This is a genomic window from Erwinia sp. AnSW2-5 (assembly GCF_045107195.1).
Classification (GTDB): Bacteria; Pseudomonadota; Gammaproteobacteria; order Enterobacterales; family Enterobacteriaceae; genus Erwinia.
Genome location: NZ_JBJGXA010000036.1, coordinates 1 through 111,312 on the forward strand (window position 1 = coordinate 1; position 111,312 = coordinate 111,312).

Here is a 111,312-nt window from a genome sequence, read left to right on the forward strand (position 1 = left end):
TTTTTGAGAAGTTTTTCCGGCGGGTCAGAGACTTCCTGAACCTCCTGAGCCGCTGGCGTTACGCCGTTTGCCGTCTCAGTGGTTGCGCATTATAGGGAAATTCCGACGGGTGACAAGTGTTTATTACAATAAAATGACTGAGCGCGTTATTTTTCATCAGAAGCGTTAAAAGCATACGTTTTCGGGGCAATAAATCAGCATTTCCTGACAGAAAACTGCGAAAGACCGCGGATGAAAGCAAAAATGAGATGCTATTCTTTCTGCATCACAGGGGATTTTCCTGCCGTATTCACCAAAGAAAGGGATACCAATGATTAAATCCGCGCGCAGTATGGCCGGACTTCCATGGATTGCCGCTATGGCCTTCTTTATGCAGGCGCTGGATGCCACCATTCTGAACACTGCTCTTCCGGCCATCGCCCACAGCCTGGGACGTTCTCCGCTGGCGATGCAGTCTGCCGTCATCAGCTATACCTTAACTGTCGCGATGCTGATCCCGGTCAGTGGCTGGCTGGCCGATCGCTTTGGCACCCGTAAAGTCTTTATCGCCGCGGTATTTCTGTTTTCCCTGGGTTCACTGGCCTGCGCGCTCTCGGGTTCGTTGTCGATGCTGGTGACGTCTCGCGTGGTGCAAGGTGTGGGCGGCGCAATGATGATGCCGGTGGCACGTCTTGCCCTGCTTCGGGCCTACCCGCGCAGCGAACTGCTTCCGGTACTCAACTTTGTCACGATGCCAGGGTTGGTGGGTCCGGTGTTAGGTCCTTTACTGGGGGGCGTACTGGTTACCTGGGCCACCTGGCACTGGATTTTCCTCATTAATATCCCTATCGGTATTCTCGGGATTTTCTATGCACGCAAATACATGCCGGACTTTACCACCCCGAAACGCCGCTTTGACCTGATCGGTTTTCTGCTGTTTGGTTTGGGCCTGGTGGGCATCTCCAGTGGCATCGAGTTATTCGGTGAACAGGTGGTATCCAGCGTGATTGCCCTGGGTGTGTTGCTGGCAGGTATCGCATTACTGCTTCTCTATATAGTACATGCACAGCGCCACCCTTCCCCGCTGCTGCCATTACCCATGTTTAAGACGCGCACTTTCTCCGTGGGCATCGTGGGTAATATCGCCTCAAGGCTCGGTACCGGCTGTATTCCCTTCCTGATGCCATTAATGTTACAGGTCGGCTTTGGCTACACGGCTCTGCTGGCTGGCTGCATGGTTGCCCCCACCGCCCTTGGATCCATTCTGGCAAAGTCAACGGTCACTCAGGTGCTACGCTGGTTTGGTTACCGCAAAACCCTGGTCGGGATCAGCATGATTATCGGCGTACTGATCGCCACCTTTGCTTTGCAGGTTCCCGGATGGAGTATGCTGGCGCTGCTCATCCCGCTCTTTATTCTGGGTATGGCGATGTCGACGCAGTTTACCGCGATGAATACCATTACCCTCGCGGACCTGACGGATGCCAATGCCAGCAGTGGTAACAGTATGCTGGCCGTCACGCAGCAGTTAGCGATTGGGTTTGGTGTGGCAGTGAGTGCAGCGGTGTTGCGCTTTTATGAAAACTTCGATGGCACCACGCTTCAGCACTTCCATGCCACCTTCCTGACGATGGGGGTCATTACCGTGCTGTCAGCGCTGGTCTTCCTGCTGCTGAAACCAGGAGATGGCCGCAACCTGATTAGCGACCGTGATAAGAAGAAAGCCTAAAACGCTTATGCCTTGCGAATATCGCCCACTGAGGCGCGTTCCATCAGTTCCGGCGTCAGCACCAGCAATTGGGGGCTGGCCGTCGGATCGGCCAGGCGGTGGAGCAAAGCATCGATCGCCAGCTCCCCCAGCTCATCTTTGGGCTGGTGAACGGTACTGAGGGGCGGCGTCATATAACGCGCCAGTTCGATATTATCGTACCCCACCACGGCCATATCCTGCGGGATACGCATTTCCGCCAGATAGAGTGCGTGATATACCCCGACAGCCATCGCATCATTACAGGTAAAGACAGCCTGAGGTGGGGGATCGAGGGCCAACAGCGTATTCATGGCATTGAATCCCCCCTGGAACTCAAAATCGCTACTGACAATGTAACCAGACGGTATCGCTAACCCGGCGCTGTCCATTGCCTGCTGATATCCCTCAAGACGTAAACGCGCAGGTGTTTTGTCCTGTGGACCGGCAATACAGGCAATTCGCGTATAACCACGCGAAATCAGATGTCGGGTCGCCATCTCCCCGCCCAGCAGAGAGTTATCCTGAATAATGTCGCTGCCGCCTTCAAACGGTGCCCAGTCCATCATAACGGACGGAATGGTGGGATAACGATGAAGTAACTCAGCGGAAGGCAGATGACTTTCGGTACACATAATCAGTAAACCATCGACACGCTTTTGCAGCAGTGTTTCAAGGCTTCGATTCATGCGATCTTCATCACCTTCGGTATTGCACAGTACCAGGCTGTAACCACGTTCATAGCAGCTACGCTCAACGCCACGCACCACCTCGGAATAGAAGGGGTTGCTGCTGGCCGTCAGTAACATGCCAATAGTATGGGTCTGATTCAGCTTCAGGCTGCGCGCCAGCGCAGAAGGTGCGTAATTCAACTGGCTTACCGCCGAGGTCACTTTTTCACGAACCGCTTCGCTCACGAAGCGGTTGTTATTGATAACGTGAGACACGGTGGAGGTTGAGACGCCCGCCAGGCGGGCGACATCTTTCATGGTCGCCACATCTACCCCTGCTGTTGCAAGAAGCTGTCAATCTCATCACGCCAGGGAACGGAAGGTTGTGCACCACGGCGCGTCACGGAAATCGCTGCCGCCGCATGGGCAAAGCGAACGGCTTCTGCCATCGGACGCTGCTCAATCAGTGCCGTGATCAGCGCACCATTAAAGGTGTCGCCTGCGGCAATGGTATCCACAGCTTCCACACGGAAACCCGGAATGCGCTGCCCCTTACCCTGCTCACTTAACCATACACCCCGGCTGCCGAGGGTTATCAATACGGTACGGATACCTTTGTCATGCAGCACTGCCGCTGCACGTGCAGCATCTTCATCGCTGTTGACCGCAACACCCGTGAGGATCTGCGCTTCGGTTTCGTTCGGAGTAATCATATCCACCAGTGACAACAGCTCGTCTGAGAGTTCTGTCGCCGGGGCCGGATTCAAAATCACCTGCGTCTGATGCTGATGTGCGATCTTCGCGGCAGCCAGCACGCTTTCCAGCGGTGACTCCAACTGCATCAACAGTGCTGCGGCATCCGCAATCACCTGTTGGTGCTGCTCTACGCGCGCGGGCGTCAGGGCAGCGTTGGCGCCTGCGTGAATACCGATGGTATTCTCACCTTCGCCATTAACAAATATCAGTGCCACACCCGTCGAGTCACCGACCACGGCTTCCACAGGGCTGACATCAATGCGGTCATTAACCAGTTGCTGACGAATACGTTCGCCTATGTCGTCTTCACCCACGCAGGCGATAAAGGCAATGTCGGCGCCACTGCGCCCGGCGGCAACGGCCTGGTTTGCACCTTTCCCACCGAATGCTACCTGATACTGCTTCCCGATCACCGTTTCGCCCGGACGCGGAAAATGCGTCAGATTCAGAATGTGATCTGCATTAATGCTGCCGAGGACAGCCAGTTTGCCAGTTTTCATCATAAGGGGATTGTCCAGATAAGTGCGCCACCCGGAGGTGGCGCGTGCCATGCTTTTCTTTGATTTATTTGGTGACCAGCTTCAGGTCAACCGGATTGATAGCCTGTACTTTCTGGCCTTTCAGCACCTTATCAGCCGTCTGAACGCCAATAACGCCGATTTGCTCCGGTAACTGAGCCACGGTCGCAGCCAGTTTGCCGCCTTCAACCGCTTTGATCCCATCAGGGGTGCCGTCGAAGCCCACCACTAAGACATCAGATTTGCCTGCCGTTTGCAATGCACGCAGGGCACCCAGTGCCATTTCGTCGTTCTGAGCAAACACCGCCTGCACGTCCGGGTGAGCGGTCAGCAGGTTCTGCATCACGTTCAGGCCCTTGGTACGGTCGAAGTCAGCCGGCTGGCTGGCGAGAATATTGAATTTGTGTGCATCGGCAGCCTGTTTGAAGCCTTCACCACGCTCACGCGCAGCAGACGTTCCGGCAATACCCTGCAGTTCAATGATTTTTGCATTGTCGCCGACTTTCTTGGCGATGAAGTTACCGGCCATTTTGCCGCCGAAACGGTTATCAGACGCCACGTGGCTGACCACGGTGCCCTGAGAGGCTACACGGTCCAGGGTAATCACTGGAATGTTCGCCTGGTTTGCCATTTTCACCGCGTTACCCACCGCATCAGAATCGGTCGGGTTAATCAGTAACAGCTTGGTGCCACGAACGGTCAGGTCCTGCACGTTAGCCAGTTCTTTCGCCGGGTTGTTCTGAGAATCCAGTACCACCAGGTTGTAACCCAGTTTATCCGCTTCCTTCTGCGCGCCATCTTTCAGCGACACGAAGAACGGGTTATTCAGGGTAGAAACCACCAGCGCAATAGTGTCCTTTGCCAGCGCGTTAGCGCTCAACGTGGCGCCTAACAGTACAGCCAGTGCAGTCAGTTTTTTCATCTTCATTTTCATGTCCTGTAAAGGTAAAGAGTTCTATTTACTGCTTTTGTTGTCTACCAGCACCGCCAGCAAAATCACCACAGCTTTGACGATCATTTGGTAGTAAGAAGAAACGCCGAGCAAGTTCAGCCCGTTATTCAGGAAGCCTAAGATCAGTGCACCAATCAGCGTGCCCATAATCCGGCCTTTACCGCCAGCGAGGCTGGTTCCACCCAGCACCACAGCTGCAATCGCATCCAGCTCATAGCCCGTACCTGCCGTCGGCTGCGCCGAGGAGAGACGTGCCACTTCGATGGTGCCCGCCAGTGCCGCTAACATGCCGCACAGCGCATAAACGATAATTTTGACGCGGTTAACACTGATGCCGGACAGACGCGTTGCCGCTTCGTTACCGCCCAGCGCATAAATGTAACGGCCAAGGCGCGTGTGATGCAGCATGTACCAGGCCGCGAGGAACACCACGCCCATTAACCAGACCGGCGTCGGGATACCCAACGGGCGACCGATACCAAACCAGCCAAACAGGTCTGCATTGTCGCTGAAGCCGGTATTCACCGGGCTGCCGTTGGTGTACACCATCGTCACACCACGCAGCAACAGCATCATCACCAGCGTGGCGATAAACGCCTGCACTTTGCCTTTCGCGACAATCGAACCGGTAATCGCACCAATAAAAGCACCCAGTGCCAGCGATGCCGCTACCGCCACCAGTGCATTCACTTCCAGCCCGACAATCGAGGCAGCCACTGCCCCGGTCAGCGCCAACAGTGAACCCACGGAAAGATCGATACCGGACGTGAGGATCACCAGCGTCATACCCACCGCCATAATGGCGTTGACCGACGTCTGTTGCAGAATGTTAAACAGGTTGGCCACAGTGAAGAAATTCGGGCTCAGGCTGGAAACGATGGCAATCAGCACCACCAGCGCGATCAGCGATTTCTGCTCAAGCAGCCATGCCTTACTGATCAGGCGGCGTGAAGGGATTGTTTGCGTACTCATAGTTATGCCAGCTCCGCGCTGTATTGTTTACCCACTGCCGCCGCCATCAAAATTTCCTGCGAGGCTTGTTCAATCGGGAAGTCACCGCTCAGGCGACCTTCGTGCATCACCAGCACGCGGTCACTCATACCCAGCACTTCCGGCATTTCGGAGGAGACGAGAATGATGCTCAACCCTTCCTGTTTAAACTGGTTAATCAGCTGATAAATCTCTTTTTTCGCGCCAACATCAACGCCACGCGTTGGCTCATCGAGGATCAGCACTTTCGGCCGCGTCATCAGCCCACGGGCAATAGCCACCTTTTGCTGATTACCACCAGAGAGCAAGCCAATCGGCTGATTCATTGACGGCGTTTTAACGTTGAACAGCTTGATAAAGTCGCCGACCGCCTGCTGCTCTTCCGCATGTTTCAGGCGGCCCGCGCCATAGCTAAAGTAGTTGAGGGCGGTCAGTGACATGTTCTCTTTCACCGACATGCCCAGCACCAGGCCATCACGCTTACGATCTTCAGAGATATAGACGATACCGTTCGCCAGCCCCTCTTCCGGGGTGCGCGCAAAGACGGTTTTACCGTCCAGCGTCACCGTGCCGCCGCTGCGCGACAAAGCGCCGTACAACACTTTCATCAGTTCGGTACGACCCGCGCCCATCAGCCCGGCCACACCCAGAATTTCGCCTTTACACAGCGTAAAACTGACGTCCTCAACGCCGGAACCACTGAGATGCTCAACCTTCAGGCGAATCTCACCCGGTGCTTTATCCAGGCGTGGATACTGCTCTTCCAGCTTACGACCGACCATCATTTCAATCAGCGACTCTTCCGTCAGCTGGGCCACTTCACGTTCTGCAATAAACTGGCCGTCGCGGAAAATGGTGACGTCATCGCAGACCTCAAAAATCTCTTTCATGCGATGGGAGATATAAACAATGCCGCAGCCCTGCGCTTTCAGCTCGTTGATCACCCGGAACAGCGAAGCGGTTTCGGTATCGGTCAGCGCGTCCGTCGGCTCATCCATGACGATCACTTTTGACTCGAAGCTCAGTACCTTGGCAATCTCCACCATCTGCTGGTCACCGATAGACAGATCGCCGACCAGCTTATGGCTGCTAAAGCGCAGATTCAGGCGTTTCAGTAAGGCATCCGCCTCGGCGTGCATCTTTTTCCACTGGATGCGGCCAAAACGGTTAACAAATTCGCGACCCAGGAAGATGTTTTCCGCAATGCTCAGCTGGGGGATCAGGTTCAGTTCCTGATGGATAATGCCGATCCCGGCTTCCTGCGACTCTTTCGGTCCGTTAAAGGTGGTTTCCTGACCCAGCCATTCAAACGTGCCCGCATCACGGGCGTAGATCCCGGTGAGCACTTTCATCATGGTCGATTTGCCTGCACCGTTCTCACCCACCAGCGCCATCACGCGGCCAGGATAAACAGAGAGCGCCGCACCCGACAGCGCCTTGACGCCCGGGAAGGCTTTATCAATGCCTTTTAATTGCAGTAAAGGTTGCATAACAGCCTCTAGAAGGTCACGCCAGCGATCAGGATGACATTCGCATACGGAGAGCACTCTCCGCTGCGAATGACGGCCTGACTACGCTGAGTCTGGTGTTTGAACTGTTCGTGACTGACATAACTGATACTGATTAAATTACCCTGGTGTTGTTGCAGTAAGTCGAGCAGGGCGATCAGTTCACTATGAAGTTGCGGGTTATGCTGCTTAATTTCCTCCGCAATGATGGCACTCTCGACCTGCATCTCGCTGGTGACCGCCTGGGTAACCTGTAAAAATGTCGGAATTCCATGCGTTAACGCCAGATCGATACGCTGCGGACCCTGTGGGACCGGCAGGCCGGCATCGCCAATCACGATGCTGTCAGTATGACCGAGACGTGAAATCACGGACGAGATATCAGAATTCAGTAAGGTGCCTTTTTTCATTATTCACTCCAGAGCGAAACGTTTCGCTGAGTAGCAGTTTAAGAAATGGCCGGGGGAAAACAATCATCAGATGTTGAAAATGTGATCGCCATCGAAACGTTTCGCTGACGCCGTGAAGGGATTTGTTTTAAGGCAAAAAATGGCCCTTTAATGTTACCGGTAAAGGGCCAGTAATGAATGTATTGAACGCGTGGAGGGTATGGCAGCCTTCACAAAATCTGGCTGAGATGTAACTGGCCCATCAGCAGGTGGTTATCAGCGTAGTCCACCGGAATAGCCACGACTGCGGGCCCCTGCACGTCCATTGCTTTACGCAACGTCGGTTCCAGCATGTCTGCGCTTTCCACAGCAAAACCCGCGGCACCAAACGACTTGGCATAGGCTTTAAAATCAATCGGACCGAATTTCACCCCGGAAACCCGCTGGTATTTCTTCTCTTCCTGCATCGCCACCATGTTGTAGCACTCATCCACCCAGATGATATGCAGCAGGTTCGCCCCCAACCGTACCGCCGTTTCCAGCTCCATACTCGATTGCAGGAACCCGCCATCCCCGGAGACCGAGACCACTTTGCGAGACGGGTCAACCAGCCAGGCACCGATTGCCCAGGGCAGCGCAACGCCCATGGTTTGCTGACCGTTGGAGATCATGATCTGACGGGCACGGAAGCTGTAAAGATAACGGGCGATCCAGATATGGAAACTGCCCATATCCACCGTCAGGGTGACATCACTGTTAATGATGTCCTGCATGGCACGCACGATACGCAAAGGATGCAGAGCAAACTGATTCAACTGATGACCGCGCAGCGCCAGCAGTTCACGCTGCTGCTGGCGGTCACTGAGGATCGCGGCCGCCTGCGGGCTGAGGGTTAACGGGCCGCGAATACGCGCCGTCAGTTTATCCAGCGTGGCGGCAATATCCCCCACCAGCTCGGCATCCGGCTGATAACAGTTGTCGGTATCGGCGGGTAACACATCAATATGCACCAGCGTGGCGTTGCCGCTGTTCCACATTGCGGGTTCATACTCCACGGGACTGTAGCCAATGGTGATAATCAGGTCGGCTTCACGCAGCAACCGGTCGCCCGCCTGATTGTTAAACAGCCCGACGCGCCCGGCAAAACGGGAAAAATGCTCCTGGCGCACCGCCCCTGCCGCCTGATATGTGCTGGTGACCGGAATATGACTACGCTCCAGCAGCTGATGCAGTGCATCACTGTTAGCGGGCTGGCTGGCCATCAGGCCCAGCAGCAGCACCGGGTTTTTCGCCTGTGCGATTTGGCGGGCAACAGCCTCAATCGCCACATCCGGTGCCGCCCCCAGCAGCAGCTGGCCGCTGGTATTCAGCAGATGCCCGCGCGCTGGCTCATTAATAATATCCTGCGGCAGGCTGACAAACGCCGCACCGGGGCGCCCCTGCTCCGCACTGCGAAACGCGTTAGATAACACTTCGGCAATCGCATCTGAGGAACCAACTTCTACCGCATATTTACTGACCGGGCGAAACATCGCCACGGTATCCATGCTTTGATGCACCTGCTTGGCGCTGTCAGCGCGTTTTACCGCCCCGCCCAGTGCCACCACCGGATCGCCTTCGGTGGTCGCCGTGGCCATACCGGTAATCAAATTGGAACAACCCGGCCCGGAGGTCACCAGCGCGACGCCCGCTTTCCCGGTCAGCCTGCCCACGGCCGCCGCCATAAACGCCGCGTTAGCTTCATGGCGCACGGCAATCGTCTGCACCGATGTATCGAGTAACGAGTCAAACACCTTGTCGATTTTTGCACCTGGAATGCCGAAGACCTGCTTCACTCCCTGTGCTTCCAGTTGGGCAACGACCAGATCGGCACCGTGTGCCCATTGTTGAACCTCAGTGACGTTTTTCATCTTTTGTTCTCTCTCTTTTCAGCTTTCAACAGAACGAATGGCGGAATCCAGGTTTTCCGGGCTGAGATCCGCCCGCAGGAAGTCGCTGTCGCCAGGCAGGTCAATCACCAGCTTGCTGATCTCACCAAAGGTCAGCGTGCCGTGATCAAGCTGATAGTCCAGAAGATGACCGCCCCCCTGGCGATCGTCAGTAATAAAGTGTTCGTGATAGCCCGCAACGTTGATGCCCTGCATATACTGCGGCGTGCGAAAACCGATCAACACGCCATTGCGCTGTTCAAAATGAAAGGTGGGCTGCTTGCCGAGCACCTCCGGCATCGATTTATACGGACGATGCTGGCAGGGAACCGTGCGGGTTTCTGCCCGGCTGAAAAGACCGTCGAGACGCAATGCGCAGAACTGATTATCGGAACTGACCTGCTGGTCAATGACCCGATGCACACCAGCCCGATCAACCGGGCCTGTAAAGCGATGCTGATACTGAGGGCGGAAGAAGGTCATCACCGCAAACGGCGATTTCTGGTCAGGGCTGGCCGCACGCGCACTGCCGTCCGAACGTAACTGGTACACTTCACGGTTAAAAGCGATCAGCTCACCATCCAGCTGATTAAAGGTTCCGAGACCAAAATCGCCCTTCTTCAGCAGGTCTGCCACCGTGGTGGTGCCGTCATACACGCCGCTCAGTAACGCACTCATCAGAGAGGTCTGATAGATTACACTTTCTGGCCTTTCCTTCTGCATCACCTTGACAGTTTCAGTCAGCTGTTCCGAACATGAACAATTAGTTACAGAATATGTCATTACCATTCTCCCCGCTAAACTGTTAAGAAGTATTGAATCAATGTTGACTCGATTCAGTTCGGGATTCCAATATAGAACCCCCCCCACTTTGAGACGTTTTCGATATGGAACTGCGGTATCTACGTTATTTCGTTGCAGTGGCTGAGACGAAGCACTTCACCCGTGCGGCGGAAATGCTTGGCATTTCACAGCCACCGCTGAGCCAGCAAATCAAAAAACTGGAAGAAGAGATTGGCACTCCGCTGCTGAAAAGACTGACGCGTGGCGTGGAACTGACGGACGCCGGGGAGGCGTTTTACCGGGATGCCTGTCAGATCCTGGCACTGACCGGTCATGCGCTGGAAAAAGCAAAAGGGATCGCCCGCGGCATCAGTGGGAAGTTGTCGATTGGTTTCGCCAGCTCCACCGCTTTTCATCCGCAGATATTTCGGGTGCTGCGCCGTTTTCAGGATCGTTTTCCAGACATCACCCTGCTGCCGCAAGAGGAGAGCATGGCGTCGCTAATGCATGATCTACAAGAGGGATTACTGGATGCCGCCTTTGTGCGACTGCCCTGTGAGAGCAGTAAGGCGTTTAATCTGAAAGCCATCGCCAGTGAGAAGATGGCGCTGGTACTGCCCACCGGGCATCGGCTTGGCCACTCGCCGTGTCTGTCGCTGGCGCAACTGAGCGAAGAACCGTTGATTTTGTTTCCGCGAGAGGTGGCCCCCAGCCTGTATGAAGTGATTATCAGCGCCTGTCTGCGCGCCGGGTTTCAGCCGAATGGCGTGCAGCAGTCACCGCAGATTTCGTCGAGTGTGAGTATGGTCGCCGCGGGCTTCGGCATTACCATCGTGCCCGATTCACTGCGCTGTATCAGTCTGCCCGGCGTCAGCTTCCATCAGATTGAGGATGCTGCGCTGGGCAGTGATATCGCTCTGGCCTGGCGGCGCTGGGATCGCTCTCCCGCCCTCCACCACCTGGTCACGATGCTGGCTGGTGATTAACCGCCGATTTTACGCACCTGTTTGACGTCCAGTTCCAGCGAGTTGAAGTCTTTATCCAGTTTGCCCTGGAGTTCAACATTGTCTTTCGGGCCAATGGTCTGCCCGTCCCAGCGCTTATCGTCAATTTCGACGGTCATGGTACCGGTGACATCACGGAACAGATAGTCTTCATCACCCATACGCTTCTCAATATGGCCGCGCAGGGTCACCCAGGTATCATCACTCAAATTCTGCGCCTGTTTGACGGTAGCCACCGTGCCATTAGGGCCGCTAAACCCACCTTTCTGGGCCTGGGCTGCCGGGGCACTCGGGTCAACAAAACCGCCGCCCTGGACGGCGAGTACTGGCATGGACATCAGGGCGGTGATCGCCAGTAATGCTGCTGTTTTCTTCATCATGTTCACTTTTCCTTATGCAGTAGAGCAGTCAGTTCTGCCTGGTAACGTCTGTTCAGCCACTATTACAGCAAAAGGTTCTTAACAGGATCTTAAGGATGCTTTCAACTCAAGTTTATTGTCTTAAATTGACGAAAAGTCGCTAATTTCGTCGATCGTTGCTGTACAAGCCGCCGTTTGATTGGGTATATACCCTAAATAATTCGGTGAACTGCGAAGGATGACACCATGCGAATTCTGTTAATCGAAGATGACCGCCTGATTGGCGACGGCATTAAAGCCGGGTTAAGCAAACTGGGTTTCAGTGTTGACTGGTTCACCCAGGGTAACGAGGGGCTGCGGGCGCTGAGTGCTGCACCCTACGATGCGGTAGTGCTGGATCTCAGCCTGCCAGAAATCGACGGACTCACCATTCTGCGCCAGTGGCGACAGCAGGGGCGTGATGAGCCGGTGCTGATCCTGACGGCACGCGATGCCCTGGAGCAACGCGTCAGTGGATTACAGCAGGGAGCCGATGACTATTTATGTAAGCCGTTTTCCCTCAGCGAAGTGGCTGCGCGTTTGCAGGCGCTGATCCGCCGCCGTCACGGCCAGCTGCAACCAACACTGCAACACGGCAGCCTGGTGATGGAGCCGGGTTCCCATAGCGTCACGCTAAACGGCGAACCGCTGGTGCTGAAAGCACGCGAACTGGCGCTGCTGGAGCTGTTTCTTCTCAATAATGGACGCGTGCTTACCCGCACACAGCTGGAAGACAAACTCTACGGCTGGGATGACGACGTCTCCAGCAATGCCGTGGAAGTGCATATCCACCACCTGCGCAAAAAACTGGGCAGCGCGTTTATTCGTACCATTCACGGCGTGGGCTATACGCTGGGATCCGCACCATGATGCACCAAAGTCTGCGCCTGCGTCTGATGCTCGGCTTTTTGTTACTCAGCCTGCTGTGCTGGGGTGTGGCCGCTGTCGGTGCCTGGTGGCAGACCCGGCACAATATCAATGAGTTGTTTGATACACAGCAAATGCTGTTCGCTAAACGGCTCACCACCCTGAATATTGAGTCAGGGGATCAGAAAACGCTGACGCTGCCGAAAACCAAAAAAATACTGCGCCATCACCGTGGCGATCAGGACGATGATGCGCTGGCCTTTGCCGTGTTTCGCCGTGACGGTCAGATGCTGCTTAATGATGGTGATAATGGCCGGGATTTCATCTTTGATTATCAGCGCGATGGTTTTGTTGACGGCCGCCTGCGCGGTGACGATGACCGCTGGCGTATGGTATGGCTGCAAACACCGGACAGTCGCTATGTGGTAGTGGTCGGCCAGGAGTGGGAGTATCGCGATGATATGACCCGCGATCTGGTGCATACCAACCTGATGCCGTGGCTGGTGGCGCTGCCGGTGATGCTGATATTGATGCTGTGGCTGATTACCCGGGAGCTGTCGCCGCTGAAACAGATCGCCCACCAGCTGAGGCAGCGCGCCCCGGATGATATTACACCCCTCACCGCACAGCGTGTGCCGCAGGAAGTCCGCCCGCTAGTAACTGAACTGAATCAGCTGTTTGGGCGCATCGGTGACATGCTGCTGCGCGAACGCCGTTTTACCTCGGATGCCGCCCATGAACTGCGTAGCCCGCTGGCCGCGTTAAAAGTGCAGACGGAGGTCGCCCAGCTGGCCCATGACGATGCCGCAGTACGCCATCATGCACTGACCAGCCTGGATGCAGGGATAGACCGCGCCACCCGGCTGGTGGATCAACTGCTGACGCTATCGCGTCTGGACGCCGGGGAGGATCTGGAAAAACAGACGGTGCAGTGGCAGGCGATCATGCAGAAAGCGGTGGTGGATCAGTATGCCGCCGCACAGGCAGCGGGCGTGGAACTGGCGCTGGATGCTCCCGAACCGCCCGTTATCCGCGAGGGTCACCCGCTGCTGCTGGCGCTGCTGGTGCGCAATCTGCTGGATAACGCCATTCGCTACAGTCCGGCGGGCAGTGAAGTGTGGCTGAAACTGACACCCGGCGCGTTGCAGGTGCTGGACAATGGGCCAGGCGTCAGCCCGGACGCGCTGGCACGTATTGGTGAACGGTTTTATCGCCCGCCAGGCCAGCAACAGTCTGGCAGCGGTTTAGGCTTGTCGATCGTTCATCATATTGCCCGCCTGCATGGCATGACGATCACCATGGAGAATCGGAAAGAGGGAGGATTTGCGGTGACGGTAAATTTTAACGGATAACCAGGGCGAGGCATGCCTCGCCCCTACGATGGGCAGGTTTGTAGGGGACGGGCATGCCCGTCCCGAACCGCGCTAAATCTCGACCTGAGTACCCAGCTCAATCACGCGGTTAGGCGGGATTTTAAACTGATCGGGTGCCCGTAGCGCATTACGTTGCAGCGCCAGGAACAGCTTGCCACGCAGGCGCAGATACCACGGACGCTTACCGATAATCAGCGACTCATGTGACATAAAGAACGACGTTTCCATCATCCGGCAACTCAACCCTTCCAGGCCGCAGCGGTGGAAAATCTCCTCCACGTTGGGGGTTTCACGCCAGCCGTAACTGGCCACCACACGCCAGAAGGTCGGCGACAGTTGCTCGATGGTCACGCGCTTCACGTTATGGACATAAGGTGCATCTTCGGTACGCAGCGTCAGCAGCACCACACGCTCATGCAGCACCTTGTTGTGTTTCAGGTTATGCAGCATGGCAAACGGGATCACGTTCAGGGCACGCGACATATAAACTGCCGTGCCCGGCACGCGCACCGGTGGCGATTTCTCCAGCGAGGCAATCATCGCCTCCAGCGAATTGCCGTGCTCGTGCATGCGGCGCAGCAGGCGGAAACGTTCGCTTTTCCAGGTGGTCATCACCACAAACATCACCAGCGCCAGCGACAGCGGCAGCCAGCCTCCGGCAAACACTTTCACCAGGTTTGCAGAGAACAGTGACACGTCAATGCACAACATGCCGACCAGCAGTGCGATCACCAGATAACGATTCCAGTGCCAGTTTTTAATCGCCACCACGCTACACAGGATAGCGGTCAGCACCATCGTTCCGGTTACGGCAATACCGTAAGCGGCAGCCAGATTGCTCGAATGCTCAAAGCCAACAATCACGATCACCACCGAGACATACAGCAACCAGTTGATCACCGGAATGTAAATCTGTCCCGACTCCTCTTCCGAGGTGTACACAATGCGCATCGGCGGCAGATAGCCGAGACGAACAGCCTGACGCGTCAGGGAGAAGACGCCTGAAATCACCGCCTGAGACGCGATAACGGTCGCCAGCGTGGCCAGAATCAGCATCGGGATCAGCGCCCAGTCAGGGGCTAACAGGAAGAAGGGGTTTTTGATGGCTTCCGGATTTTCCAGCAGCAGCGCACCCTGGCCAAAATAATTCAGCACCAGCGACGGCAGCACCACGATAAACCACGCGAGACGGATCGGATACTTACCAAAATGGCCCATATCGGCGTACAGCGCCTCAACGCCCGTGATGGCCAGCACAACGGCCCCCAGCGCAAAGAAGGACACCATTTTGTATTCAACGAAGAAATGAACCGCCCAGTAAGGGTTCATGGCGTGCAGGACTTCGGGGTTACTGATGATGCCGCGTGCACCGAGTATCGCCAGGACAAGAAACCACAGCAGCATGACGGGTGCAAACAGCTTACCGACCAGCCCGGTCCCGTGTTTCTGTATCATGAACAGCAACGTCAGCACGCCGATGGACAGCGGCACAATATAGCGGTCAAGGGAGGGAGCAGCGATCTCCAGGCCTTCAATGGCCGAAAGCACAGATACCGCCGGGGTGATCACCACCTCGCCGTAGAAGAAACTGCCACCAATAAGGCCCATGATCACCAGCACGGCGGTGGATCGCGCCCCGGTATTGCGTCCCGCCAGTGACATCAGTGTCAGTATCCCGCCTTCCCCGGCGTTGTCGGCGCGCATCACGTAGCTGATATATTTCAGCGAAACGGTGAGCAAAAGCAGCCAGAAAATCAGCGACAGAAAGCCGAAAACGGCATCACGCTCAACACCAAAACCAAACTGCCCGGAAAGGCATTCACGCAGGGTATACAGCGGGCTGGTACCAATATCACCATACACCACGCCAATCGCTGCCAGCGTAACGGCACCAAGGGATTGCTTCTTTTCAGAACTCATAGACTTGTCTTTTTTTGCGGTGGACTGACGCGGGATTGCGTACGGCTCAACTGCCCGTCAAAACGCGCACAGTATGCATGATTAAGCATGAATGCCTATCCTTAATTGCCAGTTAAATGACAACATCAATGGTCAGTGTCACCCTTTGATAATAAAAAAGCTGACTGCAATCAACTCTTTCAAGCATCATAGCCAGTAGTGTTTGCGCTCGCCAGACAGCAATCTGGCCTGACCGTAGAAAAAGGATGAATGTTTGATTATGGCCCACTCTCAATTATTGGCGGAACGCATCGCCCGCCTCAGCAATGCGCTAGAGAAAGGACTTTACGAACGCCATCATGCGATTCGCCTTTGCCTGCTCGCCGCCCTGTGCGGTGAGAGTGTATTTTTACTCGGTCCACCGGGCATTGCCAAAAGCCTGATTGCCCGCCGACTCAAGTATGCTTTCCAGCATGCCCGCGCGTTTGAATACCTGATGACACGCTTCTCCACCCCGGAAGAAGTCTTTGGTCCCCTCTCTATTCAGGCACTAAAAGACGAAGGGCGCTACCAGCGTCTGACCAAAGGCTACCTGCCTGACGCGGAAATCGTGTTTCTTGACGAGATCTGGAAAGCCGGCCCCGCCATTCTGAATACGCTGCTCACCGCGATTAATGAACGCCGTTTTCGTAACGGTGACAGCGAAGAAAAAATCCCGATGCGCCTGCTGGTCACGGCCTCTAACGAACTGCCGGAAGCCGACAGTGGGCTGGAAGCACTGTATGACCGTATGCTGATCCGCCTGTGGCTGGATAACGTGCATGAGAAGCAGAACTTCCGCAGCCTGTTGACCCACCAGCAGGATGAGAATCAAAACCCGGTATCCGATTCACTCTGCATCAGCGATGAAGAGTATCTGGAGTGGCAGCAAGGTATCAGTAAAGTCAGCCTGCCAGATGATGTTTTCGAGCTTATTTTCCAACTGCGTGAACTGTTGGAAAATCAACCAGAAGCGCCCTATATCTCCGATCGCCGCTGGAAAAAAGCGATTCACTTATTACAGGCCAGCGCCTTTTACAGTGGCCGTAGCGTGATCGCACCTATTGACCTGATCCTGCTCAAAGACTGCCTGTGGCACGATGTGGGATCGATGAAACTGCTGGATCGCGAACTGGATAACCTGATCACCCAGCACGCCTGGCAGCAGCAGCCGATGCTGTTCAAATTGCAGCAAATTAATACCCGCCGCCTGGCGCTGCAGCAGCAACAAAGTGTGGAACAGGCTATCCGTCTGGAGAAACATGGCGGTATGTTCAGCCGCAAACCTCACTTTGATTTGCCAGCAACTCTGTCAGCCGATGCGCTGACGCTGATGCTGCAAAAACCGCTCACGCTACACGATATGCAGGTCACGCATATCATCCTGGCCCGCGAAGCGCTGCATCACTGGCTGCAAAAAGGCGGCGAAGTGCGCGGAAAACTCAATGGTATTGGCTTTGCCCAGACGCTGGATCTGCACGTAGACAGCCATGATTGCCTGACGCTGCGCGACGTCAGCCTGCAAGCCTCGCGCCTGATGCTGCCAGGTAAACCACAGCAAGGACTGCCTGAAGAGATTTCACTGGCGCTGGATGAGCTTGATACCCAGCTTCGCGCACAGCGCACGCTGTTCAGCCAGCATCATCGCTGCCTGTTTATCAGCGATGACTGGCTGGCACGTGTGGAGGATAGCCTGCAACAGGTCGCGGAACAGTTGAAGCAGGCGCGTCAGTGATCTCACTTGATACACTGAGTATGTTTCTGGCAGTCAGTGAAAATGATCTGATTGAAGAACTGGTGATCACGCTGCTGGCATCGCCGCAGCTGGCCGCCTTTTTTGAAAAGTTTCCCCGACTGAAGAATGCCCTGACGCGCGATCTTCCCCGCTGGAAGTCTGAGATCCTGCAACAGTTAAAATCAACCCCGGTCCCGGACGATTTGGCGGCAGAGTTCAGCCGCTTCCAGCAGTGCCAGACACTCAGCCAGCCTGATTTCAGCGGCCAACTGCCCGAATTGCTGACCTGGCTGGATCAGCATCACTCGCCCTTTGCTGAAAAAGCGCGAACGCTGGTCAGCCATCACGATACGTTGCAGCTCAGTGGCGCCCAGCAGACGCTGTTTTTACAGCGCTGGCGACTGAGCCTGACGCTGCAAACACTGACCCTTAACCAGCAGTTGCTCGATCAGGAGCGTGAAAAACTGCTGGCCGATCTGCAACAGCGTCTGGCGATGAGTGGTCAGCTGGCTCCCGTACTGGCCACCGATGACGAAGCGGCTGCCGGGCGGCTTTGGGACCTGACCCGCAGTTCACTGCAACGCGACGACTACCAGCTGATGGTGCAGTACGGTGATTTCCTTGCCAGCCAGCCGGAGTTGCTGAAACTGGCGGAACAGCTGGGCCGCAGCCGGGAAGCTAAAGCGGTACTCTCCGACGATGCCCCGCCCGAAGCCTTCCACCAGCTGGTGCGTGAACCAGAAAGCGTGCCGGAAGAAGTCAGTGGTTTGCACCAGAGTGACGATATTCTGCGTCTGCTGCCACCGGAGCTGGCGACGCTGGGGATCAGCGAACTGGAACTGGAGTTTTACCGTCGGCTGGTGGAAAAGCGCCTGCTCACCTATCGGTTACAGGGAGAGAGCTGGCATGACAAAGTCACTCTGCGCCCGGTGACCCACCATCATCATGATGAGCAGCCGCGCGGCCCGTTTATCATCTGCGTGGATACCTCCGGCTCAATGGGCGGTTTTAATGAACGCTGTGCCAAAGCGTTCTGCCTGGCGCTGTTGAAGGTGGCGCTGGCCGATAACCGTCGCTGCTACATTATGCTGTTTGCCCATGAAGTGGTGGGCTATGAACTGACCGCTGAAGATGGCATCAGCCAGGCGATCCGTTTTCTCAGCCAGCGTTTTCGTGGCGGCACCGATCTTGCTGCCTGCCTCGATGCCGTCTTACTTAAGCTCTCCGGCCCGCAGTGGCAGGATGCTGACGCCGTTATCCTTTCTGACTTTATCGCTCAACGCCTTCCTGATGCGCTGGTCAAACGCGTGCGCGACCATCAGAGCCAGCAGCTCCAGCGCTTTCATGCCGTTGCCATGTCCGATCATGGAAAACCCGGCATTATGCGTATCTTTGACCACATCTGGCGTTTCGACACCGGGCTAAAAAGCCGCCTGCTCCGTCGCTGGAAACGCTGACGCTCGCCTTTGACCCAATTCTGCAAAGCTTATTTGCTATAGTGATGTATACGCTTTGGCCAATGAGCAAGATGGGAGCATCACGTGACTTCGCAACAACACCCGACAGGATTACCTGCGCCAACCCGCACGCTGCTGTTAACCGGCAATGACCCGGAACAAAAACGCCAGCAGCTGCTCAACTATTTCCGCCAGACGTGGGAGCTGTATGAAAGCCTGTTTGACTGCCTGGCGGACGAACGGGCCTGGACCACCAAAGCGATATCACTACGTCATCCGCTGATCTTCTACTACGGCCACACCGCCACGTTCTATATCAATAAGCTGATGGCTGGCCGCCTGCTCGACAACCGCACCGACGACAGCATCGAAGCGATGATGGCCATCGGCGTCGATGAGATGAGCTGGGATGACCTCGACACCAGTCACTATGACTGGCCCTCCGTTGCTGAACTGCGCGATTATCGCGGTAAAGTGCGCGCCCGCGTTGAACAGCTGATCCACGAGATGCCGCTGACGCTCCCCATCACCTGGGACAGCCCGGCCTGGGTTGTACTGATGGGCATCGAACATGAACGTATCCATCTGGAAACCTCCAGCGTGCTGATTCGTCAGCTACCGCTGGCGTGGGTCAAACCGCAGCCACACTGGCCGGCGTGCACGGAGGCGCGCCATGACCGTCAGGCAGTGCCGCACAACAGTCTGATTAATGTTGCCGCAGGACGGGTCACTCAGGGAAAAACCGATGACACTTACGGCTGGGATAACGAATACGGCAGCCGCATCACCGACGTAAAAACCTTTGAAGCCAGTCAAATGCTGGTCAGTAACGCGGAATTCTTCGACTTTGTGACGGCCGGGGGTTATCAGACGCCGCGCTGGTGGGATGACGAAGGCTTGGGCTGGCGTGAATTCGCGAAAGCCAGCCAGCCCACCTTCTGGGTCGGTAACGCAGACCAGCCCGAAACGCTGAAGCTCCGTCTGATGGCGGAAGAAGTCCCGATGCCCTGGGACTGGCCAGCCGAAGTGAATCAGCTGGAAGCGGCGGCATTCTGCCGCTGGAAAGCCGAAGTGACAGGCCAGTCAGTCCAGCTTCCTGCCGAAAGCGAATGGATGCTGCTGCGTGAACAGGTCGCTGGCGATCAGCCTGACTGGGATGACGCACCGGGTAATATCAATCTCGCCCACTGGGCCTCATCCTGCCCGGTCGATCGTTTTGCTCAGGGTGAATTCTACGATCTGATCGGCAACGTCTGGCAATGGACGACCACGCCTGTTTCAGGTTTTGAAGGTTTCCGCGTCCATCCTTTATATGATGACTTCTCCACGCCGACCTTTGATGGCAAACATTCGCTGATCAAAGGAGGCAGCTGGATCTCAACCGGGAATGAAGCGCTGAAGTCGGCACGCTACGCTTTTCGCCGACACTTCTTCCAGCACGCCGGTTTCCGCTATGTGGTATCCGATCATCAGGAAAGCCAGGCCAGCAACCCGTATGAAACCGACAGCATGGTGTCACAGTACCTCGACTTCCAGTACGGGCCGGAATACTTCGGCGTCGCTAACTACGCGAAGGCGCTGGTGGAGATGGCCTGCGGTGTCACAAACCAGCGCCAGCGGGCACTGGATATTGGCTGTGCCACCGGCCGGGCCAGTTTTGAACTGGCGCGCTATTTCGGGCAGGTGGTAGGAATGGACTATTCCGCACGCTTTATCGATGTGGCATTACAGCTCACCAGCGGCGAAGCGTTCCGCTACGTCACCCAGGAAGAGGGTGATCTGGTGGAATACAGGCAGGTGCAGCTGAAGGATATTGACCTCGGCCCTGAACAGGCCAGCCGCATTCAGTTTGTACAGGGCGATGCCTGCAACCTGAAACCGCAGGCTGAGCCATACGATCTGGTGCTGGCTTCAAACCTGATTGATCGTCTGCGCCAGCCACGTCGCTTCCTGCAGGACATCACCCGCATGATCCGCCCCGGCGGCGTGCTGATGCTTTCTTCTCCTTATACCTGGCTGGAAGATTTCACGCCGAAGGAGAACTGGCTGGGTGGCATTCGCGAGAACGGTGAGGCGCTGTCGACTTACCAGGCGTTGCAGCGCCTGCTGGCGGCCGATTTCGATGAGATCGAACCCGCGCAAGATGTGCCGTTTGTCATCCGTGAAACAGCGCGCAAATACCAGCACACCGTCGCTCAGGTTACGCTGTGGCGTAAACGTTAATCTTCTGTTCTCCGGCGGGCACCCTTCGGTGCCCGCTATCATATCTGCACTCCGATTGCCATTTTGTTCACGATCCCGCACATTAAACGTCTATTTATTGAAGAACATTCAATCCCGGAGTCACCATGCCTGAAAACATGCAGCCAGATAGTCTCGATCGCGGCATTCTCAATGCACTGATGGAGAATGCCCGTACCGCCTATGCCGAACTGGCCAAGCAGTTCAACGTCAGCCCCGGCACCATCCACGTGCGCGTGGAGAAGATGAAGCAGGCGGGGATCATTAAAGGCACGCGCGTAGAGATAGACCCGAAACAGCTTGGTTACGATGTCTGCTGCTTTATCGGCATTATCTTGAAAAGTGCCAAAGACTATCCTTCCGCAGTGGCGCGACTGGAAGCACTGGATGAAGTGGTGGAAGCGTATTACACCACCGGGCACTACAGCATCTTTATTAAGGTGATGTGCCGCTCGATCGATGCCCTGCAACAGGTGTTGATCAACAAGATCCAGACCATTGATGAAATCCAGTCCACTGAAACCCTGATCTCGTTGCAGAATCCGATTATGCGGACGATCATCCCTTAAATCATGGTGTTATCTCTTTAGGCTGACATGAGTAGAATCCAGCATCTGAACCATCAACCGATCGCAGGAACGTCAGGCGATAGCATCCGGGATGATCGCGTCTGTTGATTCCTGGCCTGCCAGATGTGAGTCCGGCGGGTATGGCTTGACTAACGACAGAGTGCATACTGGATATAGAAAGACCAAAGCCAGTAACCGCAAAGTACGATAAAGGAAATATTGGGCAGCCAGGATTTACATTTTTTTCGCAGAACCCAGTACAGAAAAGGGCTGATCATCATTAGAGTCATCGGTCCGGTAACATCCCGGATATCATCCATGTCATAGGCACGCATCAGATCGCAGATATTCTTTATTCTAACGCCGTCAATGTGTTCGGTATAATCCGGCATGGCGCCTGACCATATCATCATCAGACAGAAAAAATAATAAAGCGGGATAAGTGCCTTTATTAAGGGAAGATACATACTCATTCACGCACACCTGATATTTCCAAAAGACCGCCCCGTGACATCATGCTCCTTGTGCTTATGCATCTTCCATCGGGCTAAATCATAAAAATTCCACTTATGGAAAATCTGTTGCTGGTCCCTCGGGCAGAATCGATTGTTTTTCTCTTCCATCTTCTCTCCATGAACGCTGTGCTGCACACCCTTGTGCCGGCTCATCTAAAACCACAGTAATAGTAATGTCAATATCGGCATATCAGGAACATGGCCTATCCATTTTCAACGATCCTGTGCATCAAATTATGCACAGGTGTTTCCCAGCGTGCTTTACACCTTCTCTATGAATACCCCTACTTACCCACAGGTAGATCCCAGCCTGATCACAGCGTACAATGCCCGCCATTATCATTCAGGGATCCCATCATGGCCGACATTACCTTAATCAGTGGCAGCACCTTAGGCAGCGCAGAATATGTGGCCGATCATCTTGCTGAGAAGCTTGAAGAAGCGGGACATACAACAGAAACACTGCATGGGCCTGAGTTCGAAGCGCTGAAAACCGAAGGGATCTGGATTGTGGTGAGCTCTACCCACGGTGCCGGTGAACTGCCCGATAACATTCAGCCACTGTTTGAAGCCATAAAGGAACAGCAACCCGATCTGAGCAACCTGCGCTACGGGGCTGTTGGCATTGGTAATCGTGAATACGATCTGTTTTGCGGTGCCATTATCCAGTTTGATGATCTGCTGACGTCACTGGGTGCTCAGCGTATTGGCGATCGTCTGGATATTGATGTGCTTCAACATGAGATCCCGGAAGATCCTGCCGGTGTCTGGGTAGAAAGCTGGAAAGAACTGATCTAAATCCTGTCCGGATCGGACGGAGATCCTCTGCCCGATCCCTAAAATTGGCCGTTTTAGATCCTGAGTTTTGTAAATATTGCTCTTTTTTGCCTGGTTTTAACGCATTCAACTGTGGATAACTAGGCTCAATACCGTCTGATAACCGGTGTTTATCCCAAGGACAACATGAGTACCTGCCGGAGCCTGTGCATAACATGCCATTTAGATCCCAGCTTATACGTTGTAGGATCACCGATCATTAACAGCTAATGATCCTGCCTAATCACTTGATCCTTATCGGCAAAAAAGGCTTATCCACAGAGATCGTCGATCCTAATAGAAGATCTAATAAAGAGATCTCTAAATAAAAAAGATCTTCTTTTTAATACACGAAGATCCCGGCGCTTTCGCCATCGTCTAAAGTTGAGTAGAATCCACGCCCTCAGCAACACTCCCTTAATTCGCACAAACCGCGAGGTGCAGTACCATGTTTTATCCAGATCCTTTTGACGTCATCGTAATCGGTGGTGGTCATGCGGGAACGGAAGCAGCGATGGCCGCTGCCCGCATGGGTCAACAAACCCTGTTATTAACCCATAACATCGACACACTGGGGCAGATGTCCTGCAACCCAGCGATCGGCGGTATCGGAAAAGGACATCTGGTAAAAGAAGTGGACGCACTGGGCGGACTGATGGCTCATGCCATTGACCAGGCGGGTATTCAGTTTAGGATACTAAACGCCAGCAAAGGACCTGCGGTGAGGGCAACCCGTGCTCAGGCCGATCGTGTACTGTATCGCCAGGCGGTACGTACAGCACTCGAGAATCAACCCAATCTGATGATCTTCCAGCAGGCTGTTGAAGATCTGATTGTCGAAAACGATCGTGTGGTCGGTGCAGTAACCCAGATGGGACTGAAGTTCCGTGCCAAAGCCGTCGTGCTGACCGTCGGAACGTTCCTCGATGGTAAAATTCACATCGGGATGGACAACTACAGCGGTGGTCGTGCTGGCGATCCACCGTCCATCTCGTTATCACGTCGTCTGCGTGAACTCCCTCTGCGTGTAGGACGTCTGAAAACCGGAACACCTCCGCGTATTGATGCCCGAACCATTGATTTCAGTGTACTGGCCCCGCAGCATGGCGATACGCCTATGCCGGTATTCTCGTTTATGGGTAATGTCAGCCAGCATCCGCAACAGGTGCCGTGCTACATCACTTACACCAATGAGAAAACCCATGATGTGATCCGTAATAACCTCGATCGCAGCCCAATGTATGCAGGCGTGATCGAAGGGATCGGCCCACGTTACTGCCCGTCGATCGAAGATAAAGTCATGCGCTTTGCCGATCGTAATGCGCACCAGATCTTCCTGGAGCCGGAAGGACTGACCAGCAACGAAATTTATCCAAACGGCATCTCAACCAGCCTGCCGTTTGACGTTCAGATGCAGATCGTACGTTCCATGCAGGGTATGGAAAATGCCAAAATTGTTCGTCCTGGCTATGCGATTGAGTACGATTTCTTCGACCCGCGCGATCTGAAACCGACGCTGGAAAGCAAATATATCGAGGGTCTGTTCTTTGCCGGACAGATCAACGGCACCACAGGTTACGAAGAAGCCGCTGCACAGGGCTTGCTGGCAGGTCTGAACGCCGGTCGTCTGTCTGCTGACAAAGAAACCTGGGCACCGCGTCGCGATCAGGCCTACCTTGGCGTACTGGTTGACGATCTCTGCACACTCGGCACGAAAGAGCCGTACCGCATGTTTACCTCGCGTGCTGAATATCGTCTGATGCTGCGCGAAGATAATGCCGATCTGCGCCTGACGGCTGCGGGTCGTGAACTGGGTCTGGTGGACGATGCCCGCTGGGCGCGCTTCAACGAGAAGCTGGAAAGCATTGAGCTGGAACGCCAACGCCTGCGAGATATCTGGGTGCATCCAAAATCAGAGTGCGTGGCTGAAGTGAATACACTCCTGAGCGCTGGCCTGACCAAAGAAGCCAGTGGTGAAGATCTGCTGCGCCGTCCCGAAATGACTTACCAGAACCTGATGACATTGAGCACCTTTGGCCCGGCATTGACCGATCCTCAGGCGGCTGAGCAGGTAGAGATCCAGGTCAAATACGAAGGCTATATTGTCCGTCAGCAGGAAGAGATCGATCGTCAGCTACGCAATGAGAACACCTTGTTGCCAGTGGATCTTGATTACCGCCAGGTAAGCGGCCTTTCTAACGAAGTGATCGCGAAGCTCAACGATCACAAGCCAGGGTCAATTGGTCAGGCATCACGTATTTCAGGTATTACACCTGCTGCTATCTCAATCTTACTTATTTATCTTAAAAAACAGGGGCTTTTACGTAAAAGCGCATGATTAACAAATTATCCGTATTGCTAAAAAGCGCCGGTATTTCCCTGTCCGATCAGCAGAAACAACAGCTGGTGGGTTATGTGGAAATGCTGCATAAATGGAATAAAGCCTACAATCTGACATCAGTGCGTGACCCTGAGCAGATGCTGGTTCGCCATATACTCGACAGTATTGTGGTGGAACCTCATCTTGTGGGTGAGCGGTTTATCGATGTTGGTACCGGCCCTGGATTACCCGGTATTCCGTTAGCCATTGTCAGGCCGCAGTCTCATTTCACGCTACTGGACAGCCTGGGCAAGCGTGTACGCTTTCTTAAGCAGGTACAGCATGAGCTGAAGCTGGAAAATATTTCGCCTGTACAGAGCCGCGTAGAAGACTTTCCTGCCGAGCCGCCTTTTGATGGCGTGATTAGCAGAGCATTTGCCTCGCTGACCGATATGGTCACCTGGTGCCATCATTTGCCTGGCCAGCAGGGGCGTTTTTACGCGTTAAAAGGCGTATTACCTGAAGATGAAATCGCGGCATTACCTGCTGGTTTGAGGGTTGAAAACGTTCTCCCACTGAGCGTTCCTCAGCTCGAAGGCGAGCGCCATCTGGTGATTATTACCCCTTCTGCCTGATATTGAGCACTCTGAAAATAGCCCATCAGCCTGTTTTTTCAGCGCTGATGGGTTTTTTTATCACAATTATCGGCCCTTTTAACGGGCAAAAAGAATATTTTAGTGATAGTTAACCTCTGAAATTATATGACTTTTTTGCGAATCAATAGCACATTTTTAGTATGGGTATTCAAAATGTGCTCATACAAAGATTTTTTTTGCGAAAATTTGCCTGGACGGAGCTGTTACCATCGGGTTAAATCACTCGGCGGAAATTATCTGAAAATCTCTGTTACATTTAACTTAATTTTCACATTTATTTATCACTTGAGTCATATTTTTTCGATGTTTTAGGGATAAAATAGTCACGCAGGAAAATATATTGTTCTAATAAATTGGCGTGAGTGATGACCTGAACGATGTTAAATATTTGCTACGGATGTCAATAAGACCTTTTAATCGACATAACCGTGTTTTTTTACAAAATCTATAACTATGTTTATGATATTAATGGTTTTTGTTGGTTTATTTAATTCGGGTTTATTCAAGAGGCGATCTGATTGTTCGCCATTACATTACTAATTTGTGATCTTCCGCACGCTTTGTAAGCTTGAGTTCGCGGGCATTGCAGAAAAAAGTCGATAAGCAGCCATTGTCATTGGTTTTTGAAAATAGGCTGCTGGAAAGAAATTTAAATAATTGTTCACCTTTTCTCTACTTATCGATTGAAATCACAGGTGCGCACCGTATAATTTGCACGGTTTTTGCTGCTTGACTCAAAAGAGCAAAGGCAGTTTTATACGACACGCGACATACCCCTTTCGGGGCAGGAGAGTTTCAGCGTCATGTCAGTGTCCCTTTACAGAGTTAAATTTGCCCGAACTATACTGCTGTGGCAGTTAGCGACTTTCGTCGTAGTCGGTGCGCTGTTTTGCTTTAAAGACCTGACCTGGGGCGTGTCCGCCCTTGCCGGTGGGCTGGCAGCCTGGCTGCCAAACGTGTTGTTTATGATTTTTGCCTGGCGCCACCAGGCGGGGCATGAAGTGACGGGACGGCTTGCCTGGACTTTTGCGTTAGGTGAAGCGTTGAAGGTCCTCGTTACTGTCCTCGTGATTATCTTGGCGCTGGGAGTGTTTAAGGCGGCGTTTACGCCGCTGGGACTGGCCTGGTTATCGGTGCTGATTGTGCAAATCGTCGCACCGGCTGTAATTAACAACAAAGGGTAAGAGGCATCATGGCTGCAGGAGAAATCTCTACGCCGCAAGAATACATAGGCCACCATCTGAAGAACCTTCAGTTGGACCTGCGTACCTTCGAGCTAGTGAATCCGCACGACGCACCGTCGTTCTGGGTATTAAATATCGACTCCATGTTTTTCTCTGTGGTGCTGGGACTGGTGTTCCTGGTGCTGTTTCGCCAAGTAGCGAAATCAGCGACCAGCGGCGTGCCGGGCAAATTACAGGCCGCTGTTGAGTTAGTTGTTGGTTTCGTTGACGACAACGTGCGCGACATGTACCACGGTAAAAGCAAACTTATCGCTCCGCTGGCCCTGACGGTTTTCGTCTGGGTATTCCTGATGAACTTTATGGACCTGTTGCCTATCGATTTGCTTCCGCATATTGCCGGGTTGATGGGGTTACCAGCGATGCGTGTGGTGCCTTCTGCTGACGTGAACGTTACGTTGTCGATGGCCCTTGGCGTATTTATTTTGATTCTGTTCTACAGCATCAAGATGAAAGGCATTGGCGGCTTTACTAAAGAGCTGACTCTGCAACCCTTCAACCACCCTGTGTTCATTCCGATCAACCTGATTCTGGAAGGTGTGAGCCTGCTGTCCAAACCGGTATCTCTGGGTCTGCGACTGTTCGGAAACATGTATGCGGGTGAATTGATTTTTATCCTGATTGCCGGTCTGTTGCCGTGGTGGTCACAGTGGATTCTGAGTGTGCCTTGGGCCATTTTCCACATACTGATCATCTCGTTGCAGGCTTTCATTTTCATGGTCTTAACGATTGTCTATCTGTCGATGGCATCTGAAGAACATTGATTTTTTTCTCAACACTACTGCGTTTTAACTGAAACAAACTGGAGACTGTCATGGAAAACCTGAATATGGATCTGCTGTACATGGCTGCCGCTGTGATGATGGGCCTGGCGGCAATCGGTGCTGCGATCGGTATCGGCATCCTCGGAGGCAAATTCCTGGAAGGCGCCGCACGCCAACCGGATCTGATTCCTCTGCTGCGTACGCAGTTCTTTGTTGTAATGGGTCTGGTGGATGCAATCCCGATGATCGCTGTTGGTCTGGGTCTGTACGTGATGTTTGCTGTCGCGTAAAACCGTTTGTTCATCGCTGTACTTACGTATAGCGATGAACGGATTCTGCCGCTGTGAATGACAGCGGCAGAAAACGTTAACTTAACAAGAGGCATTGTGCTGTGAACATTAACGCAACAATCCTCGGCCAGGCTATCGCGTTCATCCTGTTCGTAGCGTTCTGCATGAAGTACGTATGGCCGCCGCTTATGGCCGCTATCGAAAAGCGCCAGAAAGAAGTTGCTGAAGGCCTTGCTTCCGCTGAACGTGCCAAGAAAGATCTGGATCTCGCGCAGGCTAATGCGACCGATCAGTTGAAAAAAGCGAAAGAAGACGCTCAGGTAATCATCGAGCAGGCGAACAAACGCCGCGCTCAGATCCTGGACGAAGCTAAAGCTGAGGCTGAACAGGAACGTAGCAAGATCGTCACTCAGGCGCAGGCAGAAATTGATGCCGAACGCAAACGTGCACGTGAAGAGCTGCGCAAGCAGGTCGCGATGCTGGCTGTCGCCGGCGCCGAGAAAATCATTGAACGTTCCGTGGATGAAGCTGCTAACAGCGACATCGTTGATAAACTGGTCGCTGAACTGTAAGGGAGGGGCTGATGTCTGAATTTACTACCGTAGCTCGCCCCTACGCTAAAGCCGCTTTTGACTTTGCGGTTGAACATCAAAGTATCGATCGCTGGCAGCAGATGCTAGCGTTTGCCGCCGAAGTGGCTGGCAATGAACAGGTATCAGAACTTCTTTCCGGCGCTCTGGCGCCGGAAGCGTTGTCTGGCGCGTTCATCGCAATCTGTGGTGACCAACTCGACGAAGCCGGCCAAAACCTGATTAAGGTGATGGCTGAAAACAAACGTTTGCCTGCGCTTGCCGCTGTTCTGGAACAGTTCATCCAACTGCGTGCCGCACATGATGCGACCGCCGAGGTTGAAGTTATCTCTTCCGTAACATTGAGCGATGAACAGCTGACCAAAATCAGCAGCGCGATGGAAAAACGTCTGTCACGCAAAGTTAAGCTGAATTGCAAAATTGATAAGTCTGTAATGGCAGGCGTAATCATCCGAGCGGGTGATATGGTCATTGACGGAAGCGTACGCGGTCGTCTTGAACGCCTCGCAGACGTCTTGCAGTCTTAAGGGGACTGGAGCATATGCAACTGAATTCCACCGAAATCAGCGAACTGATCAAGCAGCGCATTGCTCAGTTCAATGTAGTGAGCGAAGCTCACAACGAAGGTACTATTGTTTCTGTAAGTGACGGTATCATCCGCGTCAACGGCCTGGCCGATGTGATGCAGGGTGAGATGATTGCCCTGCCGGGTAACCGTTACGCAATCGCACTGAACCTGGAGCGTGACTCTGTTGGTGCAGTAGTGATGGGCCCATACGCTGACCTCGCCGAAGGCATGAAGGTTAAGTGTACTGGCCGTATCCTGGAAGTGCCGGTTGGCCGTGGTCTGTTAGGCCGCGTGGTGAACACCCTGGGTGCACCAATTGACGGTAAAGGCGCTATCGACAACGACGGTTTCTCACCGATCGAAGTGATTGCACCTGGCGTTATCGATCGTCAGTCCGTTGACCAGCCTGTACAGACTGGTTACAAATCTGTCGATGCAATGATTCCAATCGGCCGTGGCCAGCGTGAGCTGATCATCGGTGACCGTCAGACCGGTAAAACCGCGATGGCGATCGATGCGATCATCAACCAGCGCGATTCAGGCATCAAATGTGTGTACGTTGCTATCGGCCAGAAAGCCTCTACCATCGCTAACGTGGTACGCAAACTGGAAGAACACAACGCGCTGGCTAACACCATCGTTGTTGTTGCGACTGCCTCTGAGTCTGCTGCTCTGCAATACCTGGCTCCGTATGCCGGTTGCGCCATGGGCGAATACTTCCGTGACCGCGGCGAAGACGCGCTGATTGTATACGATGACCTGTCTAAACAGGCTGTTGCTTACCGTCAGGTTTCTCTGTTGCTGCGCCGTCCACCAGGTCGTGAAGCCTTCCCTGGCGACGTGTTTTACCTCCACTCCCGTTTGCTGGAGCGTGCTTCCCGTGTGAGCGCCGACTATGTTGAGCGTTTCACCAACGGTGAAGTGAAAGGTAAAACCGGTTCACTGACCGCGTTGCCAATTATCGAAACCCAGGCGGGTGACGTTTCTGCGTTCGTTCCAACCAACGTAATCTCGATTACCGATGGTCAGATCTTCCTGGAAACTAACCTGTTTAACTCCGGTATTCGTCCGGCTGTTAACCCGGGTATCTCCGTTTCTCGTGTTGGTGGTGCTGCTCAGACCAAGATCATCAAGAAACTGTCCGGTGGTATTCGTACCGCTCTGGCACAGTATCGTGAACTGGCTGCGTTCTCTCAGTTCGCATCCGATCTGGATGAAGCAACCCGCAAACAGCTGAGCCACGGTCAGAAAGTGACCGAGCTGTTGAAACAGAAACAGTATGCGCCGATGTCCGTAGCGCAGCAGGGTCTGGTTCTGTTTGCTGCCGAGCGCGGCTTCCTGAATGACGTCGAATTGGCGAAAATCGGTAGCTTCGAAGCAGCACTGCTGGCATTTGCCGATCGCGATCACGCAGAGCTGATGGCTGATATCAACCAGTCTGGTAACTATAACGGCGAAATCGAAGAGAAGCTGAAAGGCCTCCTCGAAACGTTTAAAGCAACCCAGTCCTGGTAATGTCTGGCGGCTTGTCCCTTAGGGGGCAGGCCGCAAGGCTTTGAGGAGAAGCTTATGGCCGGCGCAAAAGAGATACGTAGTAAGATCGGCAGCGTGCAAAACACGCAGAAGATCACCAAAGCGATGGAAATGGTCGCCGCCTCCAAAATGCGTAAATCGCAAGAACGCATGGCGGCCAGCCGTCCTTATGCAGAGACCATGCGCAAAGTGATTGGTCACATTGCGTTAGGTAATCTGGAATACAAGCACCCTTACCTGGATGAGCGCGACGTTAAACGCGTTGGCTATCTGGTCGTATCTACCGACCGCGGGCTTTGTGGTGGTTTGAACATTAACCTGTTCAAAAGAGTGCTGGCAGATATGAAGGCCTGGTCTGATAAAGGCGTCGAGAGTGATCTGGCGGTTATCGGTTCTAAAGGGCAGTCATTCTTCGGCTCTGTTGGCGGCAACGTGGTTGCTCAGGTAAGCGGTATGGGTGATAAACCTGCGCTGTCAGACCTGATTGGCCCGGTCAAAGTGATGCTGCAAGCATACGATGAAGGCCGTCTCGACAAGCTGTTTATTGTCAGCAACAAATTTATCAACACCATGTCTCAGTCTCCACAGATCGTACAGCTGCTGCCGTTACCGCCAGCAGATGATGCGGAAGGCGTTGTGAAGAAGAGTACCTGGGACTATCTGTATGAACCCGATCCGAAAGCGCTGCTGGATACATTGCTGCGTCGCTACGTCGAGTCTCAGGTTTACCAGGGTGTTGTTGAAAACCTGGCCAGCGAGCAGGCCGCGCGAATGGTGGCGATGAAAGCCGCGACCGATAACGGCGGAAACCTGATCAAAGAGCTTCAGTTGGTATACAACAAAGCTCGTCAGGCCAGCATCACCCAGGAACTTACCGAAATTGTCGGTGGGGCCTCCGCGGTTTAACCAGGTATACGCAGAATTTAGGTAGAGGATTCAAGATGGCTACTGGAAAGATTGTCCAGGTAATCGGCGCCGTAGTTGACGTCGAATTCCCTCAGGACGCAGTACCACAAGTGTACAGCGCCCTTGAGGTTAAAAATGGTGATGTTCGTCTGGTGCTGGAAGTTCAGCAGCAGTTGGGCGGCGGTGTGGTTCGTACCATCGCGATGGGTTCTTCCGACGGCCTGAAACGTGGCCTGGAAGCGGTTGACCTTCAGCACCCAATTGAAGTCCCTGTCGGTGTTGCCACACTCGGCCGTATCATGAACGTGCTGGGTGAGCCAATCGATATGAAAGGCGATATCGGCGAAGAAGAGCGCTGGGCAATTCACCGCGCAGCACCTTCGTACGAAGATCAGTCTAACTCGCAGGAACTGCTGGAAACCGGCATCAAGGTTATCGACCTGATGTGTCCGTTCGCCAAGGGCGGTAAAGTGGGGCTGTTCGGTGGTGCGGGTGTAGGTAAAACCGTAAACATGATGGAACTGATCCGCAACATCGCGGCAGAACACTCAGGTTTCTCGGTATTTGCTGGCGTGGGTGAGCGTACTCGTGAGGGTAACGACTTCTACCACGAAATGACCGACTCCAACGTTATCGATAAAGTTTCCCTGGTCTATGGCCAGATGAACGAGCCACCAGGAAACCGTCTGCGCGTAGCGCTGACTGGCCTGACTATGGCTGAAAAGTTCCGTGACGAAGGTCGTGACGTTCTGCTGTTCATCGATAACATCTATCGTTACACCCTGGCCGGTACTGAAGTATCAGCACTACTGGGTCGTATGCCTTCTGCAGTAGGTTATCAGCCAACGCTGGCGGAAGAGATGGGCGTTCTGCAGGAACGTATCACCTCGACTAAAACCGGTTCAATCACGTCTGTACAGGCCGTTTACGTTCCTGCGGATGACTTGACTGACCCGTCTCCAGCCACCACCTTTGCTCACTTAGATGCAACCGTGGTACTGAGCCGTCAGATTGCTTCCCTGGGTATCTACCCGGCGGTTGACCCACTGGATTCAACCAGCCGTCAGCTGGATCCACTGGTTGTTGGTCAGGAACACTATGACACTGCGCGTGGCGTTCAGTCACTGCTGCAGCGTTATCAGGAACTGAAAGACATCATCGCCATCCTGGGTATGGATGAACTGTCTGAAGAAGACAAACTGGTGGTAGCTCGCTCTCGTAAGATGCAGCGTTTCCTGTCCCAGCCGTTCTTCGTGGCAGAAGTATTCACCGGTTCTCCGGGCAAATACGTGTCTCTGAAAGATACCATCCGTGGCTTTAAAGGCATCATGGAAGGTGAATTCGACCATATGCCAGAGCAGGCTTTCTACATGGTCGGTTCTATCGAAGAAGCCGTGGAAAAAGCGAAGAAACTGTAATCGTCTCCCCTGATTATTTCGGCACGTTGTCTGAAGTATGAAGGGGAACGTTTCCCAGGAGATTAACAATGGCTATGACATTTCACCTGGACGTTGTCAGCGCAGAACTGCAAATGTTCACAGGCACTGTACAGAGCATCCAGGTATCAGGTAGCGAAGGTGAGTTGGGTATTCGCCCAAACCACGCCCCGCTTCTGACCGCCATTAAGCCTGGTATGATTCGCATCGTCAAACAGCACGGCGACGAAGAGGTTATATACCTTTCCGGTGGCGTGTTGGAAGTGCAGCCAGGTGCGGTTACCGTACTGGCTGACACGGCGATCCGCGGCAGCGATCTTGATGAAGCTCGCGCGCTGGAAGCGAAACGCAAAGCTGAAGAGCATATGAACAGCTCTCACGGTGATGTTGACTTCGCGATGGCGTCTGCGGAACTGGCTAAAGCGATCGCCAAACTGCGTGTGATCGAGTTGACCAAAAAAGCGATGTAATTCAGGTTTAAACATCAAAAAGCCGGTCAGGAAACTGACCGGTTTTTTTTATTTATGCGTAGGCAATAATTGCCACAGCATGAAGCGTTAGTTATGTTTAACCAAGGGTGCTTCGGTAATTTTCTAATACAGAAGCCATCTTATCGCGGCCGAAAAGTAGCCCACCAATAGATCCGATTAGGCCACCAACGAAAGGAGTAAAGGCATAGCCGACCAGCTGTGCTAACCCACCAAAGCCCCAGCCACCACCACCACCATATTTACCGGCAATAGCCATACCGGTCATTGCACCATCACCCAATCCCCACAGGGCTCCCTGAATAGAATCAGATACTGAAGATGCCCATGCACCGTTAACCTGCTCAATTTGATGCTGACTTAATATTTTCATAAATACAATCCTTGTTGGTTTTTCTATAGTGAAATTAGCTCGTTGCTAATCATTTTTAATTGTATTGGCTTTTTTTTTTATGGGAATAATAAAAAATTTATTTTATAAGACAATAATTTAGCTAAATGTAAATATTTCCCCATTACGTTGGTGGCCTAAGCTCTAAGGTGTACCGACATCTGCCGCTGAATGCGCATATTTCTGTTTAATCGCCACCAGCTCATTGCTTCGGGATAAATCAATGCACTTCATCACGATAAGCGCTGCATTCCCCTCTTTGCTCATATATTTCTTTTTGATAAATTGATGAGCAAGGTCGGTGGTTTCTTCATAAACTTCAGCGGGATAGGATCCTCGTTCGACGTAAGCTCCCACGGCAGCCAGCGCATCTTCTTTTACGCTCTTATCAGAAAAACCATTCGCCAGGCACTGGCTTAAGGCAAAGTAACAGTGTTTCCAGATATATAGTTGATTCCATGAAACCGGGTACGGTGACCCTTCTCAGCGTTCCCTGAATCATAGCCGTCACGGAGTGTGCTCTTTATTCGCTTTATGAAATAAGCGATAAACCAGTGGCATAGCAGATTTTGCACGCTAAACTGGGCATAAATCGACAGATTTACCCTGTCAGCCGTGCTTTCTGCTGCGATAAAGGGGGGAAATCATCTCCGGATCGAGGCTTTTCTGGCTGTACGTTTTTTTCTGCAAAATATGTAGAATTTTCAAGGATAAATCGATTTACTTCTCCCACTAAACAGATTCAGGACGCGTATGTCAAACAGTGCTATGAGCGTGGTGATCCTTGCCGCTGGTAAAGGAACCCGAATGTACTCCGATCTCCCGAAGGTCCTGCATACCCTCGCCGGGAAACCGATGGTCAAACATGTTATTGATGCGGCAAACCATTTGGGCGCTCAGCATGTGCATCTGGTTTACGGTCACGGCGGAGAGCTGCTTAAACAAACGCTGACTGATAGCTCACTCAACTGGGTGTTGCAGGCGGAACAGCTGGGAACGGGCCATGCCATGCAGCAGGCCTCCCCTCACTTCGCCGATGACGAAGACATTTTGATGCTGTATGGCGATGTGCCGCTGATCTCTGTGGACACGCTGCGCAAGCTGCAGGTGGCAAAACCGCAGGGCGGCATTGGCCTGCTGACCGTCATTCTGGACAACCCAACTGGTTACGGGCGCATTATCCGCGAAGCGGGCCAGGTGGTGGGCATTATCGAACAAAAAGACGCGGCCCCTGAACAACTGCTGATTAACGAAATCAACACCGGCATTTTGCTGGCTAACGGCGCCGATCTGAAGCGCTGGCTGAGCAAGCTGAACAATAACAACGCGCAGGGCGAATACTACATTACCGATATTATCGCCCTTGCTCATCAGGAAGGCCGTCAGATCGCGGCGGTGCATCCGGCAAGAACCACAGAAACCGAAGGCGTGAACAATCGTCTGCAACTGGCCACGCTGGAGCGCGTGTACCAGGCTGAGCAGGCTGAAAAACTGCTGCTGGCGGGAGTGATGTTACTCGACCCGGCGCGTTTCGATCTGCGTGGTGAACTGATACACGGCCGTGATGTGGTGATTGATACCAATGTGATCATCGAAGGCAAGGTCACGTTGGGCCACCGGGTGAAAATCGGTAGCGGCTGTGTGATTAAAAACAGCGTGATTGCGGATGACAGCGTGATCAGCCCTTACAGCGTAATTGAAGATGCGCAGCTGGAGTCGGGTTGTACCGTTGGGCCATTTGCTCGTTTACGTCCGGGCACTGAGCTGGCTGAAGGGGCGCACGTGGGCAACTTCGTCGAGATGAAAAAAGCGCGCCTGGGTAAAGGCTCTAAAGCGGGGCATCTGAGTTACCTCGGGGACGCGGAAATCGGGGCTAATGTGAATATTGGTGCAGGCACCATTACCTGTAACTACGATGGCGTCAATAAATCGAAAACCATCATCGGTGATGATGTGTTTGTCGGTTCAGATACCCAGCTGATTGCGCCGGTAACGGTAGCCGCCGGGGCCACCATTGCAGCCGGTACCACCATTATGAAAAACGTTCCGGCGGCAGGGCTGGTGTATAACCGTAAAGAACAGCAGCTGAAAGCAAGCTGGCAGCGCCCCGAAAAGAAAAAGTAAGTTTTCATCGGGCTGAACTCGATTTCAGCCTGTAAATAAAAAGCAGTACCTATAAAAATAATCCCCAATCTCTACAAGGCTCGGGGAACCCGGACATACCGGAACAATCAGGTCAGAAGACAACGCTGATGGCTTACCGCCATCATGTCAGGAAAATAATTATGTGTGGAATTGTTGGTGCTGTAGCGCAGCGTGATATTGCAGAAATCCTGCTTGAAGGGCTGCGTCGTCTGGAATACCGGGGCTATGACTCTGCGGGTCTCGCCGTTGTTGATCATCAGGGGAACGCCACCCGCCTGCGTCGTCTGGGCAAGGTGCAGAACCTGGCTGAAGCAGCAGAAACCACCTCGCTGGTCGGAGGTACGGGGATTGCGCACACGCGCTGGGCCACGCATGGCGAACCGTCGGAAGCGAATGCCCATCCGCATATCTCTGAACATATCATCATTGTTCACAACGGCATTATTGAGAATCACGAACCGCTGCGCGAACAGCTGATTGCGCGCGGTTATACTTTTGCCTCAGAAACTGATACCGAAGTGGTGGCGCATCTGGTGCACTGGGAGCAGAAGCAGGGTGGTTCACTTCGCGAAGTCGTTCAGCGGGTGATCCCACAGCTGCGCGGTGCTTACGGCATGGTGATTATGGACAGTCGCGATCCCTCGACCGTTGTGGCCGCCCGTTCCGGTAGTCCGCTGGTGATTGGCCGCGGCGTCGGTGAAAACTTTATTGCCTCCGATCAGCTGGCCTTGTTGCCCGTGACCCGTCGCTTTATCTACCTGGAAGAGGGCGATATTGCGGAAATTACCCGCCGTGATGTGACCATTTTTGACGCTCAGGGACATCAGGTAAAACGTGCCGAGATCGAATCAAACGCACAGTATGATGCTGGCGATAAAGGAATTTACCGCCACTACATGCAGAAAGAGATTTACGAGCAGCCAGTCGCGATTAAAAACACCCTGAGTGGTCGTTTCAGCCACGGTGAAGTCGATCTCTCCGAGCTGGGGCCGCAGGCTGATACGCTGCTGGCAAACGTTGAACACATTCAGATTGTTGCCTGTGGCACCTCATACAATTCCGGTATGGTTTCCCGTTACTGGTTTGAGTCGCTGGCAAACGTGCCGTGTGACGTTGAGATTGCGTCTGAATTCCGCTATCGCAAATCGGCGGTGCGTAAAAACAGCCTGCTGATCACCCTGTCTCAATCCGGTGAAACGGCGGATACCCTGGCAGCACTGCGTCTGTCGAAAGAGCTGGGTTATCTTGGTTCTCTGGCGATTTGTAACGTTGCCGGTTCGTCACTGGTGCGTGAGTCCGACCTGGCGCTGATGACCAAAGCCGGGACCGAAATCGGCGTGGCGTCGACCAAAGCCTTCACCACCCAGCTGACCGTGCTGCTGATGCTGGTGGCGAAAATAGGTCGTCTGAAAGGTGTTGATCCGCAGGTTGAGCACGATATCGTGCACTCTCTGCAAGCGCTGCCAAGCCGTATCGAACAGATGCTGTCACAGGATGAGCTGATTGCATCACTGGCGGAAGACTTCTCGGACAAGCATCATGCGCTGTTCCTCGGCCGTGGCGATCAGTACCCGATCGCGATGGAAGGCGCGCTGAAGCTGAAAGAGATCTCCTATATTCATGCTGAAGCTTATGCTGCTGGTGAACTGAAGCACGGTCCGTTAGCGCTGATTGATGCTGATATGCCGGTGATTGTCGTCGCGCCGAATAATGAATTGCTGGAGAAACTGAAATCCAATATTGAAGAAGTTCGCGCCCGTGGTGGGCTGCTGTATGTCTTCGCCGATATTGACGCCGGTTTTGCTAACAGCGAAGGCATGCGTATTATTCCGTTACCGCATGTGGAAGAGGTCATTGCACCTATCTTCTACACCGTGCCGCTACAGCTACTGTCCTATCATGTGGCGCTGATCAAAGGCACGGATGTCGATCAGCCGCGTAACCTGGCAAAATCCGTTACGGTTGAATAAGCTCTGCCCTGCGCATCGGTGAACCCGGCGCGCTGCTCAAGAGTCCGGTATGACTGATCCGTCAGTCTGCCGGACTTTTTTTGTACAAATCCCCTTCATCCCTTTCCTTACAATGAACGCTCCTGCGTCCTTTTTAAGGGAAGAGAATGAAAAAGATAAAAACGGGTTTTTGTCTGCTGGCACTGTGTTGTGGCGCTGTATTCGAGGCGAGTGCCGCGCCAGAAACCGTGCACTGCCCGGTCCCCCTGGCAACTTGTCCTGCTCCGCTGGATAAACACCTGCCAGATGTCAAAGATATGCTTACCTGGACACCTCAGCAGCGTGTGGTGGGCTTCCGTAACGACTACCAATCCTATCCCGGCGATATCTTTCGCGCGGGCAAATCACCGGTACCGCTACCCGTTGCTCATCGCAATCTCTCGGCCGTGTCCTATGAGTATCAGGGGCATCATTACTCACTGGCAGATTACCTTAAACGCAATAACGTGACGGGTATGATGGTGATTAAAGACGGTAAAAAGGTCTGGGAATATTACGCTGAGGGCAACACCAAAACCACGTTATGGACCTCGCGATCTGTCGGTAAGTCAGTGGTATCCACGTTAGTCGGTATCGCACTTAAACAGGGAAAGATAGCCTCGCTGGATGATGAGGTCGGGAAGTACAACCCGGAGGTACGCGGCACCGCCTGGGAGCATGTCCCTCTGCGCAATCTGTTGCAGCATACTTCCGGTGTGACCTGGAATGAGGATTACACCAACCCTCAATCTGATTTTGCCAAACTGACCCAGTGTGAAGCTGAAAAAGACACCTATGACTGCGTGAGTAAGCTGGTGCTCGATCCTCAGCGTAAAGCCTATGCGCAGCCGGGGCAGATTTGGTCCTACTCTTCCGGTGGTGCCTGGGTGCTGGGTGATACGCTGGAAAAAGCCACGGAAGAAACGCTCGCCCGTTATCTTCAGGACAACATCTGGCAGCCTTACGGCATGGTGAATGATGGCGTGTGGCACAGCTATCTGCCGGGAAAACACGATGTGGGCGCGCACGGCTTTAACGCGACGCTTGAAGACTGGGGTAAGTTTGGCCTGTTCGTGATGAACAATGGCATCCTGCCTGATGGCACGAAAACGCTGCCCGATGGCTGGGTGAAAGAGGCCAGTACCTGGAACAGAGCCGAGAACTCGGTGACAGCCGACTACCCTGAAGGGCAATTCGGTTATCAGTGGTGGAACATGAGTGTTCCCTTGAGTGTAAAAAAAGAGGCGCCACTCAACGGGGAAACCCGCAATGGAACCCTGTCGGCTGAAGGTATTTTTGGCCAGATGATTGCAATCGATCAGCCTCATAAACTGGTGATTGTCCAGTGGTCCGCCTGGCCACAGGCAGAACCGGCATCAGATGCTCAGCCGCGCGAAGCCTCTCTGATGTTCAATGCTATTGAGCATCAGCTGTCTGATTCTTCAGCTTCTCCAGCAAAAAATCGATAAGCACCCGGCACTTAGGGGGGAGATACCGGTTAGGATGATACAGAATCCAGGACATTCCGTAATAGGATGTCATGTAGTCCCATTCGGGAAGTACCTGAATAATCTGTTGATTATCCAGCACCTGCTGCGCGGAAAAGCGCGGCAGGCACCCGATACCCAGGTGATTAATGATACCTTCCAGTCGTGCTTTGCTGTGATTCGAGGCATAGCGCCCGTGTACTGCAACGCTTGTCTGTTCCCCGTTAGTGATATGGCGAAACTTCCACAGATTATCCCCGGCCACTTCCCCCAGATAAATACAGCTGTGCTGCGTTAGATCCTGCGGGTGTTGTGGGATGCCGTGTTGTTGCAGGTAGTCCGCACTGGCACAGAGTACGTGTCTGACGGGAAACAGCGGGCGTGCTGCCAGCCCCGAAGGCGGCGTGTCGGTAATGCGGATTGCCAGGTCTACATCGTCACTGATCAGATCCACCAGCCGGTCGGTGAGCATCAGTTGCAAATCTACCTGAGGATAACGCTGTAAAAACTCAGCAACGTGCGGCGAGATCAAATCTTTGCCGTAGGCTCGCGGTGCGCTGATTTTCACCCGACCTTGTGGCGTATCGCTGGCGCGTCCGGCCAGTTCAAACACCGACTGTGCCGACTGCATCATCTCATAGCAGCGCTCCCACGCGGCCGTGCCTGCTTCCGTCAGGCGCAGCCTGCGTGTCGTTCTCTCCAGCAGTTTCACCCCAAGGGCATTTTCCAGGCTGGCGATCTGACGGCTGACCGACGAGGCGGTGCTGCCCAGCTTCTCTGCGGCCGCCGAGAAGCTGCCGAGTTCCACCACTTTCACGAACACTGCCATATACGGCAGCAGACCCATATATTGATTTGTTCTCATAGCGCACAAGTCTTGTTTGTCAGCGCGGATTATTCCGCCTGGAGAAAAACATCATAATCGCTGTTGGGTTTATCACCAACGACAGGGGAATGCAGGTGGAGAAACAACAGCGTTACGCAGAGTGGATGTTACTGGCTGTGGCCGTGGTCTGGGGAACCAGCTACGGGATGGCAAAGCAGGCCGTTCTTTTTTATCCGGTCGTGGGTTTTCTGTTTATTCGTTTTTTACTGACCTTCGTGCTGCTCTTACCTGCGCTAAGGCACTGCTGGCGTCAGGCGCTGCCGCCGGGGCTGATACTGGGTTCCGTGCTGTTTGCCATTTTCCTGTGTGAAACCTTTGGGGTGGCTCTGACCTCAGCCAGTAATGCGGCATTTCTGATCGGCCTGTGTGTGGTGTTGACGCCGTTGGTTGAATGGCTGATGTTCCGCCAGCGGCCGGAAACCAGCGTGTTTATCGCCGCCGCCGTTTCTCTGTGCGGTGCCATGCTGCTGGTGGGTGGAACACCGATTGAGATGAACAGCGGCGATCTGCTGGTGCTGGGGGCTGCGCTGCTGCGTGCATTGATGGTGTGTCTGACGAAAAAAATGACCCAGCATCGCAATGTGCCTGCCCTGGCGCTGACGGCGGTACAAACCGGGGTGGTCGCCTGCGGCTCGCTGGTGGTGCTGGTGGCGACGGAGCATGCGATACCGGCGCTGCCTGAGAGCACGCTGTTCTGGGGGCCGACGCTTTACCTCGTGCTGTTCTGCACGCTGTTTGCCTTCTTCGCGCAGAACTATGCGGTGAAGCGCACCTCACCGACGCGTGCCTCGCTATTAATGGGCTCTGAGCCGCTGTTTGGTGCCCTGTTTGCCGTGCTCTGGTTGCAGGAGTCGCTGACACCAGCGGCATGGCTGGGCGGGTTGCTGATTGTTGCTGCATCGTTGTGGGCCACGCGTCCGGTAAAACGTCGTGCGGAAATGAGCGCGGTAATGGAAAAAGCCGACTGACGTCGGCTTTCCGTGATTACTTAATCTTGCGGCTCAGGTCATCCAGCTTGCGGCTGAGATCATCCTGACTGCGTTTCAGGTCTTTGTTCTGGTTTTCCAGATCTCTGACCTTGCTGGTGAGATCGGCGATGGTGCTTTTATCTTTTTCCTGCTGGGTGTTTATTTCATTTACCGCAGAGAAAAGGTCATTGATATCACTGCCACTGATAGAGCTGGGGCTAATGTCTTTATTGTTACTGTCAAATATTGCCAGATGCTTCTCATAGCTCAGACGAGGGTTTGACGGTACTTGTGCAGACAGGGCTGGCAAAGAGGTGGCCAGCAGGGTCAGTGCCAGAGGTAACATCTGATAAGTTCGCATAAAATTCTCTCCTTAGATTAGTGTACCCCGACATCATGTTCCCGAATTGTGATGGGAAGTTGGAGGGATTAAGAATTAAAGATGGATGTCACAAAAGTGTCATATTTCGTACATTTTACTGTCACCAAACTGTCCTATTTTGCCTCCAGCAGCATTCATTAATTAGACAAACACGGCAACTGGCCTGACTTTTTAATCCCGTGGAGGGAACATGACACTGATGCACAAAACCCTGGCTCAATTCGTCGCAGTAACCCTGTCTCTGAGCGCCGTTACCGCAATGGCCGCAACCAACCTGACCGGTGCTGGCGGTACATTCCCGGCACCTGTGTATAACAAGTGGGCAGCAGAGTACAACACCGCGACAGGCAGCCAGGTTAACTATCAGGGTATTGGTTCATCCGGCGGCGTTAAGCAAATTATCGCTAAAACCGTAGACTTCGGTGCATCAGATGCGCCAATGAAAGACGAAGATTTAGAAAAAAATGGCCTGTTCCAGTTTCCGACAGTTATTGGCGGGGTGGTACTGGCGGTTAATATTCCTGGTATCAAATCTGGACAGCTGACGCTGGATGGCAAAACCGTGGGTGATATCTACCTCGGCACCATCAAAAAGTGGAACGACCCGGCAATCACCAAGCTGAACCCGGGCGTGAAACTGCCTGACTCCAACATCAACGTGGTACGCCGCGCTGACGGTTCAGGTACTTCGTTCGTGTTCACCAGCTACCTGTCTAAAGTGAACAGCGACTGGAGCAGCAAAGTCGGTAAAGGCAGCACCGTTAACTGGCCAACCGGTCTGGGCGGCAAGGGTAACGATGGCGTGGCCGCATTCGTACAGCGTCTGCCAGGCTCTATCGGCTACGTTGAGTACGCCTATGCGAAACAGAACAGCCTGGCGTACACCAAGCTGGTGGATGCCGATGGCAAAGCCATTGAGCCGGGCGAGAAAAGCTTTAGCGATGCGGCTAAAGGCGCAGACTGGAGCAAATCCTTTGCACAGGACCTGACCTTCCAGAAAGGCGACAACGCATGGCCAATCACCTCTACCACCTTTATCCTGGTGCACAAAGAGCAGGCTAATGCTGAGAAAGGTGCCGCCGTACTGAAGTTCTTCGACTGGGCCTATAAAAACGGCAGCAAAACCACGGCTGGCCTGGACTACGCCTCACTGCCAGATTCAGTGGTTGAGCAGATTCGTAGCGCCTGGAAAACTAACGTGAAAGACAGCTCCGGCAAAGCGCTGTACTAATCTATTCCAGTAAGCACCACGTTTGACGTGGTGTGTATCACCCCCAGGGGCCAGGCTTGCCTGGCCCGATACGTATCAGCAGTATCAGACTCGAGAATTCTATGGCTGCAACCAAGCCGGCATTCAAGGCTCCCGGAAAACAAGGTGACATCATCTTCAGCGCGCTGGTTAAACTGGCTGCGTTGATTGTGCTGTTGCTGCTCGGTGGCATTATCGTTTCCCTGATTATCTCTTCATGGCCGAGTATCCAGAAGTTTGGTTTCTCGTTCCTGTGGAATAAAGAGTGGGATGCGCCTAACGAACAGTTTGGTGCGCTGGTGCCGATTTACGGTACCGTCGTCACCTCCATTATTGCCCTGCTTATCGCTGTCCCGGTAAGTTTCGGCATTGCCTTGTTCCTGACCGAACTGGCCCCTAACTGGCTGCGCCGCCCGCTGGGCGTGGCGATTGAACTGCTGGCAGCGATCCCCAGCATTGTGTATGGCATGTGGGGTCTGTTTATCTTCGCTCCGCTGTTTGCCACCTATTTCCAGCAGCCGGTCGGAGACGTACTGGCTAACGTGCCGATTGTGGGAGCGCTGTTCTCCGGCCCGGCATTTGGTATCGGGATTTTAGCCGCCGGGATTATCCTGGCGATTATGATCATCCCTTACATCGCTTCCGTGATGCGCGACGTGTTCGAGCAGACGCCAGTGATGATGAAAGAGTCCGCTTACGGTATCGGCTGTACCACCTGGGAAGTGATGTGGCGCGTGGTATTGCCCTTCACCAAAAACGGGGTGATTGGTGGTGTGATGTTAGGACTGGGGCGCGCACTGGGTGAAACCATGGCGGTAACCTTTATCATCGGTAACACCTACCAGCTCGACAGTGCCTCACTGTTTATGCCGGGCAACAGCATCACCTCTGCACTGGCGAACGAATTTGCTGAAGCTGAATCGGGCGTGCATACCGCCGCGTTGATGGAGCTGGGGCTGATCCTGTTTGTGATCACCTTTATCGTTCTGGCCTGTTCAAAACTGATGATCCTGCGCCTGGCGAAAAGTGAAGGAGCACGCTCATGACCACGATGGAATTGCAGGCGCGTGACGAACTGCTCGCTTCACGCCGTAAAATGCAGGCGTGGCGTCGGATGAAAAACCGTATTGCCCTCGCTCTGTCATTGCTGACGATGGCATTTGGTCTGTTCTGGCTGGTGTGGATCCTGTTTTCTACTGTTACTCGCGGTATCGATGGCATGACGCTGTCGCTGTTTACCGAGAATACGCCGCCGCCGAATACGGCGGGTGGTGGCCTGGCAAACGCCCTGGCAGGCAGCGGCCTGTTGATCTTCTGGTCAACCGCTGTGGGAACGCCGCTGGGAATTATGGCGGGGATCTATCTGGCCGAGTATGGCCGTAAGTCCTGGCTGGCCGAAGTGATTCGCTTTATTAACGACATTCTGCTGTCGGCTCCGTCGATCGTGGTCGGTCTGTTCGTTTACACCATCGTGGTGGCACAGATGCAGCACTTCTCCGGCTGGGCCGGTGTGGTTGCGCTGGCACTGTTGCAGATCCCGATCGTGATCCGTACAACCGAAAACATGCTGCGACTGGTACCGGACAGCCTGCGTGAAGCGGCTTATGCCCTGGGGACGCCAAAATGGAAGATGATTTCGGCGATTACCCTGAAAGCCTCCGTTTCCGGCATCCTGACTGGGGTACTGCTGGCGATTGCCCGCATTGCCGGGGAAACCGCACCCCTGCTGTTTACCTCGCTGTCGAACCAGTTCTGGAGCACCGATATGATGCAGCCACTGGCAAACCTGCCGGTGACCATCTTTAAGTTCGCGATGAGTCCGTTTGCCGAATGGCAGAGTCTGGCCTGGGCGGGCGTGCTGATTATTACGCTGTGTGTACTGTTACTGAACATCCTGGCACGCGTGATCTTCGCCAAGAGCAAACATTAATTGAGCAGCGCGGCGGTAGCGGCGCGGACTAAGTGAGATAAAAATGGTTGATACGACTTCCGCTAAGATGATTCAGGTTCGTGATTTGAACTTCTATTACGGAAAATTCCATGCGCTGAAAAACATCAATCTGGATATTGCTAAAAACCAGGTGACGGCGTTTATCGGCCCATCCGGCTGCGGTAAATCCACGCTGCTGCGCACGTTTAACAAGATGTTTTCGCTCTATCCTGAGCAGCGTGCTGAAGGTGAAATCCTGCTGGATGGCGAAAATATTCTGACCGCCAGCCAGGACATCGCCCTGCTGCGTGCCCGTGTTGGCATGGTATTCCAGAAGCCGACACCGTTCCCGATGTCGATTTATGACAACATCGCCTTCGGTGTGCGTCTGTTTGAAAAGCTGTCACGTGCCGATATGGACGAACGCGTTCAGTGGGCATTGACGAAAGCGGCACTGTGGACCGAAACCAAAGACAAGCTGCATCAGAGCGGTTACAGTCTTTCCGGCGGCCAGCAGCAGCGTTTGTGCATCGCGCGTGGTATTGCGATTCGCCCGGAAGTGTTGCTGCTCGATGAGCCTTGCTCAGCCCTGGACCCGATCTCAACCGGGCGCATTGAAGAGCTGATCACGGAACTGAAGCAGGATTACACCGTGGTGATCGTGACCCACAACATGCAGCAGGCTGCACGTTGCTCCGACCACACTGCCTTTATGTATCTGGGCGAACTGATTGAATTTAGCGATACCGATACGCTGTTCACCAAGCCGCATCAGAAACAAACTGAAGATTACATTACCGGCCGTTATGGTTGATTTGACTGGAGAATACAATGGATAGCTTAAATCTGAACAAACATATCTCCGGCCAGTTCAACGCCGAGCTGGAGCACATCCGCACCCAGGTGATGATGATGGGCGGCATGGTCGAACAGCAGTTGACCGATGCGATCACTGCCATGCACAACCAGGATGGTGAGTTGGCGAACAAGGTGATCGAAGGGGATCACAAGGTCAATATGATGGAAGTGGAGATTGATGAAGCCTGCGTGCGCATCATCGCCAAACGTCAGCCCACCGCCAGCGACTTGCGTCTGGTGATGGCGATCATCAAAACCATCTCCGAGCTGGAACGTATTGGCGATGTCGCTGAGAAGATCTGCCGTACTGCACTGGAAAAGTTCACCCAACAGCATCAGCCGCTGCTGGTCAGCCTTGAGTCAATGGGGCATCACACTATTCAGATGCTGCATGATGTGCTGGACGCTTTCGCGCGTATGGATCTTAATGCAGCGATTGAAATCTACCGGGAAGATAAGAAAGTCGACCAGGAGTATGAAGGCATCGTGCGTCAGCTGATGACCTATATGATGGAAGATCCGCGCACCATCCCGAGTGTGCTGACCGCGCTGTTCTGCGCTCGTGCCATTGAGCGCATCGGTGACCGCTGCCAGAACATTTGCGAAATTATCTTCTACTTCGTCAAAGGCCAGGATTTCCGTCACGTGGGCGGAGATCAGTTGGATAAATTGTTGACCGGCGACGATACGGGCAGCAATAATCCCTCGTAATCTCAGCCAGGGCGTGCCCACCTCCGGCACGCCTCACTCCCTTCCCATTACTTTTTCGTCTGGATACCGCACCCCGTCATCCTTATACTTGCGGCAAAATTCCAATGAAAAGGCCAGAAAACCATGTCAATTTCCCCTCCGGACAAGCGTGGCGTCACGCCGGGCAAAGCGATGGTCGCTGCTGTCAGCGGTTATGCAATGGACGGCTTTGATCTGCTGATCCTCGGCTTTATGTTGCCCGCTATCAGCCTGTCGCTGGCATTATCCCCTTCGCAGGCCGGTTCACTGGTGACCTGGACACTGATTGGCGCTGTGCTGGGTGGCATTCTTTTCGGCCATATCAGCGATCGCTTTGGGCGCATTCGCGTACTGACCTTCACTATTCTGATGTTTTCCGTCTTTACCGGGCTGTGCGCGGTAGCACAGGGATATTGGGATTTGCTGGCTTATCGCACCCTTGCAGGTATGGGGCTGGGCGGTGAGTTCGGCATTGGGATGGCGTTGATCGCGGAAGTCTGGCCTGCCAACAAGCGTAACCGTGCTTCAGCGTGGGTGGGCATGGGTTGGCAGCTTGGCGTGCTACTGGCGGCATTTATCACACCGTTGCTGCTGAATGTCATCGGCTGGCGCGGCATGTTCCTCGTTGGTCTGCTGCCTGCGCTGGCCTCGTTCGCCATCCGTCGCGGCATGGGGGAACCGGAAGCGTTCACCCAGCATGTGGATGTGAATCAGGGATTGTCGTTCACGGCGCGCATTAAGCTGTTGTTCGCGGATGCGGCCACCACAAAAGCCAGTATCGGCATCTTTATCCTCTGCTCCGTGCAGAACTTTGGTTATTACGGTCTGATGATCTGGATGCCGAGTTACCTCTCATCTAACTTTGGCTTCTCGCTGACCAAATCCGGGTTGTGGACCGCGGTCACGGTCGTCGGGATGACCTTCGGTATCTGGCTATTTGGTTTGCTGGCTGACCGTTTCTCCCGCTGGAAAATCTTCCTGCTGTATCAGTTTGGCGCAGTGGTGATGGTGGTGGTTTACGCTCAGTTGCGCGATCCGACGACCATGCTGTTTACCGGGGCGCTGATGGGCATGTTTGTGAATGGCATGATTGGCGGTTACGGTGCGCTGATTTCTGACACCTATCCCGTGAAAGTGCGTGCCACGGCGCAGAACGTCTTGTTCAACCTGGGGCGTGGCGTGGGTGGATTTGGCCCGCTGGTGATTGGGCTGCTGGTCAGCCAGTGGTCGTTTACTGCGGCTATCACCATACTGGCGCTGATCTATCTGCTGGATATTGTCGCCACATTATTCCTGCTGCCGAAAAAGCAGGGTAACGATGATGCTCTGGGCGCAATTGGCTAACTGATCGGCATCCTGCGCTGAGTTCTTCAGCGCAGGATAATATGAATGTCATTCCCCCATTCCCCTTCCTGTTTTCTTTGTTTTTTTGACGATATTCATATTCTCAAAATGCTCATTAATGAAAGTTTACATATTAATGACTGTGTGGCCTTATTAGTCCGGTAACCGGGTTAACATATTGTGGTATTGCTTTTTATTTTTGATTTTATATTGTTTACAGTGCTTAAAAAAATAGATATTCTCGACGCCGGTAAATGATTTTTATTTTTTTCTCAATTGAGACGATGTTTCCCCCTCTTTATTATTATCCATTTCGATTCTGGTGTAGTCCGCGCTGGAAATATCAACTGCTCACCAGGGTGGGGTCGGTACTGGCAGCGCTGATAACAACGCAGGTATGCGATTCCTCCTCGCCGTGAATATAATTAATATAGCGACAAGGAACAATGCATAGCGGGTAATTAACGCTATCATTAATATATTAAAAATGAGAAGAAGTAAAACAGCGCTTCAGCTAAAGAAGCAAGAGGCATTTCGAACGCTGGCTTTGATCTGCCAGAGAATCGCGACCAGTCCAAAAGAGGGCGCGCATTTATCCGATCCCACACTGTGGCCTAAAACCAGAGAGTTGGCTGACAATTGTGGTGAGAGTATCTATATGATGCGAAATATTCTTTTACAGCTGGTAGATGAAGGAAAGATTATTAAACATGCTTCACTGCTGTCAAATTCATTACGCTGGTATATCAATGAGGGGGACGGTATTTGATTTTTTCTATACCGCTTTTTGGCAACAGGCCGGGTTATTCCCGGCCTGCCCCATTTAGCGCGTTAGCTGCCAGCCACGTGCCTGCCATAACGCTGGCAGCAGTGCCATATCATCAAACACTGTCACCAGTGGATGGTCGATAACCGGATTATGCGCATCTACGCAGTAATAGAATACCGGGATACCGGCGGCGATACCTGCTTTTGCGCCCGCTTCAGAATCATCGACAAGGATACAGCGCTCAATCGGTACGCCCATCTGTTTGGCTGCGTGGTACATCAATTCCGGGTCGGGCTTCCAGTGCTCAATGTCATAGCCGCTATATAAGCGATCCCTAAAGAAGGAGAGCATGCCGGTCAGGCCGAGCGAATGCTGCATTTTGGGGACGGTACCGTTAGAGACGACACAGGCCGGAACCGTCACTTTTTCCAGCAATGCCTTTGCGCCCTGAATCGGTTTAAGCTCCAGGTCGAAAAGGCGAGCCACTTCCTTGCGGTAAGCCGGTTCCAGCACGTCAACAGGGGTCGTCAGCCTGTGTTGCTGGCAGACATCCGCGATGATGTCGTACAGTTTTACCCCTTTGTACTTCTCGAACATCTCCTGCAGCGACAGCGTGGCACCAAACTGTGCGAAGGTGTTGACGTAGGCCTGGGTACAGAGCATTTCGCTGTCGACCAGCGTTCCGTCACAATCGAAAAAAATGCATTCCACGGTCATCCTGATTCCTTAAGTCCAGAGGGTGGATACCCGATAGTAGCGCGAAGCGGGGTGAATCATGTCAATTACTGTTAACGGTTGTGATAAGACGGGTAAAACAGCGCAATCGGTTGCGAAAAAACCGAGTGATCGGCATCCCAAAATCATAATTTTGGGGTAGGATAACGGCCGACAACTTTTCTCCGTTCTGGAAACACATAATGACGAATCCCGGTCTGTTACAACGGATTTTTAAATTGCAGGAGCATGGCACCACCGTCCGTACCGAGGTGATTGCTGGTTTCACCACTTTTCTGACGATGGTGTATATCGTTTTTGTTAACCCGCAGATCCTCGGCGTGGCTGGCATGGACACGCAGGCGGTCTTTGTTACCACCTGTCTGATTGCCGCTTTCGGCAGTATTTTGATGGGCCTGGTCGCGAACCTGCCGGTGGCACTGGCTCCTGCAATGGGCCTGAACGCCTTCTTTGCCTTCGTGGTTGTGGGGGCGATGGGTATTTCCTGGCAGATTGGGATGGGCGCGATTTTCTGGGGGGCTGTTGGCCTGCTGTTGCTGACAATCTTCCGCGTGCGTTACTGGATGATTGCCAATATCCCACTGAGTCTGCGTGTGGGCATCACGGCGGGTATTGGCCTGTTTATCGCGATGATGGGGCTGAAAAATGCCGGTATTATCGTGGCCAACGAAGCCACACTGGTGACGGTGGGTAACCTGACCTCGCACAGCGTACTGCTGGGCGCGCTGGGCTTCTTTATTATCGCCATCCTTGCATCCCGCAATATCCATGCGGCCGTGCTGGTGTCGATCGTCGTGACCACCCTGATTGGCCTGGCGATTGGCGATGTGAAATATACCGGTATCTTCTCAGCGCCGCCTTCGGTGACCTCCGTTCTGGGGCAGGTTAACCTGAAAGATTCACTGAACGTTGGCATGGCCGGGATCATCTTCTCCTTTATGCTGGTTAACCTGTTTGACTCCTCCGGGACGTTAATTGGTGTGACGGATAAAGCGGGCCTGACCGATGAGAGTGGCAAGTTCCCACGTATGAAGCAGGCGCTGTATGTCGACAGCATCAGTTCCGTTGCCGGCTCATTTATTGGTACTTCTTCCGTGACGGCCTACATTGAAAGCTCATCCGGCGTGTCCGTGGGCGGTCGTACCGGCCTGATGGCGGTTGTCACGGGCGTGCTGTTCCTGCTGGTGATGTTCCTGTCACCGCTGGCGGGTATGGTGCCTGCCTACGCAGCAGCCGGTGCGCTGATCTACGTGGGCGTGCTGATGACCTCAAGCCTGGCGCGTGTGAAGTGGGATGATCTGACCGAAGCGGTTCCGGCGTTTGTGACGGCGGCGATGATGCCCTTCAGCTTCTCAATCACCGAAGGTATTGCACTGGGCTTCATCTCTTACTGCGTGATGAAGCTGGGAACGGGCCGCTGGCGTGAAATCAGCCCGTGCGTGATTGTGGTCGCATTACTGTTTGTACTGAAAATCGTGTTTATCGACGCGCATTAATCTGACTAACGGGTGGTGGTAACGCCACCTGTTTTACGATCAGGAGTGGTAGAGCGGCTTTTCCGCAGGCAGACTGGTCAGGCGCAGCGTACGTGGCCCCAGATTGTGCGCATAAACGTTAAAATCCCGCAGTGACTCCCAGCCATCTTCCCCGTTATATTCCCACAAACGTAATCTGTCCGTGCCTGGCGATAACGCACAGGACCACACCAGCAATGGCTCAACATCACACAGCGCCTGAATATCTGGCCAGGTGACGGATCGCAGTCGGCCAGATGCCGGGTGTAAGCGCAGTGAGTCCTTTCCGGCATCCCCTTCGCCGGTGAGTTTTAGAATGCTTTGGCGTAGCGTCCAGAGCTGCGTAGACGCCTCTATTGGATCGTTCTGCGCATTGATCCACGCTTTCTCTCCCGATGACAGGCACTCAAAATGATGTTCCATCGTCTGACGGCTGTGTGCGCGGACAATTTCCATATCCAGCCCGGCGCGGCCCCTTTCCTCAGCTAACACCACGCCGACCATGTTACCCGCGTAGGCCAGGCTAAAATCAGGGAGTTCTGGATCAGCAAAACAGGGGCGTCCGCTGGCGGTGGTGATCAATTCGGGCAAAAGGGGGATGCCATACACGCGCAGCATCAGCTCTGCCAGCAGGCTGCGAGCGGCCAGATAGCGGGCACGACGTTTCTCGGAAAATCCGCTGGCCTGCTCGACGATCTGCTGCGGGAGTCGGTGAACCTGGGGTCTGGTCTGGGCGAGGGCCCAACGTGCAAAATGACTTGCCATCTGTCGCTCCGTGAAAATGGTCGGGTAATCATCTCTGCTATTGTAAGAATATTCTTATCATATTTCACCTGGGATTCCATTCCCAGGGTCAATTTCGGACTATTGTCACTGTTTATCGCCAGATTGCTGGTGGAATAGAGCTATCCCACCGGGTTGTTTACTTCCCGATGCAAAAACTGGAGAAAATCCGCCCCAGCAGATCATCCGAGCTGAATTCCCCGGTGATTTCACTCAGCGCTTGCTGTGAAAGGCGAAGCTCTTCTGCCAGCAGTTCTCCGGCCCAGGCGCCCAACAACTGGTCTTTGCCCTGCTGTAAGTGAGTGGCTGCTAACTCCAGCGCGATCAGGTGGCGACGGCGTGCCAGGAAGCCACCTTCCATATTGCCAGAGAAGCCCATGCTGTGTTTCAGGTGGTCGCGCAGAACATCAATGCCATCGCCAGTACGGGCCGACAGGCGAATAAGTGAGTGACCATTTACTTCCTCGATACCCAGCACTTCACCGGTCATATCGGCTTTATTACGCACCACAGTAATCGGTAACGTCTGTGGCAGTCGGGCGATAAAGTCCGGCCATATTTCGGCCGGGCCGGTCGCATCCGTTGTCGTGCCATCGACCATAAACAGCACGCGATCGGCCTGTTCGATCTCATTCCACGCGCGTTCGATGCCAATGCGCTCAACTTCATCACCGGCTTCGCGTAATCCGGCAGTATCAATGATATGCAGCGGCATGCCATCAATATGAATATGCTCACGCAGCACATCGCGGGTGGTGCCCGCGATATCGGTCACAATCGCCGCTTCGCGCCCTGCCAGCGCATTCAACAGGCTGGATTTACCGGCATTAGGACGCCCGGCGATCACGACCTTCATCCCTTCGCGCAGCAGGCTGCCCTGGCGAGCTTCGGCACGTACATCATCAAGGTCGGCGATCACCCGATGCAGCAGCGCTTCAATTTTACCGTCAGAAAGGAAGTCGATTTCCTCGTCCGGGAAGTCGATGGCTGCTTCTACATAGATCCTCAGGTGAGTAAGTGCTTCCACAAGATGGTTTACACGCGCAGAAAATACGCCCTGTAATGAGTTAACGGCGGAACGTGCTGCCTGCTCGGAGCTGGCATCAATCAGGTCGGCAATCGCTTCAGCCTGTGCCAGATCCAGTTTGTCATTAAGGAAAGCGCGTTCTGAGAACTCACCCGGATTGGCAATGCGTAGTCCGGGCACTGCCACAATGCGTTTCAGCAACAGATCGAGGATCACCGGCCCACCGTGGCCCTGAAGTTCCAGTACGTCTTCGCCGGTAAATGAGTTAGGACCGGGGAACCACAGCGCGATGCCCTGATCGAGGGTGCTACCGTCTGCATCACGGAACGGCAGATAGTCGGCATAACGCGGCTTAGGCAGTTTGCCCAGCAGTAGCTGCGCGACGTCAGCGGCTTTGCTGCCTGAAACACGCAGAATGCCGACGCCGCCGCGTCCCGGCGCGGTCGCCTGCGCGACGATAGTATCGCTATGGCTCATGTTGAATTCTCTTTTTTTGGAAAAAAAAAGGCGGTCATGATGACCACCTTAGTGTAAGCATTGTGCGTGATTTTGGCACGGGCGGACCGAAAAAGAGGGGCCGCCCCTGCGTTTGATTGCCGTATGTGTAGGGGGCGACCCTTGTTGCCGGTCGCCCCTTCGGCATCAACAGATTACGCTTTTTTCTTGTCGCGGCTGTGCAGACCACGTTTTTCCAGGCCGCGATAAATCAGCTGCTGCTGGATAATGGTCACCAGGTTACTGACGATGTAGTACAGCACCAGACCTGACGGGAACCACAAGAAGAACACGGTGAAGATCACTGGCATAAAGGTCATGATCTTCTGCTGCATCGGATCGGTCACGGTGGTCGGCGACATCTTCTGAATGAAGAACATCGTGATACCCATCAGGATCGGCAGGATGTAGTACGGGTCCTGTGCTGCCAGGTCATGGATCCACAGTGCGAACGGCGCATGACGCAGTTCTACCGAGCCCATCAGCATGTAATACAGTGCCAGGAAGATAGGCATCTGGATAACCAGAGGCAGACAGCCGCCCAGCGGGTTCACTTTCTCCGCTTTGTACAACGCCATCATTTCCTGGCTCATACGTTGCTTGTCATCACCTAAACGCTCACGCATCGCCTGAATCTTAGGCTGCAACATGCGCATTTTTGCCATCGAGGTGTACTGCGCTTTGGTCAGCGGGTACATGATGCCACGCACGATGAAGGTGATAACGATAATGGAGAAGCCCCAGTTACCGATAAAGGTGTGCAGGAATTTCAGCAGTTTGAACAGAGGCTGAGAGATGAACCACAACCAGCCGTAATCCACGGTCAGATCAAGGTGGGGAGCAACGGCTGCCATCTTGTCCTGAATTTCCGGGCCGACCCATAGGGTGGCTGCCAGCTGCTGCTGCGAACCTGCGGCGACAGTTACCGGTGCAGATTTGAAGCCAATCGCGGCAATACCGTTACCCAGATTGCTGGTGTAGAGCGTATTGCTGCCCGCCGTCTGTGGAACCCATGCGGTGGCGAAATACTGCTGCATCATTGCCACCCAACCATTGGTGGTGGTAGTGCTCAGGTTTTCGTTATCGCTGATTTTATCGAATTTGTACTTTTCGTAGTTCGTCTCACTGCTGGAGTAAGCTGCGCCACGGAAAGTGTGCAGAGCAAAGTTGCTGCTGCCGGTATCGCGATGCTTCGGCAGGTCAATCGACTGCTTCAGCTGACCGAACATTGACACTTCCAGCGGCTGCTGTGAGGCGTTGTTGATCTGATAGTCGACATTAATTGCGTATTCACCACGCTTAAGAACGAAGGTCTTGGTGAAGATTGCGCCGTTTTCCGCCGTAAAGGTCAGTGGAATACGTAGCTCGCTCTGGCCATCAGCCAGCTCGAAGTGATCCTGGCCTGCGGTGTACAGAGGACGTGCGCCGTTTACCGGGTTATCCGGGCCGTTACGACCAGTCAGACCGCTCTGTGCCTGATACAGGAACCCAGGTATGGTTTCCAGCAGTTGGAAAGGCTTGTCTGAACCCAGTGAATCCGGGTAAGTCAGCAATAACGCCTGGTCAATATCGCCACCGCGAGTATTGATGTTCAAAGACAGGACATCAGTCTTAACGGTGATCGTTTTGCCCTGGCCACTGGCAGGTACGCCCTGATTGGCGGCATCACCGGCTGCACTGGTCGTGTTTTGCGTGGTCTGGGTCTGCAATGGCTGCGGAGCGTGGTCCGTCTGCCAGGCTTGCCAGATCATGAAGGACACGAACAGAAAAGCGATGAGAAAAAGATTGCGTTGCGAATCCATCGTTAATGTTCTCTGGGATCAATGGTTATGTGGCGGCACCGGATCGTCGCCACCCGGGTTCAAGGGGTGGCATTTTAATATGCGTTTCATCGTCAACCAACTCCCTTTTATCACCCCAAACCTGCGCAATGCCTCAATTCCGTATTGCGAACAGGTGGGATGGAAACGGCAGTGGGGTCCTAACAGCGGGCTGATAACGCGTTGATAGACGCGTATCAGCCCGATCAGGAGCCGCGAGCCAAGCGACAATGACGACGCCATAGTTTCTCCAACGCTTCCGTCAGTGCCTTATTATCCAGATCGGCAACACCCTTTTTCGCTACGATGACAAAATCCATCGCCGGAAGCTCATGTTGACGCAGACGAAAGCTTTCGCGGGTCAATCGCTTGATCCGGTTACGCTCGTGAGCACGTTTAACATGTTTTTTGGCGACGGTAAGACCGATGCGGGGATGCCCCAGCGCGTTCAGGCGGCCGAGAATAGTAATTTGCGGCGTGCCAGCCCGTTGTGGCTGCTGGAAGACGAAAGTGAAATGAGTGGGAGTTAACAAACGTAACTCCCTGGGAAATGCGAGCTTAACCACTCAGCGGTTAGCTTTTATTACTTAGAAACGGTCAGACGAGAACGGCCTTTAGCACGACGACGTGCCAGAACCTGACGACCATTTTTATTTGCCATACGAGCACGGAAACCGTGTGAACGGTTACGCTTCAGTACGGACGGTTGAAAAGTGCGTTTCATGGCGATTTCTACCTAAACTTGAAAAATTTCACTTGGTGACGCGTTATCTGGCCCGAAAAAACGACCGACGCCTCAGTGTGTCTTTAATAAAGAGGCGGGATTGTAATAATTGTACAGTCCAGAGTCAATTTACTTCGCGTGAAAAGCGCATCCTGATTGCCCGTTGTGGCCGCAAAAACAGCCAAAACGGCCATGGCGCACACGCCGGGGCAAGAATTATACGGCGTCCAGTAAAAAGCGCAAGGATCGCGCAGGATCTTCTGGCGATCCTGTTGCACGTCGTTTGCGGCAATAACGTGACGGCACCATTACATTTCAACGAATGCAGACGATCCTGAATGCCTTTTGCTCAGGGTGGCGTAAACTTATCCCCGCTGTACACGCCTGTGGATAAATTGGATCAAAACTGTGTAGAAAGTGAAGATCTCTGCTGCGCTTTACGCTATGATCCGCCCTTCCGCTAACGATCCTTCGGGTCGATCCTACCCTTAAGCATTAGATATGCCGGGGACGGGCGGAGTAACCGTGGATAGCGGTTCGCATGTGTTTCATCGGCATGCGTCAACAATGATGAAATTATCGCTTCAGCGCTTTTATTTCTTATCGAATTTTTTCGAGTGGAGTCCGCCGTGTCACTTACGCTTTGGCAACAGTGTCTTGCCCGCCTGCAGGATGAGCTACCTGCCACAGAATTCAGCATGTGGATACGCCCCTTGCAGGCCGAATTGAATGACAATACGCTGGCCTTGTATGCACCAAACCGTTTTGTACTCGATTGGGTTCGGGATAAATACCTGAATAACATCAATGCCCTGCTGAATGATTTTTGCGGGGCAAATGTGCCATTGCTGCGTTTTGAAGTGGGCAGCAAGCCGGCCGCGCAGACTATCAGCCAGCCGGTGATGGCCACGGCACATGCTAACTCACCAGGCATTATCAGCCGCCCGGCACCGATGCGCCCAAGCTGGGACAGCATGCCGGCACCGGCAGAGCTGTCTTACCGCTCAAATGTGAACACCAAGCACAACTTCGACAATTTCGTTGAGGGTAAATCAAACCAGCTGGCACGTGCGGCGGCACGTCAGGTGGCTGATAACCCAGGTGGCGCGTATAACCCGTTGTTCCTTTATGGCGGCACGGGCCTCGGTAAGACGCACTTGTTGCATGCAGTCGGCAACGGGATCATGGCACGTAAGCCAAACGCGAAAGTGGTGTATATGCACTCGGAGCGTTTTGTGCAGGACATGGTCAAGGCGCTACAGAACAACGCCATCGAAGAATTTAAGCGTTACTACCGCTCAGTGGATGCGCTGCTGATCGATGACATTCAGTTTTTTGCCAATAAAGAGCGATCGCAGGAAGAGTTTTTCCACACCTTTAATGCCCTGCTGGAAGGTAATCAGCAGATCATTTTGACCTCGGATCGTTATCCGAAAGAGATCAATGGTGTGGAAGATCGTCTCAAATCACGCTTTGGCTGGGGCCTGACGGTGGCGATCGAGCCGCCGGAGCTGGAAACCCGCGTAGCGATCCTGATGAAGAAAGCGGATGAAAATGACATTCGTCTGCCGGGTGAAGTCGCGTTCTTTATTGCCAAGCGTCTGCGTTCTAATGTGCGTGAGCTTGAAGGTGCGTTAAACCGCGTGATCGCCAACGCAAACTTTACCGGTCGTGCCATCACGATCGATTTTGTGCGCGAAGCTTTACGCGACCTGCTGGCCTTGCAGGAGAAGCTGGTAACTATCGATAATATTCAGAAGACGGTTGCTGAGTATTATAAAATTAAAGTCGCCGATCTGCTGTCGAAGCGACGTTCCCGTTCGGTTGCACGCCCGCGCCAGATGGCGATGGCGATGGCCAAGGAACTGACCAACCACAGTCTGCCGGAAATCGGTGATGCTTTCGGGGGTCGTGACCACACCACAGTGCTACATGCCTGCCGTAAAATTGAGCAGCTGCGTGAAGAGAGTCATGACATTAAAGAAGATTTCTCAAATCTAATCAGAACATTATCTTCCTGACTATGAAATTTATTGTAGAACGTGAGCATTTACTCAAGCCATTACAGCAAGTTAGCAGCCCATTAGGCGGTCGTCCGACGCTGCCGATCCTTGGCAACCTGTTATTGCAGGTTAATGAAGGCACGCTGTTGCTGACCGGCACCGATCTGGAAATGGAAATGGTGGCGCGTGTTGCGCTGACGCAGGACCATGAGCCAGGCGCGACAACCGTGCCCGCACGCAAATTCTTTGATATCTGCCGTGGTCTGCCGGAAGGCGCTGAAATCACGGTGATTCTGGAAGGCGAAAGAATGCTGGTGCGCTCCGGCCGTAGCCGTTTCTCGCTTTCCACCCTACCTGCCAGTGACTTCCCTAACCTGGATGACTGGCAGAGCGAGGTCGAATTCACGCTGCCGCAGGCGACCCTTAAACGCCTGATTGAAGCCACGCAGTTCTCTATGGCACATCAGGACGTTCGTTATTACCTGAACGGCATGCTGTTTGAGACCGAAGGTGAAGAGCTGCGTACGGTGGCCACCGATGGTCACCGCCTGGCAGTCTGTTCAATGCCGGTGGGCCAGCAGCTTCCCAGCCATTCGGTGATCGTGCCGCGTAAAGGGGTTATTGAGCTGGTGCGTCTGCTGGATGGGGGCGATACCCTGTTACAGGTGCAGATCGGCAGCAACAATATCCGTGCGCATGTGGGTGACTTTATTTTCACCTCGAAGCTGGTTGATGGCCGCTTCCCGGATTATCGCCGCGTATTGCCGAAGAACCCGGACAAAACCCTCGATGCAGGTTGTGATCTGCTGAAGCAGGCGTTTTCCCGCGCAGCGATCCTCTCAAATGAGAAATTCCGCGGTGTTCGCCTCTATATCAGCGAAAATCAGCTGAAGATTACGGCGAATAATCCGGAGCAGGAAGAAGCTGAAGAGATGCTGGATGTGACCTACGGTGGCACCGATCTCGAAATTGGCTTCAACGTCAGCTATGTGCTGGATGTCCTGAATGCGCTGAAATGCGAGAACGTGCGTCTGCTGCTAACGGATTCCGTTTCCAGCGTCCAGATTGAAGATGCAGCAAGCCAGTCAGCGGCCTACGTCGTTATGCCAATGAGATTGTAATTGCTGAGTGAATCTCCATATCTCGTAGGGGTCAGGCATGCCTGACCCAGGGTCGCACATGTACGACCCCTACATCCCGCTGCTCTGGATCCTGTAATGGCTTTAACCCGCCTGCTTATCAAAGACTTCCGTAATATCGAAAACGCGGACCTCGCGCTGGCCCCCGGATTTAACTTCCTGGTGGGGCCGAACGGCAGCGGTAAAACCAGCGTGCTGGAAGCGATTTACACTCTGGGCCACGGTCGTGCCTTCCGCAGTTTGCAGGCGGGTAGGGTCATTCGCCATGAGCAGGATGCTTTTGTGCTGCACGGGCGTATCGCCGGGGCGGAAAGGGAAGTGTCGGTGGGGCTGACCAAAAATCGTGCCGGTGACAGCCGCGTGCGGGTTGATGGTAGCGACGGTCACAAAGTGGCCGAACTGGCGCAGATGCTGCCGATGCAGCTGATCACGCCGGAGGGATTTACCCTGCTGAACGGCGGTCCGAAATACCGTCGTGCTTATATCGACTGGGGTTGCTTTCACAATGAGCCGGGTTTTTTCAATGCCTGGAGCAACCTCAAGCGCCTGCTGAAACAGCGTAACGCTGCGCTGCGTCAGGTGTCACGCTACCAGCAGATCCGCGCCTGGGATCAGGAACTGGCACCGCTGGCGGAACAGATAAGCCAGTGGCGTGCGGCCTACAGCGAGGCGATTGCGGCCGATATTAACGCCACCTGTGCGCAGTTTCTGCCGGAGTTCCAGCTGAGTTTCTCTTATCAGCGCGGCTGGGATAAAGAGAGTGATTATGCCGAGCTGCTCGAACGTCAGTTTGAGCGCGATCGGGCACTGACTTACACCGCCAGCGGCCCTCATAAAGCGGATTTTCGTATTCGCGCTGAGGGAACGCCAGTGGAAGATTTGCTGTCACGCGGCCAGTTAAAGCTGCTGATGTGCGCCCTGAGGCTGGCGCAGGGTGAGTTTCTCACCCGACAGAACGGGCGACGTTGCCTGTATCTGATAGATGATTTTGCCTCTGAGCTGGATGAAACGCGTCGCCACCTGCTGGCAGCACGTTTAAAAGCCACTCAGGCCCAGGTTTTTGTCAGTGCCATTGCGGCCGAGCATGTCTTCGACATGGCTGATGAAAAGGGCAAGATGTTCACTGTAGAACAAGGTAAAATAGTGGTTCAACCTGAAGATTAAACGAGCGAGAAAAGTTGATGTCGAATTCTTATGACTCCTCCAGTATCAAAGTTCTCAAGGGGCTGGATGCGGTACGCAAGCGCCCGGGTATGTATATCGGCGATACGGATGACGGTACCGGTCTGCATCACATGGTATTTGAGGTCGTGGATAACGCCATTGACGAAGCACTCGCCGGTCACTGCTCCGATATTCTTGTCACAATTCATGCAGATAACTCTGTATCTGTGCAGGATGACGGTCGCGGTATTCCTACCGGTATCCATGAAGAAGAAGGCATTTCTGCTGCTGAAGTGATCATGACCGTGCTGCACGCAGGCGGAAAGTTCGATGATAACTCCTATAAAGTGTCCGGCGGCCTGCATGGCGTGGGTGTTTCCGTGGTTAACGCCCTGTCGGAAAAACTGGAACTGACCATTCGTCGCGAAGGTAAAGTTCACCAGCAGATTTACGTTCATGGCGTGCCGCAGGCTCCGCTGAGCATCAGTGGTGAAACCGATCTGACCGGTACGCGCGTGCGTTTCTGGCCAAGCCATCTGACTTTCACCAATGTGGTTGAGTTTGAATACGAAATTCTGGCAAAACGCCTGCGTGAGCTGTCGTTCCTGAACTCTGGCGTCTCTATCAAGCTGGAAGATAAGCGCGACGGTAAAAGCGACCATTACCACTATGAAGGCGGTATCAAGGCGTTTGTTGAGTATCTGAACAAAAACAAAACCCCGATCCACCCGAATGTGTTCTATTTCTCCACTGAGAAAGACGGCATTGGTGTGGAAGTGGCGCTGCAGTGGAACGATGGTTTCCAGGAAAACATCTACTGCTTTACCAACAACATCCCACAGCGCGATGGGGGTACGCACCTCGTTGGTTTCCGTACCGCGATGACCCGTACGCTGAATGCCTACATGGATAAAGAAGGCTACAGCAAGAAAGCCAAGGTCAGTGCCACCGGTGACGATGCGCGTGAAGGCCTGATTGCTGTGGTTTCAGTCAAAGTGCCAGACCCTAAATTCTCCTCTCAGACCAAAGATAAACTGGTCTCTTCCGAGGTGAAAACGGCGGTTGAGCAGCAGATGAACGAACTGCTGGCAGAATACCTGCTGGAACACCCGAGCGATGCCAAAATCGTTGTGGGCAAGATCATCGACGCCGCCCGCGCCCGTGAAGCGGCTCGCCGCGCACGTGAAATGACCCGCCGTAAAGGCGCGCTGGATCTGGCAGGCCTGCCAGGTAAACTGGCCGATTGCCAGGAACGCGACCCGGCACTCTGTGAAATCTACCTGGTGGAAGGGGACTCGGCGGGCGGCTCTGCCAAGCAGGGGCGTAACCGTAAAAACCAGGCCATTCTGCCGCTGAAAGGTAAAATCCTGAACGTGGAGAAAGCGCGCTTCGACAAGATGCTCGCTTCGCAGGAAGTGGCCACGCTGATCACCGCGCTGGGCTGCGGCATTGGCCGTGACGAATACAACCCGGACAAACTGCGGTATCACAGCATCATCATCATGACCGATGCCGATGTGGATGGCTCACACATCCGTACGCTGCTGCTGACCTTCTTCTATCGTCAGATGCCAGAAATCATCGAGCGTGGCCATGTGTATATCGCCCAGCCGCCGTTGTACAAGGTGAAAAAAGGCAAGCAGGAACAGTACATTAAAGATGATGACGCGATGGATCAGTACCAGATAGCCATTGCACTGGACGGCGCAGCGCTGCACGCTAACGGCAGCGCTCCGGCCCTGGGTGGTAAGCCGCTGGAAGACCTGGTATCCGAGTTCAACAGCACGCGTAAGATGATCAAACGTATGGAGCGCCGTTATCCGGTGGCGCTGCTGAATGCGCTGGTCTACAACCCAACCCTGAGCGAACTGGCAGTAGAAGCACCGGTCAAGGCATGGATGGATGAGCTGGTAACGTATCTCAACGATAACGATCAGCATGGCAGCAGCTACAGCGGTCTGGTACGTGAAAACCTTGAACTGCACATCTTTGAACCGGTGCTGCGTATCAAGACGCACGGTGTGGATACCGATTATGCGCTGGATACCGAGTTCATGCTCGGCGGTGAATACCGCAAACTGTGCTCCCTGGGCGAGAAGCTGCGCGGTCTGATTGAAGAAGACGCGTTTATCGAACGTGGCGAACGCCGTCAGCCGATTGCCAGCTTTGAGCAGGCGATGGAGTGGCTGGTGAAAGAGTCACGTCGTGGTCTGACCGTTCAGCGCTACAAAGGTCTGGGCGAAATGAACCCGGATCAGCTGTGGGAAACCACCATGGACCCGGAAAGCCGTCGTATGCTGCGCGTGACCATTCGCGATGCAGTTGCCGCCGATCAGCTGTTCACCACCCTGATGGGTGATGCGGTAGAACCCCGCCGTGCCTTTATCGAAGAGAATGCGCTGCGCGCAGCAAACATCGATATTTAATCGTCAGGTTCGGCAGCATCAGATAAAAAGCAGACCTCCGGGTCTGCTTTTTTTTCGCCTGTGATGTACCGATGCTCTCTTCTCATGTCGAAAAAGGAGTGGAATTTCGACACGTCTTGTTTTCGTGTTAAGGGCATCGACATATTGTGTCTTTTGCTTTCCCCCTTCTTTTGGTTTCCCTTCCGTTTGCTTCCGTTTTTCCCCGAGCGCTATGACCGCTATCACTTTTAAACTTTACGTGCTCCCTTAGGCTACTGAATAGCAAGAGGTGACTATGTATCTGGAACAACGGCGTAACAGCATTCTCGATTATCTCGACCAGCATGAAAGCCTGAGTGTGGCCTGGCTCGCCGCCGCCTTTGCCGTCTCTAAAGAGACCATTCGCAGCGATCTGGCCGCACTGGCAAGTCTGGGGATGATCCAGCGCTGTCACGGTGGGGCGATGGTGATTCGCCGCAACTTACAGGCCAGGCTGATTTCGGAAACCGGCGGAAACTTTGAGGTGCTGTTACAGCGGCTGGAGAGCCAGCGTCAGCGGTCAGCACCGCGCGATAACACCCAGACGCAGGGACGGGTGTGCATCCTCGGCTCGTTTAACGTCGATATCGTGGCGAAAGTGGCGCGCTTTCCGAAAGGCGGAGAATCCCTGCTGGCACTCGGCAGTACGCTGGGTCCAGGCGGCAAAGGGGCGAATCAGGCGATGGCTGCCAGCCGTGCCGGGGCGCGCGTCCACTTTGTCTCTAAAGTGGGTACCGATCAGTTCAGCCAGTTCGCTTTCGACCATCTGTCGGCGTCAGATATTCACTCTTTCAGGCTTTACCAGAGTGACGTCGAGCCAACGGGTAACGCGATTATCTATGTGTCGCAGCAGGATGGCGAAAACATGATCGCGATTTACTCCGGTGCCAATAAGACGCTGACCGACGGGGAAGTGGCGGAAATGACGCATGAACTGGCGGGATCGGATGTGCTGCTGGTGCAGCTGGAAAACAACTTTTCCGCCACGCTGAACGCCATGAAGCTGGCCACCACGCTGGGCGTGCGCGTGATTATGAATCCGGCCCCGTTCTCCGCAGATGCGCTGGCGTGCCTGCAATATGTGGATGTGCTGACCCCGAATGAAACCGAGGCGTCTTTGCTGTCCGGGGTGGAGGTGAACGACCTCGACAGCGCCAAAGAAGCCGCCCTGGCGATTGTGCGTCAGGGGGCGAAGCGAGTGATTATCACCATGAGTTCGCGCGGGGCGCTGATCCTTGAGAACGGTCAGTTTCAGCATATTGCCGCGTTTCCGGCACTCAGCGTTGATACCACCGGTGCCGGTGATGCATTTAACGGAGCCTTCGCCGCGGCGCTGGCAAAAGGACAGACTATTGCGCAGGCGGCCACCTATGCCGCGGCGTTTGCTTCACTGGCGGTAGAGCGCGAAGGGGCATCAAATATGCCCGATCACCCTCAGGTGGTTGCGCGTCTGGCGCAGCATTAAATCCGACTGACTTTCACGCAGCACTGCTGCTTCAGGAGAACCAAATGAAGAAGATTGAAGGCATTGTTCCCGTCATGCTGACACCGTTTACCGCTGATAACCAGATTGACTACCCGGGTCTTGAGCGGCTGATTAACTGGTATCTGACACAAGGCGTGGATGCGCTGTTTGCTGTCTGTCAGTCCAGCGAAATGCAGTTCCTCAGCCTGAACGAGCGCGTTGAACTGGCGAAATTTGTGGTGGAAAAAGTCCAGGGGCGCGTACCGGTCATTGCGTCCGGCCATATCAGCGATGCACTGGATGCGCAGATTACCGAACTGAGCGCGATGGCGAATACCGGCATTGATGCGCTGGTACTGGTCACCAACCATCTGGATCCGAAAAATGAAGGTAGCGAGGTGTTCTTCTCAACACTGAACGCCCTGCTGGAAGCCCTGCCGGTGACCATGCCACTGGGTCTGTATGAGTGTCCGGCGCCGTATCGCCGTCTGCTGACCGATGAAGAGTTCAGCTTCTGCGCCAACAGCGGCCGTTTTGTGGTGCTGAAGGATGTGAGCTGCGACCTGCCGACCGTGCAGCGTCGCGTGAAACTGGCAGAAGGCACGCCGTTCAATATCATCAATGCCAATGCTGCCATCGCCTGGCCCGCTATTCAGTCCGGCTCTAAAGGGTTCAGCGGGGTGTTCACTAACTTCCACCCTGAGCTGTATCACTGGCTCTACCACCACGGCGCAGAGCAGCCAGAGAAAGCGCAGGAGCTGTCATTATTCCTGTCACTGTCTGCGGTCACCGAAACCCTCGGCTACCCGAAAAACGCCAAAATCTATCACCAGCAGCTCGGCACGTTCGACAGTGAATTCTGCCGCGTAAATAAAGATAACGTGCTGGAAAAATTCTGGGGCCTGAGCGTACTGCTGGATCAAATCCAGCAGGGTACTGCGCTGTGGCAAAAGAAAATCGCGGGCTAGCCTTTCGCGCCGGGCGGCCAGTGAAAAAAGGCCGCCCGCTGTACCTTACACCCGCTAAACCAATAACAAATACTCGTCTGACGAGAATATAAACGGGAACATCATCATGATTTTTTGCGATCGCAACGACTGGGCGAGGGAACGTCATACCCTGCATCCGGTCATTAACCAGGCTCTGGAATGGATTGCTGCCACGGATTTCACCGCGCTGGAACCGGGTAAGTTCGACATCCTCCCTGATAACAAAATGTTTTGCCTCTACCAGACAATGGAAACCGAACCGGCCAGCGCCCGCCGCGCCGAGTCACATTTTAACTATGTTGATATCCAGTATCTGCTCTCCGGCGAAGAGACCATCGGCGTGGCGCGCGCGCATCCCGATCACGTGGTGGTCGAAGACCGTGCTGCGCAGCATGATATTGTGTTTTATCACCAAACCCATAATGAATCGATGATTGCGCTGGAAGCCGACACCTTTGTGGTGCTGTTTCCCCATGATGTTCATCGCCCCTGTTGCCAGACCCACGGTGTTTCCCGCATCCGCAAAGCGGTTATCAAAATCCACCTGAGCCTGTTTACTGACGAGAGATCCTCATGAAAAACGCCTCTGTTACTGCCTCTGGCGCGCAGCCGTTGACCGCGAACCCGCCGCAGCTCTCACGTCTGCGCTGGGGCATTATTCTGATCCTGCTGCTGGCGGCGGTGGTGAACTACCTTGACCGTGCGAACCTCAGCATTGCCAACACCACGATTGCCGCTGAATTCGGTTTTTCACAGACGGAAATGGGGATGCTACTGTCTGCGTTCCTCTGGCCCTACGCGCTGGCAAACCTGCCTGCGGGCTGGCTGGTGGATAAGTTTGGCCCGAAACGCATGTTCTCCTGGGCGCTGGGTCTGTGGTCCGGTTTTACCTTCCTGGCGGCCTTTGTGAACAGCTACTCGGTGTTTTATGGCCTGCGTATGCTGCTGGGGATTTCCGAGTCGCCGTTCTTTACCTCCGGGATTAAAATTACCCATCGCTGGTTTGGCGATAAAGAGCGTGGTCTGCCGACCTCGATCATCAATACCGGTTCGCAGATTGCTAACGCCATTGCTCCGCCCATCCTCACCGTACTGCTGCTGAGCTTCGGCTGGCGCGGCATGTTTATGGCGATTGGCTTGATGGGCATTCCATTGATGCTGGCATGGTGGAAATTCTTCCGTGACCCGGATGCACGTGAAGATGCACTGATTCATGCCGGTCACCGTAGCGTAACGGTCGAGGGCGAGAAGCCGGTAAAAACCAGCTGGGGCGCACTGTTTAAGCACCGTACCACCTGGTTTATGGTGATCGGTAACTTCTCGATTATGTTCACCATCTGGGTCTACCTGACCTGGCTGCCAAGCTATCTGGAGAAATCCCTTGGCTTCAGCCTGAAACAGACCGGCTGGATTGCCTCCATTCCTTTCTTTGCCGGTATTCTGGGTGTGCTGGTGGGGGGAATGCTCTCCGATAAACTGGTGCGCAGCGGAATGAAAGCGATCCATGCACGTAAGATCCCGATTGTGGTGGGTGCGGCGCTGGCAGCCTGCTTCGTTGCGCCGATCCCGTTTGTGGAAAGCACACCGCTGGCGATCACCTTGCTGTCGCTGGGCTATTTCTGTTCTCAGATGCCGCAGGGCGCTATCTGGACGCTGGCCACGGATATTGCACCGAAAGATCAGGTCGCGTCGTTGGGGGCAATTCAGAACTTCGGCGGTTTCCTCGGTGCGGCAATGGCACCGATTGTTACCGGGGTGATTCTGGATATGACGGGTAAATTCACCAATGTGTTCCTGCTGGGCGCCGGGTTGCTGATGCTGGGTGCGATCAGCTACGGCTTCTTTGTGAATAAACCGCTGGCCACGCGTCACTGATGGCGACGTGCCGTTCATTCCGTCATCAGGCTGGTCATCGTAAGCTGAATCGCGCTAGCATGGTGACACATTGTTAGCTAACGAGGATGGTATGGCGATTAAACTGATTGCGATTGATATGGACGGCACGCTGCTGAATCCGCAGCACGAAGTCACGCCGCGCGTGAAGCAGGCGATTCAGGCGGCACGCGACAAAGGTGTGGCGGTGGTACTGGCAACGGGTCGCCCGTTTATCGGTATCCAGCGCTACCTGGCGGAGCTGGACCTGCAACAGGAAGGGCAGTATTGCATCAGCAATAATGGCGCGCTGGTGCAAAAGGCCGATACCGGTGAATGCGTGGCGGAAGTGGCTGTCAGCTTTGACGACTATCTCTATTACGAACAGCTGGCACGCGAACTGGGCGTACATTTCCAGGCGTTGACGCAAACCCATCTGTACACCGCGAACAAAGATATCAGCCGGTTCACCATCCATGAGGCCAGCATGACCGGCATTCCGCTGCGTTATCGCCCGGTAGAAGAGATGGATGCTTCCATGACCTTTCCGAAAGTGATGATGATTGACGAGCCGGAACTGCTGGATGCGGCGATTGCCCGCCTGCCTGCTGAAGCCAGGGCGCGTAATACCATCCTGAAAAGCTCGCCTTACTTCCTGGAAATTCTGAATAAACAGGTGAATAAAGGCGCCGGGGTGAAAGCACTGGCCGATCGTCTTGGTTTACAGCGTGAAGAAGTGATGGCGCTCGGCGATCAGGAAAACGACCTGGCAATGCTGGAGTTCGCCGGAACAGGCGTCGCGATGGGCAACGGGATCGACGCCGTTAAAGCGATCGCGCAGTTTGTTACCACATCGAACCTTGAAGATGGCGTTGCCGTGGCCATTGAGAAGTTTGTGCTGTAATTCATTGCCTGCTGAAAGACGGCGGATACCCTAAATCCGCCGAATGCATTACCCTTAGCAAAACCGTGTTAAGGGCTTCCTGCCATGAAAGAAAAACAGCTTACCTTTGCGCCGCGTCATCATCAGTTGACCAATATTAACGTCTGGACCGCCGACAGCCAGTGGCTGGTGTACGACGTGCGTCCTTCCGGCGCGTCGTTTACCGGGCTGACCATTGAACGGGTGAATGTTGCCAGCGGTGAAACAGAAGTGCTGTATCAGGCCGGTGACGGTGCCCATGTGGGCGTGGTCACGGCCAGCCCCGATCTGCCTGCGCGCTATGTCTGCATTCATGGACCTGAGCACCCGGACAGCAAGTGGAAATATGATTTCCACCATCGTCGCGGAGTGATTATCCAGCAGGGAGTGGCGGAAAACCTCGACGCCTGCGACATCACTCCGCCTTTTACTGCCGGTGCGCTGCGTGGCGGCTCTCATGTGCATGTCTTCAGCCCGGACGGTTCACGCCTGAGCTTTACCTATAACGATCATGTGATGCACGAGTGGGATGTGGCGCAGGATCTGCGTAACGTCGGGGTAGCGGTGCCGCTGCATGCGGTGTGCCCGCCAAAAGATCACCCGCGGGAATATGATGGCAGCCACTACTGCGTGCTGGTCAGCCGGACCACGGTGGCGCCTCAGCCGGGCAGCGATGAGATCAACCGTGCGTATGAAGAGGGCTGGATCGGTCATCAAGGGTATCTGCGCGCTGACGGCAGCCGTCAGCGCTGGGCGCTGGCATTTATTGGCGATACGCTTTCAGAGGCGGGCGAAAAAGTACCGGAAGTGTTTATCGTCGACCTGCCGGAAAGTCACGCCGCGTTCGCGATAGCGGGCGATGAGCCGCTGGAAGGCACATCCACCCAACTGCCCGCCCCGCCGAAGGGGATACAGCAGCGTCGCCTGACGTTTACCGCTAGTCGCCGGTTCCCGGGACTGGCCACTGCGCCGCGCCACTGGCTACGCAGTTCGCCGGATGGCAGTGCCATTGCGTTTCTGATGAAAGATGATGCCGGGGTGGTGCAACTCTGGACAGTCTCACCGCAGGGCGGTGTACCGCGTCAGGTGACACACAGTGAGCATGATATTCAGTCGGCGTTTAGCTGGCACCCGGATGGGCAAAAGCTGGCCTTTGTCTGCGACAACAGCATCACCCTCTGTGAGGTTGCCAGCGGAACACTGCGCCGTATTACCCGGCGCAGCGATACTGCGCCTGTGGCAGATGCCGTGGTGTTCTCCCCCGACGGGCGATCTGTGGCCTATCTGCGTGACGGTAGTGACTACCGTCAGATCTTTACGGTGCAGGTGAGTTAACAGCGTAAGGCGCCATCGTCTGCGACATGACTTCGTCGGTATGATTCGCCTGCTCGCTGCGGTGTACGCGTTCACGCGGCGAGTCGGTATCACCGGAGCGATAATAGTCCAGCGGCAGGAGTAACGTATCCAGCACGGCAGAGAAAGGCAGGTCGAGCGCCGCCAGCGGCTTTATCACCCAGCCGCTGTTTTCATCGGTCAGCGCGTTCGCACTGGCCCGTGTCCCGGGGTAATAGCCATCGCTGGGACCACTGTGCATCATCATGCTTGAGCAACCGCTGGTACTGACCAGCGACACGCAGGCGACAAATCCGGCAATATGACATTTCTTCAATGTTTTCATCTTGATTATCCCTTCAGTCTTTGCAACCTGGCTGAGACTTCATTACCGGCGTGTCGATTGACGCTGACCACTCTGCGGTGGTTAATCCGATGGCCCGGCGAACTCATCCCTGAGTGTATGTCATTCGCTGCTTTCAGGTAAAAAAATCGTAATTTCATCCCTTGAAAGCATCGATTTCATCACCATTTTATTTTTACGGTCAGTAAAACCTGCGCCGACAGGGCAGTGTTTTCTGAACCGACGACCCGTCCATTATGGAGGGCCGACACCACTCACTCGCTGAATATCAGGAGCTGTAACATGCGTAATTTTGACCTTGCCCCACTTTATCGCTCGTCCATTGGCTTTGACCGTTTGATCAACCTGCTGGAAACCAGCCAGAGCCAGGGAGCCAACAATGGCGGCTACCCGCCATACAACGTCGAGCTGGTGGGCGAAAACAACTACCGTATTACGATTGCCGTCGCCGGCTTTGCTGAGAGTGAACTGGAGATTACCTCCCACGACAATCTTCTCAGCGTACGCGGGTCGCATCCGGACGAGCAGCAGGAGCGCACCTATCTGTATCAGGGCATTGCCGAACGCAATTTTGAGCGCAAATTCCAGCTGGCCGAGCACGTACATGTGCGCAATGCCAAACTGGAAAACGGCCTGCTGTATATCGACCTGGAACGCGTGGTACCCGAAGCCCATAAACCGCGCCGAATCGAAATTTTGAAATAATACGCAGTTGTTAACGGGCCACCCGCGTCAGCGGGTGGCCTTTATTTTATCCTTCGCGATGCGCCCGCTCGACTTCTTCGGTCAGGATCGTAATGCCCCGCTCAATCTTATCGCTATCCGGCACATAGTTCATGCGCATGCACTGATGTGTATGCGGCCACTCCTGCTCCAGCCCCGGGAAGAATAAATGCCCTGGCACCATCAACACACCGCGCTTTTTCAGCCGCTGATACAGCACTTCCGTGGTGATCGGCAGATCTTTAAACCATAACCAGAGGAAAATTGCCCCTTCGGGTTTATGGATCAGACAGCGTTCGGGTGATAAATAGCGGCGAATAAGCGCAATGGTCTGCGTCACGCGTTGCTGATAGAACGGTTTGATCACCTCTTCTGACAGCCGCAGCAGATCGCCGCGTTGGATCATCTCATTGGCGATCGCCGGCCCGACGCTGCCGGGTGCCAGGCTGATAATGCCATTCATATTACTGACGGCAGAGATCACTTTTTCATCGGCAATAATAATGCCGCAACGTGCGCCAGGCAGGCCGAGTTTGGAGAGGCTCATGCACAGAATAATATTGGGATTCCACAGCGGACGGGCTTCGCTGAAGATAATGCCGGGGAACGGCACGCCGTAGGCGTTATCGATCAGCAGCGGAATATCATGCTGCTGGGCCAGCGCATCCAGCTTGAGCAATTCATCGTCGGTGATCACATTACCGGTGGGATTGGTCGGGCGTGACACACAGATCAGGCCAGTATCGTCACCGATATGCAGATGTTCAAAGTCGACGTGATACTTGAACTGTCCCTCCGGCAGCATTTCGATATTGGGCCGCGTCGAGACAAACAGATCTTCATCCAGGCCGGCATCGGCATAGCCAAGATACTCAGGGGCCAGGGGGAAGAGAACGCGTTTTTTACTGCCATCGGCACGGTAACCTGCGTACAGGTTAAACAGATAGAAGAAGGCGCTCTGACTGCCGTTGGTCAGGGCAATATTTTCCGGGGCAATCTCCCAGCCGAGCTGTTCGCGCAACAATGCTGACAGTGAATCCAGCAGCGTTGTTTTACCGCGTGGGCCGTCATAATTGCACAGGGCTTCTGCCAGCTTGCCTTCATCATGCATCTGTTGCAGCAGCTGCTGAAAATAGTCGTTCATCGCCGGGATTTGCGCAGGATTCCCGCCGCCCAGCATCACCGCGCCAGGCGTTCGCAGACCTTCACCCATATCTTCCATCAGACGTGTAATACCTGAATGGCGCGTAAATTTTTCACCAAATGCCGAAAAGCTCATACCCTGTTAATCACTTGTTATCTACAACGGGTGACCACCTTAACGCCAGCACCTGTGGGATGCAATCTTCCGCAGGCGCGATCGCATTTGTCCCTCTCTCGGCATGTCCTTCTGGCTGTGCGCGGTATAGGGGCGGGGTTTTTTAGCTGAATCGTTTTAATCTGAGGAGGTTCATAACTGATGCTCATCACGTTTATTTATGTATATCGATCTACTGGCGTACTTTTTAGTGACCTGGTGCACGTTTAAAGGAGTAAAAACAGCCAATAAATCAGTCGGTGATACCTGTCACGTTTTTATCCTGCGCTGATTTGTAGTCTGTGGTTCGATAAAGCTTAATCAATTCAGCTAAAGGATGAGAACCATGAAAAAAACACTTCTGGCAGGGGTAGTGATGGCGGTAATCAGCGGTCAGGCAGCAGCACAAAGCTGGTTGCTGACAGATGCTGAAAGCAGTACGGAGAAGGGAAACTGGCAGGTTAACAGCCAGCAGCTGAAGCTGGCGGGTGAAAACTTCAGCATTGAGCAAAAAGTCCTGCACGGCGGCAAGCAGGAAGGTTCTAAAGTGCTGACCATTACCAGCAAAAACGGCCTGACCATCAGTCTCAGCCCGACGCGAGGTATGGATTTACTGAAAGTGACGGGGCATGGCGTGCGCCTGGGCTGGGATTCGCCAGTGAAAGAAGTGGTTAACCCGGCTAATATCAACCTGGAGAGCCGTAATGGCCTGGGCTGGCTGGAAGGTTTCAACGAAATGATGGTGCGCTGCGGCTTTGAATGGACCGGCCACCCGGTGACCAAAGACGGGGTGATCTACACGTTGCACGGTAAAGCGGGCAATACTCCGGCGTCCAAGGTTGAAGTGATCGTGGATGACCGGGCGCCGCATGAAATTCGTATTCGCGGCCTGCTGAAAGAAACCACCTTTAAAAAAGCGAATCTCGAAACCTGGACCGAGCTGCGCTATGTGCCGGGTTCCGACGCCTTTACCGTGCACGATGTGCTGACCAACCAGGCCGATTATCCGCACGACTACCAGATTATCTATCACAGCAACTTCGGTACGCCGATCCTTGAAAAAGATGCGCGCTTTATCGCGCCGCTGAAATCCGTGTCGCCGTTCAATGACTACGCCAAAAAAGGGCTGGATGGCTGGAATGTTTACGGCGCGCCGACCAAAGACTTTGATGAGATGGTATTCAACCTGACGCCGAAAGCGGACAGCAACGGAAAAACCGTGGCGGCAGTGATCAACAGTAAAGGCGATAAAGGGGCATCGATTGAGTTTGATACCCGCCAGCTTCCGCTGCTGACCATGTGGAAAAATACCGACACCCTGAAACAGGGCTATGTCACCGGGATTGAGCCGGGGACTAACTACGCTTATCCGGTCACCATTGAGAAAGAGCAGGGACGAGTCAAACAGCTACAGCCAGGGCAGAGCACCGCGTTCACCCTGACCTACACGCTGCTGAAAGATGCCAGCGCAGTGCAGAAAGTGGAGCAGCGCGTGAAGCAGATCCAGGGCGATGAAACGGTAGCGATCAAAGAAACCCCAATCGCGAAGGAATAATCGGTAACGGGTCGACCGAAACAAAAGGTCGACCCGTGTTTATCCCCGATTAACGCGGGTTCACACAGTTCTTCTCAACCTTACCGCTTAACGCAGCAATCAGATTATCCACTGCATCCTTCGCCATACCGTAACGCGTTTCATGCGTGGCAGAGCCAATATGCGGCAGCGCCACCACGTTGCGCAGTTGCAGCAGCTCAGAGCTAACCGGCAACGGTTCCTGCTCAAACACATCCAGCCCAGCGGCATGGATCGTCCCGTCCTTCAGGGCCGCAATCAGCGCCTGCTCATCAACCACCGGCCCACGTCCGGCGTTAATCAGCACGGCACTCTTCTTCATCTTCGCCAGCTGTTCACGGCCAATCAGATGGTGGGTCTGCGCTGTTAGCGGCAGACTGATGCAGAGGAAATCAGACTCCGCCAGCAGCGTATCAAGGTCACAATATTGCGCGTCAAAACGCTGTTCAGCCTCGGGATGCTGTTTGCGGGCGTTATACAGGATCGGCATACCGAAGCCAAAATGCGCACGCTGCGCCAGCGCCAGGCCGATGCGGCCCATGCCGAGGATGCCGAGCTTCTTGTGGTGAACATCAATACCGTACCAGTCAGGGGCGATGCTCTTTTGCCACTCGCCCGCTTTGACGCGCTCTGCCAGTTCTACCACGCGACGTGCTGAACTGAGGACCAGTGCCATCATGGTATCGGCAACGGTTTCGGTTAGCACGGTTGGCGTGTGCATCAGCAGGACGCCGTTGTCATTCAGCGCCGCCACGTCAAAGTTGTCATAACCCACGGACACCGTCGAGGCCACGCGCAGCTTTGGCATGTGCTGCAAAAACCCCGCATCCACTTTGCCGCCGGACCCCAGAATACCTTCTGCTTCACTGAACGCGGAGGCATGAGCGGCGAGGGTTTCCGGGCTTAAGTCCTTCACTTCAGTCACGCGGCAATGTTCATCCAGCCGTGCGCGCAGTTCGTCAGGTAACGACTTATAGAGCACTACATTCGGTTTCATTCGATTCTCTCTGTTCAGGTAGTCGATAGATTAAGCCTGTCTTGCACCATCAGGCAGCGGCATCTGTTTGTTCTGTGCGGGTTTCACGATCAACGTCAGCCAGACGGAAACCAGCAATGCGCTGCCCATGAAAATATACGAGGCCGATGGGCTGCCGGTGGACCCGTTCAGGTAACCCACCACCCAGGAACCGAGGAAGGAACCCAGAGCACCCATGGCGTTGATCAGCGCCATTGCCCCACCGGCAACGTTACGTGGCAGCATTTCCGGGATAATGGCAAAGAAGGGTCCGTAAGGGGCATACATCGCGGCCCCGGCGATCACCAGCAGAGCATAAGAGAGCCAGAAATTACCTGGCCCCACCAAATATGACCCTAAAAAGGCCATTGCACCAATCAGCAGTAACGGCCAGACAAACAATTTGCGATTTTGTAATTTATCCGATGCCCAGGAGACAACAATCATGGCGATGGTCGCGGCCAGATAAGGCACTGAAGATAACCAACCGGCTTCCACCATGCCCATTTGCGTGCCGTTACGCAGAATGGAAGGCAGCCACAGGACAAAACCGTAAACGCCAATACTCCAGCAAAAATACTGTGCGCACAGGATAATGACGTTTCGTGACTTAAAGGCTTCAGCATAGTTGCGAACCGCTTTCAGACCCTCCTGTTCTTTCTGCAACTGCGCCTGCAATGCGGCTTTCTCTGCATCACTCAGCCATTTGGCCTGCGCCGGTTTATCCTGCACCAGGAACCACCACGCCACCGCCCAGATCACCGCCGGGAAACCTTCGATAATAAACATCTCACGCCAGCCGAAGGCGTTGATCAGATACCCAGACACCACCGACATCCACAGCACCGTGACCGGATTACCGAGGATCAGAAAGGTATTGGCACGCGAACGCTCTGATTTGGTAAACCAGTTACTGATGTAGATCAGCATTGCGGGCATGACCGCGGCTTCCACCACCCCCAGCGTAAAGCGGATAGCCGCCAGCATGGGAATGTTGCTGACCATCCCGGTGAGCGTGGCGCAGATGCCCCATAAAATCAGGCACCAGAACACCAGTTTTTTTACGCTGCGCCGTTCGGCATAGATCGCCCCGGGGATCTGGAAGAAGAAATAACCCAGAAAGAACAGTGCGCCCAGCAGCGAGGAGACGCCTTTGGTGATGCCGAGATCGTCATTAATCCCTGCGGCAGAGGCGAAGCTAAAGTTCGCGCGATCCAGGTACGCCAGGCTGTAGGTGATAAACACGATGGGCATGATGTACCACCAGCGTTTCGGCGCGATTGTCTGATTTTTCATAAGTCTTCCTCGGTGGCCGCATTCTGTTGTAGGGGACGATGCGGTTTGTTTTTCCGGGTTGTAACGGTGTTAGAAATCACCCAGCGCGGTGCGCGTCGGTAATCCTTCACTGTCACCGATGGCCTGAATAGCCAGCGAGCCAATTTTGTTACCGCGCCGTATCGCTGCCGGTAACGGTTTTCCTTCCAGTAAGGCGCTGATCACGCCGACGGCGAAACCGTCTCCGGCTCCGACGGTATCCACCACGTTATCCGTTCTGATCGCCGCTATCTGGCCGCTGTCGCCGTCGGCGGTTTTGTACCAGGCCCCGTCGCTGCCGGTTTTGATCACCACCGCTTTCACACCCATTGCCAGGTAGAAGTCGGCAATAGCTTCCGGCTGCGTGTAGCCGGTCAGGATCTGGCCCTCTTTAATGCCCGGCAGCACCCAGTCGGCAAACTGTGCCAGGCCATTGAGCTGTTTCACCATCTGCTGCTCACTGGACCACAGCACCGGACGCAGATTGGGATCGAAGGAGATGGTTTTTCCTTGTTTTTTCATCTCACCCGCTACCTGCTGTAACAGCGCCAGCGAGCTGTCAGACAGGGCCGCCGCCACGCCGCTGAGATGCAGATGACGCGCGGAAGTGAAGTAACCGGGGTTGAGGGTAAAGTCGTCAACGGAGAGGTGGCTGGCGGCAGAGCCTTTGCGGAAGTACTCCACCCGTGGATCGGAACCGTCGTCGACTTTCGATTTCAACTGAAAACCGGTGGGATAACGCGCATCGGTGGTCACCAGACGGCGATCAACGCCTTCGTGATCCAGCTGCTGGCAGGCAAAGCGGCCAAAGGCATCGTCACCGATGCGGCTGACCCAGCCCACCTTCAGGCCAAGACGGGCGAGGCCAATCGCCACATTGAGTTCCGCCCCGGCAATACGTTTACTGAAATGGCTGACGCTGGCGAGATCGCCGCACTCATCGGCCACAAACATCGCCATGGCTTCGCCAATAGTCACGACATCCAGCGGGCTGTTTGCATCAATACTCATGATTTACTCCTCACGCAGCAGGTCAACATAGTGGCGGGTGACGGCCACCAGGTCCGGCCCTTCCAGTGGAAACTCAATGGCACGCGGCACGTCTGATGGCAACAGCGCCAGCGTTTCGCGCCACAGATCGTCGGCGTCATCCAGCGCGACGGTGCGCCAGCCATCGCCTTCAGGCACTGCGGCTTTAACGTGAATGTAGCTGACGTAGCGGTTTAAGCGGCGGGCGGCCTCCAGCGGGTTATCACCCACCCACAGCCAGTTGCCCATATCAAAGGTCATGCCGTTGCAGGTACGGCTTTCGCCGCAGGCGTGGAAGAAACGGTCAAGGGCGGCCAGTTTTCCGCCGTCGGTCTGATCGTTTTCCACCACCAGATGCACTTTTTTTCCGGCAAGTTTGCTGCGCAGTTCATGGCAGACGAAATCGGGCTGATAGTTGCCCAGGGCATATTTCAATAGCTGGGCATTGAGCTGTTCAGCTTCGGAAAAGTGCTGATCGAGCCGTGGATTCAGTGAACCATCGGCCATAAACAGCGCTTCCGGCACGGAATAGAACGCCACCAGCCGCGCTGCGTGGATGGCCTCTGCCAGCAGCGGCAAGGTCGTCAGCTGCTGTTCGCTAAAAAGCTCGCGGCGGATCTCCACGCCATCGGCACCTGCGGCGGCAATAATTGGCAGCAGCGCCTGCTGACCCCCCAGGGCGGCAACCTGCTTGTGTCCGTAGGCGGCGGTGACGACGATGACTTCTCTTTTCATGGGGTTCTCCGGGGAATATCCACCTGTTCTGCTAAAAACGTTAGATGGAACCGGTTCCAAAAGAAAGGATCAGTGCAGAGTTTTATGATCTCGCTCACGATGTGAGCTTTTGGGCGCAGGGAAAAATCTTAAAAAAGAGGTCAGGAGGGTTGCGTACAGGGGGGAGAAGTGTGGTTGATGATGATCCTGCCGGGTCTACAAGGTGGCAGGATCACGGCAGTGTTAGCGCGTCAGTCTCTGTGTTGACCCACGCACAATCAGTTCGCCGCTGAAAACCTGTTCATGGCGTGGCGCATCGTCGCCGCCAATACGTTTCAGCACCTGTTCGAGGGCAGAATAACCTATCTGCCAGGTGGGCTGTTTCAGGGTGGTGATACCGACACCGGCCAGTTCTGCCCACTCCAGTTCGTCAAAGCCCAGCAGGCCGATCTGCTCGCCCCAGTTGAGATCCAAACGGCGCAGTGCGCGGGCAACCTGTAGTGTCAGCGCACCATTGACCACCATCACCGCACAGGGCGCGGCATGATGGCGCTGATAAAATGCCTGCAGCACCGCTTCCAGCCGCTCGCTGTCGCCGAGGGCAATTTCGGCCTGTTCAGCCACGAGATCGGGGTGTTGCGCCATGCGCTGGCGGAAACTGTGTACGCGCTCCAGTCGGGTGTTCACCAGGCCCAGTGGTTCGCTGATAAACAGCACGGCCCGATAGCCCTGATCCAGCAGATGTTCTGTGGCCATCAGGGCCGCCGTGCGGTTATCCAGACCGACCACATCACAGTCGAACGCCGGGATTTTACGGTCAATCAACACCATTGGCAGCAGCGATTGCTGGAGCTGATTCAGCGCCTCTTCGTGCATGCCGACCGCATTCACCACGATCCCTTCCACCTGATAGCTGTTGAGCAGGTTGAGATAGTGTCTTTCAAGGTCCACTTCGTTATTGGTGTTACACATCAGCAGGGTAAAGCCACTGGCACGGCAGGCCGCTTCAATGCCGCTTAGCACATTCACCGAATAGGGATTGGTAATATCCGCGATAATCAGACCAATGAGTTTGGTGCGGCCGCGTTTAAGGCCGCGTGCCATCTGGCTGGGGCGATAATTGAGCGTGGCAATGGCTTGCTCAATCCGTGTTTTAAGGTCGACGGAGAGTGCGCTCAGTTCACCATTAAGATAGCGCGAAACGCTGGTTTTTCCGGTGTTCGCGGCTTTAGCGACATCGCTGATGGTGGCTTTGGCGGCCTTACGGTTCATGATGTTCCCTGATGGTGATGATTGCGCGAGCCTACCACAACTTCGCTTATCACGGCAGCATCAGGGCAGTTTCAACTGCGGTTGCCACAATACCTGCAAGGTGCTGACGTCTTCTCCCTCAATCAGCCTCAGTACCATCTCAGCCACCTGCTGGCCGACATCAGGGCGCGTGGCCTGAACAATACTGGTGACCGGATCGGCGACCACGGAATCCGCAGGCAGACCATCGTACACCACCAGCTCAATACGCTGCGTGCCAGTGAGCAAGCCCGCTTCCCGCAGGGCAATGGCGGCGCCGTCACCCAGCATATTGCAGTCGGTGATGATCGCCTGAGGGCGCTGCGGCTGCGCCAGCAACTGACAGGTCAGGCGATAGCCTTCCCGGCGGGTAGGTTCGATGCGCCAGCATGCATTCTGATCCAGGCCGCGCAGCGCCAGCGCATCAAGAAAACCCTGGCGGCGCTGGTCAACAAAGGTCTGATCGTGATGGCTGCCCAGCCAGGCGAAGCGTTGCAGCCCGGCATCGGCATAATGCGCAACGGCTAACGTTGGCCCGACGTAGTTATCGAAATCAAACCAGGCGTAAGGCGTTGCCAGCTCGCTGCGACCCAGCGCCAGAAATGGAAAGCCCAGCTGTTGCAGTTTGATCAGACGGCTGTCGTGTCGCGCAGTGTGCGCGACAATCAGCGCATCCACGCAGTGCGTGCGCAGCATACGCTGCATGCCGCGATGGTCGTCATGGGTATCGTCGGCGATGATCAGCAGATCAACATCGGACTGCGCAAGCGATTGCGCCGTGGCGCCCATCATTTCGACGAAGCTGATATCGTTAAACGGCAGTGGGGTGACGGGAAAAAGCAGACCTACTGCATTGGTGCGCCCGGTTTTCAGGCGGCGTGCAACAGCATTCGGGCGGTATCCGATCCGTCTGGCTTCTTGTTGAATTCGCTGACGCGTCTCTTCTGCCACGTCGTCATAGCCATTAAGGGCCCGACTGACGGTGGTAACGGAGAGGCCCAGTGCACTGGCGATGGCTTTGAGCGACATGTGTACGGCGTGTGGGTGATCAATTTCTGCGCAGGGTAGCACATATCGCTAAGGCTCACTACGAGATGGCGAGATTATTCCCAAAATCAGGAATAATCTACCCGGCAGGTGAGTGCCGGGTAGGGGAGACGCTTACAGTGGGCTGAGAGTGATCTCAACGCGACGGTTTTGTGCTTTGCCTTCTGCGGTGCTGTTCGAGGCGATAGGGTTATCTGGCCCCATTCCCTGAGTGCGCACGCGGCTACCCTCAACGCCCTGAGTGATCAGTGCGCTGCCCACGCCATCCGCACGCTGCTGGGAGAGCGTCATGTTCAGCTGACGGCTGCCGCTGCTGTCGGTGTAACCGATCACGTTAACCGCGGTTTTTGGATACTCTTTCAGTACCATCGCCACGCCGGTCAGCGTATTGGCACCAGCGGGTTTCAGCGTGCTGCTGTTGGTGTCAAAGGTGACATTGTTTGGCATGTTCAGCACGATGTTGTCGCCATTACGCGTCACGCTCACGCCAGTGCCTTTCATCTTATCGCGCAGTTTGGCTTCCTGCACATCCATGTAGTAACCCGCACCACCGCCCAGAGCTGCACCGGCAGCGGCGCCGATCAGTGCGCCTTTACCCCGATCTTTTTTGGATGAGGAGAGCATGCCAACGCCCGCACCCAGCGCGGCACCGATGCCCGCGCCAATACCGGATTTACCCGCTTCGCGTTCGCCAGTGTAAGGGTTGGTGGTACAGCCCGCCACACTCAGGGTGCCGCACAGCACCAGGGCAAGTGTCATGATGCTTTTCTTCTTCATTAGGGGGTTCCCTCTCATTCGCAGCAAGTGGACAAAATTGCCCGTAAACGCGATCATTATGCCGATGAAATGAGAGGGAAATACGTAGGCTTATTCCCAAATTTGTAAGCGAAAGCTACTTAATATTATCAGGATGGCAAAAACAGGTGGTGGTATGTTCACTGATCAGTCCACAGGCCTGCATAAATGAGTAACAGGTGGTGGAACCGACAAATTTGAACCCACGCTTTTTCAGTGCTTTTGACATGGCGTCTGAGATGGCGCTGGTGGTGGGCGCGGTACGATAGTCAGTAAAACGGCTGACCTGCGTTTGATGATCAACGAAATTCCAGATAAACGTTTTGAAATCTTCTCCGGCGGCTTCCATTGCCAGCAAGGCGCGTGCGTTAGCCATCATCGCCGTGATCTTTCCCCGGTGGCGGATAATGCCACTTTCCTGCATCAGTCGCTCAATATCGTCGTCATTCATCGCCGCCACCGCCCGGACATCAAAATGATGAAACAGGCGACGATAGTTTTCGCGTTTTTTCAATACGGTCAGCCAGGATAATCCCGCCACCTGACCTTCCAGGCAGATCATTTCAAATAACGCCTGTGTTTCGGTGTGGGGTACGCCCCATTCCGTATCGTGATAGGCGATATATAACGGATCTGCAGAAACCCAGCCACAACGTTGCATTGTACTCTTCCCTTTACTGGTTATTTATACAGCATTCTAGCGGAGCATCTGGCTTTTGCGCAATCAATGTTCATTGTTTTCATCGGTTGGCTCAGGTCGTTGGCGGCTCCGTGCGGGCAAAACTGTCACGCTGGAACAGAGCGGTGGCAAGCTTGACCAGAGAAGGCCGGTTCACATTCCAGCCCGGCGCCACGCGACGGAAGTTCAGATAGCACAGGGTGCAGGCCGTCGCAATATCGGCCAGCGTAATCTGTGAGCTGTTCAGCCATTTACCTTTCACCGCCGCCGCTTCCAGCGCATCCAGCCCGCGCTGAATTTTATCGCGCTGGCGCAGTATTTCGCTGGTGGACTGCTGGTCAGGATCTTTCTGCTGTTCGCGCACGATCAGCAGCGCGGCATCACAGACGCCATCGGCAAGCGCTTCCAGCTGGCGTACCTCGAGCTGGGCGCGCGGATCGACGGGCAAAAAGGCCGGGTCGAGATGCAGCAGTTCCAGGTACGCAGCGATTATCGACGAGTTGTACCACACCTCATTATCGTCACTGACCAGCGCCGGGACTTTTCCCAGCGGAGTGTAATCTTTGACATGGCTGCCTTCGTGCCACGGAGATTCATTGACGAACTCAAAGGTGATGCCCTTTTCCAGCAGCATCACTGAGATTTTGCGTACATACGGACTGGTGTAATTGCCGATCAGCTTCATGCCTACTCTCCGGGGAATAAAAAGGGATTCAGACTGCTGCGGGCAAAGCCTTCTTGCTCCATACGTGCATCCAGGATCAGCGAGGCCAGATCGTCCGCCACCGGCTCAACCGCCGGGTCTTTATCCTGATACAGCATCTTCAGGTAGGTGCCACAGTCACCGCAGCTTTCGGCTTTGATCGCTGAGGCTTCACTCTCCAGCGACCAGTAATGCAGGTCACCCATTTTTTCACAGTTGCTGCATTTGGCGCGCATCACATACCACTCGCTTTCACACAGATTGCAGTGCAGGTAGCGCAATTCGTCCTGGCGGCTGCCCATATGGGTAATGCTGGAAACGGGCACACTGGCGCAGACCGGGCAAAACTGACGTTGTTCACCCGCTTCTGCTCGCGCTTTTCCTGGGATCAGTGCCGCCATCTGCGCCCAGTACAATGACAGTGCTGCCCATATAAACGGGGATTTATCGCTGCTGACCTGGGCGAACTCACTGGCGAGCAGTGCGCTGGCCATCGCTTCCAGCTCGGAGAAGGAGGCTTTTTCCAGGTTTTCCAGCACGGAGATCGCCTGACCGGTCATTTCCGGCTTCAGCTCGGCGATCAGCGAATGTAGCAGCCGTTGCCAGTGCCCATCGCGCGGCAGGGTGCTGATATCCAGCGGCGGTTTGCCCAGACGCGCACTCTCTTCCAGCCGCGCCCGCAGATCCATCTCTAGCGGATGGTCATACAGGACGATCTCCTGCGCGGTGGCGATCACCGCCGCAAAGCGCAGGTAGTCACCTAGCGGATTTTTCTCCGCCAGCTGGCGCAAACGCGCGGCTCGGCGGCTGTAGAGTTGCTTGAGCCGGGGGAAAAGGAGCGGCGGAATAGTCTCCGCCGTCATCAGATCGCTTTTCTCCAGCGGGTCCTGCGGGATAATGCGAATGGTCATCAGGGGCCTTTTTCCTGTTTTCTTGCCGATGCTGCTGCTCTTATTCGCGACGATAGCAGCCCAAAATACGCACTTCTGTCCGAAATTATAGCGCCCGGTATCGTCCACTTCCTTGTTTTGCACAATTTTTTGGATGTTTTTCATCCAAATCAGGTTCTGCTGACTTTCATCACGTCATCCGTGGTTCGATGTGGGGCAATATTTTTGCGCAGCGTAGGTGAGAGGTTCACAATATGCACAGACGTGTTTTCTAACACGCACGAGGTAAAATAACACCACAAGAAAAATGTGGTTGAATGGGGCGACGGCATTCAGTGAATGAAAAACAGTACAAAACAGAGGTAAACCAGCCGGCAATCTCCGGTGCGCGCCAGATAGCGGTCTGGCAGCGTGATGCATTGCAGCAGGCGCAGCCGGACTGGCTGGCAGAAGAGGTGCCCGTTGCGCTGGTGTACAACGGCATCTCCCATGTGGTGATGATGGCGACGCCTAAAGATCTGGAGGCGTTCGCTGTCGGTTTTTCATTATCGGAAGGAATTATCACTTCTCCGGCCGATATTTTCGGCATCGATGTGGTGCCGGGGTGCCACGGGATTGAAGTGCAGGTCGAACTGTCCAGCCGCTGCTTTATGGCTTTGAAGGTGCAGCGTCGGGCGATGGCCGGTCGTACCGGCTGCGGAGTCTGTGGCGTGGAGCAACTGGCCGAGATCGGCAAACCGGTACAGCCGCTGCCGTTTACGCAACATTTTGATTTTCAGCACCTTGATAACGCACTTCGTCAGCTAAAAGATGTTCAGCCGGTCGGCCAGCTGACCGGTTGCACCCATGCTGCTGCCTGGGTGACACCCGCGGGAGAATTGAGCCTCGGCTGTGAAGATGTGGGCCGTCATGTGGCACTGGATAAACTGCTGGGGATGCGCAGTAAAGCGCTCCCTGCTGCGGGCGCGGTGCTGGTGTCCAGCCGCGCCAGCTATGAGATGGTGCAGAAATCCGCGATGTGCGGCGTAGAAATTCTGTTTGCTGTTTCAGCCGCCACACAGCTGGCGGTAGAGGTTGCGCAGCGCTGCAATCTGACGCTGGTGGGCTTCAGTAAACCGGGGCGGGCAACGGTGTATACGCATCCGCAGCGGTTGCGTTAAGCCAGAACCACCTGAGGCAGCACCTGCTGTAAGGCGGTGAAAGCAGGCAGGGTGGCCGCGCCGCTGTCGGTGACCAGCGTGCTGACCTGCTCGATGCTGGCATAGTTCATGCGGCTGTTGAGGCCGAGTTTGGTGTGATCGGCCAGCAACATCAGCCGCCCGGCTTGTCGGGTCATAGCACGCGCGATGGCCGCTTCGTGTGGCTGAAAACTACTGGCGCCGTGTTTGGCATCCAGCCCGACAGGGGAGAGCACCGCGACGTCAGCGCGGAAGCGATAAATCTCATCCACAGTCAGCTCTCCACGCGTCTCCTGTGCGCCAGCCAGCATGTTGCCGCCCAGCAGGATCACCTGATTGTTCAACGTTTCATGTTCTTCTGCGGCACAGAGTTTGAGCGCCGCGTTCAGGCTGTTGGTGATAATGGTCAGCCCCGACATTGAGCGCAATTCTTCAGCCAGCATCGTGGTGGTGCTACCGGCATCCAGAAACACGGTCTGACCGGGCTGCAACAGCTGTGCGGCGGCGCGGGCGATAGCACGTTTCTCTTTCGCCATCACGGAACTGCGTACCGTCAGCGGGGGTTCCGGTGTGGCATTCAGCGCCACCAGGCCGCCGTGGACGCGTTTCGCCAGCCCCTGGGCTTCCAGTTCAATAATGTCCCGGCGGGCGGTTTCGCGCGAAATACCCAGTTCTTTAATGATCCGTTCGGTACTCACCTGGTTGAGGGTGCTCAGTAGCGCCCGGATGCGGTGTAAGCGTGTTTCCTGCAACATAGTTCTGATTTCCTGACGATAACTCACCGACATAGCCTAACCGACAATGCTGCGCTCTGCATGTGTATTTTATTGTATTTGTGTATTTGGTTGCATTTGACGTAAAAGTTGCCATGATGAAGGTCAGACATTGCTGACTGCCTGTCGCCAGGCAAACCTCAATTTTGCAACGGGAGTGATCATGGCCACACGTTCAACCATTATGGATACCAACAGTTTTCGCGCCGAACATGCTGACGGTCTGGATGCGGATGTGCGCAAGCTGACGGATAAACGCAGCAAGGTGCTGGGTGAGTCTTACCGCCTGTTTTACCGTAAGCCGGTGCATCTGGTACGCGGGAAAGGCCAGTATCTGTGGGATGCCGCCGGGGATAAATACCTCGACGTGTACAACAACGTCGCCAGCATCGGCCATTGCCACCCGGCGGTGATTGATGCGGTGTATCAGCAGATGAGTCAGCTGAACACCCACACCCGTTATCTGCATGAAGCCATCCTCGACTACTCTGAGCAGCTGCTAGCGACGGCACCGGCGGAAATCGACCGCGCCATGTATATGTGCACCGGCTCGGAAGCCAATGACCTGGCGATCCGCGTGGCGCGTGCTTACAGCGGCGGCACCGGAATTATTGTCACCCAGGAGTCTTATCACGGTACCAGCGACCTCACTTCCGGTGTGTCTCCGGCGCTGGGCAGCGGTCAGCCGCTGGCCGCAACCACTCGCCTGGTGCTGCCGCCGGACCGCTACCGCGTGGATGCCCCGGACCTCGGCGCCTGGTTTGCCCATGAAATTCAGAAGCAGATCGATGATATGGCAGCACACGGCATTAAGTTTGCCGGTTTCCTCGCGGATTCTATCTTCTCTTCCGACGGCGTGCTGCCGGGGCCAAAAGGCTTCCTGAAGCAGGCGATTGATGTGGTGCATAAGAATGGCGGCATCTTTATTGCCGATGAAGTGCAGCCCGGCTTTGCCCGAACCGGTGAGGCATTCTGGGGCTTTGCCCGTCACAATGTGGTGCCCGATGTGATCACCACCGGCAAGCCGATGGGGAACGGGATCCCGGTGTCCGGCCTGCTGGCGAAAAGCGATGTGCTGGCCGCGTTCAGCGATGATATTCCTTACTTTAATACCTTCGGCGGGAACCCGGTTGCGATGGCAGCGGCGCAGGCGGTGCTGAAAGTGATCAAAGAAGAAGGATTGCAGGAGCACAGCCGCGTGGTGGGGGCGAAGCTGTTGGCGGAGCTTGCCACGCTGAAGGATAAGTACGAGTGCGTGGGCGATGTGCGCGGTGCCGGTCTGTTTATCGGCTTTGAACTGGTGAAAGACAAAGCCAGCAAAACGCCGGACAAACAGCTGGCGCTGGATGTCACCGAGATGCTGCGTGAAAACCATGTTCTGACATCAGTGGCCGGCCCGTATGGCAACGTTCTGAAATTACGCCCGCCGTTGGCATTCCAGGAAAGCGATATCGACTGGCTGGTTGGTGCGCTGGATAAGTCCCTGGCCGCCTTAGGGCGCTAACGCCTCCAGGGTCACTCACGGGCCGATCGGAAAAATGATCGGTCCCTGCAACGCATTTCGATCCGTATTGAGAAAACACCCCCTTAGATCATTTGGTTGTAACCTGCCGGGTAAAAGATATAACGCCGACCATCCGCCAGCTGTGATGAATACCCTTATCAATACCGGGGCATTGATATCTCTTTTCCCGATCATTTATTTAACTATAATGATCCGACTGCTTACGCGGTGCTGATCTGCGAGCGCCGCCCATAATCTGAATGGAGACGATGAACATGAGTTATTCACTGCCATCCCTGCCTTATGCGTATGACGCACTGGAACCGCATTTTGACAAGCAGACCATGGAAATTCACCACACTAAGCATCACCAGGCTTATGTGAACAACGCGAATGCCGCGCTGGAAGGAACTGAGTTTGCCAATCTGCCCGTTGAAGAGCTGATTGCTAAACTGGATCAACTGCCAGCGGACAAAAAAGGCCCACTGCGTAACAACGCTGGCGGCCACGCTAACCACAGCTTCTTCTGGAAAGGTCTGAAAACCGGCACCTCTCTGGGCGGCGACCTGAAAGCAGCCATCGAGAAAGATTTCGGCAGCGTTGACGCGTTCAAAGCAGAATTCGAAAAAGCGGCAACGACCCGTTTCGGTTCTGGCTGGGCGTGGCTGGTCAAAAAAGGCGACAAACTGGCGGTCGTTTCTACGGCTAACCAGGACAGTCCTCTGATGGGCGAAGCCATTTCTGGCGCATCCGGTACGCCGATCATCGGTCTGGATGTGTGGGAACACGCTTACTACCTGAAGTATCAGAACAAACGCCCTGACTACATCAAGGCGTTCTGGGACGTGGTTAACTGGGACGTGGCAGCAGCGAACTTCAACGCGGCTTAATCACCTCAGTTATCGATGACCCTAACCGGCGACATGTTCGCCGGTTTTTTTTTATCTCTCTTCTGACGGCGTCCGCTTTGGTGCAGCATAACTACGATGCATCTGGCAATTATTACCCATCTTTCCACTGGTTATCAGCGCCGTGCCAGCGCTTACCCCTGTAGTGTATGGACATCTGGATGGCTAATAACATTTTGTGTTAGCTTATGCCCTTTCGTTCGTTGCCTGCCGTGACAATCCATTAAAAAATGCGGCGCACCCCTTTATTTATTGAGCTTGAGAAAACACGCCCATGACCGCGATAAATCGCCTTGAAATGCGCCAGATCTCCATCGCTTTTGGCGGTTTTTCGGCGCTGAAATCCGTCGACCTTATTCTGGAAGGGCATTCTATTCATGCGCTGACCGGAGCCAACGGAGCCGGGAAATCCACGCTGATGGCGGTGCTCTCGGGCGCATACGATCACTACAGTGGCGAAATCCTGCTGGATGGGCAGCCCGTCACGATCCGCTCCCCTCGCGATGCAAAACAGCTGGGCATCCACCTGGTACAACAGGAAGTGGATGTGGCACTGGTGGCTGGCCTGAGCGTGGCAGAAAACATCATGCTTGACCGTCTGGCCGAAGGTGGCCAGCTTTATCGCTGGGGCGAGATGCGTCGTCAGGCCCGGGCGTTGCTGGCGCAGTTAGATGTGCAGATTGACGTGAAGCGCCAGGTGGAACAGTGCACGCTGGCGGAAAAACAGCAGATCCTGCTGGCACGTGCGCTGTCGCATCACTGCCGTTTTCTGGTGCTGGATGAACCGACCGCCCCTCTCGACCAACACGAAAGCGAAAAGCTGTTCGCCGTGGTGCGCCAGCTGCAAAGTCAGGGTATTGGTGTGGTGTTTATCTCCCACCGTATTCACGAACTGAATGCTATCTGCGACCGTCTGACGGTACTGCGTGACGGTGAACTGATTGAAAGCGGCCCGATGCAGGGATTAAGCGGCGAACAGATTGTCGAGAAGATGCTGGGTCATCAGCTTGATGATATTTATCCGCCATCACGCCCGCCGTTCAGTGAGGAAACCCTGCTGCACATTGCCGGGCTACATGACGAACACCTGTTAAAAGATATCAGTCTGACGCTGAAGAAAGGTGAGATCCTCGGCATCGCCGGGCTGGCTGGCGCAGGCAAAACCGAGTTGTGTAAGGCGCTGTTTGGTGCCAGTAAAAGCCGGGTTCAGCATGGCGAACTGCACGGCAAACCGTGGAAACCGACCTCTCCGCATGCGGCGGTAGATAACCGTATGGCGTTGATCCCGGAAGAGCGCCGGAAAGAAGGCATCTTTATTGAAGAGTCGGTGGTGATGAACCTCAGCGTAACGGCAGATAACAGTTTTTCCCGCTGGAGCCTGTTTGGTCACCGCCAGGCGTGGCGCTGGGCAGAAGAAGTCATCGGTAAACTGGGCATCCGTACCACCGGGCCAAGGCAGACGCTGCGTCGCTTGTCCGGGGGGAATCAGCAAAAGGTGGCGATTGGCAAATGGCTGCGCAATAACGCTGATGTGTTGATCTTTGATGAACCGACCAAAGGCGTGGATATTAAGGCCAAAACCGACCTGTTCGAGCTGATCGACGGGCTGGCCCGCCAGGGAAAAGGGGTGATTTACGCCTCTGGCGAATTTTCTGAACTGGTTGGCCTGTGCGACCGCATCTGCGTACTGTGGGACGGGCGCATTGTGGCGGAAATGGCGGCAAATGACGTCGATGAAGAGACACTTTTACTTTATTCCACCGGAGGAACGCCTGCGTGAGCAGCAAAGAAATTTCCCTGAAGGCGGCACCGTCCGTCCGACACCAGCTATTTGATTTTCTCTATAAGTGGGGAATGTTGCTGACAGTAGTGGCGCTGATCGCGGGCTTTGGTCTGGCCTCAGACAGCTTCCTGGAACCCACCAATATCATCAATATCCTGCGTTCCATCGCCATTGTGACGGTGATAGCAATTGGTGTATCGATTTCGCTGACCATCGGCGGTTTTGATCTCTCCGTGGGGTCGACCGCATCGCTGGCGAACTCGCTGGTGATCTCACTGTTCGTCTGGTACGGCTTCGGCCCGACGCAGGCGATTGCCCTGACGCTGCTGCTCTGTACCCTGGTCGGTCTGTTTAATGCCTTCATGATCGTGGTGCTGAAAATTCCTGACATGCTGGCCACGCTCGCCAGTCTGTTTGTGGTGCAGGGTGTGGCGATGACCTACAGTTTCGGTGGCTCGATTACCGAGAACATGGTGCTGCCAGGCGGCGATATGGCCGAAGGCACCATCCCGGCGGTGTTCTCATTGCTGGGCCAGGTGCCGATTATCGTGATTGTCATGCTGGCGGTGACGGTGGTGGCACAGCTGCTGCTGTCGCTGACAAAACATGGCCGCCGTATGTATGCCATTGGCGGTAACCCGGAAGCCGCCAGGTTATCGGGTATCCGTACCACGCGCTATCGCGTGCTGGCCTATGTGATTTCGGCATTGCTGGCGGGGCTTGGCGGCATTTTGCTGGCTTCGCGTATTGGTTCCTCGCAGGTCAACGCCGGTGGCGGGTATCTGATGGATGCAGTGGCAGCGGCCTGGATTGGTCTGTCACTGGCGGGTGCTGGAAAACCCAACGCGCTGGGTACGCTGCTCGGCGCAGTGATCCTCGGTGTATTACAAAATGGTCTGGTGATGCTGTCCGTACCTTATTACGCGATGGACATCATTAAAGGCCTGGTGCTGGCGGTTGCGCTGGCCATTACCTACGTACAGCGCCGTCAGGCGTAACATTTTCAGACAGGGTAAAATAATAATGAAAAGAATCACGACATCGCTGCTGGCTCTGAGCCTGCTCACTGCATTGCCTGCCATCGCTGCTGAGACAACCGTTCCCGCTGCCATCGCCAACCACGAAGGTCCGGTGCGTATTGCGGTGATCCGCAACCTCGGTTCTGACGATAACACTACCCAGTTTGTTGCCGGTGCGATTCAGGAAGGGCGCAAGCTGGGCTTTAAAGTCAGCACCTTCCTCAGCAACGGTGACGATGCGCGTTTCCAGGACTTCGTTAATCAGGCTATCAGCCAGAAATATGACGGGATTATCCTGTCTCACGGCAAAGATCCTTACTCTACCGCGCTGGTAAAGCGCATTACCGATGCTGGTATCAAAGTCTCTGTGTTTGATACCCCGGTTAACCAGCCGATCGACGGCGTGACCGTGACAGCGCAGGACGATGCCTCCCTGGCGCAGCTCTCCCTCGACCAGCTGGTGAAAGATACCAACGGCAAAGCGAACATCGTCAAGCTGTGGGTGGCAGGCTTCCCGGCAATGGAACGTCGTCAGGTTGTTTATGAGAAAGTGCTGAAAGCGAACCCGGGTATTCATCAGCTGGAATCCATCGGCGCGGTGTCTTCCGATGTGCAGGGTGATACGGCCAACAAGATTGGTGCCATCCTGGCGAAGTACCCTAAGGGTAAGATTGACGCGATTTGGGGCTCATGGGATGCCTTTGCTCAGGGCGCGTATAAAGCCTTGCAGGAAAATGGCCGCACCGAGATCAAGCTGTATAGCATCGATGTGTCGAACCAGGATCTACAGCTGATGCATGAGAAGAACAGCCCATGGAAACAGACCGTGGCTGTCGACAGTAAGCTGATTGGTGCAACGAATATGCGCCTGGTAGCGAACAAGATTGGTGGTGAAACCACGCCAGCAACTTATCAGTTCACTGCATCAGCCATCTCTCAGCAACAGCTGGCTGCCCAGAGTGGCCCAGTTAATGTGGCCAACCTGAATAAAATTATCCCTGGTTGGGGCACATCAACCGATTTCGTGGCACCGTGGTTCGCCACCCTGGAAGCAAAATACGCGAAGAAGTAATGCTCTTCGCTGTTGAATAACATGAACGGCTTATCACCTGGAGGGGGTAAGCCGTTTTTTTATGCCTTTTTACTGCGCAATACAGACATACAGCGGTGTGCTGCTGTCTGAGACCAACAGGGCGTTATCACTGAACTGGGACAGCTTAAGGATGAACAAGTGGCTTTGCAGAATGGCATGAAAGAAAACATCTTCTGGCGCGGTATCAATATCTCTGACATGACTGCTCGCATAGTTCAGCTCCAGAATGTGGTTTTCCGGATGATAGAGGTAGTCCATTATTAGCGTTCTGCTGAGAGTAAAGTGCCCTTGTTCAGTGAGTAGCTGCCCTGAGAACTCTAATGCCAGCCGCTTGTTACCCAACGTGGTCAGGCTCATGGTCCCCTTCATCGCGACTGTGGAAGTGGGCCTGACAAGATCAAAACTCACGTTCCCTTTGCATGACATACTCAGTTGGGGTTTATCTAAATCAGTCCTTTCCCGGGATAAACTGATGAAGTAAATGATGATTAAAACAATGATCGCTCCGCTGGTTAAAATGATATTTCTCATGGTTTTTTTATAGTGGCTGAAAGGTAACTCTCACAGTCTGTGAGCCTGTTTTTTCTGTCCTGATAGCACTGAGAAAGGAAAATAGCGCTTTGTTCGTAATTTTTCTTTGGGAAGAAATTGCTAAAATTAAAGTAGATGATGCTTTTGTTTTTTTTACAGTCGAGTTGATTTTTATTAATTAACAGTTCTAATATTTTTAATTTTTCTACTCTGTTCTTATTTTTATCCACTGCCAGATCCAGCATCTGGCATGTTCCTATCTCGATGAAATCCGCTTTCCTTGAATTGAATGAATAACTCATTAAGATAAGAGAAGTAAAAAAAAGACTGATAACAAGCACCGATACTAAACACTTTTTTTTGATTTTAGGTTTAAGTTCGCACTCATTCGATGCAGGTAAAATAGGGGGCGTAATTTCATTTTTGTTTATGGTTTTTGTAACAGAGTTATCATCAGTATGGGGGGCGGCTTTGGTTAATATCACTTCAGCATCAAGACGAAACCCTTTCTTGGGTACGGTAATAATGATGTTTTCATTAAACCCAAACTGTGAGAATGTCTTTCTCAGCAAACTGATGTGATTGCTTAGATTGCTCCCTGATGGTCTCAGTCCATGTTCTTCCCATACTAACTGGAGCAAATCTTCACGTGTCATTGTGTTACCACAATGCGTAATAAGTTCAGTCAAAAGTCTTGAGCCAGGCTTAGAGAGTTGTATGGTTGAATTATCATTATCTATAAGTTTAAGCAATCCATTTGTCGAGTTAAAATGGATGGTCTGATTAATAAAGTAGTCCATTTTTATTTTTCAATTATATTCCATTGTCTACTATTCGATTATCTTAATCACAAGCAGGTATGTCAATGTCTACCCCGTAACCATATGTTGATGTTCTGCTAAGTTCGCGGGATTAATTTTCATCATTAACTCTTAATTAAGATTAATTGTTAAGGGCGATTTATTTAATGTCTTTCCCCTTAACGGGGTTTTTTGGTTTTTTGTTCTTTGATTTTGGTCTTTTATAGGTTTTAATTTTAATGTTAGTTAATAATTGATATTAAGTTTTGTTTGATGCGGTGGCGTATTATCATAGTTTCGTTGTGATTTTACAGGTTTTGGTTTTTTTAACATATTTGCTCGGCAGGATCCGGACATATCATAAGGAGCAATACTATGAGTGAATCAATGGCTAAAAACATTCAAAGAAGAGCATCAGTTGATAAAGTCATTACTGCATTACATGATTTCTTTGAAGAGAAAGATACCACCAGTTCGTCAGTCGTCTTTGCCAGTACACGAGATGTTGCTGACCGGTCAGAATTGAGCATTTATAATGCCAGGCACATTTTAATCAAACTGGAGAGGGAAGGTGTCATCATCTCAACCAGGAAGGAAAACAGTAAGAGTTTGTATTGGAATAAAACAGAGTCTTTTAAAGTGTAACGTTTTTTATTATGGCGTATCCACTGTATGGGATACGCTTTTTTTAATGAAAAATTTATTATCGTGTAATTTTTATCTTCTCATGATGTTATTGGTTCGATGTGGGTCATTAGTGTATTCCTGCAATCCTTAGGTCATATATCATAGTGGCATTTGGTGGGATTTTTGGTGGAAAACCTTTATCCTTATATGCCAGCTCTGGCGGTACAACGATAGTGATTGAACCGTGATTTCTTAATTTCTCTAATGCTTCACGGAAGACCGGTGGGAATTCAGATAACGGCTGACTTAACATGGTTCCGCTGGCATCCATATCGGTAACGACATTACCATTTGTCAGGCTTTCTCTCACCACGATATCAAGAGTGGCATTTTTTGGTATCGCGTCGTCACCCTCGTAATTGATATTATACCAAAATCCGGAAGGTGATTTTTTTGTTTTTTTATTTTTAGTGAAATTATTTAAGTACTTTTTGGTTGTTTCATCTAAATGAATTCCCCGCTTTTCCTGATCTTCTCGCTCCCGATTAGTGACTTCCGATAAGGTATTTCGCAATACATCAGTAGACAATTTTGTCTGCCCCTGGAAGGCATCAACAATTCCTGCCAGCACGAGATTTTTTTCTGTTGCCGTGCCCCAGTTGTTGTTGTCTGCCTGCATTTGCAATATTTCATCGCCAAGAGACATACCGATCGCGTAACCTTCACGAGCACTTTTTTTGTTCAGCTGTTCTGGTGTGATACCCAACAGACTACTGGCGGATTTCACATCGGACTTCTGTTTTTTTACCGTAGCCAGTTCGGCCAGTGCAGCGTCTAACTTAGCCTGAAGTTCCGGGAGCTTTTTATCGCTGTCCTGGTTATCCCCTTTTGGGGAGGTTCCTGTAGGTACGGCACCGGCAGTGACAACAGCAACCGCTGGCTGCTGTAATTGCACCAGGTCCATCTTCGTTTGTAGTGATTTCGCCAATAACTGACTCTCAGCTAACTGCGCTTGCAACCGATCTTTATCGCCTTGTAGCGCGGTTTTCAATTGCTTCGCCTCAGCAAGCTGTTGTTCCAACGCTTGCCTGGCGTCAAGCTGGCCTTCGGTCGAACTTTTCTGGGCAATCTGTTGCAGTAGCTGCTGCTTTTCCTTATCGAACGCCTGTTTTTCAGCTGTGTTCTCAGCCGCTAATTTCTGCTCTTTGGCTAAGATGTTGTCCCGTTCAGCGGTCATTTTCTCAATGTCCTGGCGGCTGGAAGAGAGGTGCGCTTCCAGTTCGGTGATCTTGGCGTTGTGCTGCTCAATCTGCTGCTGCAGTACCTGCTGTTGCTTCACGCTGGCAGTGAGTTGGCCTTCGGCCGTGCTGCCGTGGGCAATCTGCCCCAGAAGCTGCTGCTTTTCCTTGTCGAACACCTGTTTTTCAGCCGCTAATTTCTGCTCTTTAGCCTTGATATCATCGCGTTCAGCGGTAATTTTCTCAATGCTCTGGCGGCTGGAAGAGAGGTGCGCTTCCAGTTCGGTGATCTTGGCATTGTGCTGTTCAATCTGCTGTTTTAATGCCCCTTCATGTGCGCTGACGAGGCGATCTTTGCCATCATTCAGCGTTTTAAGCTGGCTGCGCAGGGTGGCTTCAGCCCGCTGAACTTCTTTAAGTTGTTCTTCTGCCTGCGCTAATTTTGTCACCAGCGAGTTATGCGTTGGATGGAGGCTGGAAACCTGGCGTAAATTCTTCACCAGATCCAGCATCGCCTCCTTATCGGCAGGAACTAAATGGGGGGCTTTATTGACCGCAACCGGAGTGGAGGCTGATTTTTTAAGCGCAATAATCTGCTGCTCAAGCGCGTTGATTGCTCCATTTTTTTGAGCAATTTTTCGGGTTTTCTCTTTGAGATCTCGTCGTAAGGCCGTCAGTTGGCCGCTCTCTACGGAAGTATGATTTTTCTTAGGTTTGATCGTTTTTCCTGGTTCCCTGGACGCAGATGGAGGCTCAGGCAATCTGGGCGGTTGCGGCTGTTGTTGCAGATAGGAGGTCGCAAAGTTTAAAACAGCAGGAGCTTCGTGCTCTGCAGCGTGCAGTTTACTTATACCCAGGCATGCCACCACCAGGGCGGTGGCACCTGACAAAGCATAGGGAACAGTATATTTACCGATCATGGACGTGCTTCACCTTTGCTGGTTAGGCTATCCATCAGAGTTTGTGCAATGCGGGCACAAAGCTGATTTGCGCGATAGTGATAAAGTGAGTCCACGGTATCCTGGGTATTCTCATCAACGCTTTTGCGCAGACCAGTGTATTGAGCCGCACTACTCATCAGGCTGTCGAATGAGCTTTGCATTCTATTATATTCTGACGGATTGACGACTTTCAGTGCCTGAAGCTGAGACTGGCACTTTTTCAGGTTTTCATTTTGTTTAATGTATTTTGCAGTGTGCGCGGACTGTGCAGATGCAGCACGCATTTTCTGCGATGTTGCCTGGCAGCCAGATAGGGAGAAAATAAACAGCACAGCGAACATGTTGATAATGAATTTCAATGAACTATTACTTGTTGCCATCATAAAAATAACTCTGATTGAATAACTTTACGGATGGTGATTTATCCCGATATTTTATCGGGAAATCGCATTGCTGCGTTGTATCACATCCTGCCAAAATTAATGAAATTGGTCGCCAGTACGAATGGATTCACACCAGCCTTCCTGAATTAACCAATAGTTCAGTTCAGCAGGGCGAATCATATTGAGTTTGCACATAATATTTCGTTTATGAGCACTGACGGTTTTCTCGCTGATATGGAGGAAACGTGCCACTCCACCATTACTGATGCCGCGTGCCAGATAGCGGAGGATCTCGGTTTCACGTCTTGTCAGATTATTATCTGCACGGCTAACAACGGAACACGGTTGCACAAGGGCGCTACGCACACAATTGAGCTGCTCCAGCTGTTCATGAATCACCGATAACATGCTCTCCACTGGCTGGTTGCGATAGAGGGTTGTGTAGTGGCTAATGTTGTGCATTTTCCCCTCTGAAAGATCGTCACCACTCTCGCTATTTTTGATAATAAATACGCAAAGCGGACGCATCGACATACGGCGATTTAAATAATGTATGTTGGCGACGGAAAGTGATTCTTCCGCCAGGAAGAACATTTTCGCTCGGCTGTTAAACGCAGAGTCGGTAAAATCAGTATGAATACCACGGCTGGAGAAATTTTCAGAAAGACAATTCGTTAATCCCCCCACATAGAAGAGATTGGGGTCGTGTATGACAATCGTGATGTGATTATTTCGCATGATTGATACCTGAAGTTATCCTTAACCGGAGACGTCATATCAACGTCCTACAAACGTCTCTCCGTACATTCTTAATAATACGCCTGTGGCATATTGTATTGAATAAATTGTGTCAGCGGTATCAAGTTTCGTTAAAATTTATTATTGCGATATTTAATTCTGTTATCTGTTTTAATTCGAGCCTATGACTCGCAAGAGTAAATTAATTGGTTTTTTTCGACATTTAATATCGGTGTGATATCAATATCGGAGAGGGGGAGACCAGTGGGGTAATATCGGAGTGTAAAAAAAACAGGATGCGGGGACCCTGTTTTTCATCAATGAAATCGGTTTAAAAGGCAGTTTTTGCGAAGCCAGTCATCTCTTTCAGACCCATTTCACGGCCCAGTGCAGTGGTTGGATGTACCACAACAATGCCGCGCACGCTTTTCTTCAGTGCGCCCATGTTTGCCTGCTCTTTTTTAGTGATTGGGCGGCTAAACGGAAGCTTCTGTAACTCCTGAGCTTCTTTGCTCAGATTTTCGGCACGCACGCCGCGCAGACGCTCGATTTCTGCTTCTAATTTGTCTTTTTCTTTCAACAGTTCGCCGAGTTTCTCGCTGTCGCCAGACGCGAGCAGAACGGGTTCTTTATGATTGAGCGCATCCAGCTTGTCGCTGAGACCTTTGATTTCTGACTTGACTTGTTCTTTCATGACGATTGACCATTAAATTGATTCATTGCTGCAAAGGATACACGAAAGCGGAGCAAAGAGGGAAAAGGGCGGATTACTTTTTGAAAGCTTGCTTCAGACTGATTCGCGAAATCAGCGTGGTCAATGACAGTACCATCGTGGAGCGCACCACCTGCTGATAGCGTTGTTGCAGCATGGCACGCAGTTCCGCATCGTCGCTGGCGAAATCAGGACGTGGCGGCAGAGCAGTGACGCAGTGAAGCTCACCAAACGGCCCGAGAATTTCGTCATCAGTGAAACGATATTCGCTACCGTCATAATTCAGCTCTTCGCGCAATGCCATGAGCAGTTCGCAGTCTTCGTATTCGCTACGGTTAATCATGCCAAGGCCGTAGATCAGCTTCAGGCGCACCGACAGTTCACCCAGCGGGCCATCGCCCAGCAGTAGAGGCTCCACGGCGTATTTGACGGCATAATCATCCTTACGGAACACCTGCATCACCAGGATGTTCACCGCTTCTGCCAGCAGTTCAACAGCGGCGATAAGAAAGCTTCTTACCGATCGTCCGGCATTCAGGCGTTCGAGCACCCGATTTTCAAAAGCCTGAGGTTGTTCCATGAGTGCCTGCATATCATTCATATAGCCTAATAACACCTGCGCGGGCACAGCAGAAGTGCTGTGCCCTGGTTGTTCGTCCGTGAGGAGCGCTTGCGTCGACATTATGCCATAGCGTTCCAGGCCTTCACTACCGCCTTAACCACATCGCTGTCGATATCCAGACCTGAAATCTGTGCCAGCGTCGTAGCGACGTCCTGGCTTGCCAGCAGTGCAGTCAGTTCCTGCGCCTGCGGATCCTGCTCGCTGCGGTAATGCAGCGCGGCGGCAATCCCGGTGACCAGGTTGTCATGCGGCAGCTGGTACTCCAGTGTGCCCAGCGTTGGCTTGATCAGACGGTCGCCTGCGCTCAATTTACGCAGCGGCTGGCGACCCACGCGCTCAACGTCATCTTTCAGGTACGGGTTTTCGAAACGACCGAGGATTTTCTGGATGTAGGCCGCGTGTTTGACCGCGTCAAAATCATAACGCTTGATCAGCACCGCGCCGCTCTCTTCCATCGCGCCCTTTACTACGGCACGCACTTTCTCATCGAGAATGGCTTCGCGAATGGTTTGATGACCCGCAAGCTGACCCAGATAGGCGGTAATGGCGTGGCCGGTGTTGAGGGTGAACAGCTTACGCTCAACGAATGCCATCAGATTGTAGGTCAGCTCCATGCCAGGGATGGCAGGCAGCTCGCCTTTGAACTGCGTTTGGTCGACGATCCACTCGCTGAAGGTTTCTACCGTGACTTCCAGCGGGTCGCTGCTGCCGGCTTCAGAAGGTGGCACAATACGGTCAACGGCGGAGTCGACGAAGCCAACATGTTCTTCGACCCAGGCGTGATACTGCTCAGGCAGTGCTTTCAGCACGTGGCCTTTCAGCTGTGTGGTGCCACGCACCATATTTTCGCAGGCAATAATGTTCAGCGGACGGACATTAGCGCTATCACTGCGTTTGGCCAGTCCTTTGGCAATGCTACCGGCAATGCGTTCAAGGATCTGTGGACCAACCGCCGTGGTAACGATATCAACCTCTGCCACCAGTGCAATGATGTCATCACTGGTACTGTTAACGGCGTTCACGCCTTTGACAATCTCAACCTGTGCCTGCTCACCCACCACATGCACCGGGTACTCACCGCGTGCGTTCAGGGCATCAAGCACCACCTGATTGACGTCTGCGAAAGTGAGCTGAATGCCAGCATCAGCCAGCAGTTTTCCGATAAAGCCACGGCCGATATTTCCGGCGCCAAAATGTAATGCTTTCATAATTATTCCCGTATCAAAGATGTAAAGCCTGGACATGCCCAAACCAAAAAAGGGCCGGGCATGCCCAGCCCTACACAGAGGTGTGATGATGAAACCGGCTTACGCGCTGGTTTTACCGGACAGGAGGTCGAGAACTTCCTGCACACTGGTTGTGGTCGCCAGACGGGCGATCACGCTGTCATCATCCAGCGCATTGGTCAGGCTGGTAATGACCTGAATGTGCTCGTTATTACGTGCAGCAATACCAATGACCAGACGCGCGATATCATCCGGTTCTTCGCCGAAGTGAACCCCTGCCGGGTACTGGCAGAATACTACGCCCGTTTTCAGTACGCGGTCTTTTGCCTCCACGGTGCCGTGTGGCACAGCGATGGATTCACCGAGGTAAGTTGGCGTCAGCTTTTCACGCTCCAGCATTGCGGCAACATATTCCGGCTCAACGTAGCCTCCTTTCACCAGTTGCTCACCGGCAAAGCGAATGGCCTGCTCTTTATTGTCCGCATGATTACCGAGGAACACGTTGCTGGCGCTCAGTTTGAACAGGTGTTCCTGGCCTTCGTCAAAGCTGTCGCTCAGAGCGCTGCTCACTTTTTCACGGTGATCGGCGCTGCGTCCGGCTTCCACCAGGCGCGCTGTCAGGTCGTTATACAGCCCACTGTCGAGGAAGTTGGTCAGCGAGATGTGCTGGGCATGAGGCGCCTGGCGCATGGCACGTTCGGTCAGATCGCGGTGAGTAATCACCAAATCGACATCGCCCGGCAGGCTGTTAATGGCGGTGTTGGTCACGGAGATCAGCGTCAGCCCGGCATCGTTCACCTTCTTACGCAGTACACCGGCACCCATGGCGCTCGACCCCATACCCGCATCGCAGGCAACGATGATTTTACGCACGTGGCTCAGGTCGCTGTGCAAGCCATCAACACCAGCGGCAGACGAAGCAGACTGACCTTTAGACTGTGCTTTCATTTCCTGAACGCGTCGTGATGCTGCTTCGATGTCGTCATCTTCTTTCACTTTGCTGGTTTTCAGCAGAATGGCAGAGACCACGAAGGAGACGGCAAAAGCGGCCACAATCGCTGCGATGTTAGCGAAGTAAGCCCCTTTTGGCGTCATTGCCAGCACCGCAAGGATAGAACCCGGTGAAGCCGGAGATACCAGACCACCGTTCAGCAGGGTCAGAGTGAACACGCCGGTCATACCACCGAGGATCACCGCCAGAATCAGGCGCGGGTTCATCAGCACATACGGGAAGTAGATTTCGTGAATACCACCGAGGAAGTGGATGATTGCAGCGCCACCGGCAGACTGCCTGGCATTACCACGGCCGAAGAACATATAGGCCATCAGTACGCCCATACCTGGGCCTGGGTTCGCTTCGATCAGGAAGAAGATCGACTTACCGGCTTCGCTAGCCTGCTGGATACCCAGTGGCGAGAAGATACCGTGGTTAATGGCGTTATTCAGGAACAGGATTTTTGCCGGTTCCACGAAGATAGAGGTCAGTGGCAGCAGGTTATTCTGCACCATCAGATTCACGCCTGCGGCGAGAATATGGGACAGACCTTCAACCAGTGGACCAATCGCCAGGAATGCAAGGATAGCCAACAGCATGCCGATGATACCGGCAGAGAAGTTGTTAACCAGCATTTCAAAGCCGCTTTTGATTTTACCATCAACCTGGCGGTCGAAGGTTTTAATCGCCCAGCCGCCCAGAGGACCCACAATCATTGCGCCGAGGAACATTGGCATGTCGGCACCAACAATCACGCCCATTGTGGTGATAGCACCCACCACACCGCCGCGATCGCCGCCGACCAGACGACCACCGGTAAAACCGATCAGCAGTGGCAGCAGGTAAGTAATCATTGGGCCAACCAGCTTCGCCAGCGTTTCGTTTGGCAGCCATCCGGTTGGAATAAACAGCGCGGTGATAATACCCCAGGCGATAAACGCCCCGATGTTTGGCATTACCATATTACTCAGAAAGCGACCAAAGTTCTGAACCTTGATCTTGATATCTGATGAGGACATAAAAAACACCCCTTATTGGTACGCGCCGCCAAATAAGAGAGCGCGTTGAATTATTGTTTTAGACCTGGCAGTGGGAAGCCGTCAGTATCACTGTATGCAGGCGGACTCTATCACGCGAATATGACGTTGCGTAGTGGCGTGGCGAAGCGTGATCCGGGTCACGAAATCGCGGGGGGATCTGAGATTTTTTAGTGTTTTGAGTCACAAAAAGTAAAATAATATGGAAAAAAACGCCCAGGAAAGGTTTTTTTGTGTGACGTAGATCACTAGTTAGTGGTTTTATATGATTTTAAAAATGTGATCAATGTCACTAAAAATAACACCTTAGCAATAGCGGTTCATCGGCGGGTAGCAGGCCAGATATCAAAAAGGAAAGTGCTATATAGAATAGTGTCCTATTAAAAAATATAAAAAAATGGACAAAATGCACCTATTTTCCAGATGAATTTTACTAATACAATAGCTGCACCCAGACAGCTGGGAAATTGAATTTATTATATTTTAAATGGAGTTAAAAAATGAAAATGCGCGAACTGTCTGTATCTGAAGTTAATCAAGTTTCTGGTGCTAGTGCTCGTCTGGATTGGACTCGCCCTGACTGCCTGGATATTATCAATGCTGGCTTCGATAAACTTCAGAAAGCCGCTGCCCTTCTGGATAATACTCGCGACTGGCGTTACGTCGCAGCAACACATGATGCGTTAAAAAATGATTTATCAGATTTCGTTGTTTTCATTGGCGGTGGCGGTCAAGCAACCTTAGCAAGTTGGGCGAAAATGTACGCCTAAGCACCACCCAATGTAGAAAATGGTTAAAAAGGGGGCTTCTTATGTTGCCCCCTCCCGCCCCTGCGCTTAGTTAGCGCCCGTCTCCAGCATCCGCTGTGCCTGGCTTAACGCCTGTGCATTAGCACTCAGATTACTCATCAACGTATTGTACTGATTGGCCTGAGGCTGAGTCGGGAACTGAATCGCTGAACCGTTGAAGCTTACGTTCGCGCCCTGCTGTTGCAGGAAGTCACCGGTCTGTACCGCATCCTGGCTCAATGTTTGTAATGCCGGCAATAGTGGTGCCAGCGCTGCAGCAGGTTGAGTGACCACTTTATTAAACACATTGTCATACACTGTTTTTAAATCTTCCGACTGTTTCAGTGCCGCCTTGCTGCTGTCGGCCTGCATCTTCGCCGACTGAATCTGCTGAGTCAGTACGCCAAGAGAACCACTCACCTGGCGCAATGCATCACGGCGTGTCAGATAATCCTGCGGAGTGTGGATGGCAGACAGCTCATCGAGCACCGGTTTCAAACCGGAATCCACTGCACGATTCACCTGCTGAGAAAAACCATAAAGAATCGCGTAATCGCTGACGAAGGGACCAAACTTTTGCTTCTGGTCTTCACTCAGGCTGGGCAGATGTTCACCGCTGCGCATGACAGTGTTTTGCAGGAAATCGATAAACGCTTTACGCTGATCGGCTTCGTTATCGCCACAGCCGGTGAGTTGTAACACCATAAACAGCGCCATAACGGGTACCAGCAGACGCGTCAAGATGCGTGATGATCCTGTCATCATAAGAAATTAACTCCTGTTAACAAATACTTATCGGTTTTATTCAAACAACAAATGTTGCGTAAAGAATAGTCGAAATCACTTTTGATGGATAGCGATGTCTGTGTAACTTATTTTTGCGTCGCATTTGTGAGGCAGGTCGCCACGCAAGATGGAAAAATAAACAAAAAATATGATCCCGATCTCGCAAAATGATCTCATACTTAAGATTCTGGCGTTTTCCCTGTGCTGCCCCAAAAAGCGTCCCAGCGGCTGATGTATGCCAGCATTGAGAACCTGGATTTAAGGTTCTTTCCCTCTGGTTGTTCACGTTTTGTGAGTTTTCGAGGAGTGCTTATGGAGACTAAAGATCCAATGTCTGAACTGCTTTCCAGTCTGGAGCAGATTGTTATGACTCGCCCTGTGATGCATGCTATGCCCGCTCTGAAGAGTGATGTGGCGCCGCCCGAGCCACAGCGAGTTCGGGAAATTACCGGCATGCAGATTGATGAATTTGCTCAGGCGTTAGGCGTTAGTGTTTCTTCAGTGAAAAACTGGGAAGCCAAAAAAACCAAACCGTCAGGCAGCGCGCAAAAATTAATGCAGTTGATTCACTCGAATCCGTGTCTCAGCAGACAACTGCTGGACTGACCGAAAAAACCCGCCATCAGGCGGGTTCTTGTTTTTCAGGGTAATGATTATTTCCCGGCCTTCATATCAATCACAAAGCGGTACTTCACATCCCCTTTCAGCATCCGTTCAAATGCCTGCTCAACCTCATCCAGACGGATCACTTCCACGTCGGACACAATATTGTGCTGACCGCAGAAATCCAGCATCTCCTGCGTCTCTTTGATGCTGCCGATAGACGTCCCGGAAATGCTCAGACGTTTAAATACGATCGGCGTGACGTCCGGTGATTTATGCGGTGAGTCAGGAATACCAACCAGCACCAGATGACCGTTGGTTTTTAACGCGCTGAGATACGGATCGAGATCGTGTGGGGCCGCCACGCAGTCGAGGATCATATCCAGACTGTTTTTCACGCTGGACATCTGATCAGCGTCTTTTGATACCACCACCTGGCTGGCACCCAGGCGCAGGGCATCTGCCCCTTTGGCTGGCGAGGTGGTGAATAACACCACTTCCGCGCCCAGTGCGGCCGCCAGTTTCACGGCCATATGACCGAGGCCGCCCAGGCCAATGACGCCTACGCGCTGACCCGGTTGAATGTTCCAGTGCTTCAGCGGTGACCAGGTGGTGACGCCTGCGCACAGCAGTGGGGCCACGGCGCTGAGTTCCAGATTTTCCGGCACCGCCACCACAAACTTGCTGTCGACTACGATGCTGTCGGAGTAACCCCCAAAGGTCTTCCCGCCGATCACTTTCTCGTCGCTGTTGTAGGTGGCAGTGAAGCCCTCTTCGCAGTACTGCTCTTCGCCATCATGGCACTGTGCGCAGTGACCGCAGGAGTCGACCATCACGCCAACGCCGACCAGATCCCCGGCTTGAAAGGCGCTGACCGCGCTTCCCGTGCTGACGACACGCCCGACGATTTCGTGGCCTGGCACCAGCGGAAACTGGCTGACGCCCCATTCGTTACGCGCCATATGCAGGTCGGAATGGCAGACACCACAGTAGTGGATATCGATGTGGATATCGTCAGCCTGTAGCTCACGGCGGGTAAATTCGAAGGGTTCCAGCGGGGTGTTTGCTGCTTTGGCAGCGAATCCATAGGATTGCATGATGTCTCAACCTGGTTGGCGAAAACCGCACAGGGTAAGGAAATGGGGGGATGAGGGCAAGGTGGAATTGTAAATCGGGATGTCGACGAGCGGAAAATACGACGGGTGTACATCATCGGCACGGGGCGACCGGAAAAAATGGTCGCCCCCTACGGTTCGGGGCAACCTGGATTCTGTAGGGGCGGACCTTCTGTTTCGGTCCGCCCGTCCAGCATCTGTCACTGCAGCAGAGAAATATCCGCTACCTGCAGGAACAGCTCGCGCAGTTTCGCCAGCAGCGTCAGACGGTTGATACGCACTTCTTTCTCTTCGGCATTCACCATCACCTTGTCAAAGAAGTTATCAACCGCTTCACGCAGCTGTGCCAGCTCGATCAGCGCATCCTGGTAGCGACCTTCAGCGAAGAACGGCTGCAGTTTACTGCTCAGGGCCGACACGTAGGTCGCCAGCTTGATCTCTTCGTTCTCTTTCAGCAGTGACGCCTGCACGCTGTCGTTCAGTGGTTCGGTCGCTTTGGCGAGAATGTTGGAGACGCGCTTGTTGGCTGCTGCCAGGCTTGCCGCCTGATCCAGCGTACGGAAGTGAGACACCGCCTTCATACGCGCATCGAAGTCGGCCGGACGCGTTGGACGACGTGCCAGTACCGCCTGAATGGTATCGACGCTGTGACCCTCTTCCTGGTACCAGGTACGGAAGCGGCCGAGCATAAAGTCGATTACTTCATCAACAGCCTTCGCGTTAGACAGCTTGCTGCCATACAGGCGCACGGCTTCTTCGGTCAGGGTTTGCAGGTCGAGCGGCAGGTTCTTCTCAACGATAATACGCAGTACGCCCAGCGCAGCACGGCGCAGAGCAAACGGATCTTTATCGCCTTTCGGATGCTGACCAATACCGAAGATACCCGCCAGGGTATCCATCTTGTCAGCAATCGCCAGCGCACAGGCAACCGGGTTGGACGGCAGCTGATCGCCAGCAAAGCGCGGCTGATACTGCTCGTTCAGCGCCACGGCCACGTCTTCGGCTTCGCCGTCATGACGCGCGTAGTGCATCCCCATCACGCCCTGGGTGTCGGTGAACTCAAACACCATATTGGTCATCAGGTCGCACTTGGACAGCAGCCCTGCACGGGTCGCGTGATTCACATCCGCACCGATCTGCGCAGCAATCCAGCCCGCCAGCGCCTGAATGCGGTCGGTCTTATCACGCAGCGATCCCAGCTCTTTCTGGAACAGCACGGTTTCCAGACGCGGCAGGTTATCTTCCAGACGACGTTTACGGTCGCTGTTAAAGAAGAACTCGGCGTCAGCAAGGCGTGGACGCACCACTTTCTCGTTACCGGAGATAATCTGCTGCGGATCTTTCGATTCGATATTGGTCACGAAGATAAAGTTCGGTAGCAGGTTGCCTGCTTTGTCGTACACCGGGAAGTATTTCTGATCGCCCTTCATGGTGTAGACCAGCGCTTCAGCCGGTACCGCGAGGAACTTCTCTTCGAACTTTGCCGTCAGCACCACAGGCCACTCGACCAGGGAGGTGACTTCTTCCAGCAGGCTGTCGCTCAGATCGGCAATACCGCCAATTTTCGCCGCAGCGGCTTCAGCATCGGCCTTGATGGTGGCTTTACGCACGGCGTAATCCGCCTGCACCTTGCCGCGCTCCAGCAGGATCTGCGGATACTGGTCAGCGTTGTCGATGGTGAACTCAGGCTCGCCCATAAAGCGGTGACCGCGAATGATACGGGCAGAGTCGATACCCAGAATTTTTGCCGGGATCAGTTCATCACCCAGCAGCAGCGTCACGGTGTGTACCGGGCGCACGAACTGCACCTCGGACGCGCCCCAGCGCATCAGTTTCGGAATAGGCAGCTTTGCCAGGGACGAAGCGATCATCGCAGGCAGCAGGGCCTGAGCGCTTTCGCCTGTCACCTGTGCGCGATACAGCAGCCATTCACCTTTATCGGTGCTCAGACGCTCGGCCTGGTCAACGGTGATGCCACAGCCACGTGCCCAGCCTTCAGCGGCTTTGCTTGGCACGCCGTTAGCATCAAAGGCGGCCTGAATGGCCGGGCCACGTTTTTCCACTTCACGATCTGGCTGTGCAGCGGCGAGATTAGCCACTTTCAGTGCCAGGCGGCGCGGCGCGGCAAACCAGCTGACTTCGCCGTGGGCCAGGCCTGCGGCGTCCAGTTCCGCGGTGACGTTGGCGGCAAAGGATTCCGCCAGGCTGCGCAGTGCTTTTGGTGGCAGTTCTTCGGTGCCGATCTCCACCAGGAAGGTTTTTTCAGTCATGGCTGCCTCTTATTTCTTGTTATTGCACATCGGGAAGCCCAGTGCCTCGCGGGAGGCATAGTAGGCTTCAGCCACGGCTTTCGTCAGGGTGCGGATGCGCAGAATATAGCGCTGGCGCTCGGTGACGGAGATCGCTTTACGCGCATCCAGCAGGTTAAAGCTGTGTGCGGCTTTCAGAATACGTTCGTAGGCAGGCAGCGGCAGTGGATTTTCCAGGGCCAGCAGGCTTTGCGCTTCTTTCTCGTACTGCTCGAAGCAGGTAAACAGGAAGTCGACGTCAGCGTATTCGAAGTTATAAGTGGACTGCTCCACTTCGTTCTGATGGAACACGTCGCCGTAGGTGGTTTTGCCCAACGGACCGTCGCTCCAGACCAGATCGTAAACGCTGTCCACGCCCTGGATGTACATTGCCAGGCGCTCAAGGCCGTAGGTGATCTCACCGGTAACCGGTTTGCACTCCATGCCGCCGACCTGCTGGAAGTAAGTGAACTGCGTCACTTCCATGCCGTTCAGCCACACTTCCCAGCCCAGTCCCCAGGCACCCAGCGTTGGGTTTTCCCAGTTATCTTCCACGAAGCGGATGTCGTGGATAGTCGGGTCCATGCCCAGCTCTTTCAGCGAGCCGAGGTACAGCTCCTGAATATTGTCCGGTGAAGGTTTGATGATCACCTGGAACTGGTAGTAGTGCTGCAGGCGGTTCGGGTTCTCACCGTAACGGCCATCGGTCGGGCGACGTGAAGGCTGCACATAGGCAACCGCCGTCGGCTCCGGACCCAGCGCACGCAGGCAGGTCATTGGATGAGAAGTACCAGCGCCCACTTCCATATCCAGAGGTTGGATGATGGTGCAGCCCTGGCGTGCCCAGTAATCCTGTAAGGTCAGGATCAGCCCCTGAAAGGTCTTGGTATCAAACTTTTGCATTTGGATTCGCACGCGATACGAGTGGTTATAAAAAGTGGGCGTCAGTATACCCTTTGACCGTACCTATTACCAAAATGCCGTGAGGGGGGATACGGGAATTTTTGTCGCTCCCGCCACATAATCCCTTCATCCTGGTCCTATTTTTCCCTCTCCGGTTGTTGAAGCACGGCGACCCGGCTACCCTCTGTGTCGCATTGATGCAGATTTTTCCGGGAAATGAGGACGAAATGTCGCAAAAGATTGGATGGATAGAGAATTTACGCGCAGTTGCCTGCCTGATGGTGATTATGATCCACACCACCACCTGGTATGTGACCACCGGAATGTCGGTGGGTGAGCACAGCTGGGATCTCTCCAACCTGCTCAATTCGGCCTCACGCGTCTGCGTGCCGATCTTCTTTATGATTTCCGGTTACCTGTTCTTTGGCGAACGCAGCGCCCAGGGGCGGCATTTCCTGCGTATTGTGCTGTGCCTGCTGTTCTACAGCAGTGTGGCGCTGCTCTATATCACGCTGCTGACACCGATAAATGAAGTGCTGTCGATCCGGCATCTGCTGCAAAAACCGGTGTTCTATCACCTGTGGTTCTTCTTCGCGATTATCGTGATTTATCTGCTGTCGCCGCTGATCCAGGTGAAGCCGGTGCGGGCGCGTTATCTGGCGGCGGTAACGCTGGTACTGGCCCTGCTGGCGAACCCCAATACCGTTGACAGCTCCATTGCCCGCTTCCACTGGCTGCCGATCAATCTGTATATCAACGGCGACACTATCTATTACCTGTTGTATGCGGTCTTTGGCCGGGCGATTGGCATGATGGAGACGCAGAAACGTGGCGTATCCTGGCTGGCGGGCGGCGTCTTTCTTGCCTGCGTGGTGATGATTGCCTTTGGCACCAAACGTCAGTTTGCCATCAACGGCGCGTTTGCCGACACCTGGTATCTCTACTGCGGCCCGGCGGTGTTTATTGCCGCCGTCAGCCTGCTGGTGCTGTTTAAAAACACCCTGAACGACCACGTGAACCCGTTCTTTGCGCTGATCTCCCGCTGTTCACTGCCGATCTACGGCTTCCATGCGCTGTTTATCCACTTTATGCGCACCCACAACCTGGATAACACCGACCATCCGCTGATCGACATCCCGCTGATTTTCGGCATTACCCTGGCGGGCAGTTTGCTGCTGGCGCTGGGGTTGCAGAAGCTGGATAAACGCCACCTGGTTAGCTGACTTCTTTCTCCTGCGCCGGAGCGGTTTTCATTGGACGCAAGCGGCGGATGCGTGGATTCAGGATCACCCCTGGCATGCGAACCAGCCTGCGGCGGTTAGGGTTCGGCAGCGGGCGCTCGTGCCACAGTTTGAGCATAATCACCGTCAGCGCCAGCAGCGAAGTAATGCCGTTGGCGGCCATCACCGGCACATCGTTCATACGGTGGCCGTACCATGTCCAGCAGGACACACCAAAGAACAGCGCAGCCCACATCCCCAATGACAGACCGCTGGTATCCTTATTTTTCACGATATGCAGCACCTGCAGGCAGAACGAGCCGGTGGTTACCCAGGCGGCCAGCGTGCCCAGCCAGACCGGCCACGGCGACAAAAAGTAAATCGACAGCAGGGCCAGCGCCACGGTAGCGGCAACAATTAACAGGTTCTTCATAATGACGTGCCTCGTATTTTGTTAAGCCGGGATCGCCTCTCAAAGTAGCTAAATCGGTTTAGCTTTTCGGGCGAAAAAAGGCGAATGTTACGAGTAACACTAGCACATGACGTCGACGAACTGAAATCGGCTGGGGTGGGCGGAATAAAAAGTGACGGGCTTTTGCGTAGATTTTTAACGATTTATGTTCCATAACTATGCCCATTATTTATGCAAAGGAAATCTTATGCAGGAACATAAAAGGGATGAGACTGAGCCTGGTGATGATGCGCTGACAGCGCGACAACGCTGGTGTGTTGAAAACAAAGCCGGTCTGGACGCACTCAATAAGTATATTGAGCAGAACGGCCTTTTCACGGATGAAGATGCTTTCAACGTGTTGTAAATGCGGCAGATTTTATTCCTGCCAGCGCTGTAATGCCCGGCGCAGCTGGCGCGATGAGGAGAACCCGGCCGACAATGCGGCGCGTTCATTGCCTTCACCCTGCTGTAAACGCTGCTGGGCAATGGTCAGCCGCAGCTGTTCGTGATAGTCACGCACGCTGATGCCCAGATGCTGACGGAACAGACGCGTGAGATGACGCGCACTGACGTGAACCTTCGCGGCGATCTCCTCCAGCGGCCACTCCTGCTCCGGTTGCAGGGTCAGCAGATCCTGTGCGCGATGGATCGCCGGGTGGATATGGTTGCGATAGCGCAGCCAGGGCGACAGCTGCGGATCTTCCCCCGAACGCCGGAAATAGACCACCATTTCACGCGCCACATCCATCGCCGTCTGCGACCCGCACAGGCGGTTAATCAGATGCAGTGACAGATCGATACCGGCAGTAATGCCTGCACTGGTCCAGATACCGCGATCTTCAACGAAAATGCGGTTTTCTTTCACGATCGCCCCCGGTTCTGCCACTTTCAGCCGTTCAATCACCTCGTGGTGCGTTGTACACTGCACGCCGTTCATCAGCCCGGCTTTCGCCGCCAGCAGCGATCCTGAGCAGACGCAGACTAAGGTCACCTCGCGGGCATGAATGGCGGGCTGAATGCGCATCAGCCAGTGACGGGCGGCCACCGCCTGCGGGGTATCGAACCACACTTTCGAGTCGCTAACGCCAGGGATCACCAGCAGGCTCCCGGCGGGCAACGCCTCCGGCAGCGGTTCAATGCGGCTGATATACATTTCTGTGGAGGTGAGCACGCTCTCATCCGGGCCGATATAGCGCAGTGAAAACGCGTCTCCTGCCAGCTTCAGCGTTTCCGCCGGACCGGTCAGGTCCAGCGTCATCACTCCGGGCAGGGTTAAAAACCACACCGGGGTTGTCATGTTATGCACGCTCCTGCAGGAGGCCCTCAACGGTGCGGATATCGGCAAAGCGATTGATCAGCACGCTTTCGGTACGGTGGCGTAAATCGGCAATGCTCAGGGTAATCCCATCATGGGTGATTGGGAAGGTCAGCGTCGCTTCCGTTACATAGGTCACGTGGTAGCCGAAGTCCGATGCCACGCGGGCGGTGGTTTCACAGCACTGCTCAGAGCGCAGGCCGGTGATAATCACGTGCTTCACGTCGTTCTGTTCCAGCCACTGTTGCAGGCCGGACTCCGTCAGGGCGTTATGCACCTTTTTCTGGAAGCTCGCTACCGGCTGATGCGCCAGGAACGGCAGACGCTCCACCAGACCGGACTCCAGCGCAAAAGCGCCTTCGCTTTCAACATGGAACACATCCACAACCGGGATCCCTTTAGCCTGGCAGCCCGCGACCAGCGTGCTTAACGCTTTTTCGAATGCCGGAGTTTCCGGGGCTTCATTGTAGCCACGCTCATAGAAGGATTGCTGCGCATCAATCACTAACAGTACGGTATCGGTCATTTCTGGACTCCTGCTGAATGGGATTAACGCTATGATGGACGTGATACGGCCAGGAAAGAAGACCAAAAACGGACAGCTTGCTGTCGATGGCGGACATCAGTGAAATAACGATAAAAACCGGAGTTTATTTGTGGTTATTGGCGATGCTATACACAGTGCCTCTACAGTAAGGGAAGATCGTCGTCTCCGGTGAGGCGGCTGGACTTCAAATCCAGTTGGGGCTGTAAGTACACCGCTTTTAGTTCCAGGCACTTTTTGAGATTTCCGGTTTCTCAGCCATCAGCCGGTATTCTT

At 53.8% G+C, this 111,312-nt stretch carries 104 protein-coding genes and 1 pseudogene; 54 read left to right on the forward strand and 51 right to left on the reverse strand.

All coding sequences use genetic code 11. From position 1 onward, the window contains the following. The first annotated feature begins 310 nt into the window (after positions 1–310). Positions 311–1,708 (forward strand): multidrug transporter subunit MdtD, encoded by a 1,398-nt coding sequence (gene mdtD, locus ACFL9S_RS20425; RefSeq protein ID WP_405263677.1) that lies wholly within the window; start codon positions 311–313, stop codon positions 1,706–1,708. 5 nt (positions 1,709–1,713) lie between these two features. On the opposite strand, the gene rbsR is transcribed toward mdtD, so the two are convergent. The 8 genes from rbsR to budA all read right to left on the reverse strand — a co-directional run bounded on the left by rbsR (position 1,714) and on the right by budA (position 10,221). Further along, positions 1,714–2,724 carry a ribose operon transcriptional repressor RbsR gene (gene rbsR, locus ACFL9S_RS20430; protein WP_405263678.1) on the reverse strand — a complete coding sequence of 337 codons (1,011 nt, stop codon included), beginning with the start codon at positions 2,722–2,724 and terminating at the stop codon, positions 1,714–1,716. 2 nt (positions 2,725–2,726) lie between these two features. After that, positions 2,727–3,656, reverse strand: coding sequence for a ribokinase (gene rbsK / locus ACFL9S_RS20435; protein WP_405263679.1), 930 nt, complete (start codon positions 3,654–3,656; stop codon positions 2,727–2,729). 61 nt (positions 3,657–3,717) lie between these two features. Next, positions 3,718–4,599 carry a ribose ABC transporter substrate-binding protein RbsB gene (gene rbsB / locus ACFL9S_RS20440; protein WP_405263680.1) on the reverse strand — a complete coding sequence of 294 codons (882 nt, stop codon included), beginning with the start codon at positions 4,597–4,599 and terminating at the stop codon, positions 3,718–3,720. A 27-nt stretch (positions 4,600–4,626) separates the two neighbouring features. Further along, positions 4,627–5,595 (reverse strand): ribose ABC transporter permease, encoded by a 969-nt coding sequence (rbsC, locus tag ACFL9S_RS20445; protein ID WP_405263681.1) that lies wholly within the window; start codon positions 5,593–5,595, stop codon positions 4,627–4,629. Between the two features lie 2 nt (positions 5,596–5,597). After that, complete coding sequence (rbsA, locus tag ACFL9S_RS20450; protein WP_405263682.1) at positions 5,598–7,103, reverse strand: ribose ABC transporter ATP-binding protein RbsA; 1,506 nt, start codon at positions 7,101–7,103, stop codon at positions 5,598–5,600. A gap of 8 nt (positions 7,104–7,111) precedes the next feature. Further along, positions 7,112–7,531: a D-ribose pyranase gene (gene rbsD, locus ACFL9S_RS20455; protein ID WP_405263683.1), complete on the reverse strand. Its 420-nt coding sequence runs from the start codon at positions 7,529–7,531 to the stop codon at positions 7,112–7,114. 209 nt (positions 7,532–7,740) lie between these two features. Continuing rightward, the gene (gene alsS, locus ACFL9S_RS20460) at positions 7,741–9,420 is read right to left on the reverse strand and encodes an acetolactate synthase AlsS (RefSeq protein WP_405263684.1); all 1,680 of its coding nucleotides are present in this window, start codon (positions 9,418–9,420) and stop codon (positions 7,741–7,743) included. An 18-nt stretch (positions 9,421–9,438) separates the two neighbouring features. Then, positions 9,439–10,221, reverse strand: coding sequence for an acetolactate decarboxylase (gene budA, locus ACFL9S_RS20465; protein WP_405263685.1), 783 nt, complete (start codon positions 10,219–10,221; stop codon positions 9,439–9,441). A gap of 104 nt (positions 10,222–10,325) precedes the next feature. On the opposite strand from budA, the gene ACFL9S_RS20470 reads away from it, so the two are divergent. Continuing rightward, positions 10,326–11,207, forward strand: coding sequence for a LysR family transcriptional regulator (locus tag ACFL9S_RS20470; RefSeq protein ID WP_405263686.1), 882 nt, complete (start codon positions 10,326–10,328; stop codon positions 11,205–11,207). Here ACFL9S_RS20470 and ACFL9S_RS20475 read toward each other — a convergent pair. Continuing rightward, the gene (locus ACFL9S_RS20475) at positions 11,204–11,602 is read right to left on the reverse strand and encodes a YgiW/YdeI family stress tolerance OB fold protein (RefSeq protein WP_405263779.1); all 399 of its coding nucleotides are present in this window, start codon (positions 11,600–11,602) and stop codon (positions 11,204–11,206) included. The genes ACFL9S_RS20470 and ACFL9S_RS20475 overlap by 4 nt on opposite strands. 228 nt (positions 11,603–11,830) lie before the next feature. On the opposite strand from ACFL9S_RS20475, the gene qseB reads away from it, so the two are divergent. Next, complete coding sequence (qseB, locus tag ACFL9S_RS20480; RefSeq protein WP_405263688.1) at positions 11,831–12,493, forward strand: quorum sensing response regulator transcription factor QseB; 663 nt, start codon at positions 11,831–11,833, stop codon at positions 12,491–12,493. Next, positions 12,490–13,842, forward strand: a complete 1,353-nt coding sequence (gene qseC / locus ACFL9S_RS20485; RefSeq protein WP_405263689.1) for a quorum sensing histidine kinase QseC — start codon at positions 12,490–12,492, stop codon at positions 13,840–13,842. The genes qseB and qseC overlap by 4 nt, the downstream gene beginning before the upstream one ends. Before the next feature lie 72 nt (positions 13,843–13,914). Here qseC and kup read toward each other — a convergent pair whose 3' ends face one another. Then, positions 13,915–15,783: a low affinity potassium transporter Kup gene (kup, locus tag ACFL9S_RS20490; protein ID WP_405263690.1), complete on the reverse strand. Its 1,869-nt coding sequence runs from the start codon at positions 15,781–15,783 to the stop codon at positions 13,915–13,917. A gap of 259 nt (positions 15,784–16,042) precedes the next feature. On the opposite strand from kup, the gene ravA reads away from it, so the two are divergent. The 4 genes from ravA (at position 16,043) to asnC (ending at position 21,803) form a co-directional block, all read left to right on the forward strand. Then, entirely contained in the window at positions 16,043–17,536 is a 1,494-nt protein-coding gene (gene ravA / locus ACFL9S_RS20495; RefSeq protein WP_405263691.1) for an ATPase RavA, read from the forward strand. Then, a complete protein-coding gene (gene viaA / locus ACFL9S_RS20500) occupies positions 17,533–18,993 on the forward strand; it encodes an ATPase RavA stimulator ViaA (protein WP_405263692.1) in 1,461 nt (486 codons plus the stop codon). Before ravA ends, viaA begins: the two co-directional genes overlap by 4 nt. An 84-nt stretch (positions 18,994–19,077) precedes the next feature. After that, positions 19,078–21,216, forward strand: coding sequence for a 5-histidylcysteine sulfoxide synthase (gene ovoA, locus ACFL9S_RS20505; protein WP_405263693.1), 2,139 nt, complete (start codon positions 19,078–19,080; stop codon positions 21,214–21,216). 125 nt (positions 21,217–21,341) lie between these two features. Continuing rightward, complete coding sequence (gene asnC / locus ACFL9S_RS20510; protein WP_200642177.1) at positions 21,342–21,803, forward strand: transcriptional regulator AsnC; 462 nt, start codon at positions 21,342–21,344, stop codon at positions 21,801–21,803. Between the two features lie 149 nt (positions 21,804–21,952). Here the strand turns inward: asnC and ACFL9S_RS20515 are convergent, their stop codons facing one another. Beyond that, positions 21,953–22,276: a DUF2645 family protein gene (locus ACFL9S_RS20515; protein ID WP_405263695.1), complete on the reverse strand. Its 324-nt coding sequence runs from the start codon at positions 22,274–22,276 to the stop codon at positions 21,953–21,955. Positions 22,277–22,675: 399 nt separating this feature from the next. Here ACFL9S_RS20515 and mioC point away from each other — a divergent pair, with 399 nt between their 5' ends. The 12 genes from mioC to ACFL9S_RS20575 all read left to right on the forward strand — a co-directional run bounded on the left by mioC (position 22,676) and on the right by ACFL9S_RS20575 (position 33,908). Next, positions 22,676–23,116: an FMN-binding protein MioC gene (gene mioC / locus ACFL9S_RS20520; RefSeq protein ID WP_405263696.1), complete on the forward strand. Its 441-nt coding sequence runs from the start codon at positions 22,676–22,678 to the stop codon at positions 23,114–23,116. Between the two features lie 466 nt (positions 23,117–23,582). Beyond that, positions 23,583–25,472: a tRNA uridine-5-carboxymethylaminomethyl(34) synthesis enzyme MnmG gene (gene mnmG, locus ACFL9S_RS20525; RefSeq protein WP_405263697.1), complete on the forward strand. Its 1,890-nt coding sequence runs from the start codon at positions 23,583–23,585 to the stop codon at positions 25,470–25,472. Next, positions 25,469–26,089 (forward strand): 16S rRNA (guanine(527)-N(7))-methyltransferase RsmG, encoded by a 621-nt coding sequence (rsmG, locus tag ACFL9S_RS20530; protein ID WP_405263698.1) that lies wholly within the window; start codon positions 25,469–25,471, stop codon positions 26,087–26,089. The genes mnmG and rsmG overlap by 4 nt, the downstream gene beginning before the upstream one ends. A gap of 824 nt (positions 26,090–26,913) precedes the next feature. After that, the gene (gene atpI, locus ACFL9S_RS20535) at positions 26,914–27,294 is read left to right on the forward strand and encodes a F0F1 ATP synthase subunit I (protein WP_405263699.1); all 381 of its coding nucleotides are present in this window, start codon (positions 26,914–26,916) and stop codon (positions 27,292–27,294) included. Between the two features lie 8 nt (positions 27,295–27,302). Further along, on the forward strand, positions 27,303–28,115 hold the full coding sequence (gene atpB, locus ACFL9S_RS20540; RefSeq protein ID WP_405263701.1) for a F0F1 ATP synthase subunit A: 813 nt from the start codon (positions 27,303–27,305) through the stop codon (positions 28,113–28,115). 50 nt (positions 28,116–28,165) lie between these two features. After that, the gene (gene atpE / locus ACFL9S_RS20545) at positions 28,166–28,405 is read left to right on the forward strand and encodes a F0F1 ATP synthase subunit C (RefSeq protein ID WP_003849523.1); all 240 of its coding nucleotides are present in this window, start codon (positions 28,166–28,168) and stop codon (positions 28,403–28,405) included. 101 nt (positions 28,406–28,506) lie between these two features. Further along, complete coding sequence (gene atpF, locus ACFL9S_RS20550) at positions 28,507–28,977, forward strand: F0F1 ATP synthase subunit B (protein WP_062744106.1); 471 nt, start codon at positions 28,507–28,509, stop codon at positions 28,975–28,977. Positions 28,978–28,988: 11 nt separating this feature from the next. Next, complete coding sequence (gene atpH, locus ACFL9S_RS20555; protein ID WP_405263703.1) at positions 28,989–29,522, forward strand: F0F1 ATP synthase subunit delta; 534 nt, start codon at positions 28,989–28,991, stop codon at positions 29,520–29,522. A gap of 14 nt (positions 29,523–29,536) precedes the next feature. Next, positions 29,537–31,078 (forward strand): F0F1 ATP synthase subunit alpha, encoded by a 1,542-nt coding sequence (gene atpA, locus ACFL9S_RS20560; protein WP_133844851.1) that lies wholly within the window; start codon positions 29,537–29,539, stop codon positions 31,076–31,078. A 54-nt stretch (positions 31,079–31,132) separates the two neighbouring features. Next, the gene (atpG, locus tag ACFL9S_RS20565; protein WP_405263704.1) at positions 31,133–32,002 is read left to right on the forward strand and encodes a F0F1 ATP synthase subunit gamma; all 870 of its coding nucleotides are present in this window, start codon (positions 31,133–31,135) and stop codon (positions 32,000–32,002) included. A 35-nt stretch (positions 32,003–32,037) separates the two neighbouring features. Further along, positions 32,038–33,420 carry a F0F1 ATP synthase subunit beta gene (gene atpD, locus ACFL9S_RS20570; protein ID WP_405263705.1) on the forward strand — a complete coding sequence of 461 codons (1,383 nt, stop codon included), beginning with the start codon at positions 32,038–32,040 and terminating at the stop codon, positions 33,418–33,420. Positions 33,421–33,488: 68 nt separating this feature from the next. Beyond that, on the forward strand, positions 33,489–33,908 hold the full coding sequence (locus ACFL9S_RS20575) for a F0F1 ATP synthase subunit epsilon (RefSeq protein WP_133844845.1): 420 nt from the start codon (positions 33,489–33,491) through the stop codon (positions 33,906–33,908). A 97-nt stretch (positions 33,909–34,005) separates the two neighbouring features. Here the strand turns inward: ACFL9S_RS20575 and ACFL9S_RS20580 are convergent, their stop codons facing one another. Then, positions 34,006–34,299 (reverse strand): hypothetical protein, encoded by a 294-nt coding sequence (locus tag ACFL9S_RS20580; protein WP_405263706.1) that lies wholly within the window; start codon positions 34,297–34,299, stop codon positions 34,006–34,008. 162 nt (positions 34,300–34,461) lie between these two features. Next, complete coding sequence (locus tag ACFL9S_RS20585; protein ID WP_405263780.1) at positions 34,462–34,761, reverse strand: T6SS amidase immunity protein Tai4 family protein; 300 nt, start codon at positions 34,759–34,761, stop codon at positions 34,462–34,464. A 309-nt stretch (positions 34,762–35,070) separates the two neighbouring features. On the opposite strand from ACFL9S_RS20585, the gene glmU reads away from it, so the two are divergent. From glmU to ACFL9S_RS20600, 3 genes are all read left to right on the forward strand, one after another. Next, positions 35,071–36,441, forward strand: a complete 1,371-nt coding sequence (gene glmU / locus ACFL9S_RS20590; protein WP_405263708.1) for a bifunctional UDP-N-acetylglucosamine diphosphorylase/glucosamine-1-phosphate N-acetyltransferase GlmU — start codon at positions 35,071–35,073, stop codon at positions 36,439–36,441. A gap of 161 nt (positions 36,442–36,602) precedes the next feature. Then, positions 36,603–38,432 (forward strand): glutamine--fructose-6-phosphate transaminase (isomerizing), encoded by a 1,830-nt coding sequence (gene glmS, locus ACFL9S_RS20595; RefSeq protein ID WP_405263710.1) that lies wholly within the window; start codon positions 36,603–36,605, stop codon positions 38,430–38,432. Between the two features lie 146 nt (positions 38,433–38,578). Next, the gene (locus ACFL9S_RS20600; RefSeq protein ID WP_405263712.1) at positions 38,579–39,919 is read left to right on the forward strand and encodes a serine hydrolase domain-containing protein; all 1,341 of its coding nucleotides are present in this window, start codon (positions 38,579–38,581) and stop codon (positions 39,917–39,919) included. Here ACFL9S_RS20600 and ACFL9S_RS20605 read toward each other — a convergent pair. Then, positions 39,867–40,802, reverse strand: coding sequence for a LysR substrate-binding domain-containing protein (locus ACFL9S_RS20605; protein ID WP_405263713.1), 936 nt, complete (start codon positions 40,800–40,802; stop codon positions 39,867–39,869). The genes ACFL9S_RS20600 and ACFL9S_RS20605 overlap by 53 nt on opposite strands. 95 nt (positions 40,803–40,897) lie before the next feature. Between ACFL9S_RS20605 and ACFL9S_RS20610 the strand changes: the two genes are divergently transcribed. Next, positions 40,898–41,791: a DMT family transporter gene (locus tag ACFL9S_RS20610; RefSeq protein WP_405263714.1), complete on the forward strand. Its 894-nt coding sequence runs from the start codon at positions 40,898–40,900 to the stop codon at positions 41,789–41,791. Positions 41,792–41,807: 16 nt separating this feature from the next. Here the strand turns inward: ACFL9S_RS20610 and ACFL9S_RS20615 are convergent, their stop codons facing one another. Continuing rightward, a complete protein-coding gene (locus ACFL9S_RS20615) occupies positions 41,808–42,152 on the reverse strand; it encodes a hypothetical protein (protein WP_405263715.1) in 345 nt (114 codons plus the stop codon). Positions 42,153–42,363: 211 nt separating this feature from the next. On the opposite strand from ACFL9S_RS20615, the gene pstS reads away from it, so the two are divergent. From pstS to ACFL9S_RS20645, 6 genes are all read left to right on the forward strand, one after another. Further along, the gene (gene pstS, locus ACFL9S_RS20620; RefSeq protein ID WP_200642190.1) at positions 42,364–43,404 is read left to right on the forward strand and encodes a phosphate ABC transporter substrate-binding protein PstS; all 1,041 of its coding nucleotides are present in this window, start codon (positions 42,364–42,366) and stop codon (positions 43,402–43,404) included. Between the two features lie 101 nt (positions 43,405–43,505). After that, positions 43,506–44,468, forward strand: a complete 963-nt coding sequence (gene pstC / locus ACFL9S_RS20625; RefSeq protein WP_405263716.1) for a phosphate ABC transporter permease PstC — start codon at positions 43,506–43,508, stop codon at positions 44,466–44,468. Next, positions 44,465–45,352 carry a phosphate ABC transporter permease PstA gene (gene pstA, locus ACFL9S_RS20630; RefSeq protein WP_133844834.1) on the forward strand — a complete coding sequence of 296 codons (888 nt, stop codon included), beginning with the start codon at positions 44,465–44,467 and terminating at the stop codon, positions 45,350–45,352. The genes pstC and pstA overlap by 4 nt, the downstream gene beginning before the upstream one ends. A 43-nt stretch (positions 45,353–45,395) precedes the next feature. Next, complete coding sequence (gene pstB / locus ACFL9S_RS20635) at positions 45,396–46,166, forward strand: phosphate ABC transporter ATP-binding protein PstB (protein WP_133844833.1); 771 nt, start codon at positions 45,396–45,398, stop codon at positions 46,164–46,166. Between the two features lie 17 nt (positions 46,167–46,183). Continuing rightward, positions 46,184–46,921, forward strand: coding sequence for a phosphate signaling complex protein PhoU (phoU, locus tag ACFL9S_RS20640; protein ID WP_405263717.1), 738 nt, complete (start codon positions 46,184–46,186; stop codon positions 46,919–46,921). 123 nt (positions 46,922–47,044) lie between these two features. Beyond that, complete coding sequence (locus ACFL9S_RS20645; RefSeq protein ID WP_405263718.1) at positions 47,045–48,283, forward strand: MFS transporter; 1,239 nt, start codon at positions 47,045–47,047, stop codon at positions 48,281–48,283. A gap of 823 nt (positions 48,284–49,106) precedes the next feature. Here the strand turns inward: ACFL9S_RS20645 and yieH are convergent. After that, positions 49,107–49,769: a 6-phosphogluconate phosphatase gene (gene yieH / locus ACFL9S_RS20650; protein ID WP_405263719.1), complete on the reverse strand. Its 663-nt coding sequence runs from the start codon at positions 49,767–49,769 to the stop codon at positions 49,107–49,109. Positions 49,770–49,969: 200 nt separating this feature from the next. Here yieH and ACFL9S_RS20655 point away from each other — a divergent pair, with 200 nt between their 5' ends. Continuing rightward, complete coding sequence (locus tag ACFL9S_RS20655; protein ID WP_405263720.1) at positions 49,970–51,283, forward strand: NCS2 family permease; 1,314 nt, start codon at positions 49,970–49,972, stop codon at positions 51,281–51,283. A 39-nt stretch (positions 51,284–51,322) separates the two neighbouring features. Here the strand turns inward: ACFL9S_RS20655 and ACFL9S_RS20660 are convergent, their stop codons facing one another. The 6 genes and pseudogenes from ACFL9S_RS20660 to rpmH form a co-directional block, all read right to left on the reverse strand. Next, a complete protein-coding gene (locus ACFL9S_RS20660) occupies positions 51,323–52,066 on the reverse strand; it encodes a 4'-phosphopantetheinyl transferase family protein (protein ID WP_405263721.1) in 744 nt (247 codons plus the stop codon). 157 nt (positions 52,067–52,223) lie between these two features. After that, positions 52,224–53,588: a tRNA uridine-5-carboxymethylaminomethyl(34) synthesis GTPase MnmE gene (mnmE, locus tag ACFL9S_RS20665; protein ID WP_405263722.1), complete on the reverse strand. Its 1,365-nt coding sequence runs from the start codon at positions 53,586–53,588 to the stop codon at positions 52,224–52,226. A gap of 173 nt (positions 53,589–53,761) precedes the next feature. Continuing rightward, complete coding sequence (gene yidC, locus ACFL9S_RS20670) at positions 53,762–55,408, reverse strand: membrane protein insertase YidC (protein WP_405263724.1); 1,647 nt, start codon at positions 55,406–55,408, stop codon at positions 53,762–53,764. Between the two features lie 2 nt (positions 55,409–55,410). Next, positions 55,411–55,669, reverse strand: a pseudogene (gene yidD / locus ACFL9S_RS20675) (membrane protein insertion efficiency factor YidD). After that, positions 55,633–55,992, reverse strand: coding sequence for a ribonuclease P protein component (rnpA, locus tag ACFL9S_RS20680; protein WP_062744083.1), 360 nt, complete (start codon positions 55,990–55,992; stop codon positions 55,633–55,635). Before rnpA ends, yidD begins: the two are co-directional and overlap by 37 nt. A 17-nt stretch (positions 55,993–56,009) precedes the next feature. Continuing rightward, positions 56,010–56,150 (reverse strand): 50S ribosomal protein L34, encoded by a 141-nt coding sequence (gene rpmH, locus ACFL9S_RS20685; protein WP_003023858.1) that lies wholly within the window; start codon positions 56,148–56,150, stop codon positions 56,010–56,012. Between the two features lie 629 nt (positions 56,151–56,779). Here rpmH and dnaA point away from each other — a divergent pair. The 10 genes from dnaA (at position 56,780) to ACFL9S_RS20735 (ending at position 69,483) form a co-directional block, all read left to right on the forward strand. Then, a complete protein-coding gene (gene dnaA / locus ACFL9S_RS20690) occupies positions 56,780–58,171 on the forward strand; it encodes a chromosomal replication initiator protein DnaA (RefSeq protein ID WP_405263725.1) in 1,392 nt (463 codons plus the stop codon). Between the two features lie 2 nt (positions 58,172–58,173). Continuing rightward, entirely contained in the window at positions 58,174–59,274 is a 1,101-nt protein-coding gene (dnaN, locus tag ACFL9S_RS20695) for a DNA polymerase III subunit beta (protein ID WP_133844810.1), read from the forward strand. 96 nt (positions 59,275–59,370) lie between these two features. Then, positions 59,371–60,456: a DNA replication/repair protein RecF gene (recF, locus tag ACFL9S_RS20700; RefSeq protein ID WP_405263726.1), complete on the forward strand. Its 1,086-nt coding sequence runs from the start codon at positions 59,371–59,373 to the stop codon at positions 60,454–60,456. 17 nt (positions 60,457–60,473) lie between these two features. Next, positions 60,474–62,882: a DNA topoisomerase (ATP-hydrolyzing) subunit B gene (gene gyrB, locus ACFL9S_RS20705; protein ID WP_405263728.1), complete on the forward strand. Its 2,409-nt coding sequence runs from the start codon at positions 60,474–60,476 to the stop codon at positions 62,880–62,882. 274 nt (positions 62,883–63,156) lie between these two features. Further along, entirely contained in the window at positions 63,157–64,365 is a 1,209-nt protein-coding gene (locus tag ACFL9S_RS20710; RefSeq protein WP_405263729.1) for a PfkB family carbohydrate kinase, read from the forward strand. Between the two features lie 44 nt (positions 64,366–64,409). Continuing rightward, the gene (locus ACFL9S_RS20715) at positions 64,410–65,333 is read left to right on the forward strand and encodes a dihydrodipicolinate synthase family protein (RefSeq protein ID WP_405263731.1); all 924 of its coding nucleotides are present in this window, start codon (positions 64,410–64,412) and stop codon (positions 65,331–65,333) included. 106 nt (positions 65,334–65,439) lie between these two features. Next, positions 65,440–65,931, forward strand: a complete 492-nt coding sequence (locus tag ACFL9S_RS20720; RefSeq protein WP_405263732.1) for a YhcH/YjgK/YiaL family protein — start codon at positions 65,440–65,442, stop codon at positions 65,929–65,931. Beyond that, the gene (locus tag ACFL9S_RS20725; RefSeq protein WP_405263733.1) at positions 65,928–67,229 is read left to right on the forward strand and encodes an MFS transporter; all 1,302 of its coding nucleotides are present in this window, start codon (positions 65,928–65,930) and stop codon (positions 67,227–67,229) included. Before ACFL9S_RS20720 ends, ACFL9S_RS20725 begins: the two co-directional genes overlap by 4 nt. A 91-nt stretch (positions 67,230–67,320) precedes the next feature. Beyond that, on the forward strand, positions 67,321–68,130 hold the full coding sequence (yidA, locus tag ACFL9S_RS20730) for a sugar-phosphatase (protein ID WP_405263734.1): 810 nt from the start codon (positions 67,321–67,323) through the stop codon (positions 68,128–68,130). 84 nt (positions 68,131–68,214) lie between these two features. After that, on the forward strand, positions 68,215–69,483 hold the full coding sequence (locus tag ACFL9S_RS20735; RefSeq protein ID WP_405263735.1) for a DUF3748 domain-containing protein: 1,269 nt from the start codon (positions 68,215–68,217) through the stop codon (positions 69,481–69,483). On the opposite strand, the gene ACFL9S_RS20740 is transcribed toward ACFL9S_RS20735, so the two are convergent. Beyond that, entirely contained in the window at positions 69,464–69,826 is a 363-nt protein-coding gene (locus tag ACFL9S_RS20740) for a YceK/YidQ family lipoprotein (protein ID WP_405263736.1), read from the reverse strand. The two genes, ACFL9S_RS20735 and ACFL9S_RS20740, sit on opposite strands and share 20 nt — an antisense overlap. A gap of 300 nt (positions 69,827–70,126) precedes the next feature. Here ACFL9S_RS20740 and ibpA point away from each other — a divergent pair, with 300 nt between their 5' ends. Then, complete coding sequence (gene ibpA, locus ACFL9S_RS20745; protein ID WP_405263737.1) at positions 70,127–70,549, forward strand: small heat shock chaperone IbpA; 423 nt, start codon at positions 70,127–70,129, stop codon at positions 70,547–70,549. Positions 70,550–70,595: 46 nt separating this feature from the next. Here ibpA and ACFL9S_RS20750 read toward each other — a convergent pair whose 3' ends face one another. After that, a complete protein-coding gene (locus tag ACFL9S_RS20750; protein WP_405263738.1) occupies positions 70,596–71,846 on the reverse strand; it encodes a valine--pyruvate transaminase in 1,251 nt (416 codons plus the stop codon). Positions 71,847–72,210: 364 nt separating this feature from the next. On the opposite strand from ACFL9S_RS20750, the gene ACFL9S_RS20755 reads away from it, so the two are divergent. Next, positions 72,211–73,419, forward strand: coding sequence for an aldose 1-epimerase family protein (locus tag ACFL9S_RS20755; protein ID WP_405263740.1), 1,209 nt, complete (start codon positions 72,211–72,213; stop codon positions 73,417–73,419). A 49-nt stretch (positions 73,420–73,468) separates the two neighbouring features. On the opposite strand, the gene ghrB is transcribed toward ACFL9S_RS20755, so the two are convergent. From ghrB to fdhE, 10 genes are all read right to left on the reverse strand, one after another. Then, positions 73,469–74,434, reverse strand: a complete 966-nt coding sequence (gene ghrB, locus ACFL9S_RS20760; RefSeq protein ID WP_405263741.1) for a glyoxylate/hydroxypyruvate reductase GhrB — start codon at positions 74,432–74,434, stop codon at positions 73,469–73,471. 30 nt (positions 74,435–74,464) lie between these two features. Beyond that, complete coding sequence (locus tag ACFL9S_RS20765) at positions 74,465–75,748, reverse strand: MFS transporter (RefSeq protein ID WP_405263742.1); 1,284 nt, start codon at positions 75,746–75,748, stop codon at positions 74,465–74,467. A gap of 69 nt (positions 75,749–75,817) precedes the next feature. Beyond that, positions 75,818–76,777: a sugar kinase gene (locus ACFL9S_RS20770; protein WP_405263744.1), complete on the reverse strand. Its 960-nt coding sequence runs from the start codon at positions 76,775–76,777 to the stop codon at positions 75,818–75,820. Positions 76,778–76,780: 3 nt separating this feature from the next. Next, the gene (locus tag ACFL9S_RS20775; RefSeq protein WP_405263745.1) at positions 76,781–77,530 is read right to left on the reverse strand and encodes a sugar phosphate isomerase/epimerase family protein; all 750 of its coding nucleotides are present in this window, start codon (positions 77,528–77,530) and stop codon (positions 76,781–76,783) included. 222 nt (positions 77,531–77,752) lie between these two features. Then, a complete protein-coding gene (locus tag ACFL9S_RS20780; protein ID WP_405263746.1) occupies positions 77,753–78,781 on the reverse strand; it encodes a LacI family DNA-binding transcriptional regulator in 1,029 nt (342 codons plus the stop codon). 60 nt (positions 78,782–78,841) lie between these two features. Further along, positions 78,842–79,828 (reverse strand): LacI family DNA-binding transcriptional regulator, encoded by a 987-nt coding sequence (locus ACFL9S_RS20785; RefSeq protein ID WP_405263747.1) that lies wholly within the window; start codon positions 79,826–79,828, stop codon positions 78,842–78,844. Between the two features lie 132 nt (positions 79,829–79,960). Continuing rightward, positions 79,961–80,605 carry an OmpA family lipoprotein gene (locus ACFL9S_RS20790; RefSeq protein ID WP_405263781.1) on the reverse strand — a complete coding sequence of 215 codons (645 nt, stop codon included), beginning with the start codon at positions 80,603–80,605 and terminating at the stop codon, positions 79,961–79,963. Between the two features lie 133 nt (positions 80,606–80,738). Beyond that, positions 80,739–81,302: a DNA-3-methyladenine glycosylase I gene (locus tag ACFL9S_RS20795; RefSeq protein ID WP_405263748.1), complete on the reverse strand. Its 564-nt coding sequence runs from the start codon at positions 81,300–81,302 to the stop codon at positions 80,739–80,741. Positions 81,303–81,393: 91 nt separating this feature from the next. Continuing rightward, positions 81,394–82,005, reverse strand: coding sequence for a glutathione S-transferase (locus tag ACFL9S_RS20800; RefSeq protein ID WP_405263749.1), 612 nt, complete (start codon positions 82,003–82,005; stop codon positions 81,394–81,396). Between the two features lie 2 nt (positions 82,006–82,007). Then, a complete protein-coding gene (gene fdhE, locus ACFL9S_RS20805; RefSeq protein ID WP_405263750.1) occupies positions 82,008–82,934 on the reverse strand; it encodes a formate dehydrogenase accessory protein FdhE in 927 nt (308 codons plus the stop codon). 314 nt (positions 82,935–83,248) lie between these two features. On the opposite strand from fdhE, the gene fdhD reads away from it, so the two are divergent. Continuing rightward, positions 83,249–84,073: a formate dehydrogenase accessory sulfurtransferase FdhD gene (gene fdhD / locus ACFL9S_RS20810; protein WP_405263752.1), complete on the forward strand. Its 825-nt coding sequence runs from the start codon at positions 83,249–83,251 to the stop codon at positions 84,071–84,073. Here the strand turns inward: fdhD and ACFL9S_RS20815 are convergent. Continuing rightward, positions 84,070–84,846 (reverse strand): DeoR/GlpR family DNA-binding transcription regulator, encoded by a 777-nt coding sequence (locus tag ACFL9S_RS20815; protein ID WP_405263753.1) that lies wholly within the window; start codon positions 84,844–84,846, stop codon positions 84,070–84,072. The genes fdhD and ACFL9S_RS20815 overlap by 4 nt on opposite strands. Before the next feature lie 181 nt (positions 84,847–85,027). Between ACFL9S_RS20815 and ACFL9S_RS20820 the strand changes: the two genes are divergently transcribed. From ACFL9S_RS20820 to ACFL9S_RS20840, 5 genes are all read left to right on the forward strand, one after another. Next, a complete protein-coding gene (locus ACFL9S_RS20820) occupies positions 85,028–86,368 on the forward strand; it encodes an aspartate aminotransferase family protein (RefSeq protein ID WP_405263754.1) in 1,341 nt (446 codons plus the stop codon). A 275-nt stretch (positions 86,369–86,643) separates the two neighbouring features. Continuing rightward, positions 86,644–87,258, forward strand: coding sequence for a superoxide dismutase [Mn] (gene sodA / locus ACFL9S_RS20825; protein WP_405263755.1), 615 nt, complete (start codon positions 86,644–86,646; stop codon positions 87,256–87,258). A 292-nt stretch (positions 87,259–87,550) separates the two neighbouring features. Continuing rightward, complete coding sequence (locus tag ACFL9S_RS20830; protein WP_405263756.1) at positions 87,551–89,056, forward strand: sugar ABC transporter ATP-binding protein; 1,506 nt, start codon at positions 87,551–87,553, stop codon at positions 89,054–89,056. Then, the gene (locus ACFL9S_RS20835; protein WP_405263757.1) at positions 89,053–90,057 is read left to right on the forward strand and encodes an ABC transporter permease; all 1,005 of its coding nucleotides are present in this window, start codon (positions 89,053–89,055) and stop codon (positions 90,055–90,057) included. Before ACFL9S_RS20830 ends, ACFL9S_RS20835 begins: the two co-directional genes overlap by 4 nt. A gap of 25 nt (positions 90,058–90,082) precedes the next feature. After that, entirely contained in the window at positions 90,083–91,150 is a 1,068-nt protein-coding gene (locus ACFL9S_RS20840; protein WP_405263758.1) for a sugar ABC transporter substrate-binding protein, read from the forward strand. A 69-nt stretch (positions 91,151–91,219) separates the two neighbouring features. On the opposite strand, the gene ACFL9S_RS20845 is transcribed toward ACFL9S_RS20840, so the two are convergent. Together ACFL9S_RS20845 and ACFL9S_RS20850 are read right to left on the reverse strand one after the other, a co-directional pair. Next, positions 91,220–91,528, reverse strand: coding sequence for a hypothetical protein (locus ACFL9S_RS20845; protein WP_405263759.1), 309 nt, complete (start codon positions 91,526–91,528; stop codon positions 91,220–91,222). Positions 91,529–91,698: 170 nt separating this feature from the next. Further along, on the reverse strand, positions 91,699–92,502 hold the full coding sequence (locus tag ACFL9S_RS20850; protein ID WP_405263760.1) for a transcriptional regulator: 804 nt from the start codon (positions 92,500–92,502) through the stop codon (positions 91,699–91,701). 375 nt (positions 92,503–92,877) lie between these two features. Here ACFL9S_RS20850 and ACFL9S_RS20855 point away from each other — a divergent pair, with 375 nt between their 5' ends. Next, positions 92,878–93,147, forward strand: coding sequence for a FaeA/PapI family transcriptional regulator (locus ACFL9S_RS20855; RefSeq protein WP_405263761.1), 270 nt, complete (start codon positions 92,878–92,880; stop codon positions 93,145–93,147). A 109-nt stretch (positions 93,148–93,256) separates the two neighbouring features. Here the strand turns inward: ACFL9S_RS20855 and ACFL9S_RS20860 are convergent, their stop codons facing one another. The 7 genes from ACFL9S_RS20860 to ACFL9S_RS20890 all read right to left on the reverse strand — a co-directional run bounded on the left by ACFL9S_RS20860 (position 93,257) and on the right by ACFL9S_RS20890 (position 101,002). Next, positions 93,257–95,287, reverse strand: coding sequence for an FKBP-type peptidyl-prolyl cis-trans isomerase N-terminal domain-containing protein (locus ACFL9S_RS20860; RefSeq protein ID WP_405263762.1), 2,031 nt, complete (start codon positions 95,285–95,287; stop codon positions 93,257–93,259). Then, positions 95,284–95,691: a hypothetical protein gene (locus ACFL9S_RS20865; RefSeq protein WP_405263763.1), complete on the reverse strand. Its 408-nt coding sequence runs from the start codon at positions 95,689–95,691 to the stop codon at positions 95,284–95,286. The genes ACFL9S_RS20860 and ACFL9S_RS20865 overlap by 4 nt, the downstream gene beginning before the upstream one ends. 96 nt (positions 95,692–95,787) lie before the next feature. After that, positions 95,788–96,429 (reverse strand): response regulator transcription factor, encoded by a 642-nt coding sequence (locus ACFL9S_RS20870; protein ID WP_405263764.1) that lies wholly within the window; start codon positions 96,427–96,429, stop codon positions 95,788–95,790. Between the two features lie 331 nt (positions 96,430–96,760). After that, a complete protein-coding gene (locus ACFL9S_RS20875) occupies positions 96,761–97,123 on the reverse strand; it encodes a YibL family ribosome-associated protein (RefSeq protein WP_405263765.1) in 363 nt (120 codons plus the stop codon). A 73-nt stretch (positions 97,124–97,196) separates the two neighbouring features. Then, on the reverse strand, positions 97,197–97,742 hold the full coding sequence (gene mtlR / locus ACFL9S_RS20880; protein ID WP_405263782.1) for a mannitol operon repressor MtlR: 546 nt from the start codon (positions 97,740–97,742) through the stop codon (positions 97,197–97,199). 80 nt (positions 97,743–97,822) lie between these two features. Then, positions 97,823–98,971, reverse strand: a complete 1,149-nt coding sequence (gene mtlD, locus ACFL9S_RS20885) for a mannitol-1-phosphate 5-dehydrogenase (RefSeq protein WP_405263766.1) — start codon at positions 98,969–98,971, stop codon at positions 97,823–97,825. Between the two features lie 99 nt (positions 98,972–99,070). Further along, the gene (locus tag ACFL9S_RS20890; RefSeq protein ID WP_405263767.1) at positions 99,071–101,002 is read right to left on the reverse strand and encodes a PTS mannitol transporter subunit IICBA; all 1,932 of its coding nucleotides are present in this window, start codon (positions 101,000–101,002) and stop codon (positions 99,071–99,073) included. A gap of 518 nt (positions 101,003–101,520) precedes the next feature. Between ACFL9S_RS20890 and ACFL9S_RS20895 the strand changes: the two genes are divergently transcribed. After that, a complete protein-coding gene (locus ACFL9S_RS20895; RefSeq protein ID WP_405263768.1) occupies positions 101,521–101,790 on the forward strand; it encodes a hypothetical protein in 270 nt (89 codons plus the stop codon). Between the two features lie 66 nt (positions 101,791–101,856). Here ACFL9S_RS20895 and ACFL9S_RS20900 read toward each other — a convergent pair whose 3' ends face one another. Further along, the gene (locus ACFL9S_RS20900; protein WP_405263769.1) at positions 101,857–102,573 is read right to left on the reverse strand and encodes a DUF3053 domain-containing protein; all 717 of its coding nucleotides are present in this window, start codon (positions 102,571–102,573) and stop codon (positions 101,857–101,859) included. A gap of 333 nt (positions 102,574–102,906) precedes the next feature. Here ACFL9S_RS20900 and ACFL9S_RS20905 point away from each other — a divergent pair, with 333 nt between their 5' ends. After that, positions 102,907–103,200, forward strand: coding sequence for an HTH-type transcriptional regulator (locus ACFL9S_RS20905; RefSeq protein WP_405263783.1), 294 nt, complete (start codon positions 102,907–102,909; stop codon positions 103,198–103,200). Between the two features lie 47 nt (positions 103,201–103,247). Here the strand turns inward: ACFL9S_RS20905 and ACFL9S_RS20910 are convergent, their stop codons facing one another. From ACFL9S_RS20910 to glyQ, 3 genes are all read right to left on the reverse strand, one after another. Then, entirely contained in the window at positions 103,248–104,294 is a 1,047-nt protein-coding gene (locus ACFL9S_RS20910) for an NAD(P)-dependent alcohol dehydrogenase (protein ID WP_405263770.1), read from the reverse strand. Positions 104,295–104,512: 218 nt separating this feature from the next. Beyond that, entirely contained in the window at positions 104,513–106,582 is a 2,070-nt protein-coding gene (gene glyS, locus ACFL9S_RS20915; protein ID WP_405263771.1) for a glycine--tRNA ligase subunit beta, read from the reverse strand. Positions 106,583–106,591: 9 nt separating this feature from the next. Further along, the gene (gene glyQ / locus ACFL9S_RS20920) at positions 106,592–107,503 is read right to left on the reverse strand and encodes a glycine--tRNA ligase subunit alpha (protein ID WP_405263773.1); all 912 of its coding nucleotides are present in this window, start codon (positions 107,501–107,503) and stop codon (positions 106,592–106,594) included. A gap of 227 nt (positions 107,504–107,730) precedes the next feature. Between glyQ and ACFL9S_RS20925 the strand changes: the two genes are divergently transcribed. Continuing rightward, the gene (locus ACFL9S_RS20925; protein ID WP_405263774.1) at positions 107,731–108,726 is read left to right on the forward strand and encodes an acyltransferase; all 996 of its coding nucleotides are present in this window, start codon (positions 107,731–107,733) and stop codon (positions 108,724–108,726) included. On the opposite strand, the gene ACFL9S_RS20930 is transcribed toward ACFL9S_RS20925, so the two are convergent. Continuing rightward, positions 108,719–109,156: a SemiSWEET family sugar transporter gene (locus ACFL9S_RS20930; RefSeq protein ID WP_405263775.1), complete on the reverse strand. Its 438-nt coding sequence runs from the start codon at positions 109,154–109,156 to the stop codon at positions 108,719–108,721. The two genes, ACFL9S_RS20925 and ACFL9S_RS20930, sit on opposite strands and share 8 nt — an antisense overlap. A 226-nt stretch (positions 109,157–109,382) precedes the next feature. Here ACFL9S_RS20930 and ACFL9S_RS20935 point away from each other — a divergent pair, with 226 nt between their 5' ends. After that, positions 109,383–109,541 carry a type II toxin-antitoxin system CcdA family antitoxin gene (locus ACFL9S_RS20935; protein ID WP_405263776.1) on the forward strand — a complete coding sequence of 53 codons (159 nt, stop codon included), beginning with the start codon at positions 109,383–109,385 and terminating at the stop codon, positions 109,539–109,541. A 12-nt stretch (positions 109,542–109,553) separates the two neighbouring features. Here ACFL9S_RS20935 and ACFL9S_RS20940 read toward each other — a convergent pair whose 3' ends face one another. Further along, entirely contained in the window at positions 109,554–110,474 is a 921-nt protein-coding gene (locus ACFL9S_RS20940; RefSeq protein WP_405263777.1) for a GlxA family transcriptional regulator, read from the reverse strand. Position 110,475: 1 nt separating this feature from the next. Then, positions 110,476–111,018 carry an isochorismatase family protein gene (locus ACFL9S_RS20945; RefSeq protein ID WP_405263778.1) on the reverse strand — a complete coding sequence of 181 codons (543 nt, stop codon included), beginning with the start codon at positions 111,016–111,018 and terminating at the stop codon, positions 110,476–110,478. Positions 111,019–111,312: the final 294 nt, after the last annotated feature.

Excerpts from the sequence above, each read along its gene's own strand:
- mdtD (WP_405263677.1), top strand. The coding sequence starts at position 311 with ATGATTAAATCCGCGCGCAGTATGGCCGGACTTCCATGGATTGCCGCT.
- rbsK (WP_405263679.1), bottom strand. The coding sequence starts at position 3,656 with ATGATGAAAACTGGCAAACTGGCTGTCCTCGGCAGCATTAATGCAGAT.
- rbsB (WP_405263680.1), bottom strand. The coding sequence starts at position 4,599 with ATGAAGATGAAAAAACTGACTGCACTGGCTGTACTGTTAGGCGCCACG.
- rbsC (WP_405263681.1), bottom strand. The coding sequence starts at position 5,595 with ATGAGTACGCAAACAATCCCTTCACGCCGCCTGATCAGTAAGGCATGG.
- rbsA (WP_405263682.1), bottom strand. The coding sequence starts at position 7,103 with ATGCAACCTTTACTGCAATTAAAAGGCATTGATAAAGCCTTCCCGGGC.
- rbsD (WP_405263683.1), bottom strand. The coding sequence starts at position 7,531 with ATGAAAAAAGGCACCTTACTGAATTCTGATATCTCGTCCGTGATTTCA.
- alsS (WP_405263684.1), bottom strand. The coding sequence starts at position 9,420 with ATGAAAAACGTCACTGAGGTTCAACAATGGGCACACGGTGCCGATCTG.
- budA (WP_405263685.1), bottom strand. The coding sequence starts at position 10,221 with ATGACATATTCTGTAACTAATTGTTCATGTTCGGAACAGCTGACTGAA.
- ACFL9S_RS20470 (WP_405263686.1), top strand. The coding sequence starts at position 10,326 with ATGGAACTGCGGTATCTACGTTATTTCGTTGCAGTGGCTGAGACGAAG.
- ACFL9S_RS20475 (WP_405263779.1), bottom strand. The coding sequence starts at position 11,602 with ATGAAGAAAACAGCAGCATTACTGGCGATCACCGCCCTGATGTCCATG.
- qseB (WP_405263688.1), top strand. The coding sequence starts at position 11,831 with ATGCGAATTCTGTTAATCGAAGATGACCGCCTGATTGGCGACGGCATT.
- qseC (WP_405263689.1), top strand. The coding sequence starts at position 12,490 with ATGATGCACCAAAGTCTGCGCCTGCGTCTGATGCTCGGCTTTTTGTTA.
- kup (WP_405263690.1), bottom strand. The coding sequence starts at position 15,783 with ATGAGTTCTGAAAAGAAGCAATCCCTTGGTGCCGTTACGCTGGCAGCG.
- ravA (WP_405263691.1), top strand. The coding sequence starts at position 16,043 with ATGGCCCACTCTCAATTATTGGCGGAACGCATCGCCCGCCTCAGCAAT.
- asnC (WP_200642177.1), top strand. The coding sequence starts at position 21,342 with ATGCCTGAAAACATGCAGCCAGATAGTCTCGATCGCGGCATTCTCAAT.
- ACFL9S_RS20515 (WP_405263695.1), bottom strand. The coding sequence starts at position 22,276 with ATGAGTATGTATCTTCCCTTAATAAAGGCACTTATCCCGCTTTATTAT.
- mioC (WP_405263696.1), top strand. The coding sequence starts at position 22,676 with ATGGCCGACATTACCTTAATCAGTGGCAGCACCTTAGGCAGCGCAGAA.
- mnmG (WP_405263697.1), top strand. The coding sequence starts at position 23,583 with ATGTTTTATCCAGATCCTTTTGACGTCATCGTAATCGGTGGTGGTCAT.
- rsmG (WP_405263698.1), top strand. The coding sequence starts at position 25,469 with ATGATTAACAAATTATCCGTATTGCTAAAAAGCGCCGGTATTTCCCTG.
- atpI (WP_405263699.1), top strand. The coding sequence starts at position 26,914 with ATGTCAGTGTCCCTTTACAGAGTTAAATTTGCCCGAACTATACTGCTG.
- atpB (WP_405263701.1), top strand. The coding sequence starts at position 27,303 with ATGGCTGCAGGAGAAATCTCTACGCCGCAAGAATACATAGGCCACCAT.
- atpE (WP_003849523.1), top strand. The coding sequence starts at position 28,166 with ATGGAAAACCTGAATATGGATCTGCTGTACATGGCTGCCGCTGTGATG.
- atpH (WP_405263703.1), top strand. The coding sequence starts at position 28,989 with ATGTCTGAATTTACTACCGTAGCTCGCCCCTACGCTAAAGCCGCTTTT.
- atpA (WP_133844851.1), top strand. The coding sequence starts at position 29,537 with ATGCAACTGAATTCCACCGAAATCAGCGAACTGATCAAGCAGCGCATT.
- atpG (WP_405263704.1), top strand. The coding sequence starts at position 31,133 with ATGGCCGGCGCAAAAGAGATACGTAGTAAGATCGGCAGCGTGCAAAAC.
- atpD (WP_405263705.1), top strand. The coding sequence starts at position 32,038 with ATGGCTACTGGAAAGATTGTCCAGGTAATCGGCGCCGTAGTTGACGTC.
- ACFL9S_RS20575 (WP_133844845.1), top strand. The coding sequence starts at position 33,489 with ATGGCTATGACATTTCACCTGGACGTTGTCAGCGCAGAACTGCAAATG.
- ACFL9S_RS20580 (WP_405263706.1), bottom strand. The coding sequence starts at position 34,299 with ATGAAAATATTAAGTCAGCATCAAATTGAGCAGGTTAACGGTGCATGG.
- glmU (WP_405263708.1), top strand. The coding sequence starts at position 35,071 with ATGTCAAACAGTGCTATGAGCGTGGTGATCCTTGCCGCTGGTAAAGGA.
- glmS (WP_405263710.1), top strand. The coding sequence starts at position 36,603 with ATGTGTGGAATTGTTGGTGCTGTAGCGCAGCGTGATATTGCAGAAATC.
- ACFL9S_RS20600 (WP_405263712.1), top strand. The coding sequence starts at position 38,579 with ATGAAAAAGATAAAAACGGGTTTTTGTCTGCTGGCACTGTGTTGTGGC.
- ACFL9S_RS20605 (WP_405263713.1), bottom strand. The coding sequence starts at position 40,802 with ATGAGAACAAATCAATATATGGGTCTGCTGCCGTATATGGCAGTGTTC.
- ACFL9S_RS20615 (WP_405263715.1), bottom strand. The coding sequence starts at position 42,152 with ATGCGAACTTATCAGATGTTACCTCTGGCACTGACCCTGCTGGCCACC.
- pstS (WP_200642190.1), top strand. The coding sequence starts at position 42,364 with ATGACACTGATGCACAAAACCCTGGCTCAATTCGTCGCAGTAACCCTG.
- pstC (WP_405263716.1), top strand. The coding sequence starts at position 43,506 with ATGGCTGCAACCAAGCCGGCATTCAAGGCTCCCGGAAAACAAGGTGAC.
- pstA (WP_133844834.1), top strand. The coding sequence starts at position 44,465 with ATGACCACGATGGAATTGCAGGCGCGTGACGAACTGCTCGCTTCACGC.
- pstB (WP_133844833.1), top strand. The coding sequence starts at position 45,396 with ATGGTTGATACGACTTCCGCTAAGATGATTCAGGTTCGTGATTTGAAC.
- phoU (WP_405263717.1), top strand. The coding sequence starts at position 46,184 with ATGGATAGCTTAAATCTGAACAAACATATCTCCGGCCAGTTCAACGCC.
- ACFL9S_RS20645 (WP_405263718.1), top strand. The coding sequence starts at position 47,045 with ATGTCAATTTCCCCTCCGGACAAGCGTGGCGTCACGCCGGGCAAAGCG.
- yieH (WP_405263719.1), bottom strand. The coding sequence starts at position 49,769 with ATGACCGTGGAATGCATTTTTTTCGATTGTGACGGAACGCTGGTCGAC.
- ACFL9S_RS20655 (WP_405263720.1), top strand. The coding sequence starts at position 49,970 with ATGACGAATCCCGGTCTGTTACAACGGATTTTTAAATTGCAGGAGCAT.
- ACFL9S_RS20660 (WP_405263721.1), bottom strand. The coding sequence starts at position 52,066 with ATGGCAAGTCATTTTGCACGTTGGGCCCTCGCCCAGACCAGACCCCAG.
- mnmE (WP_405263722.1), bottom strand. The coding sequence starts at position 53,588 with ATGAGCCATAGCGATACTATCGTCGCGCAGGCGACCGCGCCGGGACGC.
- yidC (WP_405263724.1), bottom strand. The coding sequence starts at position 55,408 with ATGGATTCGCAACGCAATCTTTTTCTCATCGCTTTTCTGTTCGTGTCC.
- rpmH (WP_003023858.1), bottom strand. The coding sequence starts at position 56,150 with ATGAAACGCACTTTTCAACCGTCCGTACTGAAGCGTAACCGTTCACAC.
- dnaN (WP_133844810.1), top strand. The coding sequence starts at position 58,174 with ATGAAATTTATTGTAGAACGTGAGCATTTACTCAAGCCATTACAGCAA.
- recF (WP_405263726.1), top strand. The coding sequence starts at position 59,371 with ATGGCTTTAACCCGCCTGCTTATCAAAGACTTCCGTAATATCGAAAAC.
- gyrB (WP_405263728.1), top strand. The coding sequence starts at position 60,474 with ATGTCGAATTCTTATGACTCCTCCAGTATCAAAGTTCTCAAGGGGCTG.
- ACFL9S_RS20710 (WP_405263729.1), top strand. The coding sequence starts at position 63,157 with ATGTATCTGGAACAACGGCGTAACAGCATTCTCGATTATCTCGACCAG.
- ACFL9S_RS20715 (WP_405263731.1), top strand. The coding sequence starts at position 64,410 with ATGAAGAAGATTGAAGGCATTGTTCCCGTCATGCTGACACCGTTTACC.
- ACFL9S_RS20720 (WP_405263732.1), top strand. The coding sequence starts at position 65,440 with ATGATTTTTTGCGATCGCAACGACTGGGCGAGGGAACGTCATACCCTG.
- ACFL9S_RS20725 (WP_405263733.1), top strand. The coding sequence starts at position 65,928 with ATGAAAAACGCCTCTGTTACTGCCTCTGGCGCGCAGCCGTTGACCGCG.
- yidA (WP_405263734.1), top strand. The coding sequence starts at position 67,321 with ATGGCGATTAAACTGATTGCGATTGATATGGACGGCACGCTGCTGAAT.
- ACFL9S_RS20735 (WP_405263735.1), top strand. The coding sequence starts at position 68,215 with ATGAAAGAAAAACAGCTTACCTTTGCGCCGCGTCATCATCAGTTGACC.
- ACFL9S_RS20740 (WP_405263736.1), bottom strand. The coding sequence starts at position 69,826 with ATGAAAACATTGAAGAAATGTCATATTGCCGGATTTGTCGCCTGCGTG.
- ibpA (WP_405263737.1), top strand. The coding sequence starts at position 70,127 with ATGCGTAATTTTGACCTTGCCCCACTTTATCGCTCGTCCATTGGCTTT.
- ACFL9S_RS20750 (WP_405263738.1), bottom strand. The coding sequence starts at position 71,846 with ATGAGCTTTTCGGCATTTGGTGAAAAATTTACGCGCCATTCAGGTATT.
- ACFL9S_RS20755 (WP_405263740.1), top strand. The coding sequence starts at position 72,211 with ATGAAAAAAACACTTCTGGCAGGGGTAGTGATGGCGGTAATCAGCGGT.
- ghrB (WP_405263741.1), bottom strand. The coding sequence starts at position 74,434 with ATGAAACCGAATGTAGTGCTCTATAAGTCGTTACCTGACGAACTGCGC.
- ACFL9S_RS20765 (WP_405263742.1), bottom strand. The coding sequence starts at position 75,748 with ATGAAAAATCAGACAATCGCGCCGAAACGCTGGTGGTACATCATGCCC.
- ACFL9S_RS20770 (WP_405263744.1), bottom strand. The coding sequence starts at position 76,777 with ATGAGTATTGATGCAAACAGCCCGCTGGATGTCGTGACTATTGGCGAA.
- ACFL9S_RS20775 (WP_405263745.1), bottom strand. The coding sequence starts at position 77,530 with ATGAAAAGAGAAGTCATCGTCGTCACCGCCGCCTACGGACACAAGCAG.
- ACFL9S_RS20780 (WP_405263746.1), bottom strand. The coding sequence starts at position 78,781 with ATGAACCGTAAGGCCGCCAAAGCCACCATCAGCGATGTCGCTAAAGCC.
- ACFL9S_RS20785 (WP_405263747.1), bottom strand. The coding sequence starts at position 79,828 with ATGTCGCTCAAAGCCATCGCCAGTGCACTGGGCCTCTCCGTTACCACC.
- ACFL9S_RS20790 (WP_405263781.1), bottom strand. The coding sequence starts at position 80,605 with ATGACACTTGCCCTGGTGCTGTGCGGCACCCTGAGTGTGGCGGGCTGT.
- ACFL9S_RS20795 (WP_405263748.1), bottom strand. The coding sequence starts at position 81,302 with ATGCAACGTTGTGGCTGGGTTTCTGCAGATCCGTTATATATCGCCTAT.
- ACFL9S_RS20800 (WP_405263749.1), bottom strand. The coding sequence starts at position 82,005 with ATGAAGCTGATCGGCAATTACACCAGTCCGTATGTACGCAAAATCTCA.
- fdhE (WP_405263750.1), bottom strand. The coding sequence starts at position 82,934 with ATGACCATTCGCATTATCCCGCAGGACCCGCTGGAGAAAAGCGATCTG.
- ACFL9S_RS20815 (WP_405263753.1), bottom strand. The coding sequence starts at position 84,846 with ATGTTGCAGGAAACACGCTTACACCGCATCCGGGCGCTACTGAGCACC.
- ACFL9S_RS20820 (WP_405263754.1), top strand. The coding sequence starts at position 85,028 with ATGGCCACACGTTCAACCATTATGGATACCAACAGTTTTCGCGCCGAA.
- sodA (WP_405263755.1), top strand. The coding sequence starts at position 86,644 with ATGAGTTATTCACTGCCATCCCTGCCTTATGCGTATGACGCACTGGAA.
- ACFL9S_RS20830 (WP_405263756.1), top strand. The coding sequence starts at position 87,551 with ATGACCGCGATAAATCGCCTTGAAATGCGCCAGATCTCCATCGCTTTT.
- ACFL9S_RS20840 (WP_405263758.1), top strand. The coding sequence starts at position 90,083 with ATGAAAAGAATCACGACATCGCTGCTGGCTCTGAGCCTGCTCACTGCA.
- ACFL9S_RS20845 (WP_405263759.1), bottom strand. The coding sequence starts at position 91,528 with ATGAGCCTGACCACGTTGGGTAACAAGCGGCTGGCATTAGAGTTCTCA.
- ACFL9S_RS20850 (WP_405263760.1), bottom strand. The coding sequence starts at position 92,502 with ATGGACTACTTTATTAATCAGACCATCCATTTTAACTCGACAAATGGA.
- ACFL9S_RS20855 (WP_405263761.1), top strand. The coding sequence starts at position 92,878 with ATGAGTGAATCAATGGCTAAAAACATTCAAAGAAGAGCATCAGTTGAT.
- ACFL9S_RS20860 (WP_405263762.1), bottom strand. The coding sequence starts at position 95,287 with ATGATCGGTAAATATACTGTTCCCTATGCTTTGTCAGGTGCCACCGCC.
- ACFL9S_RS20865 (WP_405263763.1), bottom strand. The coding sequence starts at position 95,691 with ATGATGGCAACAAGTAATAGTTCATTGAAATTCATTATCAACATGTTC.
- ACFL9S_RS20870 (WP_405263764.1), bottom strand. The coding sequence starts at position 96,429 with ATGCGAAATAATCACATCACGATTGTCATACACGACCCCAATCTCTTC.
- ACFL9S_RS20875 (WP_405263765.1), bottom strand. The coding sequence starts at position 97,123 with ATGAAAGAACAAGTCAAGTCAGAAATCAAAGGTCTCAGCGACAAGCTG.
- mtlR (WP_405263782.1), bottom strand. The coding sequence starts at position 97,742 with ATGAATGATATGCAGGCACTCATGGAACAACCTCAGGCTTTTGAAAAT.
- mtlD (WP_405263766.1), bottom strand. The coding sequence starts at position 98,971 with ATGAAAGCATTACATTTTGGCGCCGGAAATATCGGCCGTGGCTTTATC.
- ACFL9S_RS20890 (WP_405263767.1), bottom strand. The coding sequence starts at position 101,002 with ATGTCCTCATCAGATATCAAGATCAAGGTTCAGAACTTTGGTCGCTTT.
- ACFL9S_RS20895 (WP_405263768.1), top strand. The coding sequence starts at position 101,521 with ATGAAAATGCGCGAACTGTCTGTATCTGAAGTTAATCAAGTTTCTGGT.
- ACFL9S_RS20900 (WP_405263769.1), bottom strand. The coding sequence starts at position 102,573 with ATGATGACAGGATCATCACGCATCTTGACGCGTCTGCTGGTACCCGTT.
- ACFL9S_RS20905 (WP_405263783.1), top strand. The coding sequence starts at position 102,907 with ATGGAGACTAAAGATCCAATGTCTGAACTGCTTTCCAGTCTGGAGCAG.
- ACFL9S_RS20910 (WP_405263770.1), bottom strand. The coding sequence starts at position 104,294 with ATGCAATCCTATGGATTCGCTGCCAAAGCAGCAAACACCCCGCTGGAA.
- glyS (WP_405263771.1), bottom strand. The coding sequence starts at position 106,582 with ATGACTGAAAAAACCTTCCTGGTGGAGATCGGCACCGAAGAACTGCCA.
- glyQ (WP_405263773.1), bottom strand. The coding sequence starts at position 107,503 with ATGCAAAAGTTTGATACCAAGACCTTTCAGGGGCTGATCCTGACCTTA.
- ACFL9S_RS20925 (WP_405263774.1), top strand. The coding sequence starts at position 107,731 with ATGTCGCAAAAGATTGGATGGATAGAGAATTTACGCGCAGTTGCCTGC.
- ACFL9S_RS20930 (WP_405263775.1), bottom strand. The coding sequence starts at position 109,156 with ATGAAGAACCTGTTAATTGTTGCCGCTACCGTGGCGCTGGCCCTGCTG.
- ACFL9S_RS20935 (WP_405263776.1), top strand. The coding sequence starts at position 109,383 with ATGCAGGAACATAAAAGGGATGAGACTGAGCCTGGTGATGATGCGCTG.
- ACFL9S_RS20940 (WP_405263777.1), bottom strand. The coding sequence starts at position 110,474 with ATGACAACCCCGGTGTGGTTTTTAACCCTGCCCGGAGTGATGACGCTG.
- ACFL9S_RS20945 (WP_405263778.1), bottom strand. The coding sequence starts at position 111,018 with ATGACCGATACCGTACTGTTAGTGATTGATGCGCAGCAATCCTTCTAT.